Below are 114,606 nucleotides of genomic sequence, written 5' to 3'. Positions count from 1 at the left end.
CGCGCGCGCGGCGCCCACCCGCCGCAGCCGGCAGGCCGGCGGGCGGCACGTCTGCGAGAGCCCCGCCCGCCGGTGACACGCCGTCCGCCGGACTCACCGGTGCCGGAACCTCGCCCGCCGGTGACACGCCGTCCGCCGGACTCACCGGTGCCGGAGCCCCGCCCGCCGGTGACACGCCGTCCGCCGGACTCACCGGTGCCGGAACCTCGCCCGCCGGTGGCACGCCGTCCGCCGGACTCACCGGTGCCGGAGCCTCGCCCGCCGGTGGCACGCCGTCCGCCGGACTCACCGGTGCCGGAGCCTCGTTCGGCGGTGTCACGCGCGGGCGGCCGGTGGCGGTCCGTGCCACGTACGGGCGTACCCGGCCCGTCCCCCGCGGCACGCGCGCGCGTGCCGCGCCCGTCGGTGCCGTACGCGCGCGCGTGCCGGTGTCCGCGGCGGAGGGCGCTCGTGTGACCGCTGCCGCCGGCCGCGCGGTCATGCCGTCCCGCCCGTCGGCCGGGGCAGCGCCAGCAGGTCGCTGTGGTGGACGACGACCCGCAGTTCGCCGGCCGCGCAGGCGGCGAGCCGTGCGCTCAGGTACCGCTCGGCGGGCTCGCGCAGATCCGGCCGCTGCTCCACGGCCGCGCCGACCCAGCCGCGCAGCCACTGCTCGGTCAGCGCGGCCTCCTCGGGCCCGAGCCGCCACGGGCTCGGGTGGATGCGGACCGTCGCGCCGCGCTCGGTGAACGCCTCGCAGGCCACGCCGACCGCGTCCGGGCCGAGCAGTCCGGTACGCCGCTGATGGGCGTTGAACGCCTCGGTGAGCTCGGCGTCCAGCGGGTCGGCCGGGGTGAACTCGACGCGCCCCACCACGGAGAGGGTGAACAGCGCGGGGCAGCCGGCGCCCGTGCAGGCGTCCGCCAGTGTCTCGATCTCCTCCTGGGTGAGGACGTCGAGCAGCGCGGACGCGGTCACCAGTGAGGCCCCGGCCAGCGCCTCCGTGGTGAGCCGGGCGACGTCACCGCGCCGGGTCTCGACCGTGACGCGGCTGCCGTCGGCCGCCGCGCGCGGGGCGGCCACGGCGGCGAAGTGCAGCAGATAGGGGTCGCGGTCGTGCAGGATCCAGTGCTGGGCACCGTCCAGGCGGGGCGCGAGCCAGCGGCCCATCGAGCCCGTGCCGCAGCCCAGGTCGTGCACGACCAGCCCGCCGGGCAGGCCGGCCGACCGGACGCGCAGCGGATCGAGGAGTTCCCGGGCGCGGGCCGCCGCGTCGGGGCCCTCCCGCAGCCGGAGCCACTCGGGCGCGTACCGCGGCTCCTCCTCCGGGGCGCCGTCGCGCAGCCGTACGGTGGCCCGCTCACCGGGCCGGGCGACTGGCCCGGCACCGGCGATGACCGGGACACCGGCACCGGCACCGGCACCGGCACCAGCACCAGCACCAGCACCAGCACCGGGACCGTCGTCCGCAGCACCCCCAGAGGCAACACCACCAGCCGCAGCACCCCCAGCCACAGCGCCGTCAGCCGCAGCGCCGTCAGCGGCGGCACCGGCGGCATCCCCGGCCGCAGCACCCTCGGCCGCAGCACCCCCGGCGGCGTCGGCCGGTGAGCCGTCGCACCGGCCGGCAGGGCTTCCGGCGGCGGACCCGCCGCCCGGGTGCTCCCTCTCCACGCCCGTGTCCACGACGTCCACGGCCGTCACCTCCTCGCTCCGCGTGCTCCGCACCCCCGCCACCGACTCCCCCGCACCGGGGCCCGGCTGAGCCGGGATCAGGCCGTCCGGCCGGACCGGGGCCGCCGGCGTCCCCCGGCTTCCTTCGCTCCCCGTGCCGCTCACGCCACCCTCCTCGGTGGTTCCGGGAGGCGCCCGAGGACACTCGCGAGGCTGCGCGCGGTGGCGGCCCAGCCGTCCAGCGCGGCGCGCCGGCCCCGGGCCGCGGCCTTCAGGCGGCGGCGTACGTCGGGTTCGCCGAACCAGCCGCGCAGTTCGGCGGCGAGCGCGGCGGGGTCCTCCGGCGGGACGAGGATGCCGGGCACCCCGGCGTCCGGCGCGCGGCCGACGGCCTCGGGCAGGCCGCCGACGTCGGTGGCGAGGACCGGGATACCGCGGGCGAGGGCCTCGGTCACCGCCATGCCGTAGGTCTCCGCGTAGGAGGTGAGGACCATCAGGTCGGCGGCGGCGTAGGAGGCGTCGAGGCCGGCGCCGGCTCGCGGGCCGGCCAGGCGCAGGCGGTCGGCGAGGCCGTGGCGGGCGATCAGCTGCCGCAGGTGGGCCACGTACCCGGGGTCGTGGCCGAGGCCGCCGACGCACTCGCAGGTCCAGGGCAGGTCACGGACCGCCGCGAGCGCCTCCACCAGCCGGTGCTGGCCCTTGCGCGGGGTCACGGCGGCCACGCACAGCAGGTGGGAGACGCCGTCGGTACCCGGGGCCAGGGGCGCGATGTCGGCGCCGGGCGCGGCCACGTGGACGCGGTCGGGCGCCAGGCCGTGGTGGGACACGAGCCGGCGGACCGCCCAGTCGCTGGTGGCGACGACCGCGCCCGCCGCCCGCAGCACCGCCCGCTCGCGGCCGTCGAGGTCCATGGCGACGGCCGGGTCCAGGCCGGTCTCGTCGCCGAGGGGCAGGTGGACGAGGACGGCCAGGCGCAGGCGGGCGGCCTCGGGCACGACGACCTCCGGGACGCCGCAGGCGACCAGGCCGTCGAGGAGGACCACCGTGTCGTCGGGCAGCTCGCGCAGGGTGCGGGCGAACCGGTCGCGGGCGGTGCCGTCCGGGCGCGGCCAGCCGCCGGGGACGGCGTGCCGGACGACCTGCCAGCCGAAGCCGGGCAGGTCGAGGCAGACACGGCGGTCGTAGGCGTTGCCGCCGCTGGGTGCGGCCGGGTCGTCCACGCCGCCCGGCATCACGAAGTGGACGGTACGCAGGGACATGGGCGTGATCCCGGGGTTCTCGGCGGGGGCCGGCTGCGCGGGCAGGTACGCGAGGCGGGCGCGCTCCACGGTCAGGTCGGTCACAGACCACGCTCGTAACTCGCCCAGGCGATGTGCGACTCGTGCAGGGTGACCGTGAGCCCCGCCAGGCCCTTGGCGCCCTCGCCCAGCGCGCCCTTGTGGACGCGCTCGGCGAGCCGGTCGGCGATGACCTTGGCGAGGAACTCGGTGGAGGTGTTGACCCCGGCGAACGCGGGGTCGTCGTCGAGGTTGCGGTAGTTCAGCTCGGCGGTGACGGCGCCCAGTTCCCGCGTGGCCAGGCCGATGTCGACCACGATGTTGTCCTCGTCCAGCTGCTCGCGGCGGAACGTCGCGTCCACGAGGAACGTGGCGCCGTGCAGTCGCTGCGCGGGCCCGAACACCTCGCCGCGGAAGCTGTGGGCGATCATGATGTGATCGCGGACGGTGATGCTGAACAACGGACGACCCTCCAGGTGCGGCGCGTCTGGTCCCCCCGCGCGTGACCGCCGGGGGTTGCCGTGTAGTACGGCTCCTCGCTTCCCCGTGTTCAGCCGTCTCTCACTCTTTTCTCAGGTCAGGCCGGTCTCCGCGTACCCGACCCGGTGGCACAGGGCGGGGATCTCACCGGACGCCAGCTTCGGCATCACCGAGGGGAGTTCGCTGAAGGCGCTCTCCGAGGTGATGAGCGCGTCCAGCGCCGGGTCGGCGAGCAGCTCCAGGGCGAGCGCCATCCGGTCGGCGTAGGTGCGGCCGGCCCGGGCGGCCGGGGAGACGGTGCCGACCTGGCTGCTGCGCACGGTGAGCCGGCGGGAGTGGAACGCCTCGCCGAGCGGGAGGGCCACGGTCCGGTCGCCGTACCAGCTCAGTTCCAGGACCGTCCCCTCCGGGGCGAGGAGCGTGAGGGCCCGCGTGAGGCCGGCCTCGGTGGCGCTGGCGTGCACGACGAGGTCGCAGTCGCCGAGGGCGTCGGCGGGCGTGGCGAAGTCCGCGCCGAGCGCCTCGGCCGTCCTGGCGCGCCGCGGGTCGGCGTCGACCAGCTGGAGCCGGACGCCCGGGAACCGGGCGAGCAGCGCGGCGACCGCGCAGCCGATCATGCCGCCGCCGACCACCGCGATCCGGTCGCCGATCAGCGGCCTGGCGTCCCACAGGGCGTTCACGGCGGTCTCCACGGTCCCGGCGAGCACGGCCCGTTCGGCGGGCACCCGCTCGGGGACCACGGTGACGGCGCTCACCGGAACGACGTAACGGCTCTGGTGCGGGTACAGGCAGAAGACCGTACGGCCGAGCAGCGCGGCCGGTCCCTCCTCGACGACGCCGACGCTCAGGTAGCCGTACTTCACCGGCCCGGGGAAGTCGCCCTCCTGGAACGGCGCCCGCATCGCGGCGTGTTGGCTCTCCGGCACCCCGCCGCGGAAGACGAGCGTCTCCGTGCCGCGGCTGACCCCGGAGTACAGGGCGCGCACCAGGACCTCGTCCTCGGCGGGCTCCGGGAGGGTGACCTCGCGCAGCTCGCCGTGGCCGGGCGAGCGGAGCCAGAACGCGCGGGCCGACCGGTTCATCGGCATCCTCCTGAACGATCGGGAAGTTGTTCACGTACCGAGTTGTGCACAGGCCGCGCACAGTACGCGGCGTTGATCGACTCTGTCACTCGGCCGGAGGATGTGCGGTGGCCCTGAACAACACGTATGACGCGAGGCTCCAGCAGGAGACGGCCGTGGGAGCGGGCGTGCAGATCCTGCTGCTGGCCCTGCTCGGCTCGGCGATCGGCATGGGGCCGGCCGGCTGGCTGACGGGGCTCGCCTTCGCGTTCGCCACCTGGGCCGTCCTCTCCCGCGCGGTGCACCGCTCCCGGCTCAGCTCCTTCGGCCCCGCCAACCGGGTCACGCTCGGCCGGGCCACCCTGGTCGGGGGGGTGACCGCGCTGGTCGCGGACTCCTTCGCGAGCACGCCGCCGGTGACGCTGCTGGTCGCCCTGACCGCGGTGGCGCTGCTGCTGGACGGCGTGGACGGCAAGGTGGCCCGGCGCACCGGCACCTCCTCGGCGCTGGGGGCGCGCTTCGACATGGAGGTGGACGCGTTCCTGATCCTGGTGCTCAGCGTGTACGTGTCGACGCGGCTGGGGCCGTGGGTGCTGCTGATCGGCGTGATGCGGTACGCGTTCGTGGCGGCGGCCCGGGTCGCGCCCTGGCTGACCGCGCCGCTGCCGCCGTCCTTCGCCCGCAAGACGGTCGCCGCGATCCAGGGCATCTGCCTGCTCGTCGCGGGCGCGGAGCTGCTGCCCCGCCCGGTGAACCTGGCGGTCACGGCGCTGGCGCTGGCCTCGCTGACGTGGTCCTTCGGCCGGGACGTGCGGTGGCTGTGGCGGACTGCGCGGGTGCCGGCGGCGGTGCCGGCCGAGCAGCCTCGGCTGCTGGAGCTGGCGGCGCGCTGAGCGGGGCACGCTTCACGAGCAGGGCCCGGGCCGGCCTCCGGTCCGGGCCCTGCTCGTGCGGGCGGGGCTCGACCAGCGACCGGTCCGGGCCCTCTCGTGCGGGCGGCGCCGGGCCGTCACGGCCGTGCGGCCCGCTTCACGGACCGAGGGGGCCGCGATCGTCGGGCGGCCGTCCGGAGGCGGCGGTCCGGCCCTGCTCCCGGGCGGCGCGGCCGCAGCGCGCCGGCGGACGTCACCGCCAGCGCGCCGAGGACGGCGAGCACGCCGGCGGGCGCGAGGACGGCCCAGGGCGCGCGCTCGGCGTAGGGCTGGTTCTCGGCGAGGAGCCGGCCCCATTCGGGGGACGGCGGCTGGGCGCCGAGGCCGAGGAATCCGAGGGAGGCGAGGGCCAGCGCGGTGCCGGGCAGCCGCAGCAGGGCGTGCCGGGTGACGGACGGGACGACGGCGGGCAGGAGTTCGCGGCGCAGCAGGTACCAGCGGCCGGCGCCGAGGGCGCGGGTGGCGGCGATGTGCGGGGCGGCGCGTTCCTGCCGCAGCAGGGCGGAGGTGTGCGCGGCGAGGGGCGCCCAGGCGACGGCGGCGACGGCGAGCGCGGGGGTGGCCGGTCCGCCGCCGGCGACGGCGGCGACCAGCAGCGCGGCGAGCACGGGCGGTACGGCGTTGACGGTGTCGACGAGCGGTCCGGACAGCCGGGGCAGCAGGCCGAGGAGCAGCCCGGCCAGGAGCGTGCCGGCGCTGATCGCGAGGGCGAGCAGCAGGGTCTGGAGGGCACCGTGGGCGACCCGCGCGAGCAGGTCGCGGCCGAGCGCGTCGGTGCCGAACGGGTGGCCGGCACAGGGGGGCCGCAGGCGTGCGGTGGTGTCCAGGGCGAGTGGGTCGCGGGGCAGGCCGGCGACGAGGACGGCGAGCAGCGACCCGCCGAGCAGGAGGGGCGTGGTCCGCCGTACGGCCGGCGCCGCCCGGTGGGCGGCGGGCAGGGCGCCGTCGCGCAGGGCCGGTCCGACGAGCAGGCGGACGGCGAGCCGGGCGGCGCCGGCGGCGGACGCGGCGAGGAGCAGCAGGGCGAGGGTGCCGGCCTGGAGGACGGGCAGGTCCTGGGCGAGGGCGGCCTGGAGGGTGGTGCGGCCGAGGCCGGGGATGTCGTAGGTCTGTTCCACGGCGACGGCGCCGCCGGTCATGCCGACGACGAACAGCGCGGTGTTGGGCAGCAGTCCGGGCAGGCAGCGCCGTACCGCCTGCCGGGCGACGCGGGCCCGGGGCAGCCCGCGTGCGGCGGCGGACCGCGCCCAGGGTTCGGTGAAGGCACCCGTCAGCTGGTCGTCGAGGAGCCGGCCGAGGACGGCGCCGGCGGGCAGTCCGAGGGCGAGGGCCGGCAGCACGGTGTACCGGGGCCCGTACCAGCCGAGGGCGGGCAGCCAGCCGAGCTGCACCCCGGCCACGGTGGCGAGGACGGAGGCGGTGAGGAACTCCGGCAGCGCGGCGAGCATCGCCGGACCGGTGCCGCCGGCCCGGGTCCGGCCGCCCCGGTACAGGGTGCGGGCGCACACGGCGGCGGCGGTGCCGGCGGCGACGAGGAGCGCGGCCGCCATGAGCAGCAGGGAGACGCCGAGCGCCTGGAGCACGGCCGGCCCCGCTTCGGCGCCGGAGATCCAGGACCGGCCGGCGTCGCCGCGCGGCAGCCCGCCGAGCCACCGCCCGAGCAGCGTCAACGGGCCGTCGTCCAGGCCGAGTCGGTCGCGGATGGCGGCGAGCGCCGCGGGGTCCGGGTCGCGGTCCTGGGCCCGCGCCCTGAGCACGGTGAGCGCGGGGTCGGTGTGGCTGAGCCAGGGCAGCAGGCCGATTCCGCACACCAGGGCGCCGGCGAGCGAGGCCCGCCACAGCATGGTCCGCACGGGTCAGCGCCGGGTGCCGGTGCCGATGAGGGTGCGCTCGTAGGGGTCGAGCAGTACGCCCCGGACCGTGCGGCCGACGCCGGTGACGACGCGCTGGTGGACCAGCGGTACGACGGAGTCGGTGCCGAGGATCTCGGCCTCGGCGCGCAGTGCCGCTTCCCGCCGCTCGGCGGTGCCAACGGCGCGTTCGGCCGCGGCCACGGCCCGGTCGACGCGTGGGGCGCACAACCGGGCCAGGTTGTAGCCACCGGCGCAGGTGTGGTCGCCGGCGAGGACGGCGACGGGGTCGCCGGTGTCGACGAGGCTGTTGCGGGCGAGGACGAACGCGTCGAAGCGGCCCGCGAGGGCGTCCGCCTCCAGCCGCGAGTACTCGCGCACGACGAGCTCGACGCGGAAGCCCGCCCGTTCCAGCTGCTGTTTCAGCACCTGGGCCACTTCGGGGAGTTCGGGCCGGTTGTCGTAGGTGGCGAGGGTGACGCGGGCCCCGTCGGGCCGCTTCGCGGGGGCCCGCCCCGCCGGCTCGCGGTGCCGGCCCTCGGCCCAGGTGACGGCGGGGCCGTAGATGCCCTTCCCGGGGTCGGCGTGCCCCTCGTACACGCCCTCGGCGAGCGCCGTGGTGTCGACGGCGGCGCGGGCGGCGGAGCGCAGGCCGGCGTCCCGGAAGGGGCCGGAGCGGAAGTTGAGCAGCAGGCTGGTGGTCCGGGTGGTGGCGGTCTCCCGCCGCGTGCCCCGCGGGAGCGTGGCGGCCTGCGCGACGGGAACGGCCTCGGCGATGTCGGCGGCGCCGCTGCGCAGGGCGTTGGTGCGGGCGGTGCCGTCGGGGACGAAGCGGACGTCGATGCCGGCGGCCTGGGCCCGGCCGCCCCAGTAGCCGTCGTACCGGTCGAGCGTCGCGGACGAGGTGCCGGTGACGTCCTTCAGTACGAAGGGGCCGGTGCCGGTGCCGGCCGGGTCGACGCGGTCCTCGTCCCGGTACGCCTCGGCGGACAGCACAGCCAGGCTCGGGCTGGACAGTCTCAGCGGCAGGATCGGGTCGGGCCGGCCGGTGGTGACGCGTACGCGGTGGCGGTCCACGGCCTCGGCGGTGAGCGTCACGCCGGACAGGGCGGCCGGGGCCGGCCTGGCCCGGGCGGCCCGGGTGAGGGAGGCGGCGACGGCTCGGGCGGTGACCTCGGAGCCGTCGTGGAAGGTGGCCTCGCGCAGGGTGAACTGCCAGCCGCGCGCGCCCTGCCGGGACCAGGAGGAGGCGAGGGCCGGGGCGGCGGCACCGTTGCCGTCGAGCGCGGTCAGGCCCTCGACGACACCGAGCCGGCTGAGGATGGTGGCGTCGGCGCCGTACGGGGAGAGCCGTTCGGCGGGCGGGAAGGCGAGCGCGACCCGCAGGCGCGCGCCGTCGGCCGGGCCGCCGGCCGCCTCACCGGAGGGGGACGAGAAGCATCCGGCGAGCAGGGGTGTCAGGAGAAGGGCGGCCAGGAGTCGGGAGGGGCGCGGGGCGGGCATGTTCCTCGGTTCGGCGTGCGGAGGGGCGGGTGGGAGGACGAGAGGACAGATGACTCGGAGGGCTCAGAGACTCAGAGACTCAGAGACTCAGAGACTCAGAGACTCAGAAGACTACATGACAATCATTTCCATTAGACCCCGGCGCCCGCCCACCGCGCACCGGCCCGCCGCAGGGGCAGCTCGAAATGGACGATGCCCTGGCCGCCGCCGGCGTCCGCGCGCTCGTCGTGCACGACCTCGCCGAGCGACCGCCAGAAGGGCTCGGCGCCGGGCACGGCGGGGTCGGTGTGCAGGTACAGGGAGCGGTAGCCGCCCTCCTCGGCCGCGAACTCCGCGAGCCGCGCCACCAGTTCGCGGGCGATCCCGCGCCGCCGGTGCTCGGGGCGCACGTACACCCGGCGCAACTGGGCGGTCTCCCCGGACGGGTAGCGCTCGGCCAGCCACCGCGGGTTGGGCGGGCACTGCGGGCCCCGCGCGTCGACGGCCCCGGTGCCGACGATCCGCCCGGCCGCGTCGGCCGCGACCAGCAGCGTGTGCCGGGCGGGCACGAGGTAGGCGCCGGCCGGGTCGACGATGTCGGCGTGCCACCGGGGCACGTAGCCGGTTCCGAAGTCGCGGTAGACGGTGTCGAGCATGACGGAGCGGGCGTCGTCGAGGTCTTGACGGGTGGCCGTCCTGATGCTGTACATATGCACTTGCACATCATATGCAATAAGCCGGACGGCCGGTCACCCGCCGTCGGCTCTGGGACGATGTGCCGCGGCGGGGCGAGACGGCGGAGGAGCGGCAGTGGCGCACCGGTTCACCGACGGCGCGTCCCGCCCCGGGCGCACCGGGCGCAACGTCCGCGGCGGCACCGCGGACGGGGGCCGGGAGGCCGGCAACCCGCCGCCGGCGGTCCCCGCACCCGCCGCCGGCACCCGCGCGCCGGACGCACTGCGCCGGGGTGTACGGGAGGCGGTCACGGTGCTGGGCACGGGCTTCCTGCGGCACCCGGAGAACGGCTCGCTGCGCGAGCGGGTACGCCCCCGGGACCTGCGGACGGCGCTGCTGCGCCTGGTCTGCCGGCTGCTGTTCGTCTTCGTCGCCGAGGACCGGGACGCGCTGCTCGCGCCCGACGCGGACCCGTCCGCCCGCGAGCGGTACGAGCGGTACTTCTCCTCGGCCCGGCTGCGCGCCCACGCCCGCGGCCGGCGCGGCACGGCCCACGGCCGGCGCTACGCGGCGCTGCGCCTCGTCCTGACGGCGCTCGGCCGCGAGCGGGGCCGCCCCGAGCTGGGACTGCCGGGCCTGGGCGGCCTGTTCACCGAGACCGCCGCCGACGCCCCGCTGCGCGGCCTGCAGCTGTCCGACGAGGCCCTGCTCACCGCCGTGCGCCGGCTGTGCCAGGTCCGCGACGGCGGCTCCGGGCCGACCCGGACCGTCGAGCACCGGCGGCTGAGCGGCGGGGAACTGGGCTCGGTCTACGCGTCACTGCTGGAGCTGGAGCCCCGGTACAGCGAGCGGCGGCTGCGCTTCGAGCTGGTCGAGTCGGCGGGCAACCTCCGCAAGACCAGCGGGAGTTACTACACACCGCCCGCGCTGGTCGACAGCCTGCTGGAGTCCGCCCTCGACCCGGTGATCAGGGACGCGGTGCGGCGCGGCGAGGAGGCGGCGGCCCGGGCCGGCGAGAGCGACCCGGTGCGGGCGGTCGAGCGTGAGCTGCTGTCCCTGAAGGTGTGCGATCCGGCCTGCGGCTCCGGCCACTTCCTGGTGGCGGCGGCCCGCCGGATCGCCGAGCGGCTGGCGGCCGTCCGGGAGCGGACCGCGGAGCCGGCGCCCGCCGGGGTGCGGCGCGCCCTGCACGAGGTGGCCGCCCGGTGCGTCTACGGCGTGGACCTCGATCCGACGGCCGTGGAACTGGCGAAGGTCTCGCTGTGGCTGGAGGCGCCGGCGCCGGGCAGGCCCCTGGGGTTCCTCGACGCCCGTCTCAAGCACGGCAACGGGCTGTTCGGCGCGACCCCGGGGCTCCTCGCCGCCGGTGTCCCGACCGACGCCTTCAAGCCGGTCGAGGGCGACGACCGGAAGACCGCCGCCGAGCTCCGCAAGCGCAACCGGGCCCAGCGCGGCGACCGTGCCGAGCCGTCGCGCGACACCGCCCCGGCCGCCGGCGCGCCGGCCGGTGCCCGCCACCGGGAGGGCCATACCACCGGCACCGGGCACCGCCGGGAGGCACACGTCACCGACGCCGGGCACCGCCGGGAGGCACACGTCACCGACGCCGGGCACCGCCGGGAGGCACACGTCACCGACGCCGGGCACCGCCGGGAGGTGCACGCCGCCGACGCCTGGTGTGCCGCCTTCGTCTGGCCCAAGCGGCCGGGCGCGCCCGAGGCCCCCACGGACCGGGTGTTCCGGGCGCTGCGCGGGCGCGGGCCGGACGCCGTGCCGGACGCCACGCACGCCGAGATACGGCGGCTGCGCGAGGAGTACGCCTTCTTCCACTGGCACCTGGAGTTCCCCGAGGTCTTCGCGGTGCCCGGATCCGGCCCGGGTGCCCGGCCGGACACGGGCCGGGCGGGCGGCTTCGACGCGGTGCTGGGCAACCCGCCGTGGGAGCGGGTCAAACTGCAGGAGCAGGAGTTCTTCGCCGAGCGCGGCCCCGCGATCGCCCGGGCGCGCAACGCGGCGGCCCGCAAACGGGCCATCGCCGAGCTGCGCCGGGATGCGCAGGCGCGGCCGTTGTGGGAGGAGTTCACGGCCGCCAAGCGCCGTTCCGAGGGCGAGAGCCACTTCCTGCGCGCCGGCGGCCGCTACCCGCTGACCGGCCGGGGCGACATCAACACGTACGCCGTCTTCGCGGAGGCCGGCCACGCGCTGACGGGTCCGGGCGGGCGCACCGGGCTCATCGTGCCGACCGGCATAGCGACCGACGCCACCACCCGGTTCTTCTTCGAGGACCTGGTCACCACCGGCCGGCTGGCCGCCCTGTACGACTTCGAGAACGAGGAACGGATCTTTCCCGGCGTCCACAACCAGCTGCGGTTCTGCCTGCTCACCCTGCGCGGCACCGGGGACCCGGCCGAGCCGGCGCAGCTGGTGTTCAAGGTGCGCCGGGCCGCGCAGATAGCCGGGCGGCGCTACCGGCTGACGGCGGACGACATCCTGCGGATGAACCCGAACACCGGCACCTGCCCGGTGTTCGGCACCCGCCGGGACGCCGAGATCACGCTCGGCATCCACCGCCGGGTGCCGGTCCTCGTGCACGAAGGACGGGCGGACGGAAACCCCTGGGGTGTGTCGTTCCTGCGCATGTTCGACATGGCGAACGACTCCGCCGTGTTCCGCCCCGACGCGCAGCGCGGCGAGACCTTCGACGACCTCCTCGACGAGGGCTGGAACCTGAAGGGCAACATCCTGGTCCGCGGCGACGAGCGGCTGCTGCCGCTGTACGAGGCGAAGATGCTGCACCACTACGACCACCGCTTCTCCACGTACGAGGGCGCCACCGGCAACCAGCTCAACAAGGGCACGCTGCCCCGGCTGACGGCCGCGCGGCACCAGGACGCGGCGGCCTGTCCGCTGCCCCGCTACTGGGTGCCCGAGGAGGACGTGCCGACGGGTGGGAGGGACCGGCGGGGCCGGGAGGTGCGCGCGGCGGGCGTCCGCTCGCGGCTGGCCGCCCGGGGCTGGCGGCGGGACTGGGTACTCGGCTGGCGGGACACCACCAACAAGAACAACGAGCGGACCATGATCTGCTCGGTGGCGCCCGCGCACGGCTTCGGCCACAAGTTCATGCTGGCGCTCGCGGACGGGGCCGCGCTGCTGGCCGGCGTGTGGTCCTCCTTCGTCCTCGACTACGCGGCCCGCCAGTCCCTCGGCGGAACCTCGCTGAGCTACTTCGTCGTCCGTCAGCTCCCCGTCCCCGCACCCCGGACGCTGGCCCGGCACGCCGGCTTCATCGTGCCGCGGCTGACCGAACTGACCTACACCTCCTCCGACCTGAGCGGCTTCGCCCGTGAACTCGGCGACACCGGCGGCCCCTTCCACTGGGACCCGGAGCGCCGGGCGGTGCTCCGGGCGGAGCTGGACGCCTTCTTCTTCCACCTGTACGGCGTCTCGCGCGACGACACGGCGTACGTGCTGGACACCTTCAACGTCACCCGTGCCAACGACGTGAAGGAGCACGGCCGTTACCGCACCAAGGAACTCGTCCTCGCCGAGTACGACCGCATGACCGCCGCCGGCCTCACCACCGGCACACCGCTCGTGGACGGACACACCTACACGTCCACCCTCACCCCGCCGCCGGGCCGGGGCCCCCGCCACCCGGCCCCTTGAGTTCCCTGGGCCGCTCACCAGCCGGGGTAGCGGTCCCACCAGTTCGGGTCCCAGCCCTTGATGTACTCGCTGCCGCTGGGCGAGTCGTCGATCTGCGCGGTCAGGTCGCGGGCCAGGGTGTCCAGCGCCCAGGCCAGTTCGTGCCGGCTCACCAGGCCGGCCGGCAGGGCCTCGGCGCCGTGGACCGCGCCGAGCAGCGCCCCGGTCACACAGGCCACGGAGTCTGCGTGGCAGCCCCGGCTCGGTGTGGCGATCAGGCTGTGCGGGTCCTCGATCCGGGACAGGGCCGCCACCGTCGCCGGAGCGCTGCCGCGCCGCTCGGCCAGCGCGGGCACGCCCGCGAGCCAGCCGTCCGGCCACACCCGGCCGGCCGGCGAGGAGACCCAGCGGCGCCGCATCCGCTCCGCTTCGATGCCCTGGAGGGCCGCCCACCGGCACGGGTGGCGGCCGGTCGGCGGGTCAGCTCTTCTGCTCGACCCGGACCCAGTCGATCTCGGCCTGCACTCCCCCGGCGGCGATCCTGTCGACGCTGGACTGCGGCAGGCCCCAGTAGGGCGCGGTGACCTTGTTCCAGCCGGCCGGGTAGGCGCCGCCGAGGGCGAGATTGAGGATCACGTACTGGTTGTGGCCGAAGACCCACTGGCCCCGGGTGGACTCCAGCTTGTTGCGGGTCGTCTCCTGGACCAGGCGGTCGTCCACGTAGAACCGCAGCGCCGCCGGGGTCCATTCGACGGCGTAGGTGTGCCACTGGTCGGCGGTGCCGCCGTTCGGGTACGTCTGGCGGGCCCCGATGTTGCCGTCGGCCGAGTATCCGGGACCGTGCAGGGCCGAGCTGGTCCAGTCCGGGTAGCCGATGTTCTCCATGATGTCCGTCTCGCCGGAGGCCGGCCAGGAGACGGAAGGGTCGTCGACGTTGCTGCCGAGCAGCCAGAAGGCGGGCCAGAAGCCGTCCCCGACCGGCAGCTTCATGCGGGCGCTGACCTTGCCGTAGGTGAAGTCGAGGTGCGTGTGCGTGTCGACGCGGCCCGACGTGAAGTCGTAGGTGCCGCCGCCCGCCTGGGTGCAGCCCTTGCAGTACTTCGCCCGCAGGACCAGACTGCCGTTCTGTGTGCGGACGTTCTCCGACGAGTCGACGTACGCCTGCGACTCGCCGTTGACCGGGCCCATCTCGGTCCCCGTGCGGACGACCCGCCACTTGGAGCGGTCGAGGCCCGTGCCGGTGAAGTCGTCGAAGAACGTGGTGCGGTACGTGCCCGGCTGGTCGGCCGGCAGCGCCGGGTAGGCGGCGGAGGCGCTGCCGCCGGTGCCCCACACCTGGAACTCGTACAGGGAGTACCCGAACTGGGCCGTGGCGGGCGCCGGGTTGTAGAAGGACCGGCGTTCCTTGCCGAGCATGCGGACGTAGCGGCCGGTGACCGGAGCCGGCAGCCTGACCGTGTCGTGGAGGCCCACCGCTTCGGAGGGCGACTTCACGTTCGCCCGGCGGCCGGCGACATCCGCCGCCGACGGCTCGTAGACCGTGCGCCAGGTGCGGTTGTCGTCGGAGACCTGGAGGAGGTAGTCGACGGCGTACGCCGACTCCCAGTACAGGTCCACCGTGTCGATGGACGACTGCGCGCCGAGGTCCACGGACACCCACCGGTCCGCGTTCCAGTCGCTGGACCAGCGGGTCGCGTCCCCCCTGAGGTCGGCCGGCCAGCCGCCGTCCGTGACGAACGCCGGTGAGTTCCCCGCGTGCTGGTAGTAGTTGGAGTACGCCGGGTGGTGCAGGGCCAGGTTGGTCCGGGTCGTGGACGCCGGGGCGGGTTCGCCGCCGTAGACCCTGAAGTTCCACAGCGAGTAGCCGTAGGGCGTGCCGCGTTCCAGGCCGCGCAGCCGGACGTAGCGGCCGGTGACCTCCTGGGGATGGGTGTGCGCGGTGACGGAGCCTCCCGTTCCGGCGGTCTCCGTGTAGAAGGGGGTCCAGTCCGTGCCGTTGCGGGAGATCTCCAGGACGTACCGCTTGCCGTAGGCAGCCTCCCAGTCGAGGACGACGCGGTCGACGCGGAGGACGGAGCCGAGGTCGACGCGGATCCAGGCGTCGTCGGCGAAGTCGCTGGACCAGCGGGTGGCGCCGTTGCCGTCGAAGGCGAGGCCGGGGGCGGTGCCGGCGTTCTCGCTGCCGGAGGCGGTGACGGCGGCGGGGTTCACGGCGTAGGCGGCGGCCGCGCGGTCGGTGTCCCAGCCGACGGCGGCGGGGGCCGCGGCCGCGGGGGCGGCCAGCAGCGGGCCGGAGCCCAGCAGGGCGGTGGCGGTCAGGGCGGCGAGCAGGGCGCGGGGGATGCCGGGGATGCGGGGGATGCGGGATGACATGCGGCTCTCCTGGTGGGGTGGAGGTGCACATGGATTTATGACGGGTGCATGACACACAGGGTGCTCCGGCCGGTGGACGCGCGCTCCCCACACGCGTCCACCGGCCGTCCGGACCGGACTCGGTCGGCCCGGCGACTCGGTCGGCCCGGCGACTCGGTCGGCCCGGCGACGCCGGCCGGACTCAGGCGGCCCGGCGGTTCAGGCCGCGGTGGACGCGGACGATGTCCGCGTACCGGTGACCGCTGCCCTTGATCGTGCGGACCTGGGTGCGGTAGTCGACGTGGACCAGGCCGAAACGCTTGTCGTAGCCGTACGCCCACTCGAAGTTGTCCAGCAGGGACCAGGCGAAGTACCCGGCCAGCGGGGCGCCCTTGCGGGCCGCGGAAGCGCAGGCGGCCAGGTGGCGCTCCAGGTACTCCCGGCGCTCGGGGTCGTCGACGGTGCCGTCGGGACGCACGACGTCCGGGAAGGCGGAGCCGTTCTCGGTGACGTGGATCGTGCGGGCGCCGTACTCCTCGGTGAGCCGCAGCAGCAGCGTCTCGATGCCGCTCGCGTCGATCTCCCAGTCCATGCCGGTGCGCGCGACCCCCTCGCGGCGGACGGAACGGGCGTACGGCGCCGGCCCGTCGGGATCGTCGGCGACGTACGCCGGGAAGTAGTAGTTCAGGCCCAGCCAGTCGAGCGGGGTGGCGATGGCCGCCAGGTCCGCGTCATCAACGGGGAGTTCGACGCCGTAGGTCTCGACCATGTCGGCGGGGAAGCCGCGGCCGTGCACCGGGTCGAGCCACCAGCGGTTGACGTGGCCGTCGTGCCGGCGGGCCGCGGCCAGGTCCTCCGGGCGGTCGGTGGCCGGGTGCACGGTGGAGAGGTTGTTGACGATGCCGATCCGCGCGCCGGGGGCGGCGGCGCGTACCGCCTGGGCGGCGAGCCCGTGGCCGAGGAGCAGGTGGCAGGAGGCGCGGACGGCGGCGGTCAGGTCGGTCCAGCCGGGGGCCATCGTGCCCTCCAGATGGCCGATCCAGGCCGAGCAGGAGGGCTCGTTGAGGGTGGCCCAGAGCCGGACGCGGTCGCCGAGGCGCCCGGCGACGACGGAGGCGTACTCGGCGAACGCCAGGGCGGTGTCCCGCTCCGGCCAGCCGCCCCGGTCCTGGAGCGCCTGCGGCAGGTCCCAGTGGTAGAGCGTGACGGACGGGGTGATGCCCGCCTCCAGCAGGGCGTCCACCAGCTCGTCGTAGAAGGCGAGCCCCTTCGGGTTCACCGGGCCGGTCCCGCCGGGGATCACCCGCGGCCAGGCCACCGACATCCGGTAGGCGTTGACGCCGAGCTGGCGCATGAGGCCGATGTCCTCGCGCCAGCGGTGGTAGTGGTCGCAGGCGACGTCGCCGTGGTCGCCGTTCGCGATCTTCCCCGGGGTGTGCGAGAAGGTGTCCCAGATCGAGGGGGCACGGCCGTCCTCGGCGACGGCTCCCTCGATCTGGTACGCCGCTGTGGCCGTGCCCCACAGGAAGTCGTGCGGTAGAGCGGCGAGGTCGATGGGTTCGGACACGGAAGTCCCTTCGGGATCAGGGGTGTGGGTCACTTGACGGCGCCCGCCGTCAGACCTGCGACGAGATACCGCTGCATCAGCAGGAAGCCGGCCACCACGGGCACGCTGACGACCAGCGAGGCGGCCATGATCTGGTTCCAGTAGACGTCGTACAGGGTGGAGTAGCCCTGGAGGCCGACGGCGAGGGTGCGGGTGGTGTCGTTGGTCATGACCGACGCGAAGAGCACCTCGCCCCAGGCGGTCATGAAGGCGTAGACGGCGACCGCGACGATGCCGGGGACCGCGGCCGGCACGACGATCCGGAACAGCGCGCCGAGCGGGCCGCACCCGTCCACCAGCGCCGCCTCGTCCAGGTCGCGCGGCACCGAGTCGAAGTACCCGATCAGCATCCAGATGGAGAACGGCAGCGAGAAGGTGAGGTATGTCAGGATCAGCCCGCCGCGGGAGCCGAACAGGGCGATCCCGGTGACGTTGCCGATGTTGACGTAGATCAGGAAGAGCGGGAGCAGGAAGAGGATGCCCGGCAGCATCTGGGTCGACAGGACGGTGACCGTGAAGACGCGCTTGCCGCGGAAGTCGTAGCGGCTGACGGCGTAGGCGGCGAACACCGCGATGACCACCGAGCAGACCGTCGCCGCACCGGCCACGATGAGCGAGTTGACGAAGTACTTCGCGAGCGGCACGGTCGACCAGATGTCGATGTACGGGCGGATGGTCAGCTCGCTCGGCAGCCAGCGGAACTCGCCGGTGACGTCGGCGAGCGGCTTCAGCGAGCTGGAGACCATCACGTACACCGGGGTCAGCACGAAGCCGGCGAGCAGGGTGAGGAAGATCCGCCGCGACCACAGGAACGAGCGCGGCGGCGCCATGGACGAGTCACGCATCGACAGCCCTCCGTCCGCGCGAGGTCAGCAGCAGGTATCCGCCCGTCACGACCAGCAGGAAGAGCAGCAGCAGCACGGACATGGCCGAGCCGGTGCCGAAGTTCCAGGTGACGAACGAGGACTGGTAGATGTGCACCGAGATGAGGTCGGCGGCCTCGGGAGCGGACTTGCCGAACAGCACGTACGGCGTGTTGAAGTCGTTGAAGGTCCACAGGAACAGCACCAGGACCAGGACCTGGTTGACCGGGCGCAGCGACGGCAGGGTGATCCGGCGGATCTGCTGCCACACCCCGGCGCCGTCCAGCGCGGCGGCCTCGTACAGCTCCCGCGGGATGTTCTGCAGCCCGGCCGTCACGATGAGGAAGGCGAACGGCCAGCCCTTCCACACGGACACGGTCAGCAGGGCGTAGAAGCTGTTGCCGCCGATGAGCCAGAAGGAGGGCTTGTCGGTGAGGTGCAGCTGGTCGTGGAGCACGTGGTTCACCAGGCCGTTGTCGTGCTGGAACATGAACACCCAGGTGATGACGGCCGCGTAGACGGGCAGCGCGTACGGCACCAGGAACAGCGCGCGCAGCAGGCCGCGCCCGCGGAAGGTGTCCTGCATGAAGACCGCGGCGGCGGTGCCGATCAGCCAGCACAGGCCGACCGACAGCAGGGTGAAGCCGACGGTGACGCCGAACGACTGCAGCAGCGCCCTGCCGACGGGGGCGTCGAAGTCCACCGACACCCTGAAGTTGTCGAGTCCGCTCCAGGGGGCGGTCCCCCAGTCGCGGATGTAGAACTGGGTGAGCTCCTTGAAGCTCATCACGATGCCGATCGCCATCGGCACCAGGTGGACGAGGAGTTCGAGCAGCAGGGCGGGCAGGAGCAGCAGGTACGGCAGTGTGACGCGGCTGATCCGCCCGGTGCGGCGGCGGGGTTCGCGCGCCGCACCGGGGGACGTCTCGCGCACCGGTTCCTTCAGTGCGGTGGTCGTCATCGTGCTCACGCCGCCGGCATCTGCTGCTGGGCCTTCTCCAGCTTGGCCTTGACCGAGTCGGTGGTGACGGCACGTCCGGCGGCGGCGTCGGCGAAGAGCTCCTTCACGGCCGTACCGACCGTCGTCTCGAACTGCGACTCGGACGGCACCTGGGGCAGCGCGGCCGCGCTCGTGGCGAGGGTGTCCTTCAGCACCGCGGTGGCCGGGGTGCCGAACGCAGGGTCCTCCTGGGCGGCCGTGACCGGCGGGATGGAGCTGTACGCCGTGTTGAGGATCTTCTGTTCGGCGTCGGAGGTCATGAACTTCACGAACTTCCTGGCTCCGTCGAGGTTGTCCGTGTTCTTGAAGACGGCGATGTTGATGCCCATGACGGCCGAGTTGACCTGCGTGCCGGTGCCGGGCTTGCCGGAGACAACGGGCACCGGCGCAATGCCGAAGTCGTCCTCGCTCATGCCCTGGGACTTGAGGTTGGCGGCGGCCGACTGCCACAGCAGCATGGCCTGCTTGCCCTTGGCGAAGTCGCTGACGGACTGGTTCTGCGCGTACTCGGCGTCGCCGGGCGGGATGACCTTGTCCTTGGCCATCAGGTCGACGTACCTCTTGACCGCCTCGACCACCTTGGGGTTGGTGAAGTCGGGCTTGCCGTCGGCGGTGAAGAAGTCGGCGCCGTGCTGCTTGGCGAAGACGAAGACGTGGTGGATGTTCTCCGACAGGTTCGCGCCCTCGGCGCCCAGCACCGACTTGCCCTCGGCCCTGATCTTCTTGCCGTCGGCGACCAACTCGTCCCAGGTGGCCGGGGGCTTGGCGATGCCGGCGTCGGCGAAGATCTTCTTGTTGTAGTAGAGCGCGTACGCCATCGAGTACAGGGGGACCGCGGCCGGGTCCTTGCCCTGGGCGCCGGTCGAGCCGAGCGCGGTGCCGGCGAACCGGTCCCGGCCGCCGATCTCGGCGAAGTTCTTCTCGTCCCACGGCAGCAGCGCGCCGGTCGCCTGCAGCGAGGCGCTCCAGGTGTTGCCGATGTTCAGCACGTCCGGGCCCTGGCCGGAGGTGGTCGCGGTCAGGATCCGGTTGAGCAGATCCGACCAGGGCACGACCTCCAGCTTCACCTTGATGCCGGTCTGCTTCTCGAACTTGTCGAGCTCCGGCTGGAGCACCTGCTTGTCCACGGCGACGCTGGCGCCCTGGTTGGAGGCCCAGTACGTCAGCGTCTTGGGCGAGTCGTTCGACCCGCCGCCGGCGGACGATCCGCCTCCGCAGGCCGTGGCCGCGAGGGCGAGAGACAAGGTGACGGCGCCTACGGCCGCGGCTCGGATCCTGCGCATGGCTCCCGGTGTCCCTTCAGGGAGTGCGTTGCACTCATGACTTAATTTAGGACGTGAGTTAAACCTCAAGACAATCGCTCGTCAAGGGATCCGGCATACAAACCGCCCCGGACGAGCCGGAAATCCACGGCACACTGGGAGGCCAGGTGGCAGGGCTGGGCGGCCGGACGGTGCGTGACCTGCGGCGGGAGAGCCGGAGCGCCGTTCTGCAACGGTTGTGTGTCGACGGGCCGATGAGCCGCCAGGCGCTCGGCCCGGCGACCGGGCTGAGTTCCGGTTCCGTCAGCACCGTGGTGGCCGGCCTGCTGGCCGACGGCCTGGTGGAGGAGGCCGGGACCGTCGGCGCGTACGCGGGCAGACCGAGCAGGCTGGTGCGGATACGGCCGGGCGGCGGACACCTGATCGGCGTCGACGTGGGCGAGACCCTGGTCCGGGTGGAACTGTTCGACCTCGCGCTCACCCGACTGGCGGGCGCACGGCGCCCCTTGGGACGGCGCGGGTACGACGTCGACGCCGTCGTCGGCCACATCGTGGGCGGCATCGGCACGGTGCTGCGGACGGCGGGTCTCTCCCCAGGAGAACTGCTCGGCATCGGCATCGGCGTCCCCGGCATCGTCGAGGACGGCGGGCCGGGCCACGGCCGGACGACCGCCTCGGAGGGCGGGCCGGAGGATGTGGTTGTGCGCGAGCGGCCGATCACCTCGGACGGCGAGCCGCAGGGTGTGGTCGTACGCGGACGGCCGATCACCTCGGACGGCGAGCCGCAGGGTGTGGTCGTACGCGGACGGCCGATCACCTCGGACGGCGAGCCGGACGATATGGCCGTACGTGGGCGGCCGATGGGCAGGGACGCGTACGACGGACCCGAGGGCGCGATCGTGCACGGGCAGACCATCGGCTGGGACGCCGTGCCGTTGGAGCGGTTGCTGCGGCTCACCGGTCGGCTTCCGCCGCACGTGCCGTGCTTCGTCGACAACGGCGCCAAGGCGCTGGGCCAGGCCGAGATGTGGTTCGGCGGGGGCCGCGGCGCGCGCAACGCGGTGGTGGCGCTGCTCGGTTCGGGGGTCGGCGCCTGCGTGGTCACCGAGGAGGCGGCGCAGGGACGGTCGGTGGAGTGGGGGCACCTGACGGTACGGGTCGCCGGGCGCCGGTGCCGGTGCGGCGCGCGCGGCTGCCTGGAGGCGTACGCGGGCGCGCAGGCGTTGGTGGCGCGCTGGCGGGAGGCGGGCGGACGGCCGTCGCGGGGGGCCGGTGAGGAGCGGGCGCTGACCGAGCTGCTCGCAGCGGCCCGCCCCGGTGACGGCCGGGCACCGGACCCGGTGGCCGCAGCCGTGCTCGCCGAGACCGCCGCGTACCTCGGTGCGGGCCTGTCCGACCTGATCAACCTCTTCCAGCCGGAACGGGTCCTGATCAGCGGCTGGGCGGGCCTCCGGCTGGGCGCCGGCTTCCTGGACCAGGTACGCGACCACGCCCTCGCCCGGGCCCTGCGCCATCCCGGCGGCCGGGTCCGCGTCGAACTCGGCCGGCTCGGCCCGGAGGCGGTGACCGTGGGCGCGGCGGTCCTCCCCCTGGCCGCCTTCCTCACCTCCGGCGGCCACCGCCCCCAACCCGCACCCCCTCCACCACCGCCTCCCGCGTGGCGGGCGGCGCTGGAGGGACGGCTGGCGTGATTCCCGGACGCGACGGGGGACGGGTGCCGCAGAGGGGCGGGCGCCGCAGAGGGGCGGGCGCCGCAGAGGGGGCGGGTCGGCGAGCCGGGCGCGACGGGGCACGGACACCTCAAGGGCCGGTCCAGCGAGCCGGACACGACAGGGCGCGGACACCCCAACGGCCGGTCCAGCGAGCCGGTTGCAGCGGACGGTCGGTGTGAGCCCGGCGGGACGAGACGCGGCCGAGCACGCCCCAGCCCCGCCCCCGCCCGTGGCCTCTGCCTCCTCCCCGGCCTCTGCCACCACCCTGACCGCTGCCTCCTCCCTGACCACTGCCTCCGTCCTGACCACTGCCTCCGCACTGGCCTCTGCCACCACCCTGACCGCTGCCTCCTCCCTGACCGCTGCCTCCTCCCTGACCACTGCCTCCGCCCTGACCGCTCTCTTCCCGGCCCGGCCCCCGGCTCGGCCCGGCCCGGCTCGGCCCAACCCGGCTGCCGGCCCTTGCCGCCCGTCCGCCGCCGCCCGTGGGAGGGCCGCAACCGGACCGGTGCCGGGCGGGCCACCGGTGCCGGGCGGGCCACCGGTGCCAAGCGAGCCGCCTATGCCGGGCGGGCCGCCGGTGCCGGTGCCGGTGCGTAGCCGGCGGGCCGGGTGGTGAAGGTGCCGCGGCCCTGGGTGCGGCTGCGCAACCGGGTGGCGTAGCCGAACAGTTCGGCCAGCGGCACGGTCGCGGTCAGTACGGCCGCGCCGCCGCGGGCCTCGGAGCCGCCGACCCGGCCGCGCCGGGCGGCCAGGTCACCGAGGACCCCGCCGACCGCCTCCTCCGGCACGGTCACCGTGACCTCGGCGACCGGTTCGAGCAGCTCCGTCCCGCAGGCCCGCAGGGCCTCGCGGAGACCGAGCCGGCCGGCGGTGCGGAAGGCCGTGTCGGAGGAGTCCTTCACGTGCGTGGAGCCGTCGGTGAGCGTGACCCGCAGCCCGGTCACCGGGTGTCCGCCGAGCGGTCCCTCCGCGAGGGCGTCCCGGCAGCCGGCCTCCACCGCCCGCACGTACTCCTGCGGCACCCGCCCGCCGACCACGGCGGACCGGAACTCGAAACCGGTGACACCGGTTCCGGGGCCGAGCGGCTCCACGTCGAGGACGACATGGGCGAACTGCCCGGCGCCGCCGTCCTGTTTGACGTGCCGGAACACGAACCCGCGCACGGCGCCGACGACGGTCTCCCGGTAGGCGACCCGGGGCCGGCCCACGGTGACCTCCGGTCCCCCGTCGCGGCGGATCTTCTCCACCGCGACCTCGAGATGGAGCTCCCCCATCCCGGACAGCACGGTCTGCCCGGTCTCGGCGTCGGTGCGCAGCACCAGCGAGGGGTCCTCCTCGGCCAGCCGGGCGAGCGCCGCCGCGAGCCGCCCGGTGTCCGTGCTCCGCCGCGCCTCGACCGCCACGGACACCACGGGCTCGGCGGCCACGGGCGGCTCCAGCTGGAGCGGGGCGCCCGGGTCGCACAGCGTGGCGCCGGTCCGGGCCGCCTTCACACCCGCGACGGCGACGATGTCACCGGCCACCGCCCGGTCGAGCTGGACATGCCGGTCCGCCATGACCCGCAGGATGCGGGCCACCCGCTCGGTACGTCCGGTGCCCGGGTCCCACACGGTGTCTCCTTTCTCGACCGTGCCCGAGTACACGCGCACGTAGGCCAGGCGTCCGGTGGCGCTCGCGTTCACCTTGAACACGAGCCCCGCGAACGGCGCCGCGGAATCGGCGGGCCGCCGCTGCTCGGCGCCGTCGTGGACACCGCGTACGGCGGGTACGTCCAGCGGTGAGGGCAGGTAGGCCACCACCGCGTCGAGCAGCGGCTCGATGCCGCGGTTGCGGTAGGCGGAGCCGCACAGCACGACCACGCCCTCGCCGCTGTGGGTGAGGTCGCGCAGGGCTGCGGTGAGCGTGGCGGGGCAGAGCGTCCCGCGGTCGCAGAACTCCTCCAGGGCCGCCGGATGCCGTTCGGCCACCGCCTCCTCCAGCGCGCGGCGCCGCCGTACCGCCTCCTCCCGCAGCTCCTCGGGCACCGCCCCCGCCGCAGCCGTGCTCTCCCCGTCGCCCCAGACCAGGGACCGCATCCGCACCAGGTCGACCACGCCGGTGAAGCCGTGCTCGGCACCGATCGGCAGTTGCACGACCAGGGGTACGGGGTGCAGCCGGTCCCGGATGGATTCGACGGCCCGGTCCAGGTCGGCGCCGGCGCGGTCGAGTTTGTTCACGAACGCGATGCGCGGTACGCCGTGCCGGTCGGCCTGCCGCCACACCGACTCGCTCTGCGGTTCGACTCCGGCGACGGCGTCGAACACCGCGACCGCCCCGTCGAGGACGCGCAGCGAGCGCTCGACCTCGTCGGCGAAGTCGACGTGGCCGGGGGTGTCGATGAGGTTGACGCGGTGGCCGTCCCAGGCGCAGCTCACCGCGGCGGCGAAGATCGTGATGCCGCGGTCGCGCTCCTGCGGGTCGAAGTCGGTGACGGTGGTGCCGTCGTGCACCTCGCCCCGTTTGTGGGTGGTGCCCGTCGCGTACAGGATCCGCTCGGTGACGGTGGTCTTGCCGGCGTCGACGTGGGCGAGGATGCCGAGGTTGCGGACGGCGGCGAGGGTGTCGTTGCTGATGCGCACGGCCCGGTGCCTTTCGGGAAGTCTGTGCTGGAGATGGGCAGCGCGATTCCCCGTGTGCCCGGGGTGAGCGGACGGTACGGCGCCGGCCGGGCGTGGTGCCGGGCGGGGCGCGGAGGTGTCAGCGGGGCGTCACGGGCCTCCGGTGCCGGCCGCGCAGCGGGCACCGGACGGACGAGGACACCAGAATCACCTCGGTCCGCGCAGGGGGAACGACGACGGCGGTACGGTCACGCACGGCCGGGCTCCCCTCGATACTCACGGATCACGAAGCGCGCCGCCGTGGTGTGTCGGTGCGGCGCGCGGTACGAGGCGAGTCTAGAAAAACGATCACGCGCCGAGTACCGATTTTCTTCGAGCACCGCCCTTCCCGCGCCGGGTGGCTATGACGCCGGGCTCCTCCACGCCAACAGCAGGCTGTCCCCGACGTAGCCGTCCGCATCCGCAGGGAGTTCACGCCGATCCTCGACACCCCTGCCGGCCGCATCGGAGAACTCGCGGCCCTGGCCGAGATGCTGCAAGCCGTAGCCCCGTGGCTGGTACCCCGACCTTGGGTCCCAGCTGGTCGCCGAGCGGAGGCGCTCACGGTGTGCGCCCGCCCGTTCCGGTCCGCTCCGAGGTGAGCACCTGACCTCGCCCCTGTGCGCCCGTCTCGGCGTCCTCAACGATGTGCCGGCCAAGGCGGCCAGGGAGACCCGGGGGCTCGGGGATGGCGGCGACGCTCCCTCCCCCGGCGCTGCCGGCCGTCTCGGCCCGTCCGTCGGAGAAACAGAAAAACCCCAGGTGAACTGGGGTCTCTGCTGGTGTCCGAGGGGGGACTTGAACCCCCACGCCCGATAAAGGGCACTAGCACCTCAAGCTAGCGCGTCTGCCATTCCGCCACCCGGACTAGGTGTCTGCCGCCTTGCGCGGTGCGTTCCCCGCGGCGACATGGACAACAATACCAAGGTTTCGGAGTGCGTTTCACCTGCGTATCCGTCGGCCGGGCGGCGGTCCGGGGCACCGGGAGCCATGTATGGCCGGCGGTATACGGTGCGCGAGATTCCGCCTACGGTGGGTGGAGGATCACGGGCTCGGTGAACCAGGCGGTGACACGACGGCGCCCAGCCGAGCCACACGCCCCCGCCCCACCAACCGCCCGCCGTCCGCCAGTCGTCAGGCGTCAGCCCCCCGTCAGGCGTCAGCCGTCCATCCGTCGTCAGGCGTCAGCCGTCCATCCGTCGTCAGGCGTCAGCCCCCCCCCCGTCAGCCGTCCGTCGCCCGTCGCCCGTCGCCCGTCGTCCGCCGTCCGTCGCCCGTCAGCCGGCCATCCCCCCGGCACCGGTCGCCCAGCCCCCGCACCCGCGTCAACTCGCCCCCACCCGTGCCACGTTCTGCCTCTACGATCGGCTCACCGATCTTGGAGGGGGAACACCGCATGGACATGGACATGGACACCACGCCCGCGGGGATACCGGCCGAAGGGCCGGGGCGTCGGGTCACCACCCTGGAACTCTTCTTCGACCTGGTCTTCGTCTTCACCCTGACCCAGCTCACCGTGCTGCTGGCGCACGGCCTGTCGTTCGCCACGGCCGGCCGGGTGGCGCTGATCCTCGTGGTGCTGTTCTGGATGTACGGCGCCTACGCCTACCTGACCAACCAGGTGCCGCCCGACCGTCCCTCGCGGCGGCTGCTGCTGATGCTCGGCATGACCGCGTTCCTGGTGTGCGCACTGGCAATCCCCCGCGTGTTCGAGGACACCGGCGTGGTCTTCGGACTGGGTTTCCTGCTCGTGGTGGTCGTGCACACGGCGCTGTACACGCGCAGCCACGGCTGGGACTCGGTCTGGTACGGGGTGCCGAACGCGCTGGCCGCCCTGTCCGTGACGGCCGCGGGCGCCACCGGCGGCCTCGCGGCCGACGGGCTCTGGCTCCTCGCGGTCGCCCTCCAGTTCGCGACCCCGTTCGTCGCCGAGCACGGCCCGGGCCGCAAGGACGGGCGCGACGCGGCGACGCTCCGGGTGCAGCTGGGCTCCCTCGACCCGGCGCACTTCGTGGAGCGGCACGGGCTCCTGCTGATCATCGCGTTCGGCGAGTCGGTGATCTCCATCGGCGTCGGCATCGGCGATGTGCCGCTCACCCCGGGCCCGGTGGCGGGCGCGTTCCTGGCCCTGGCGCTCGCCGTCGCACTGTGGTGGACGTACTTCGTGCGGGACGAGGAGGCCGCGGAGGCCGTCTTCCGCGGCACGCCGGCCCCGCGGCGGTGGCGGCTGGCGATGAACGCCTACTACTACGCCTTCCTGCCGATGCTGCTGGGCATCGTCTTCCTGGCCGCCGGTGTGAAGAAGACCGTCGGTCACCTCGGCGACCACCCGCACTGGGGCCCGGCGCTGGCGCTGGCGGGCGGGGTGGCCCTGTTCCTGGCCGGGGACACCGCCTTCCGGACGGCCCTCGGGCTGCGCCCGGTCCGCTACCGCGCCGTCGCCTGCGCGCTCGCCCTGCTGACGGCGGTGCCGGGCACCCGGCTCCCGGCGTACGCCCTGCTCCTCCTGCTGGTGGCCGTGCTGACCGGCATGCTGGCGGCGGAGGCACGGTGGTGCACGACGGCACCCGCCGGACGGCGGCCGGCGGGCGTCTAGCGGGATGGGGGTCGGGCGGTGTTCCGGTCGTGGTACGACCGCCGGGTGTGCTCGGTGTGTTCGCGCGCCGGACGCGGTGGCGCGCTGTTCGTCCCGGGCGGCGATCGCGTCGGTCGGCGCGCGGTGCTCGATTCAGGACTGCCGGCCGGGCGGGGATGTCACGGGCAGCGTACGACCTGTCCGGCGTACGACAGGTTGCCGCCGAAACCGAAGAGCAGTACCGGGTCGCCGGTGCGCAGGGTCCCCCGTTCGAGCAGCTTCGAGAAGGCGAGCGGGATGCTGGCGGCGGAGGTGTTGCCGGATTCGGTCACGTCGCGGGCGATCACCGCGTTCACGGCGCCGATCTTCCCGGCCAGCGGCTCGATGATGCGCAGGTTGGCCTGGTGGAGCACGACCCCGGCGAGCTCCTCGGGCGCCACCCCGGCCTTCTCGCAGGTCCGGCGGGCGATGGCCGGCAGCTGGGTGGTGGCCCAGCGGTAGACGCTCTGCCCCTCCTGCGCGAACCGCGGCGGCGTGCCCTCGATCCGTACGGCGTGCTTCATCTCCGGTACCGAACCCCACAGCACCGGGCCGATGCCGGCCTCCTCGCCGGGCGGGCACGCCGTCACGACGGCGGCTCCGGCTCCGTCGCCGACGAGGACGCAGGTGGTGCGGTCGGTCCAGTCGGTGACCTCGGACATCTTGTCGGCGCCGACGACCAGGGCGCGGGTCGCCGCACCGGCGCGGACGGCGTGGTCGGCGGTGGCCAGGGCGTGGGTGAAGCCCGCGCACACCACGTTGACGTCCATGGCGGCGGGCTGCGGGATGCCGAGCCGGGCCGCGACCCGGGCGGCGGTGTTCGGGGAGCGGTCGATCGCGGTGGAGGTCGCGACGAGGACCAGGTCGATGTCGGCGGGGGTCAGGCCGGCCGCGGCGAGGGCCTTGGCCCCGGCGTGCGCGGCGAGCTCGTCGACGGGCTCGTCGGGGCCCGCGATGTGCCGGGTCCGGATGCCGACGCGGCTGCGGATCCACTCGTCACTGGTGTCGACCATGCGCGCCAGGTCGTCGTTGGTGAGCACCCTGGCGGGCTGGTAGTGACCGATGGCGGCGATGCGCGAGCCGTTCATGCGGGGGATCCCCTCGTTGCCGTATAGCGGGATGCACCAGTCTGGCCAGTGACCGGCGGGTACGACTGCAGGTGAAGCCACAGGAAAGGGGCGCCGCGATTGTCGGCTCCCGTCAGACGGTCGGACGTCCGGGTATCGCTGCCGCGGGGATCGGGCCCGGGCGCCGACGGACCGGGCCGGACGGTGGGGGCCGGACGGTGGGGGCGGCATGGTCACCCTCCACGTGCAGGACAATGAGACGGTGAGGTCACCTCGCCGCACGGCCGTCCGGCGACCCGGGGCAACCTCCGCACCCAGGGCCGTTTCGGCTACGTACGTACAGAACCGGGGCTGATCAGGACATGGGACGAGTCACGGAACGACGCAAGGTCCTCCGGATCCGGGACGGCGCCGTCTCCAGCCGGCCCGACACGCTCGTCGCCGAGGAGCCCCTGGAGATCCGGCTGAACGGCAAGCCGCTCGCGATCACCATGCGCACGCCGGGCGACGACTTCGCGCTGGCCGCCGGCTTCCTGGTGAGCGAGGGGGTGCTGGCCTCGGCGTCCGACCTGAGGAACATCGTCTACTGCGCGGGGGCCGCGGCGGACGGTTCCAACACCTACAACGTGGTCGACGTGAAGACGGTGCCGGGCACCGCCCTGCCCGACTTCTCCCTGGAGCGCAACGTCTACACGTCCTCCTCGTGCGGGCTGTGCGGCAAGGCCAGTCTGGACGCCGTACGGACGACCGCGCGCTGGCCGATCGCCGACACGCCCCCGCTCGGCGTCACCCCCGAGCTGCTCTCCAGCCTGCCCGACCGGCTGCGCGCCGCCCAGCGGGTCTTCGACCGCACCGGCGGTCTGCACGCGGCGGCCCTGTTCGACGAGGACGGGAACCTCCTGGACACCCGCGAGGACGTGGGCCGGCACAACGCGGTCGACAAGCTGGTCGGACGGGCGCTGCGGAGCGACGCGCTGCCGCTGTCCCGGACCATCCTCATGGTCTCCGGCCGGGCCTCCTTCGAACTCGCGCAGAAGGCCGTCATGGCGGGCATCCCCGTACTCGCGGCGGTGTCGGCGCCGTCGTCCCTGGCGGTGGACCTGGCCGCCGAGACCGGTCTGACCCTGGTGGGCTTCCTGCGCGGCAGCTCGATGAACGTGTACGCGGGCGAGCACCGGATCGTCCTGCGCGAGGCGGCCCCCCGGAGCTGACCGGTCCCCCCGCCTGCGGACCGGTCAGCCGAAGGCCAGCTCCGTCGAGCGCGTCACCGTGCCCAGCCTCGGGAAGTCGAGCCGTACGGACGCCTCGTGCTCGGCGGTGGTGAAGGCGGCCATGGTGTCCTCGGCGAAGACGAGGTCGTAGCCGAGGTCGGCGGCGGCGCGGGCGGTGGACTCGACGCCGAGGTTGGTGGCGACGCCGCCGAGGACCAGCGTGGTGATGCCGCGTTCGCGCAGCCGCTCGTCCAGCCCGGTGCCCTGGAAGGCGCCCAGCGTCCGCTTGACCACCTCCAGGTCGCCGTCCTGGAGCAGACCGGTCACCAGGGCGCTGCCGGGCGGCTGTTCGGCCACGGCGGGCCGCTCCACCCGCACGAGCACGACGAGGGCACCGGCGCGGCGGAAGAGCCGCGCCGACTCCTCGGCGGCGGCGAGGACTTCGGAGCCTTTGCGGGGTTCCAGGGGCAGCGCGACGACACGGTCCATCAGGTCGACGAGGATCAGCGCGGTGCGCCGGGGATCGAGGACGGGAGCTGCGGTCATGACGGAACGTTAACCGTCGTCAGCCGTCCGTGCCGGAAATCCGTGTCAACAGGCCCGTGAACTGATCCCGTTCGGCCGCCGACAGCGGTGCGAGCAGCCGGTCGTTGGCCTCGCGGGCGGCCTTCTCGCAGCGCACGAGGAGCCGGGCGCCGTCGCCGGTGAGGGAGACGGCGTTCTTGCGCCGGTCGCGGGGATCGGGGGCGCGGTCGACCAGACCGGCGGCCTGGAGGTCGTTCAGGACGCCGACCAGGTCCTTCGGGTCGAGGCTCACACTGCGGCCCAGGTCGGCCTGGGCGACCGGGGCGAGGTCGCGGACGGCGGAGAGGACGACGTGGTGCCACATCTTCATGCCCTCGGCCGCGAGGGCGTCGGCGACCAGGGCGCGGCCCCGTGCCGCGGCCCGCCCGAGCAGCCAGCTGGGCAGGGAACGGATCGCGGGCAGGGGTGCTTCGGCCATGCCGGCAGCCTAGCCGAAGAATCGTTGGACACCCCAATGAAGCACCCGCTACCGTTGGGCCTCCCAACGAATTCATTGGGGCCCCCAACAATCGGTTGGGGTGTCCCGGCGATCGAGCGCGGAGGTTGCGATGCGTCGTGTCCGGTACGAGTCCACCGGCGGCCCGCTGTACGTGGAGGAGGCGCCCGTCCCCGAGCCCGGCCCCGGGGAGCTGCTGGTGCGCTGCGCGGCCGTCGGCGTGACCCTGCCGGTGGTCCGGAAGGTCACCGAGGCCGCGGAACCGGTGCCGCTCGGCGGGGAGATCGCGGGCGAGGTGGTCGCGACCGGTGCGGGCGTGACCCGCTTCCGGGCCGGCGACCGGGTGACCGGACTGTGCTTCGGGCACGGCTACGCCGACTTCGCCCTGCTGCGCGAGGCCATGGCCTCCCCGGTGCCGGACGACGCGGACGCGGTGACCGCGGTCGCGCTGGTGCGCAGCGGCCTGGTGGCGCTCGGGGCGCTGGAGGCGGCACGGCTCGCGCCGGGCGAGTCGGTCCTCGTCACGGCCGCGGCGAGCGGCGTCGGGCACCTCGCGGTCCAGCTGGCGCGGGCGCGCGGTGCGGGGCGGGTGGTCGGGGCGGTGTCCGGGCCGCGGAAGGCGGAGTTCGTCCGGTCGCTGGGCGCGGACGACTGCGTACGCTACGACGACGAGGGCTGGGGCGATCCGGTCGACTGCGTCCTGGACGCCGTCGGCGGCGACCTGCTCGCCCCCGCCGTCGCCGCGCTCGCGCCGCACGGCCGGCTGGTCGCCTACAGCTCGGGCGGCGGCACGGTCCGGGCCTACGACCTGCTGGTGGGGGCCAAGTCGGTGATCGGCTTCCAGATGGCTCTGATCGCCCGCGGCCGTCCGGAGCTGTACGAGCGGTGGCGGCAGGAGCTGTGGCGGCTGTTCGCCGAAGGGGCGGTGAAGCCCGTCGTGCACGGGGAGTTCGCGCTGACGGACGCGGCGGCGGCGCACGAGGCGGTCGCCACCCGGGCGAACCTCGGCAAGGTGGTCCTGCGCCCGTAAGTGCCCGCACGGTTCTTGTGACGGGCGCACCCCGCAACTACCTTCGTCGATACGCACGTTGGACGTGGGATGTCCGGATGTCCAGGCGTCCGGCCGACGAAGGGCAGGTCGCACCGTGCCGTCATCTCTGCGCGCCCCTGTGAGATCCGCACTGGTCACCGCCGCCCTCACCACGGCCGGCCTGCTCCTGTCCTCGCTCCCCGCCCATCCGGCCACCGCCGGACCGGTCTCCGCCCAATCGGCCACCACCCGTTCGGCCGCCGTCCGACCGGTCTCCGTCCAGGCGGCGGACCCCGCACCCGAGTTCGAGCAGCAGGTGCTGTTCAAGGCCGCCCAGGACCCTGGCTACGCCTGTTTCCGCATCCCGGCGATCGTCCGGACGACCGAGGGCACGCTGCTGGCGTTCGCCGAGGGCCGGGTCCTCAACTGCGGGGACGCGGCCGACATCGACATCGTGCTCAAGCGCTCCACCGACGGCGGGCGCACCTGGGGGCCGTTACAGGTGGTCAACGAGGGCGCCGGCGACACCCACGGCAACCCGGCACCGGTCGTGGACCACACCACCGGCCGGATCTGGCTCGCGGAGACGTACAACACGGGCCGTACCGACAGCGCCGGCTGCTCGGTCCCCTGCGACCGCACCCCGCACCTCCAGTACAGCGACGACGACGGGCGCGGCTGGTCGCCACCGCGCGACCTGAGCCCCGAGATCCTGCCCGCCGACTGGAACTCCTGGTACGCGACCGGACCCGTGCACGGCATCCAGCTCACCCGCGGCCGGCACGCGGGACGCCTGGTCTTCGGGGTCAACACCGAGACCTGGGACGGCAGCCGGGTCACCGCCAACCACGCGGCGCTGATCGTCAGCGACGACCACGGCGGTCACTGGCGGATCGGCGCCACGGACAGCTGGCCCATCGCCGCCGACCGCACCTTCCGGCAGAAGCCCTCCGAACTGACCCTCGCCGAGCGCGGCGACGGTTCCATCCTGGTCAGCGGCCGGGAGCAGGACGGCACCGACCTCGGCCACCGCACCCAGGCCACCAGCCGCGACGGCGGCACCGGCTTCACCGGGCCCTTCCGCGCCCTGCCGGACCTGTACACCCCGCAGGTACAGGGCTCGATGCTGCGCCTGGGCGACCGCCTCCTGCTCGCCTGCCCCGGCGACCCCGACCGGCGCCGCACCATGATGATCCGCTCCTCCTACGACGGCGGCCGCACCTGGGACGGCGTGGACCGCGGCACGGTCGTCACCACGGACTGGTCGGGCTACTCCGACCTGGTGCGCATCGGCTCCGCCGCGGTCGGCCTGCTGTACGAGGGCGGCGCGGTGGACGCCCGCGACGAGATCCGCTTCGCCCGCTTCACCGAGGACTGGCTCGCGCCGCGCCGCGGCCCCGACCCGGTCACCCCGGACCACGCCCCGCACGCCCGCCCGGCGGCGGTGCTCGGCGACCCGGCGGAGACGGAGGGCGTGTCCGGGGACGCCCTGGAGTTCGACGGCACCGACGACGCCGTGCGCCTGCCGTACCGCAGCGGTCTGCCGCTGGGCGGCAAGGACTTCACGGTGTCGCTGTGGTTCCGGTACACCGCGACGGCCGGGGAGCAGCCGCTGCTGTGGATGGGCGGGATCGGCACCGGCCAGCCGCAGGTGTGGCTGCGCGGGGAGCCGGCGAACAACCGCGTGCAGGGGCTGATCACCGTGCGGGAGGGAGCCGGGGCGCCACGGACGGCCTACGTCCGCACGGCCACCGCGTACAACGACGGCGAGTGGCACCACGCCGTCCTGCGCAGGGGCGCCGGCCGGCTGTCGCTGTCCGTCGACGGCGGCGAGTCCTCCGTCGCCGACCCGCCGGGCTCGGTCAGCCGGAACTCGCCGTTCGGGGTCCATCTCGGTCAGCGCATGGACAGCCGCGCCTTCCTCACCGGCGCGCTGGACGAGGTGCGCGTGTGGGACCGGGCGCTCGACGACGAGGAACTGGCGGACCCGGACGTGCTGCGGTCACCGCGGGACACGGTGGTGTGGCTGCCCCTGGACCGGGTGCGCGGCTGACTCGCCGGGGGTGTCCGCGGTCACCGCAGGACGCGGTTGTCCGGCTACCCCTGGACCGGGTGCGCGGCTGACTCGCCGGGGGTGTCCGCGGTCACCGCAGGACGCGGTTGTCCGGCCGCCCCTGGACCGGGTGCGGGGCCGGCTCGTCGGGGGCGTCCGCGGTCGCCTCGGGGTCGCGGGCCCGCCGCTTGGCGATGACCGCGCACACCATCAGCTGCATCTGGTGGAAGAGCATCAGCGGCAGCACGGCCAGGGAGGCGTGACTGCCGAAGAGGACGCTCGCCATGGGCAGTCCGGAGGCCAGGGACTTCTTCGACCCGGCGAACTGGATGGCGATCCGGTCCGGCCGGCCGAAGCCGAGCGCCCTGGCGCCGTACCAGGTCAGGGCCAGCATCACGGCCAGCAGGACGGCCTCGACACCGAGCAGCCCGGCCAGTCTGAGCGGGCTGACCTGGTGCCAGATGCCCTGGTTCACGCCCTCGCTGAACGCGGTGTAGACGACCAGCAGGATGGAACCGCGGTCGACCAGCCCGAGGACCTTCTTGTGCCGGGTGATGAACTCCCCGATCCAGCGCCGGGCCACCTGCCCGGCGAGGAACGGCACCAGCAGCTGGAGCACGATCTTCAGCAGCGAGTCGGTGGAGAACCCGATCGTGTCACCGCCGATCAGCCCCGCCGCGAGCAGCGGGGTGAGGACGATGCCGGCGAGGGAGGAGAAGGAACCGGCGCAGATCGCGGCGGGCACGTTGCCGCGGGCGATGGAGGTGAAGGCGATGGACGACTGGATCGTGGACGGCACCAGTGTCAGGAACAGCAGGCCCTGGTAGAGGGGCTGGGTCAGCAGGGACGGCACCAGAGCGCGCGCGGCGATCCCGAACACCGGGAAGATGACGAACGTGCACACCAGCACGGTGACGTGGAGCCGCCAGTGCCGCAGCCCGTCCAGCGCCTCGCGGGTGGAGAGCCGGGCGCCGTACAGGAAGAACAGGAAGGCGATCGCGGCCGTGGCGGCGCCCGAGACCACGTCCGCGGCGGTGTCCCGGGCGGGGAGCAGCGCGGCGAGTCCCACCGTGCCGAGCAGCAGCACGATGTACGGGTCGATCGGCATCCGGCTCGGCCGGCGAAGGCGTTTCACAGTGCTCCGTGCTCCGTTGTCTGGCGGTGTCGTGCGGTCCTCGTGGTGTCCGAGTGCGGTCACGGTGCGCGAGGGCCCCTCCATCGTCCTCCTCCGCACGCTGATCGGGAAACCCGCACACCACTCTGACTGTCATCACGATCCGCGATGGCCGCCGCTAGGATCGTCCCGTGTACGAGCCGACGCACCTGCGCACCTTCCTCGCCGTGGCCCAGACGCTGAGCTTCACCCAGGCCGCCCAGCGGCTGGGGCTGCGGCAGTCCACGGTCAGCCAGCACGTGCGCCGGCTGGAGGACGCGGCGGGCCGGCAGCTGTTCACCCGGGACACCCATTCGGTGGAGCTGACGGAGGAGGGCGAGGCGATGCTGGGGTTCGCCCGCCGGATCCTGGAGGTGCACGAGCAGGCGACGGCGTTCTTCACCGGCACGCGCGTGCGTGGCCGGCTGCGGTTCGGCGCCTCGGAGGACTTCGTGCTGACCCGGCTGCCGGAGATCCTGGAGCGTTTCCGCCACGACCATCCCGAGGTCGACCTGGAGCTCACGGTGGAGCTGTCCGGCATCCTGCACGAGCGGCTGGCCGCCGGAAAGCTCGATCTGGTGCTGGCCAAGCGCCGACCGGAGGATCCGCGCGGTGAGCTGGTGTGGCGGGACGACCTGGTGTGGATCGGCGCCGAGCGGCTGCGGCTGGACCCCGACCGGCCCGTGCCGCTGATCGTGTACCCGCCGCCGGGCATCACGCGGGCCCGCGCGCTGGAGGCCCTGGAGGGGCAGGGCCGGGAGTGGCGGATCGCGTGCACGAGCGGCAGCCTCAACGGGCTGGTCGCGGCGGCCCGCGCCGGTCTCGGGGTGATGGCCCACTCCCGGCGGCTGATCCCGCCGGGCCTGTACCCGCTGCCCGACCGCGCGGGCCTGCCGGACCTGGGGAAGGTCGACTTCGTCCTCGTCCACGGCCGCCGCCCCGGCTCGGCCGGGGGCGCCGCCGACGCCCTGGCGGCGGCCATCCTCGGCGGCGGCGAGCGGCTGCGGCGCAGCGACGGCTGACCCGGGGCCGGCGCGGGGCACCATGCGCAGGGCTCCGCAGGCAAGGCTCCGTGAGCAGGGCACCGCAGGCAAGGCGCCGTGAGCAGGGCTCCGTGAGGCAGGGCTCCGCATGCCGGGCGCCGTCATCGGTGTCCCGCGCCCGTCTCCCGCGGTCGCGCACCGTAAGCGGTGCGTACAGATTCGGTGGAGATTACGGTACCGAAACTTACTGACCCGTCAGTATTGTGTCCGGCCCCAACCCTTGTGCGGGCATTTCGGGGTCGCGACCCGGGGAGAACGTGAGGTTTGCTCGGGTTCCGCCCCCCTCCCGCCGGCCGACCGGGTGGGGTAGCTTTCACCGCGCCGCGCGGTCGTGGACCAACGACACTGGGGCGCGAGAGACGGGGAGCGAGGTTGCGCGAGTTCACCAACCCTCCGCTGGGGTCGCCGCCGACGGTGGGCGGTCTGGCAGACGTCGTCTTCGACCATGCCCTGACCGACCCCCTGCACATCGCGCTCGGCCGCAAGGACGCCTCCGGGCAGTGGCGCGACGTCACCGCCGCCGAGTTCCGCGACGAGGTCCTCGCCCTCGCCAAGGGCCTGCTCGCCCAGGGCATCCGGTTCGGCGACCGGGTCGCGATCATGTCCCGCACCCGCTACGAGTGGACCCTGTTCGACTTCGCCCTGTGGACCATCGGCGCGCAGGTGGTGCCCGTCTACCCCACCTCCTCGGCCGAGCAGTGCTTCTGGATGCTCTACGACGCCGAGGTGTCCGCGGCGATCGTCGAGCACGAGGACCACGCGATGACCATCGCCACCGTCATCGACCGGCTGCCGCGACTGCGCCGGCTGTGGCAGCTGGACGCCGGCTGCGTGCAGGAGCTGTACGACGCGGGGGCGCACCTGGACGACGAGACGGTGGACCGGCACCGGCAGGCGGTCACCCCGGACTCGGTCGCCACGATCATCTACACCTCCGGCACCACGGGCCGCCCCAAGGGCTGCGTGATCTCGCACGGCAACTTCATGTGCCAGGCGGACACCGTGATCCAGCGCTGGGAGCCGGTGTTCCACTCCAAGAAGGGCGACGAGGCGTCCACGCTCCTCTTCCTGCCGCTGGCGCACGTCTTCGGGCGCATGGTGGAGGTGGCCGCGATCCGCGGGCGGGTCCGCTTCGGTCACCAGCCGCAGCTGCAAGCCGCCGCCCTGCTGCCCGATCTGGCCGCCTTCCGGCCGACGTTCATCCTGGCGGTGCCCTACATCTTCGAGAAGGTGTTCAACGCGGCCCGCCGCAAGGCCGAGCGGGAGGGCAGGTCCGGGCCGTTCGAGAAGGCCGTCGACATCGCCGTGAAGTACGCGGAGGCGGTGGAGGCGAAGGCCTGGGGCACCGGGCCGGGCCCCTCGGCGGGACTGCGCATGCAGCACCAGTTCTTCGACAAGGTCGTGTACACCAAGATCCGTGCCGCGATGGGCGGCCGCATCCGCAACGCGATGTCCGGCGGATCGGCGATGGACCGCCGGCTGGGGCTGTTCTTCGCGGGCGCGGGCGTGCAGATCTTCGAGGGCTACGGCCTGACCGAGTCGACGGCGGCGGCGACCGCCAACCCGCCCGAGCGCACCCGCTACGGCACCGTGGGCCAGGCCATCCCGGGCGTGACCGTGCACATCGCGGACGACGGCGAGATCTGGCTGAACGGCGCCACCGTCTTCCAGGGCTACCTCAACAACCCGAAGGCCACCGACGAGACGCTGCACGACGGCTGGCTGGCCACCGGCGACCTCGGCACCCTGGACGAGGACGGCTACCTGACCATCACCGGCCGCAAGAAGGAGATCCTGGTGACCTCCGGCGGCAAGAGCGTGTCCCCGGGCGTGCTGGAGGAGCGGGTCCGGGAGCACCCGCTGGTCAACCAGTGCATCGTGGTCGGCAACGACCGCCCCTACATCGCCGCCCTGGTCACGCTCGACCAGGAGGCGGTCGACCACTGGCTCCAGATGCGCGCGAAGCCGAGGATGGCCCCGGCCGAGCTGGTCCGCGACCCCGACCTGGAGACGGAGGTGCGGCGGGCGGTGGTCGCCGCGAACACCCTGGTCTCCCAGGCCGAGTCGATCCGCACCTTCCGCATCCTGGCCCAGCCGTTCACCGAGGAACACGGCCTGCTGACACCGTCGCTGAAGCTGAAGCGGAAGGCGATCGAGAAGGCGTACGCGAACGAGGTCGAGGCGCTTTACCGCACCTGATGCCTCGTCACCCCCGGCCGCTCGGGCTGACCACGTCGAGAAGGGGCATCCCCGGTGCCGGTTTCCCCGCCGCGTCCGGTGGCGTGCCGGAGCCGCCGCACGGCGGGCACCGATACCCGGCCGCGACGGGTAACGCAGGAGCTGTTTTCGGCCATTCTCGATTCCGGAGGCTGACCTGCCGGTCAGTTGCCGGGGATTCGCGCGTCTGGAATGCGCGACGGCCTGTGATCGTTGACGATGGAAGAACCACCTGTCGACAACAGAAGGATCAAGAGGCTCGTGAGCAGCAAGGTCCCCCCGATCATCCTCAACAACGGCGTCGAGATGCCCCAGCTGGGCTTCGGCGTCTGGCAGGTGCCGGACGACGAGGCCGAGCGGGCCGTCGCCACGGCGCTGGAGGCCGGGTACCGCAGCATCGACACCGCTGCGATCTACGGCAACGAAGAGGGCACCGGCAAGGCCATCGCCGCGTCCGGCCTGCCCCGCGAGGACGTCTTCGTCACCACCAAGCTCTGGAACAGCGACCAGGGCTACGACTCCACGCTGCGGGCCTTCGACGCGTCGCTGGAGAAGCTGGGGCTCGACTACGTCGACCTGTACCTGATCCACTGGCCCCTGCCGTCCCGGGGCAAGTACACCGACACCTACAAGGCGTTCGAGAAGCTGCTCGGCGACGGCCGCGCCCGCGCCATCGGCGTGTCCAACTTCCTCCCCGAGCACCTGGAGCGGCTGATCTCGGAGACCTCCGTCGTCCCGGCGGTCAACCAGATCGAGCTGCACCCGCACCTCCAGCAGCACGCCGCCCGCGACGCCCACGCGAAGCACGGCATCGCCACGGAGGCATGGTCGCCGCTCGGCCAGGGCAAGGGACTGCTGGAGGTCCCGGCGATCGTCGCGATCGCGCAGAAGCACAACCGCACCCCGGCCCAGGTCGTGCTGCGCTGGCACCTCCAGCTCGGCAACATCGTGATCCCGAAGTCCGTCACGCCGGCCCGGATCAAGGAGAACATCGAGGTGTTCGACTTCAGCCTGGACGACGAGGACCGCGCGGCGATCAGCGCGCTCAACGAGGACCGGCGCCTGGGTCCCGACCCGGCCACCTTCGACATGGGCTGACCCGGTCCGGTGGCGCCGGGGCGAGCGCCGCGCGCCCCGGCACCGTGGCCGGTGTGAGCCGCCGGCCGGCGCTCGGCCGGCGGCTCACACCCGCACCGGACGCGGCCGCCGCGTGACCGCGGGGGCACCACCGGGCCCGGCCCGTGCGTCCCGCGTGACCGCGGGGGCACCATCGGGCCCGCCCCGTGCGTCCCGCGTGAGCGCGGGGGGCGCGGCCGTACGCCGTTCGGTGCCGCGGACGAGGCGAAGGACGGGGGCGGCTAGTCGAAGCGCACGTCCGCGTAGACCACTTCGAACTCCTCCAGACCGACCACGTCCACGTGCGCCTTCGCCGACACATCGTGGCGCACCGCCGCCATGGCCGCGCGCGAGGCGGTCAGCGAGGCGCCGTCGACGAACATGACGCCGGCCATGGCCCGGCCGCGGTCCCGGTCGATCAGCAGGGAGGCCCTGGCGAGCCCCGGAAGCGACTCCAGCCGCGGCACCGCCGTCGCCCGGAAGGTGTCGACGACCAGATCCGCGTCCCGGGGATCGAACTCCAGCCTGGTCACGCGCAGTCCGCCGCCCTGCTGCGGGTGCCTGACCTGATGGAACACGGCCGCCTCGAAGTTGGCGACCGACACCGTGCTCGCGAACGGCTCCAGGAGCACCCCCCGCCGCTCGCGCATCACCTCGTCGCTGTTGCGCCGCCCCTCCTCGGTCTCCCACCAGCTCACCGCGAGGATCTTGCCGAGCTGCCGGTCCGCGAACACACCCGCGCCGCGATACCCCGGACGCTCCTCCAGCAGGTCCCGCCCCTCGCTGTTCAGCGACCGCAGGGCCGTGTCGAGCAGCGCCGGATCGCCGGTCGCGTACACCGTGCGTACGAACATGAGCCTCGCCTCCCGGGTGACAGGAACCGCCACGCATGGCGGACAAAAGCGACATGCCTCGCTCCCTCAGTCTCACCGGCGACGGAACTCACCGCAATACGCACAGATTTCGGCCGTTCGCAACCGGAATCTTGACGAGGACACGACGACAACGCCACGGTGTACGACACTCGGTAAGGAAACTTTCCTAACAGAAGGGCTCCCCCCGTGCGTCTTCGAACCCTCACCCTCGCCGCGGCCTCCGGCGCCGCCCTGCTCGCCGCCGGACTCGTCCCCGCGCACGCCTCCGCCGCCGCCTCGCCCCGGTCCGTCCAGGAGGGCACGGTCGGCGCCGCCGACCTGCTCGCCAAGGTGAAGACCTGTACGCAGATCTCCAACGGCACGTACCGGACCGACGAGGAGACGGCGGCCACGGTCCCAGTGTGCGGGAAGAACGGCGCGGTGTTCTGGAAGGCCGACATGGACATCGACTGCGACGGCCAGCGCACCACCAACTGCAACGAGGACCGCGACCCGTGGTTCCAGGACGACACCGCCTTCCACCAGTCCGACGGCAAGCCGCTGAAGGCGGAGACGCTGCCCTACGTCGTCGTACCGAGCTCCAGCACCATCTGGAACCACTCCGGCGCCGGCATCCAGGGCGGCGGCGTGGTCGCGGTCGTCTACGACGGTCAGGTCGAGTACGCCGTCGTCGGCGACACGGGCCCCTCGAAGATCATCGGCGAGGCGTCGTACGCCACCGCCAAGGCGCTCGGCATCGACCCCGACCCGGAGACCGGCGGCACGGACTCGGGCGTGACCTACATCCTGTTCACGAACTCCAAGGTCTCCCCCATCGAGAGCCACAGTGCCGCGGTCTCCCTCGGGGACCGGCTGGCCAGGCAGTTCATCGCCGCGAACTGAGCCCGGCCGGGCTACGCGGGACGGACGGCCGTGTAGACGGTGTAGGCCCCCAGCACGAACAGATCCGGCCGTACCCGCACGCTCGCCGGGTCGGCCGGGTCGAGCAGGCGGTCGAGGGTGGCGCGGTCGTCGGCGTCCAGCGCCTCCCCGATCCCCTCGCGCAGGCGGGACAGGTGCGCGGTGACGTAGGCGCGGGCCCGGTCCGGGACCGGGGCGGGCAGGTCGAGCAGGAAGGTACGGGTACGGCTGTGCTTCAGGCCGGCGGCGGTCAGCAGGGCGGGCCAGTCCTCGGCCTCGGCGACGGAGCCCGGCAGGTCGGCCCGCATCCCGGCGAACCACTCCTCCTCCAGCGCGTCCATCCGCGCCTGAAGGCCGGGGCGGCCGATGCCGATGTCCCGGGGCAGGAAGCGGGAGGGCAGACCGCCCTCGAGGAGGGCCAGCGTCCCGCCCGGCGCGAGCCGTTCGGCGAACGCGGCGAGCGCGGCCCGCTGGTCGCCGAGGTGGTGCAGGCTCCGGCTGGCCCACAGCAGGTCGGCCGGGTAGTCCAACTCGTCCAGCGCCTCGGGCAGTTCACCGGTGACGGTGCCGAAGCGGTCGGCGACGCCCTGGCGGGCGGCCCGCGCGCGGGCGCGCTCCAGCAGCGGCGCGGTGCCGTCGACGGCGACGACCCGGGCCCCGGGGAACGCCTCGGCAAAGAGACAGGAGACGACTCCGGGACCGCTGCCCGCGTCCACGATCAGCCCGGGGTCCGTCACCTCCTGCGCGAGCCACGCCATGGCCCGCTCGTAGACGGGGCCGAACAGCTCCGCCTGCGACTCCAGCAGGGGACCCAGCTCGTTCCAGTCGATGTCGGTGCCGTGCAGGTGGCCGTGTCCGTGGCCGTGGCCGTGCCGGTGTTCGTGGTGGTCGTGCGCCATGGTGGTCAGCCTCTCTTCCGGATGCGGCCAGGGTGCGACGGCACGCCGGTCGGAGGCCAGCGGTGTTGCCGATACGGCAAAATGAGGACCGAAGCGGGCACGTTCCGGCAAGATCCGCCCGCGTCGGCGCAGCGCGCGGTCCGCCGGGGCCGGGGTGGTCGGGCCCCGGCCCCGGCGGACGCTCAGCCGGCTACGGCAGCGCCGGGTACGCGTTCTGCATCAGCTGCTGGAACTGGGCGGAGAACCAGTGCCCGGCCAGCGGTGAGTTCGCCATCGCGCCCGTGGGGTTGTTGCCGTTGCGGGCGTTGCCGCCGTACGTCGGGTCGCACATCCGGTCGAAGCCCTTGCCCTCGTCGTTGTCGATGGCGGAGCTGGCTCCGTCCGACTCCCCCGGGGGCTTGACCCACACATAGGCGTCGATACCGGCCGCCGGGGCCGCGGTCGGCCGTTCGCCGAGGCCGGCGCCGCTCTGGTTGCACCAGTTGCCGGCGTGGATGCGCCGGTCGATGCGGCTGCCGTTGACGTAGTCGTCGACGGAGGTCAGCGGGCCGGACTTGGTGGGCCGGGCCGAGCCGCCCCAGCCGTTGCGGGAGGTGTCGACCAGCATGCCGAGGTTGCTGTTGAAGCCGGCCGCGACGAGCTTGTCCCGCAGCGCCTGGGCGAAGGACTGCTCGTCCACGTACTGGTTCCAGTCGACCCACTTCGACTGGCGCACGGTCTGCCCGTTGACGGTGTCGGTGATCTTGAAGTACGGCTCCTTGGTGGCGCCGTAGTTGGCGGTGTTGACGATGAAGCCGGTCACGTCGTTCACGCTGGCGCCGTTGGTGGTGGCGACCTTGTAGAACTCCTGGACCGTGGGCCCGAGGTTGGAGTCCCAGCCGAGCCAGGCGTGGTGGCCGGCGTCGATGTAGTTGTAGACGTTCGGGATGGCGCCCAGCTTGTCGAGGGCGTAGCTGACGCCCTTCTCGTAGTTGCCGTTAGCCTTCATGGTCGCGCAGGCGTCGGTGCTGCCGGCGGTGCCGCCCGCGTTGGTGACCAGGTTGGGCAGCGAGTCCGGCTCGATGACGGTGGCGATCCGCAGGCCCGCGTACTTGGAGTCGGACAGGATCGACGCGATCGGGTCGATGTACTGCGTCTTGTACTTGTCGATGTCGTTGGGTCCGAGTTCGCCGTTGGAGGCGAGGGCGGCGCAGTCGCGGCCGGGCAGGTCGTAGATGACCAGCTGGATGACCAGCTCGCCGGAGCCCTTCTGCTTCACCGCCTCGTCCAGGTGGGCGCGCAGGCCCATGCCGCCGTTGACGCCGTTGATGGCGGCGATCCGGTCGAGCCAGACCGCCGTGGACTGGTTGGCGACGCGGCTGCCGCCCGGTTCGGCGGCGGCCTTGGCCGACCACTCCGGGTTGACGTAGCCCTTGGCTCCGCTGTAGGGGTTGTCGGCGCGGCTGCCGGTGTCCCCGCCGCCCCCGCCGGTGCTGCCACCGGTGCTGCCTCCCGTGGTGCCCCCGGTGTCTCCGCCCGTGCTGCCCCCGGTGGTCCCGCCCGTGCTGCCTCCGGTGCTGCCGCCGGTGCTGCCGCCGGTGCTGCCGTCGACGTTGCAGGTGACGCCGTCGAGCGTGAAGGTGGCGGGAACGGAGTTGGTGCCGCTGTACGTGCCGTTGAAGCCGAAGCTGACGGTGCCGCCGGTCGCGAGCGCGCCGTTGTAGCTCTCGTTGGCCGCGGTGACCGCGGTGCCGCTCTGGCTGATCTTCGCGTTCCAGCCGCTGGTCACCTTCTGGGTGCCGCCGTAGGTCCACTTCAGCGACCAGCTCGACTTGGCGGCGGCGTTGTTGGTGATGGTCACGGCGGCGGTGAAGCCGGTGTCCCACTGGCTCTGGATCTTGTAGTCGACGGCGCAGGGGGCCGCGGCGACGGTGGCTGCGGAGCCGGACGGCAGGGCGGCGAACGCCGTCCCGGAGGCTCCGGCCAGCAGCCCCAGGGCCACCAGCAGGGTTGTCTGGGTGGTACGACTCATGAGTGCGGGTTCCTTAGCTGTTCCGTGGGATCTACGGGTTGAGGGCGCGCAGGTGGTCACGCAGCCCGATGCCGTACGCGGTGGGCGTGCCGTCGTAGGCGGAGATGAGGGACGGCCCGGAGGAGCAGTCCCAGGTGTTCCAGGTCCACCCCAGGTAGGAGAGGTTCCGGTCGTCGAACCACTTCACGACCTGGTCGGTGAACCCGTGCGAGCAGGTGTTCTCGCCGATCTCCCCGGCGACCAGCGGTACCTGGGCGGCAACCGGGGCGAGGGTGGAGTTCCAGCAGCTCTCGCTGGAACAGGTGTTGAAGTTGTAGACGTGGTACGCGGCGGCGAGATTGCCGGCCGGGTCGGTGGGCTTGTACGTGAGCCACTGGCTCAGGTCGTTGGAGTACGCCAGCCCGCCGGCCATGATGACGTTCTCGGCGCCGGTGCCGCGGATGGCGTCGACGAGGTCCTGCATGCCGGCGACCTCGTAGGGGATCCCGGGGCAGGTGCCCCCGTCCCGCCAGCACTTCCAGGCGTCCGCGGCGCTGGAGGCCGCCCGGTCCGGGTACGGCTCGTTGAAGAGGTCGAACACGGTGGCCTGGTCGTCCTTGAACGTACTGGCCACCGACGCCCAGAAGGAGGGCGCGTACTGCATGTCGGGCATCGGCTTCTGGCAGGTGGCGTGCACGTCGGAGCAGCCGGCCGAGTTCCCGGTGTACTGGCCGTAGGACCAGTGCAGTTCCAGGATCGGGGTCATGCCGTGCGCCTCGACGCGGGCCACCAGTTCCTTGACGGCGGAGATGTAGTTCGCGCCGCCGTACTCGGGTTTGATGTGGGGAAGACCCAGCCAGCACTCCTCGTTGAGCGGGATACGGACCGCGTTCGCCTTCCAGCCGGCGATCGCCTTGATCGCCGCGTCGTCCACCGGGCCGTCCCAGATGCCGTAGCCCTGCACGCACATGAACTCGCCGCCGGAGCGGTTGACGCCGAGCAGGCGGCGGGTGCCGCCGCCCGCGTCCACGAACCGGTTGCCCAGGACGCGCAGGTCGGGTGCCTTGCCGTCGGACGGGGGCGGTGTCGTCGGCGGCGGGGTCGTCGGGCCGGAGTCCGCGTTGCAGGTCGTGCCGTTCAGCTTGAACACGGACGGCGCGGTGTTGCTCCCCGACCAGGAGGCGAGGAACCCGGCGCTGACGCTCGCACCACTGCCGAGCGCGCCGTTCCAGCCCTCGTTGGCCGCGGTCACGGTGGTGCCGGACTGGGACCACTTGGCGTTCCAGCCCTGGGTGACCTGCTGGCCGCCGGCGAAGTCGAAGGTGACCTTCCAGCTGCTGAGCGCGGCCTGGTGGTTGGTGATCCGCACCGAACCCTGGAAGCCCCCGTCCCACTGGCCGGTGACGGCGTACTCCACCGTGCAGGCGGGGGTGGCTCCCTGGGCCGACACCACCGGGACGAGCACGCCCGACACGAGCGCGACCGCACCGGCGGCGGCTAAAAGTACTGAACGCGGGGGGTGTCGCATGAGCGACTCCTAGCAGTTTGGCGCGCCGTGACGGACGCGTCGACTGAACGGAATCGCTCCCACTGGTGCGAGTGAAGGTAGCGCCAAGTGGCCGGAATGGACAGGGGAGTTGCTCGACTTTTCTGTCAGCGGGTCTGTCGAATCTTTTCGACTCTTCAAGCACCTTGACCGCCCCTGAGCCCGTACCCACTATGGGAGCGCTCCCACTGGTTCAAGCCTTGACTTCTCCCGAGCCGCAAGCCCGCAAGGAGGAACCAGCACCATGGATCCCGGACGCAGAGGCAGAGCCGTGCGGCGGCTGTGGACCGCGGCGGCCGCCGTGTTCGCCCTGCCGCTCTCGATGCTCGCCACCGGCACCCCCGCCGCGCACGCGGCCGCCGTGCAGTGCAGCGTCGACTACAAGACCAACGACTGGGGTTCCGGCTTCACCGCCGACCTCACGATCACCAACCGTGGCACGGACACCATCAACGGCTGGACGCTGACGTACGCCTACTCGGGCAACCAGAAGCTGTCCAACGGCTGGAACGGCACCTGGTCCCAGTCCGGCCAGACGGTCACCGTCAAGAACGCCTCGTACAACGGCACCATCGCCACGGGCGCCGCCGTCTCCACCGGCGCCCAGTTCACCTACAGCGGCACCAACACGGCGCCCACCTCCTTCGCGGTCAACGGCACGTCCTGCACCGGTGCCCACCAGCCGCCGGTGACCGTGCTGACCAGCCCCAGCGCGGGCGCGGTCTACACGCAGGGGGCCGCGGTGCCCCTCGCGGCGACCGCGGCGGCGGCCGACAACGCGACCATCAGCAAGGTGGAGTTCTACGACGACACCACGCTGCTGGGCACGGACACCAGCGCGCCGTACTCGCTCTCGGTCTCCGACCTGACGGCGGGCAGCCACTCGCTGGTGGCGAAGGCGTACGACAGTCTGGGCGCGTCCGCCGCGTCCACGCCGGTCGGCATCACCGTCGCCTCCGGCCCGGCCGTGGTGGCCTCGCCGACGCAGCTGGGCGTCCAGCAGGGCAAGACGGGCACGTTCTCGGTGAAGCTGTCGACCCAGCCGAGCGCGAACGTGACGGTGAGCACCACCCGTACGGACGGCAACACCGGCCTGTCCGTGACGGGCGGCTCCGCGCTGACCTTCACCCCGTCGAACTGGAACACCGCGCAGAACGTGACCATCACGGCGGACTCCGCCGGCACCGGCAGCGCCACCTTCACGGCGTCGGCCACCGGCCACACCAAGGCGACGGTCACGGTCACGGAGCTGCCCGCCTCCAAGGCGTACGACGCCCGGTTCCTGGACCTGTACGGGAAGATCACCAACCCGGCGAACGGCTACTTCTCCCCCGAGGGCATCCCGTACCACTCGGTGGAGACGCTGATCGTCGAGGCACCGGACCACGGCCACGAGACCACGTCCGAGGCGTACAGCTACCTGCTCTGGCTCCAGGCGATGTACGGCAAGGTCACCGGCGACTGGTCGAAGTTCAACGGCGCCTGGGAGATCATGGAGAAGTACATGATCCCCACCCACGCCGACCAGCCGACGAACTCCTTCTACAACGCCTCCAAGCCGGCGACGTACGCGCCCGAGCACGACACCCCGAACGAGTACCCGGCGAAGCTGGACACGGGCGTGTCGGTGGGCCCGGACCCGATCGCCGGTGAGCTGAAGAGCGCGTATGGCACGGACGACGTCTACGGCATGCACTGGATCCAGGACGTCGACAACGTCTACGGCTACGGCAACGAGCCCGGCAAGTGCGAGGCCGGCCCGACCGCCACCGGACCGTCCTACATCAACACCTTCCAGCGCGGCCCGCAGGAGTCCGTCTGGGAGACGGTCCCGCAGCCGACCTGCGACGCCTTCAAGTACGGCGGCAGGAACGGCTACCTGGACCTGTTCACCGGCGACTCCTCCTACGCCAAGCAGTGGAAGTTCACCAACGCCCCGGACGCGGACTCGCGCGCGGTGCAGGCCGCGTACTGGGCCGACGTGTGGGCCAAGCAGCAGGGCAAGGGCGCGGACGTGTCCGGGACGGTCGCCAAGGCGGCCAAGATGGGCGACTACCTGCGCTACGCGATGTACGACAAGTACTTCAAGAAGATCGGCAACTGCACGAGCCCGTCCTGCCCGGCCGGCACCGGCAAGGACGCCTCGCACTACCTGCTCTCCTGGTACTACGCCTGGGGCGGTGCCACCGACACCAGCGCCGGCTGGGCCTGGCGGATCGGCTCCAGCCACGTGCACGGGGGCTACCAGAACCCGCTGGCCGCGTACGCGCTCAGCTCCTACTCCGCCCTGAAGCCCAAGTCGGCCACGGGCGCGTCGGACTGGTCCACGTCGCTCAAGCGCCAGCTGGAGTTCTACCAGTGGCTCCAGTCCTCCGAGGGGGCCATCGCGGGCGGCGCGACCAACAGCTGGCAGGGCAGGTACGCCACCCCGCCGGCCGGCACCTCCACCTTCTACGGCATGGCCTACGACTGGCAGCCCGTCTACCACGACCCGCCCTCCAACCAGTGGTTCGGGTTCCAGGCGTGGTCGATGGAGCGGGTCGCCGAGTACTACCAGCAGACCGGGAACGCCACGGCCAAGGCGATCCTCGACAAGTGGGTGAAGTGGGCGCTGTCCAAGACCACGGTCAACCCGGACGGCACCTACCGGATCCCCTCGACCCTCCAGTGGTCGGGCCAGCCCGACACCTGGAACCCCTCCAGCCCCGGTTCCAACAGCGGACTGCACGTCACGGTCGCCGACTACACCGACGACGTCGGCGTGGCCGCCGCGTACGCCAAGACCCTGACGTACTACGCCGCCAAGTCCGGTGACACGGCCGCCAAGTCCACGGCGAAGGCGCTGCTGGACGGCATGTGGGCGCACTACCAGGACAGCCTCGGCATCGCCGTTCCCGAGACCCGCACCGACTACAGCCGGTTCAACGACGGCGTGTACGTGCCGAGCGGCTGGACCGGCACCATGCCGAACGGCGACACGATCAACTCCTCGTCCACCTTCTCCTCGCTCCGGTCCTTCTACAAGAGCGACCCGAACTGGTCGAAGGTCGAGGCGTACCTGAAGGGCGGCGCCGCGCCGGTCTTCACGTACCACCGCTTCTGGGCCCAGGCCGACATCGCGATGGCCATGGGCTCGTACGCGGAGCTCCTGGAATAGGCCGGCACCTCTTCACGGGCGGCCCCACCCGGACGGGAGGGGCCGCCCCCTGCCATGAAAGGACTCCCCCATGCCGAGAACCCGCATCCTCACCGCCGTGCTGGCCCTCGCCGCCGGCCTGCTGTCCGGCACCCCGCCCGCCCTGGCCGCGTCCGCCCCGCGGGTGACCGTCGCGGCGGACACCTACACCTGGCACAACGCCCGGATCGACGGCGGCGGCTTCGTCCCCGGGATCGTGTTCAACCGCTCGGAGAAGGACCTGGTCTACGCCCGGACCGACATCGGCGGCGCCTACCGCTGGGTCGAGTCCTCCCAGACCTGGACACCGCTGCTGGACTCGGTCGGCTGGGACGACTGGGGGCACACCGGCGTCGTCAGCCTGGCCTCCGACCCGGTGGAGACGGACAAGGTGTACGCGGCCGTCGGGACGTACACCAACAGCTGGGACCCGGGCAACGGCGCGGTCCTGCGCTCCGCGGACCGGGGGGCGAGCTGGCGGAAGGCGGACCTGCCCTTCAAGCTGGGCGGCAACATGCCGGGCCGGGGCATGGGCGAGCGGCTGGCGATCGACCCGAACAAGAACAGCGTGCTGTACCTGGGCGCGCCCAGCGGCAAGGGCCTGTGGCGGTCGACGGACTCCGGGGCGACCTGGTCACAGGTGACGAACTTCCCGAACGTGGGCGACTACCGGGCGGACCCCAGCGACACGTCCGGCTACGGCTCCGACAACCAGGGCATCGTCTGGGTCACCTTCGACGAGTCCACCGGCACCTCCGGCAGCGCCACGAAGACCGTCTACGTGGGGGTGGCCGACAAGGACGACGCCGTGTACCGCTCGACGGACGCGGGCGCGACCTGGCAGCGGCTGCCCGGCCAGCCCACGGGCCGGCTGGCCCACAAGGGGGTGCTGGACGCGGCGAACGGCTACCTGTACCTCGCCTACAGCGATACCGGTGGCCCGTACGACGGCGGCAAGGGCCAGTTGTGGCGGTACGCGACCGCGACGGGCACCTGGACGAACATCAGCCCGGCCGCCGAGGCCGACACCTACTACGGGTTCAGCGGGCTGACCGTCGACCGGCAGAAGCCCGGCACGGTGATGGCGACGGCGTACAGCTCCTGGTGGCCGGACACGCAGATCTTCCGGTCGACGGACAGCGGCGGCACCTGGACGAAGGCGTGGGACTACACGTCGTACCCCGACCGCTCGAACCGGTACACGATGGACGTCTCGTCCTCGCCGTGGCTGACCTGGGGCGCCAACCCGTCACCACCCGAGCAGACACCCAAGCTCGGCTGGATGACGGAGTCGCTGGAGATCGACCCGTTCGACTCCGACCGCATGATGTACGGCACCGGCGCGACGGTCTACGGCACCGAGGACCTGACGAACTGGGACCGCGGCACCCGGTTCACCGTCAGGCCCATGGTGCGGGGGCTGGAGGAGACGGCCGTCAACGACCTCGTCTCTCCCCCGTCGGGCGCCCCGCTGCTCAGCGCGCTCGGTGACGTGGGCGGTTTCCGGCACACGGACCTGACGAAGGTGCCGGCGCTGATGTACACCTCGCCGAACTTCACCTCCACCACCAGCCTGGACTTCGCCGAGACCAAGCCCGACACGGTGGTGCGGGCCGGCAACCTGGACTCGGGTCCGCACATCGCGTTCTCCACCGACAACGGCGCCAACTGGTTCGCGGGCAGCGACCCCTCGGGCGTCAGCGGCGGCGGCACGGTCGCCGCGGCGGCCGACGGCAGCCGCTTCGTGTGGAGCCCGCAGGGCGCGGGCGTGCACTACACGACGGGTACCGGCACCTCCTGGTCGGCGTCGGCCGGCATCCCGGCGGGTGCGATCGTCGAGTCGGACCGGGTCGACCCGAAGGTGTTCTACGGTTACAAGTCCGGCACCTTCTACGTCAGTTCGGACGGAGGGGCGACCTTCACCGCCTCCGCCGCGAGCGGCCTGCCCGGCGGTGACAGCGTCCGCTTCAAGGCGTTGCCCGGCACCAAGGGCGACGTGTGGCTGGCGGGCGGGGCGAACGACGGGGCGTACGGCCTGTGGCACTCGACGAACGGCGGGGCGAGCTTCACCAAGCTGGCGAACGTGGAGCAGGCCGACACCATCGGCTTCGGCAAGGCGGCGACGGGAGCCTCGTACCAGACGCTCTACACCAGTGCGAAGATCGGCGGCGTGCGCGGCATCTTCCGCTCCACCGACAAGGGCGCGACCTGGACCCGGATCAACGACGACGCCCACCGGTGGGGCTGGACGGGTGCCACGATCACCGGCGACCCGCGCGTCTACGGCCGGGTGTACATCGGGACCAACGGCCGGGGGATCGTCTACGGCGACACCTCCGACACCGGCGGCGACGGGGGCGGCGGGGGCACGGACCCCGGGCCGCAGCCGGCCGGCGCCTGCGCGGTGGCGTACACGGTCACCAACCAGTGGTCGGGCGGTTTCCAGGCCGAGGTGCGGCTGTCCAACACGGGCACCAGCGCCTGGAACGGCTGGGCGCTGAGCTGGACCTTCCCCGACGGGCAGACGGTGTCCCAGATGTGGAACGCCGAGCACTCCACCTCGGGCGGGACGGTGACGGCGAAGAACGTGGGCTGGAACGGGACCGTGGCGACGGGCTCCTCGGTGAGCTTCGGCTTCACGGGCAACTGGACCGGCACGAACGGGAAACCGACCGCGTTCAGGCTGGGTGACCGGTCCTGCGCGGTGAGCTAGCCGCGGGCGCGCCGGGCGGCCGGGCGGAGCAGTTCACGCCTCCGGCTTCCGGAACGCCCGCAGGCTGAACTCCGGGTCCGGGCGGGGCCGGTCCTGGTCGGGGAGGGCTGCGAGGCGGGCCGCGTACTCCTCGCTGCGGGGCTCCCCCGGCGGCAGTGTCACGAACCAGCCGCGCCGCAGGTCGGCGATGGTGCGGCGGGGGCTGCGCCCCTGCCCGCGGCCCGGGAAGCGGGCCCGGCCGGCGGGAGTCAGCCCGTGCGCGGCGGCGACGGCACGGACGGTGCCGTCGGCGTCGCGGGCGGGGCTGGGCGGGCGGGAGGCGAGCACCGCGTCGATGTCGCTGCCCACGTTGTGCGCGGCGGCCTTGTCGACGGTGGTGACGTAGACGCCGCCGGGCCGCAGCACCCGGGCGCACTCGGCGATGACGGCGCGCACGTCGGTGTCCTGCAGCAGGTGCAGCAGCCAGACGGTGGTGACCGCGTCGAACGTGGCGTCGCGGAAGGGCAGTCGGCGGCTGTCGGCCCGGACGATCGCGCCGGACAGCCGGACCGAGGCCATGCGGACCATGGCCGGCGTGAGGTCCGCACCGGTCACCCGCAGTCCTGGCCGGGCCGCGGCCAGCTGCCGGGTGACGATGCCGGTGCCGCAGCCGACGTCCAGCAGCCGGCCCGGCCCCGGCGGCGTCAGGCCGAGGACGGCCCGCGCGGCCGCTTCGGCGCGGGCCTCGCCGCCGCGCGAGATGTCGTAATCCTGGGCTTCCTTCTCGTAGTCGAGCACAGTGCTCAGTGTGCCCCGTGACCTGGCGCGATGTCCTCCACCCTGCGGGCGAGGGAGAAGTCCTTCCCGGTGACGGCACCGCCCGCGCTGTGGGTGTGCACGCTGAGGGAGACCGTGTGGTGGCCGAGGGTGAGATCGGAGTGGTGGTCCAGCTCCTCCTGGATGCCGGCGATGTGCACGACCAGCGCCGCCGCCGCGAAGTGCGAGCCGAGCCGGTAGGAGCGGGTGAGGCGGTCGCCCTCCAGGGACCAGCCGGGCAGCTCGGCCAGCCGGTCCTCGATCTCCTTCTGCGACAACGGTTCGACGGCCATGGCCGGACTCCCTTCGTGACGGAACGGTGCGTCCCCCGGAACGGTGCGTGCCCCCCGGGGGTTGTACCCACTCGGGGGTCACCCTGCCACGCCGCCGGGGGCGGAGGGGGCGGCCTGCCCGGTGCCCGAGCGGCCGTCAGGCGGCGAAGGCGTTGATCGGATTCCCGGGTTCCGTTGCCTCGGGCACGTGTGCGAGACGGCAACACGTGACAGACTGCTGCCCGCGTACGTCGGCGCACAGGGGAGGGCGTGGCGTGAGTGAGCGGCGGGCTGCGCCCACCGTCGGCCAGGTGGTGCTCGGCAAGCGGTTGCAGGAGCTGCGGGAGGCGTCCGGGCTGAGCCGCGACGAGGCCGCCCGGGTGCTGCGCGTGGCCTCGGCGACCGTGCGGCGGATGGAGATGGCCGAGGTCTCGCTGAAAATCCCCTACGTGCAGGTGCTGCTGACCACCTACGGGGTGGCCGAGGAGGAGGCCGCCGCGTTCGTCCGGCTGGCCGAGGAGGCCAACCAGCCCGGCTGGTGGCAGCGCTTCCACGACGTGCTGCCGGACTGGTTCAGCCTGTACGTCAGCCTGGAGGGCGCCGCCCGCATCATCCGCTCCTACGAACCGCACTTCATACCCGGCCTGCTCCAGACCGAGGACTACGCACGGGCGGTGATGGAGGCCGGGACGATCGGGCAGACCTCGCCGGAGACGATCGAGCGGCACGTGTCGCTGCGCATGGAACGGCAGCGGCTGCTGGAGCGGGAGGACCCGCCCCACCTGTGGGTCATCATGGACGAGACGGTGCTCAGGCGCCCGGTGAGCATGCGGCCCCAGGTGCTGCGGCAGCAGTTGGACCGGCTGCTGGAGTACACCGAACGGGACCGGGTCACCCTCCAGGTCGCCGAGTTCGCCGCGGGCCCGCACCCGGGGACGTACGCGCCGTTCACGCTGTTCCGGTTCGCCGAGCCGGAGCTGCCCGACATGGTGTTCACCGAGTACCTGACCGGTGCCCTCTACCTGGACTCGCGCCGCGAGGTGGCCGCGCACCTGGAGGTCCTGGACCACATGACGGCACGGGCCGCCTCCGCCCGGCGCACGCGCGAACTGCTGCGGGAGCACCGCGGGGCGCTCTGAGCCCCGCGTGACCCGTACGGGTCTGCGAACAGGTGGGTTCCCGGGGCCGCCCCTAGGTTCTGAGTACGGGGTGAACCCAGGGAGCGCACGTGAGCGACACGCGGATACCGCCCGGGGAGCCCGGCGCGGCACGCGGACGACGCGGGGCCCGCCGGTGAGTGGCCGCGCCCGCGTCCGGGCACGGACGGCGCGCCGGCCCCGGCGAGGGGCCGTGTGCTCCGACGACGCGAAGGAGGCCCGATGCCCTCGGACGCGGTGCTCTACCAGGCGGCGGCCCTCTGCCTGACCTACCCGGACGAGGACGTCATCGCCCGGCTGCCGCTGCTGCGCGAGGCCGCCCCGCAGCTGCGGGCGTTCACCGACCACGCGGCCCTCACCCCGCCGCGCGTCCTGGCCGCCCACTACCTGCGGGTCTTCGACTCCACGCACCGGCACGGCCTCTACCTGAGCCGGTGGCGCGAGGGCGACGCCCATCGGCGCGGGACGTCCCTGGTCCGCTTCCAGGACCTCTACCGCCGGCACGGGCTGAGCTGCAGCGGCGAGGAGCTGCCGGACTTCCTGCCGGCGGTGCTGGAGTTCACGGCGCGGACCGGTGACACCGTTCTCCTCACCGAGTACCGCGACGGGCTGGAGCGGCTGCGGGCGCGGCTGACCGGCTGCGGCACGCCGTACGCCAGTGTCCTGGACGCGGTGTGCGCCACCCTGCCCACCGTCCGCACCGGGCACCTTTGACCGCACCGCCGCGGGGCGCCCCGCTCTCGGGCCGCCCCGCGCCCTGCCGTCGGCCGCGCCCCGGGAAGGGGCGCGGCGTCGGGGTCGTCCGGCGTCAGGCCAGTTCGGCCGTCAGGGTGATCGTCGTACCGGTCAGGGCCTGGCTGACCGGGCAGTTCTTCTTGGCGTCCTCGGCGGCCGCGGCGAAGCCCTGCTCGTCCAGGCCGGGCACCTCGCCGCGCACGGTGATGTGGATGCCGGTGATGCCCTCGCCCGGCTGGAAGGTGACGTCGGCCTTGGTCTCCAGCCGGGTGGGCGGGTTGCCGGCGCCGGTCAGGCCGTGCGAGAGGGCCATGGAGAAGCAGCTGGAGTGGGCCGCGGCGATCAGCTCCTCGGGGCTGGTCCTGCCGTTCGCCTGCTCGGCGCGCGAGGGCCACGACACCGGCTGGCTGCCGATGCCGGAGGAGTCGAAGGTGACGGTGCCGCTGCCGGTGAGCAGCTCGCCCTCCCAGACGGTGTGCGCGGTGCGCGTGGTTGCCACGATGCTTCCTTTCGCGAGTGTCGCGGTTCCGGGGTACCCGGGTCTCCTATCCGATCACATCCGGGCTCATCGCACTCTGAAGACCGGCCCACGCGGTGTGAACGGCAGGAGACGACCCTGCGGGATCAGGTAGGCGTGTTCCCGGCGCACCCGCAGCGCGTCGCACCAGCCGTCGGTGATGATCAGCACCGGCGCGGCGGGCGGGAAGTCCTCGGCCCGGTGCAGCAGGTCGATGCCGGGCTGGAGGACCGTACCGCCGCGCCCGTGCACCCGCACCCGGCCGGCGATCTCGGTGACCGGCAGATAACCGGCGTCGTGCGGGGCCGCGTCGCAGAACACCACCCGCGCGGCCGGCACGTCGCGGGCCTCGGCGTAGGAGGCGATCGCGCCGAGCGCCTTGCCGAGCAGGGTGCGGCTCATCGAGCCGGAGGTGTCGAGGACGACACCGAAGGTGCAGCGGGCGATCTCCTCGGGCGGGAAGTACCGGCCCGCGCGCGGGATGTCCGGGGTGGCGGCCTGGCGGCGGGCGGGGCGGGCGTAGGACCGCACGGGCTCCGGGCGCGGCACGAACTCGTCGAACCAGCGCGCCAGTCGGGCGTCCCAGGGCAGCGGCGGATGGCTGAGGGCACGGATCTCCTCGACGAGGCCGCCGGGCAGGTACCCGCGGTCCTGCGCCTGGTGCAGGTCGAGGCCCCGGGCCAGGCCGCGGCGGTAGAACGCGTCCAGGTCGACGTAGTCGCCGGCCGGGCGGAGTGGACCGCCGAGGACGTCGCCGGCGCCCTTGCCGCGCAGGGTGGCCAGGCGGCGCATCCGGCGCAGGTCGACGGCGATGCGGTCGTAGACCTCCTCGGCGGACAGACCGGCCAGCCCCGGGTCGTGCAGCAGCCCCTCGGGCATGGCTCCCACCTGCATCTCGACCAGCCAGCCGTTGATGACGTAGTCGCAGGCGACGTTGAACAGGTAGGGGTCGCGGGTGCCGCAGCGGTCGCCGTGGCGCAGGGCGGCGTGCAGCATCTCGTGGGCGAGGATGAACCGCCACTCCTCGTCCTCGAAGGTGCGCAGCGGGTTGACGTAGATTTCGCCGGCCTCGGGGTCGACGGCGGCGATTTGGATGCCGTGGGCGCGGGCCAGTTCGGCGTCGGCGACCAGGGTGATGCCGGCCGCGATGCCGCCCAGCAGCGGGTAGGAGGAGACGAACCAGCTCAGGGCCCTCTCCCAGGGCCGCCGTGGGACGCGCTCACCGTCGAGGCTGTCCAGGCGTCCGCCGGCCATGTCCATCGCGGCGGACACGGTCCGGGTCAGCGCGGTGGCGAAGGCGAGTTGGCGGTCCGGCGGGGGCCCGCACCACGTGGGCCACTCGGTCAGCACCTGGTCGGCGGCGGGCCCGGCGGTGCCGCAGCGCTCGTAGGCGGGGGGCAGCCCGTGGGCGCGCCAGCGGGCTGCGAGCTGCTCCTCGTCGCCGTCGGGGTAGCTCTGCGGCAGCTCCTCGGGGGCGGTGCCGACGGGGAAGCCGAGCAGGAAGCGGTTGACGACGACGCAGCGTGCAGCGAGGTCGTACCGGTCGGGCTGCTCGCGCGGGCCCTTGGCGGCCGGCAGGTGCCCGAAGCCGAGGTGCAGGGCGGCGTGCGCGAGCGCCCACGCCCAGGCGCCCGGCTCGGCGAGCCGGTGGGGGTGGGCGTGCACGGTGCCGTCGGAGTCGACGGCGAGCAGGCCCTCGCGGGGCGCGAAGGAGCAGCTCTCGCTGCGGCAGGTGTCGAAGTGCACCGCGGCGAGCGCCGGGTTGGCGCGCAGCAGCCGCAGGCCCTCGGCGAACGCCTCGCCGGCCCGGTCCCGCTTCTGCTTCGGCCGGGTGCGGCTCACCGCCGCGCCTCCACCAGCCGGGGCATGTCACGGGCGGCCTCGACCAGGAACCACGAGGGCAGGACCGGGTTGCCGTCGGCGTCGGAGGCGATGACGGTCTGGGCGACCTCGACGGAGATCTCGGCGAGCTGGACCAGCAGGGCCTTGGCGCGGTGGGCGACCTGCCGGCCGTGCGCCGACATGTGCTCCTTGCCGGCGGGCAGTTCCTTCACCAGCCGGCCGCGGAAGGAGTCGGCCAGGTAGTACAGCAGGTCGCGGTCCTCCAGGCGGTGCGGCCAGCCGGCGTCGCCCTTGAGGATGGCCTCGATCCCGAACCGGCTGCGCACGACCTTGACGTAGCCGCAGAACGCGGTGGCGTGCGCCGGGGTGAGCGTGCCGTGCGCGAGGACGTGCAGCGTCGGCTCGTCCAGGCCGGGGCCGAAGGAGTGCAGGGCGTCGGAGAGCATGTGCCAGGAGCGGGGCGTGGAGAACGGCTCCTCGGTCTTCGGCGGCTTGGACCACAGGTGGTCCGGCCGGTCGGTGAGGTGGTCCGTGATCCACGGGTGGATGCCGTTGCCGGCGGCCCAGGCCAGCCAGTCCGTCGCGGAGACCTCCAGATGGACGTGGGCGAGCCGGTTCACCAGGGCGGAGGCGAGCGGCCGGGCCAGGGCGTTGTCGGTGGCGCGGTTCCCGGCGCCGATGACGATGGAGCCCGCGGGAAGTTCGTAGGAGCCGATGCGGCGGTCCAGGATCAGGGAGTAGAACGCCTTCTGCACGTCCGGCGTGGCCGCGTTGAGCTCGTCCAGGAACAGGCAGTACGGCTCGTCCCGGGCGATCGCCTCCGGCGGGCAGAACACCGAGCGTCCGTCGCGGATCTGCGGTACGCCGATCAGGTCCTCGGGTGCCAGCTGGGTGCCGAGCAGGCTCACGCACTCCAGGCCGAGGGAGGCGGCGAACTCCCGCACCAGCGAGGACTTCCCGATGCCCGGGGCGCCCCAGAGGAAGACGGGCCGGACGGTGGCGAGTCCGAGCAGGAGTTCGGGGACGCGGGCGGGGGTGACGCTGACGGCAGCCTGCAAGGCGGGGTTCCTCGGTGGTGTTCGACAGGGACGTACGACTCGAACAGTGTGGGAGGTGTGCCGTGCGGCCGCAGCCGATTTTTCAGGCCGCCCGCTCCTCCTCCGCCGCGGCCACGGACAGCCGCGGGCCGTTCAGTTCGCGCAGCCAGCGGCGCAGTACGTGGTGGATCCGCTCGGCACCGACGGGTTCCGCCCCGTCCGCGGCCGGCTCGGACAGCTCCCGCGGCCAGAGCAGGAACGGGCGGGACTGGGCGCCGCCGAGCCCGCCGTGGGAGCCGATCTGCTCCTCGAAGGCGAGGACCTCGCCGTCGTCCGGGTCGAGGGCGGAGTTCACCATGATGTCGGCGGTGTGCGGGAAGGAGTGGGTGCGGCGCACGGCGTCGGCGGCGCCGGGGCCGAAGCCGGCCAGCGGACCGCGTTCGTCGTCGAGTTCGGCCAGCGGGATCTCCGCGCCGTGGGCGCCCAGTACCACGCCGTCGTGTTCCGCGCTGCGCACCAGCAGGAAGCCGATGCCGGGGTGATTGGCGAGGGTGGCGAGCAGGGCGGGGTGGCGGGCGTCGATCTCCTCCTTGGTCATGCGGTGCGGGACGTCGGGGAAGGAGACCAGGCCCAGGTTGCCGGAGGCCAGCACGATCGGTTCCCGGCCGCGGGCGGGGCCCGGGCGTTCGCCGGTCTCCTCCACCGGCCGGCGCAGGGCGGCGCGGACGGCGGCCCGGGCTTCCGCGCCGCTGCGGGTACGGCCGGCCCGGCGGGGGACGGGCAGTCCGCAGCCGGCCCGGACGAGGTCGGCGAGGGTGAGGCCGTAGCGGGCGCGGAAGGTCTCGCCGGGGCTCTGGCCGTGGTCGGAGAGGACGACGATCCGGTAGGGGCGCGGGGCGTGTTCGGCCACCCGTTCGAGGAGGGCGAGGGACCGGTCGAGGCGCTGGAGGACCTTCTCGGCGTCGCGGCTGCGCGGGCCGGAGTGGTGGGCGACCTCGTCGTAGGCGACGAGGTCGGCGTAGACGACGCTGCGGCCGGCGAGCATGTCGCCCATGACCGCGGCGACGACGACGTCCCGCTCCACGACCGTGGCGAAGGCCCGGACGAAGGGGTAGAGGCCGCCCCGGCCGACGCGCGGACGCTGCCCGCGGAGGCGGGCGCGGGTGGACTGGCCGATCTCGCGGGCCACCTCGGCGACGAAGGACAGGGCGGTGCGGACGGCGCCCGCGGGGTCGGAGAAGTAGGCGAAGTAGCCGGCGCGGGACCGGTTGGCGCGGTCCCGGCGGCGGGTGGCGATCGACAGCACGAGGGCCTGTTCCCCTGCGCCGCCGCTGAAGAGGTTGCCGCGGCTGGCGCCGTCGACGGCGAGGAGTCCGCCGTCGCCGGTGCGCAGGGCGGCCCGGCGCTGCAGCTCGGCGGCGCTCGTCGGCCGGTTGCACACCATCACTTCGCCGCGGTCCTTCTCGTACCAGCGGAAGGCCGGGACGTCGAAGTTGCTGCCGTGCAGGATGCCGAGCTGACTGGCGCCGGTCTGGCTGGACCAGTCGGTGCGCCAGGGGGTGAGCCGGTGCGTGGGCCGGTGCGTGGGCCGGTGGGCGGGCCGGACGCGGTCGCCCGCCGCGTCCCCGCCCCGGTCCGCCGGCCCCGGCCCGTCGTCCGCCGGCCGTGCGGCGTCACCGGCCGGGCGTGCGGCGTCACCGGCCAGGCGTGCGGCGTCACCGGCCGGCCGGGTGCCGTCGCCGGCGGACAGCCAGCGGGCGACCGTCGGCATCAGGCCCTTGTCGACCGCGTCCGTGAGGACGTCGTGGCCGACGCCGTCGAGCTGGACGCAGACCAGACCGGGGGTCGTGGGGCACGGTGGCCGGGCGCGGCGGCCGCGGGTGGCGAGGCGGTGCAGGCGGCGCCGGTAGGTCTCGTCGTCGCGGACGGCGAGGGCCGCGCCGGTGGCCGAGGCGACGGCGGACATCACGGCGGCCACGATGACCGCGGTCTCCGGGGCCGCCTCGCCGCGGCCGGAGGGGTTGACGCGCAGGGCGAGCAGCAGCAGGGAGCCGTTGAGGAAGAAGACCAGCAGGCCGAGGACGAAGGCGGGGACGAGCAGCAGCAGGCGGACCAGGAGCGGCCAGACGACGGCCGAGAGGATGCCGAAGGCGCCGGCCCCCGAGGCGGCGGTGACGGCGATGCGGGTGGCGCTGTCGCCGTCGGCGGACTGGAGCTGGAAGTCGGGCAGCGCCCCCGCGAGGGCCAGCATGGTGAGTGTGGAGACCGCCCATACGGCGATGCTCCGACCGATCTGACTGGCGATCCGCCGCCACCGTACGTCCCGCACGCCCCGCACACCTCACGTTCCGGCTCTCTCCCGCCGTCCCGGCTCTCTCCCGGCGCGCCGGCGGACACACGCCCGTGCCGCTCCGCCCGGCCGGGCCGGGTCCACCCTGTCACACCGGAACGGGCCCCCTCGGGCGGGCCGGTGGCGTCAGCGGCCGTCGTACCCCGCCGTCGGCATCGACAGCCTCCGGTGCACCCGCGCCTTCATCTGCGCGTCGTACGACGGCTCGGCCCGCCCCACGGTCTCGACCCGCACGCCCCGGCGGGCGCACTCGGCGGTGAACTCCTCCACCGACGACAGGGCCCGGCGCAGCACCCGGAGGCTGGGCGCGACGAACACGTCCACGCCGGGCCGGATCCCGTCCCACAGGGCGCAATGGTCGAAACGCAGTCCGCCGACGAGGAGTTCCCGCACGATGACGTAGCCGCGCTCGGCGGCCCAGCGGGCGCACATGGCGTGCTGGCTGCGCGAGTCCACGAGGAAGGGATCGGCCTCCAGCTCCTCCAGGGGTGTCAGGCTGGCGATCGCGGTGACCCGCACCGTCGTGAGCGCACCTACGGCACCCCGCAGCTGTCCCATGGCGTCCCCCTCACCTCCGGGTTTCGCCGCCGACCCTACTCCTGCCCGTAGGCTTCGGGGAGTCGCGTGAAGGAGGCGAAGAAGGTGCCGGTGGAGATCACCTGGTGGGGTCACGCCACCTGCACGGTGGAGGATGCGAACATCCGGGTGCTCACCGATCCCCTGTTCGCACGCCGGCTGGCGCACCTGCGGCGCCGGCGGGGTGCCGTGCCGCCCGCCGAGGCCCGTCGTGCCGACGTGGCGCTCGTCTCCCACCTGCACGCCGACCATCTGCACCTGCCCTCGCTGGCCTGTCTCGACCCGGGCACGCGCCTGCTCGTGCCCCGGGGCGCACCACGCGCGGTGCCCGGCTTGCGCCGGCTTCGGCAGCTGTGCGTCACGGAGGTGGCGCCCGGGGACGAGGTGCGGATCGGTGACGTACGGGTCCGGGTGGTGCCGGCGGCGCACGACGGGCGGCGGCTGCCGGTGGGTCCGCAGCGCTCCCCCGCTCTGGGGTACGTCGTGGAGGGCGGGGCGCGGACCTACTTCGCCGGGGACACCGGGCTGTTCGACGCGATGGCCGAGCGGGTCGGGCCGGTGGACGTGGCCCTGCTGCCGGTGGGCGGCTGGGGTCCGTATCTCGGGGAGGGGCACCTGGACGCGGGGCGGGCGGCGCGGGCGCTGGCCCGGCTGGCGCCGCGGGCCGCGGTGCCGGTGCACTACGGGACGTACTGGCCGATCGGTATGGACGCGGTGCGCCCGCACGAGTTCCACGCGCCGGGCGACGAGTTCGTGCGGCTGGCGGCGGTGGCCGCGCCCGGGGTGGCGGTGCACAAGCTGGGGCACGGGGAGAGTGTGCGGCTGGAGGTCGCGCGGTGACGTGGCTCGCCGGGGCGTCGGGACCGGTGACGCCCGAGTCCGCGCACCAGGTGGTGGGTTATCCGTCGCTGTTCCTGCTGGTGCTGATCGGGGCGCTGGTGCCGGTGGTGCCGACCGGGGCGCTGGTGAGTTCGGCGGCGGTGGTGGCGTTCCATCAGACGGCGCCGTTCGCGCTGGGACTGGTGTTCGTGGCGGCCTCCCTGGCGGCGTTCCTCGGGGACGTCGCCCTGTACTGGCTGGGGCGGCGCGGCATGCGGTCGGCGAACGGGTCGCGGTGGCTGGAGGCGATCCGCTCCCGGGCGCCGGAGGAACGGCTCGCGCAGGCGCGGGGGAAGCTGGCCGAGCACGGGGTGGCGGTGCTGGTGCTGTCCCGGTTGGTGCCGGCCGGCCGGATACCGGTGATGCTGGCCTGTCTGATGGCGGAGTGGCCGCTGCGGCGGTTCGCGCGGGGCAACGCGCCCGCGTGCCTCGCCTGGGCGGCCACGTACCAGGTGATCGGGATCCTGGGGGGATCGCTGTTCGCGGAGCCGTGGGAGGGGGTCGTGGTGGCGGTCGCGCTGACCGTCGTCGTCAGCGCGGCACCCGGGGTGTGGCGGCGGGTGCGGGCCACCGGGTGAGGTTCACTCCAGCACTCTCGACCCGCCCACCGGCAGGTCCCACAGGTCCTCCCGCTCCAGGCCGGCCTTCTCCCAGGCCGCCCGCACGCGCGTGAGCGGTTCCAGGACCGGCTCCGCCGACAGGACGAACGTGCCCCAGTGCATGGGCGCCATGCGGCGGGCGCCGAGGTCCAGGGTGGCCCGGACGGCCTCTTCGGGGTCGCAGTGGACGTCGCTGAGCCACCAGCGGGGGTCGTAGGCGCCGATGGGCATCAGGGCGAGGTCGATGCCCGGGTACCGGTGGCCGATGCGGGAGAACCAGTGGCCGTAGCCGGTGTCGCCGGCGAAGTAGACGCGCCGGCCGTCGGGCGCGGTGAGGACCCAGCCGCCCCAGAGGCTGTGGCAGGTGTCGGTCAGGGTGCGCTTGGACCAGTGGTGGGCGGGGACGAAGTCGAAGCGGACGCCGGAGAGTTCGGCCCCCTCCCACCAGTCCAGTTCGGTGACGCAGCCGAACCGGCGGCGGCGGAACCAGCGGCCGAGACCGGCGGGGACGAACACCGGGGTGTCGCGCGGGAGCCGGCGCAGTGTGGGGGCGTCCAGGTGGTCGTAGTGGTTGTGGCTGATGACGACGGCGTCGACGCGGGGCAGGTCCTCCCAGGGCACGCCCACCGGGGTGATGCGGGCCGGGGTGCCGAGGATGCGCTGGGACCAGACGGGGTCGGTGAGGACGGTGAGCCCGCCGACGCGGAGGATCCAGCTGGCGTGTCCGGCCCAGGAGACGGCGACGGTGCGGGTGCCGACGCCGGGCAGCGGGGCCGGTGCGTACGGCAGGCGGGGGATGTCGGCGAGGCCGTCGGGTCCGGGCCGCACGGCGCCCTCGCGGGCGAAGCGGGCGAGGCCCTTCAGTCCGGGCAGCGGCGCGGTGAGCCGGTCGTGGAAGGTCCGCGGCCACACCCGGTGTTCGCCCAAGGGGCGGGGGGCGGCCGGGGGCGGGGGGAAAGGGGGCGCGAGGGGGGCCGGCGTGCCGGGTTCCCCGGCTTCCGTGGCCGTCGTGGCCGGGGCGGGCTCATGCGTCTGCTGCGTCATCGAGGCTCCCATCGCTGAGCGTCGTCGCGTAGATCGTCGAAGGCCGACCTCAAGGAGATCAACGCGCGTTGCACGTGCGGCAGTTCCAACGGCGCGGGCGACATGAGGCATTCCGCGCGTTCCTCGTCCGTGCCGCCCAGCAGCGGCCCGGTGGCGAGCCGCACGCGCAGCGCCCCGAGGTCGTCGCCGAAGCGGTGGCCGCCGGGCGCGGGCATGCCGAGCCGGGCGGTGAGGAGGTCCTCCAGTTCCTGCGCGTCGCCGACGCCCTGGGCGGCGAGCGGTTCGCGCAGCGGCCCGAGGTCGGCGTACAGGTGGCGGCCGGCCTGCGGCGGCCGGGCGAACGCGCCGGCGGCGACGACCGCGGCGTGCGCGGCGGCGGCCACGCGCGCGTGCAGCCGTACCGTGGCCTCGCGGCGCTCGGTGACGGGCGGGGGTTCGTCGAGGGCGTAGCCCGCGGCCGCGGCGACCGGTGCGGCGATGCGGGCGCCGAGGGCGGTGAGGATGTCGAGCACGCGCGCGTGCAGGCCCCGTCCGGGGCCGGTGGCCGGGAAGCGGGCGACGGCGGCGGGCCAGCCGACGGGCAGCAGGGCGCCGGCCAGGTCGGTGACGACGGTGACCTGGTCGGGCCACATCTCGGCGGGGCTGAGCAGGACGGTCTCGCGCGGGGCGTGCACGGTGTCGCGCCAGGTCTCGTCGCTGACCAGGTGCAGGCCCTCGGCGGCGGCGGCCTCGACGGTCTCGTGCAGCAGTTCCGGCGGGGCGACGGTGGCGGTGGGGTCGTCGGCGACGGACAGCACCAGCAGCCGTGGGTCACCGCCCTCGGCGCGGACCCGGCGCACGGTTTCCAGCAGGGCGTACGGATCGGGCACGCCGCCGCTCTCGGCGGGGGTCGGCACGTGGAAGGCGGGCCGGCCGAGGATCCGGGCGTAGGGCGCCCACCAGGCGGCGCAGGGGCGGGGCACGAGGACGTCGGCGCCGTCGCCGGCGAGCGCGGCGGTCAGGGCGAGCAGCAGGGCGGGGGCGCCGGGTCCGGCGGCCACCCGGTCCGGGGCGCAGGGCAGTCCACGCCGGGTCCAGTAGCCGCAGGCGGCCTCCAGCAGGGCGGGGGGCCCGCCGACGGGCGGGGCGTCGGCGCGGCCCGCGGCGGCGGCGAGGACGGCGGAGAGTTCGGGGAGCACGGGCAGGCCGTCGCCGGGCAGGGGTGGGCCGTAGCGGACCGGGCCGTGGCCCTCGCCGGGGTCCGTCCGCCGCATCTCCGCCTCCGCGCAGTCCGTGGTGCCGTGGTGCTGGTAGTGCCGTGGTTTCCGTGGTGGTGCCGTGGTTTCCGTGGGGGCGCCGTGGTTTCCGTGGTGGCGCCGTGTGCGGAACGTCCCGTCCGCGTGGGCCGCCGTGTCGTCCTCGTGGCCGCTTCGCTGGCCCTGGTGGTTCGCTGTGCGCCGGACTCGGTCCGGTTCGGTGTGGTCTGTGCGGTTCGGTGTCTCGTGCCGGGTGCGCGGCTTCCGGCGCCGGTGGGGTGTCCTGCCTGGCCCTACGGGAGGGTGTGTACCCGCTGGACGGCCCTCCATGGGCGCTGTCCGAAGTTGCCCGGATCACATGCGCGCGGCCCGTCTGCGGCCGTACACCCGGTAGCCGGCGCCCGCGCAGGCGGCGGCGATGAGGGCGGCGCCGGCCGCCAGTGCCGGGACCGAGTCGTTGAAGGTGCCGCCCTGACCGGCGTCGACGCCCCGCTGGACGGTGGCCGCGGCACAGTCGCGGCCGTCGTGCGGCTCGCGGCAGCCGTGCCCGTCCGGGCAGGACGTGCCGCCGGACTCCCCGCACCCGTGGTCTTCGCCGGTGCAGGATCCGGACCCCCCGGTGCACGCGCGCCCGTCGCCGTCCTGCCGGGCCTCGCCCCGCCCGCCGCCGTCCTGCCCACCGCCCTCCTGCCGGGCGCCGTCCTGCCCACCGCCCTCCTGCCGGGCGCCGTCCTGCCCGCCTCCGTCATGCCCGCCTCCGACCTGGCCGGACGTGTCGCGGGCGCCCTCCTCCGAGCGGGCCGGGTCCGGGCCGCCCCCCTCCTGCCGGGCGCCGTCCAGGACGCCACCGCCGTCCAGGCCGCCACCGTCCCGGCCGCCGCTCGTCCGGCCGTCGCCCGTCCCGCCGCCGCCGTCCTGGCCGGTGTCCCGGCACGGTTCCGCCGTCGGGCACAGGGTGCGGTCCGGGCACAGCCGGTCCGTGCCGCAGGACGGCGCGTCCGCCGCGCAGGACTTGCCGTCCGCACCGCCGCCGGTGACCGGGCCCGGTGAGGGGACGCCGTCCGCGAGGGCCGGTGCGGCGGGGTCGGCGGCGCCGGGGACGTCCGGCACCGGGACGTCCGGCACCAGGACGGTCGGCGGGTCGCAGGACGCGGGTATGGAGGCGGTACCGGAGCCGTCCTCGGCGGCCGGGACGGCGGGCTGCGCCGAGGCGGCCGGACCGGTGGGGGCGGCCGGGGCGGCGGGGCCGGCGGGTTGGTCCGAGGCGACCGGGCCGGCCGGGGCGGCGGGGCCGGCGGGACGGGCCGCGACGTCCGCGGCGGCGGGGACGGCTCGGGCGGCCGGGGCAGCGGGGCCGGTGAGGGCGAGCGCGGCACCGGCGGCGAAGGCGACGGACAGGGCGCGGGCGGTGCGGCGCATGGGAGGGACTCCTCGGCGGACGGCGGCGGCGGACGGCGTACGCCGGCGCACCGGTACGACGGCGACGCCGTACGGCGCCCGGGTGACGGGGGCGCGGGTCGTGCCCCCGCTGTCATGACAGCCCGCGCGGCGCCGCACCGCGCGCGGCCGGACCCCATTCGCGGGACACACGCGGCCGGACGGGTGACGGCGGGGGCGGGACGCGGCACACACGGGTGGCGGCGGGCGCGGGGCACGGCCGGACGGGTGACGGCGGGGGCGGGACACGGCCGTCCGGGTGCTCCGGACCCGTCCCGGAGGTTTTCCGTCCACCCGTCAGGTGACTCGGTATCCGCTGACCGGATCGTCCGCTTCGTACCACCGGGGAGGTCTCTTCATGGGCACCAAGGTCTCGGACCACATCCTCGAGCGCCTGCGCGCTTGGGGCGTGGACCAGGTTTTCGGCTATCCGGGCGACGGCATCAACGGATTGCTCGCCGCCTGGGGCCGCGCCGAGGACCAGCCACGCTTCATCCAGTCGCGGCACGAGGAGATGTCCGCCTTCGAGGCGGTCGGCTACGCCAAGTTCAGCGGCCGAATCGGCGTGTGCGCGGCGACGTCGGGACCCGGGGCGATCCACCTCCTGAACGGCCTGTACGACGCCAAACTCGACCACGTCCCGGTGCTGGCGATCGTCGGTCAGACCGACCGGACCGCGATGGGCGGCTCCTACCAGCAGGAAGTCGACCTGCACACGCTGTACAAGGACGTCGCCTCGGAGTTCGTGGAGACGGTGACGGTCCCCGAGCAGCTGCCGAACGTACTGGACCGGGCGATCCGCACCGCCTACGCCCGGCGCTGCCCGACCGCGCTGATCATCCCCGGCGACGTGCAGGAGCTGGACTACGCCCCGCCGACCCACGAGTTCAAGATGGTGCCCTCCAGCCTGGGCATGAGCGACTACACCGCGACCCCGACGGACGAGGCGCTGCGCCGCGCGGCGGACGTGCTGAACGCGGGCGACAAGGTCGCCGTCCTGGTCGGGCAGGGTGCCGCGGGCGCCGTGGCCGAGGTGCAGGAGGTCGCCGAGCTGCTCGGCGCGGGCGTGGCGAAGGCACTGCTCGGCAAGGACGTGCTGAGCGACGAGCTGCCGTACGTGACCGGGCCGATCGGACTGCTGGGCAGCCGGCCGTCGTACGAGCTGATGCGGGACTGCGACACCCTGCTGACCATCGGTTCCTCCTTCCCGTACACCCAGTTCATGCCGGAGTTCGGCAAGGCCCGCGGGGTGCAGATCGACATCGACCCGCACATGATCGGCATGCGCTACCCGTACGAGGTGAACCTGGTCGGCGACGCGAGGGCGACGCTCCAGCGGCTGATTCCGCTGCTGAAGGCGGAGGGACGCGGACGCGAGTGGTACGACACGGTGTGCGCGAACGTGAAGCGCTGGCACGAGACGATGGAGCGGCGGGCCGGGCTGTCGGCCGACCCGATCAACCCCGAGTACGTCGCCCGGGCGCTGGATCCGCTGCTGCCCGACGACGCCATCATCACCGCGGACTCCGGTTCGGTCGCCAACTGGTACGCGCGGCACATCACCATGCGGCCCGGCATGCGCGGTTCGCTGTCCGGCACGCTGGCGACGATGGGCCCGGGGGTGCCGTACGCGATCGGGGCGAAGTTCGCCCACCCGGACCGGCCGGTGGTCGCGCTGGTCGGTGACGGGGCGATGCAGATGAACGGTCTGACGGAGATGATCACGGCCGCCAAGTACCGGGACCGCTGGTCGGATCCGCGGCTGGTGGTCGCCGTCTGGAACAACCAGGACCTGAACCAGGTCACGTGGGAGATGCGGGCGATGGAGGGCGCCCCGTCGTTCCTGCCCTCGCAGGAGCTCCCGGACGTGCAGTACGCGGCGTTCGCCCGCTCGCTCGGGCTGACCGGGATCCGGGTGGAGAAGCCGGAGGACGTGGAGGCGGGCTGGCGGGCCGCGCTGGCCGCGGACGGGCCGGTGGTGATCGAGTTCCTGACCGACCCGGCCGTACCGCCGATCCCGCCGCACGCCACCTGGGAGCAGATGCAGGCGACGGCCGCGTCGGTCCTCAAGGGCGACGCCGACCGGGGTTCGGTGCTCAAGCAGGGGCTGAAGGCCAAGGTGCAGGAGTTCCTGCCCGGCCGGCAGAAGCAGTAGCCGTGCGGCACGGCCCCCTGCCGGACGTACGGCACGGACCCCGTGTCGGACGTGCGGCACCGGGTACGCGGTGCGGACCTTCGACCCTCTGGAGGGAGAAACATGCAGCGAGGCAGTGACCGGCTGAGCGTGCACCGGGACGACGAGATGAAGCACGAGCTGAAGGGGATGCTGCGGTCCGGCCACCCCACGCGCGTCGAGGAGTGGCACGACCCGGAGCCGGCCGCGGACGACGACCCCGAGGTCTGGAGCGGACCGGTGGGCGGTCTGGGCTCCCCGGCGTCGCTGGAGCGGACCCGGACGGAGCTGGCCCGGCACCTGAGCCGGCACGCCTTCCCCGCGAAGCCGGGCGAGGTGGCACGGGCGCTGCGCCGCAGCCATGCTCCGGGCTCGCTGGTCGACGCGGTGGCCCGGCTGCCGCACGACGACCGCTACGAGAACGTGCAGCAGCTGGCCGTGGCGCTGGTGGGCGGCGCGTGAGCCGGGACCAGGCGGCGGAGATCGCGAACGGCTCCACGGTCGACGTGAGTGAGGCCACGACGCGGTTCCTGCTCTACGGGCTGCTGCCCGGCTGGTTCGTGCCGGGACTCGCCGACTGGCTGATGCACCGGCGCACCCGGATCGAGGACACGACGGGGACGAAGGAGTCCCTGATCCACTCCCTGATGATGGCGGAGGTGGGCGCGCCCATCGCGCTCACCCTGCGCTACGAGATCAACCCCCTGCTGCTGACCGTCCAGCTGGGCGCGGCGGCGGTGCACGAGGCGACCGCCCTGTGGGACGTACGGACGGCCGAGAACAGCGACCGCGAGCTCAAGCCGGTCGAGCAGCACATCCACAGCTTCCTGGAGTCGCTGCCGTTCGGCGCGCTGGCCTCGCTGATGTGTCTGCACGCCGATCAGGTGAGGTCGCTGCTGCGGGGCGGGCGCGGCGATCCGGACGCGTGGCGTCTGGTGCCGCGCCGGCGCCCGCTGTCGCCCGGCTACCTGGCGGCCATCGGTGTCGCGATCGGCGCGTGCGTCCTGCTGCCGTACGGCGAGGAGCTGCTGCGCTGCCGGCGGGCGGCCCGGGCCAGGAAGCGGCGAGCCCGCGCCCACCGGGCGGTCCTGCGGAAAGTGAAAGGAAACTGAGAGACCATGCGTATCGCGTTTCTGGTGGCACCCGAGGGCGTCGAGCAGGTCGAGCTGACCGAACCGTGGAAGGCGGCTTCCGACGCCGGGCACGAACCGGTGCTGGTGTCGACCGAGTCCGGGAAGATCCAGGCGTTCAACCACCTGGACAAGGCGGACACCTTCCCCGTGGACGAGGTGGTGGGTGAGACGTCGGCCGGGTCCTTCGGCGGTCTCGTGCTGCCGGGCGGGGTCGCCAACCCGGACTTCCTTCGGATGGACGAGAAGGCCGTCGCTTTCGTGAAGGACTTCTTCGAGCAGGGCCGGCCGGTCGCCGCGATCTGCCACGCCCCGTGGACGCTCGTGGAGGCCGACGTCGTACGCGGCCGGGTGCTCACCTCCTGGCCGAGCCTGCGGACGGACATCCGCAACGCCGGCGGCACCTGGGTGGACGAGCGGGTCAAGATCTGCGACCACGGCTCCAACCAGCTGGTGACCAGCCGCAAGCCGGACGACCTGAAGGCGTTCTGCGACGCGTTCCTGCACGTGTTCGCCGGCGAGCCCGGCTGACCGGCCGGAACGACCGGAACGGAGTATGGGCCGGCCCGCGGCGCGGGCCGGCCCTCGCGTGTCCGACTCGGGCCCTCGCGGGTGCGTCTCGTGCGGGGGCCGGTCAGGTGGCGGACGTGCCCGGCGCCGCCGCCTCGCCGGAGGTGCGCTCGCGGGCGCCCTCACGGGTGCGGCCGGCGCTCACCAGGCGGCGCGGATTCCGGCGCAGGTACTCGCCCTCCAGCTGCGCCATGCGCTCGTTGTGGGCCCGCAGAGCATCGTTGGAGCCGTACAGGAGCGTGTCGTGGCGCGTGCGGTGGATCGTCTCCAGCTCTTTCATGAGCTGCTGGTCGTCCAGCCGGCTGGGGTCGACTCCGGTCATCGTGGTGCCCCGCTCGTCTTGTTCGTTCATGGCCTACGGGTACCCGCCCGGCGCGCACTGCCCCCGAGTGATTTCCGGGAGGAATCCATGGAGCTCGCTTCCTGCATCCACTGTACGAACATCCCAGGGTCCCGGGCCTCCGCACACACCAAGCGGCGCGGGCGCGCTGCCGCGCTGGAAGCAGCCGCCGCCGGGCCGGGGGGAGGCGGGTCAGCGGGCCCGCTCGACCCTGCGCTCGTCCCAGACCGGCTCCGGGGTCTCCCGGACCCGGCCGTCGCTGCCGAAGACCAGGAAGCGGTCGAAGGAGCGGGCGAACCAGCGGTCGTGGGTGACCGCGAGGACCGTGCCCTCGAAGGCCTCCAGGCCCTCCTGGAGGGCCTCGGCGGACTCCAGGTCGAGGTTGTCGGTGGGCTCGTCCAGCAGCAGCGCGGTCGCCCCCCGCAGTTCCAGCAGCAGGATCTGGAAGCGGGCCTGCTGGCCGCCGGAGAGCCGGTCGAAGCTCTGCTCGGCCTGCTGGGTCAGCTCGTAGCGGCGCAGCCGGGACATGGCCGCGCCCCGGTCCTGGGCGTGCTCCTGCCACAGGATGTCGAGCAGGGTGCGGCCCTGGAGCTCCGGGTGGGAGTGGGTCTGCGCGAAGTGGCCGGGCACGACGCGCGCGCCCAGCTTCCACGCCCCCGTGTGCCGCACGTCCTCACCGGCCAGCAGCCGCAGGAAGTGGGACTTGCCGGAGCCGTTGGAGCCGAGGACGGCGACCCGTTCGCCGTAGAAGACCTCCAGGTCGAACGGCTGCATCAGACCGGTCAGTTCCAGCCCTTCGCAGGTGACGGCCCGTACGCCGGTGCGGCCGCCCTTCAGGCGCATGGTGATGTCCTGCTCGCGGGGCGGCTCCGGCGGCGGGCCCGCCTCCTCGAACTTGCGCAGCCTGGTCTGCGCGGCCTGGTAGCGCGAGGCCATCTCGTGGCTGACGGCGGCGGCCTGCCGGAGGTTGAGCACGAGCTTCTTCAGCTGGGCGTGCTTCTCGTCCCAGCGGCGGCGCAACTCCTCGAACCGGGCGAAGCGTTCACGGCGGGCCTCGTGGTAGGTGGCGAAGCCACCGCCGTGCACCCAGGCGTCGGCACCGGCCGGACCGGGTTCGACGGAGACGGTCCTCTCGGCGGCGCGCGCGAGGAGTTCGCGGTCGTGGGAGACGAACAGGACGGTCTTGCGGGTCTCCTTGAGCTGCTGCTCCAGCCACCGTTTGCCGGGTACGTCGAGGTAGTTGTCCGGCTCGTCCAGCAGCAGCACCTCGTCGGTGCCGCGCAGCAGCGCCTCCAGCACCAGCCGCTTCTGCTCGCCGCCGGACAGGGTGCGCACCTGGCGCCACTGGGCGCGCTCGTAGGGGACGCCGAGCGCGGCGGTGGTGCACATGTCCCAGAGCGTCTCGGCCTCGTAGCCGCGCACCTCGGCCCAGTCGGCGAGGGCCTGGGCGTACGCGAGCTGGGCGGCCTCGTCGTCGACGGTCATGAGGGCGTGCTCGGCCTCGTCCACGGCCCGGGCGGCCGCGCGGATGCGGGGCGGGGCGACGGAGACGAGCAGGTCCCGTACGGTCGTCTCGTCGCGTACGGAGCCGACAAACTGGCGCATCACGCCGAGGCCGCCGCTGACGGTGACGGTCCCGCCGTGTGGCTTCAGCTCGCCGGAGATCAGCCGCAGCAGGGTGGTCTTGCCGGCGCCGTTCGGACCGACCAGGGCGACGACGGCCCCCTCACCGACCCGGAAGGACACGTCGCCGAGCAGCGTCCTGCCGTCGGGGAGGTGGTACTCGAGGTGCGCGGCTTCCAGATGTCCCATGGTCGGGCATTCTCCGGGTCGGCCGGGACCGGGGGCAAACGCATATCGGCCGGCACCGGGCGGGCCTCGCGCATACGGGGTTCCCCTGGGCGGCGGGCTCGCGCCGGCGGGGCTCGCGGGTGCGGGGCTCTCGCGGGCGGGGCTCGCGGGTGCGGGGCTCTCGCGGGCGGGGCTCGCGGGTGCGGGGCTCTCGCGGGCGGCGGGCTCGCGCCGGCGGGGCTCGCGGGTGCGGGCGCCCGGCCGGGGTGCGGGGGCACAAGAAACGGATGCTTCCGGGTAAGCGCACCCCATGAGCCCAGACCTGGACCTGACTGCCCCCGGGGCCGCCCGCAGCCGCCTGCGCGCGGTCCTCGAACTCGACGGCCGGCTGTTCGAGGCCGCCGCCGGCCGGCACTGGCCGGGCGCCGAGCGCGTGCTGCCACGGCTGAGCCGCAGCGCGAACCACGGGGTGCTGTGGTTCGCCACGGCCGCCGCGATGGCCGCGAGCCGGACACCGCGGGCGCGCCGGGCGGCGGCCCGGGGGCTGGCCTCCCTCGGCCTGGCCTCACTGACGATCAACACGCTCGGCAAGCGCTCGGTACGGCGGGCCCGCCCGGTGCTGGACCCGGTGCCGCTGGTGCGGCAGCTGAAGCGGCAGCCGATCACCACCTCCTTCCCGTCCGGGCACTCGGCCTCCGCGGCCGCCTTCGCCACGGGGGTCGCGCTGGAGTCCCCGGCCTGGGGTGCGGCGGTGGCCCCGGTGGCGTTCTCGGTGGCGGTGTCCCGCGTGTACACGGGGGTCCACTTCCCGACCGACGTCCTGGCCGGGGCGGCGCTCGGCGTGGGCGCCGCCTTCCTGGTCCGGCGCCTGGTGCCGACCCGCGCCCAGGTCAGGGGGCCGGCCCGGCCGCGGGCCGAGGCTCCGGCACTGCCCGAGGGCGAGGGTCTGGTGGTGGTCGCCAACCGGGCCTCGGGGACCGCGGAGCGGGTGCGCGCGCTGCACGACGCGCTGCCGAAGGCGGAGATCGTGGAGTGCGCGCCGGAGGACGTCGCCGACGAGCTGGCGAAGGCGGCGGCGCGGGCGCGGGTGCTCGGGGTGTGCGGCGGCGACGGCACGGTGAACGCGGCGGCGGTGTGCGCCTGGCGGCACGGTCTGCCGCTCGCGGTGCTGCCGGGCGGCACCCTCAACCACTTCGCCTACGACCTGGGCGTGGAGGACGAACGCCACCTGGCGCGCGCGGTCCAGCACGGCGAGGCGGTCCGGGTGGACGCGGGCCGGTTCGCCACCGGGGACACGGAGGGCCTGTTCCTCAACACGCTGAGCCTGGGCGTGTACCCGGAACTGGTGCGGGCCCGGGACCGGTGGTCGCACCGGATCGGCGGCTGGCCGGCCGGGGTGCTCGGCGCGCTGCGCGTGCTGCGCGCCGACCGGCACCCCCTGGAGGTGGAGCTGGGCGGGGAGCGGCGCCCGCTGTGGCTGCTGTTCGTGGGCAACGGCGTCTACCACCGGATGGGTCTCGCGCCGGGCCGGCGTACCGATCTCGCGGACGGCCTGCTGGACGTGCGGGTGGTGCACGGCAGCCGCCGGCCCGCGCTGCGGCTGCTCGCGGCGGCCGTCGCGGGCCCGCTGACCCGCTCGCCGGCCCATGCGGCGGTGCAGGTGAACCGGCTGCGGCTGACCGGCCTCGCCCCCGGCACCCCGCTCGCCTACGACGGCGAGGTCACGGCGGTCTCGGACGAGGTGGTACTGGAGAAGCTGCCGGAGGCCCTGACGGTCTACCGCCCGCTGGACGCGTCCGCCTGACACCTCGCCGGCCTCCCGGACCCGACGCGCTGACACTCCGTCAGTCCATTTTCTGAAACGCGTATCTCACATTGCGGCCGCCGGGCGTACGGTGAGGCGTACCGGCGGGCGGGTCCGGCCGGTACGCCGACGAGGGACGAAGGGGTACGGCCATGGAGAAGGCACACGAGACCGCCGTCTACACGCACGGGCACCACGAGTCGGTGCTGCGCTCGCACACCTGGCGGACCGCCGCCAACTCCGCGGCCTACCTGCTCGGCTCGCTGGAGCCGCACATGAGGATCCTGGACATCGGCTGCGGCCCCGGCACCATCACCGCCGACCTGGCGGCCCTGGTTCCGGACGGCCATGTCACCGGCGTCGACCAGGCACCCGGCGTCCTGGAGCAGGCGCGGGCCACCGCCGCCGCCCGCGGCCTGGCCAACGTGGACTTCGCGGTGGCCGACGTGCACGCCCTGGACTACCCGGACGACACCTTCTGCGTGGTCCACGCCCACCAGGTGCTCCAGCACGTGGGCGACCCGGTGGGGGCGCTGCGCGAGATGCGCCGGGTGACGCGGCCGGGCGGCCTCATCGCCGTACGGGACGCCGACTACGCGGCGATGACCTGGTATCCCGCGCTGCCCGGCCTGGACGACTGGCTGGACCTGTACGAGCGGGTGGCCCGCGCCAACGGCGGGGAACCCGACGCCGGGCGCCGGCTGGCGTCGTGGGCCCGGGCCGCCGGCCTGCACGACGTCACGGCCACCTCCAGCACCTGGACCTTCCACACGCCCGAGGAGCGCGCCTGGTGGAGCGGCCTGTGGGCGGACCGCACCCTGGACTCCGCCTACGCCGGCCGTGCCACGCAAGGCGGGCACGCGACCGAGGAGCGGCTGCGGGCGGTGTCGGAGGCCTGGCGGGAATGGGGCCGGTGCGAGGACGGCTGGTTCGCGGTCCTGCACGGGGAGATCCTGTGCCGGACGGAAGCCTGACCCGCACCGCGACCACCGGCGGCGGCAGGGGCCGGTGGTATGGCCGGTGAGGTGAACTGGGGGGTGTCTCGTCGATCAGGCCGGATCACCGGGAGCCCGGGATGATCGGTGAGACACCCCCTAGTCGCGGGGAAGCAGCGGTCCGAGCGGGCCGAGGTCCAGGTTGAGGTCCTCGGGCCGCAGGCCGTAGCGGTCCCGGAGCTCGGCCATCCGCTCCTCCAGCAGCATCAGGGTGAGCCCGATCCGCTCCTCCTGCTCCTCGGTCAGCTCGCCCGTGTCGAAGCGCCGCACGGCCTGCCGTTCCATCAGCTGGCGCAGCAGCTCCACTACGGTGAGCACGAGTTTCACGAGGTCGCGCTCCACCGTGTCGGGTTCCAGGTCGAGCCGGTTGCGCTGGGTCACACGCCCTCCTCGAAGGGCTCGACGGGCTCGATGGTCCCGATGGGCTCGATGGGCTCGATGGGCTCGAAGGGTGAGGGGACCGACTCGTTGACCGAACTGATCAGCGCGTTGAGGTCGATGCGGACCAGGTCCACGTCCGCGATGCGCAGCGTGATGTCGCCGGTGATGACGACACCGCCGGCCAGCAGCCGGTCGAGCAGGTCGACGAGCGCGATCTCACGCCGTTCGACGACGGTCACTGCGCCTCCCCCGTGAACGAATAGGCGGCCCAGGGTCCGGTGAGTTCCACCCGCATCCCGGGTTCCTCGTCCTTCGTCCGGTCGACCAGCTCCACGAACTCCTCGGAGTGGGCGCGCGGCACCAGATAGGCCGCGTTGAGCACGTTCCGGCCGGGCACCGTGGTGAGCGCGGCGTTCTGCGGGGCGTGCAGCCGGAACTCCTCGGCGTGCCGGGCGAGACGCTCGTGCAGCGACCGGGAGAACGCCTCGGCGCGCTGCCACCGCTCCTCCTGGGCGTGGGTGCTCTCCCGGCGCCGGCGCAGGTAGTCCCGGCCGCTCGCGGGCCGGTCCGCGACGGCGGGCGCGGGCTCGGCGGCCTCGGTTTCCAGGTAGACCTTGACCCCCCACTCCACCCGGCCGTGCAACCGGTCGAGCAGCCGCAGGAAGTGCTCCTCCCGGGTCTCGATCATCGTCCGTACGGCGCTGTCGTCCCGGAAGACGGTCGCGAGCCGCAGCGGCAGCGGGGTGGTGACCGTGGTGAGCGCGTCGATCACGCCCTCGTGGGCGCGGGCGGTCGCGGCCAGCCAGTCGAGGTCCTCCAGGTGGGCCTTGAGCGCGTCCTCGCAGAAGTCGGCCTCCGGGACCGTGCTGACGACCGCGACCAGCCCGTGGTGGTGCAGCAGCGCGGGCGGGGCGCCCCCGATGCCCGTGAGCTCCGCCTGGAGGGGCGTCGTGAAGGGACGGCAGACGGCGTAGACGTACCGCAGTCCGGTCATGGTGCCTCCCTTGGGGCGCGGCCCGGCTCGAGTTCCTCCAGCCGGGCGAGCCGTTCTCTCAGCTCCGCGTTCTCCCTGGCCAGCTCGGAGCGGCGGGCCCGGGAGGAGAGCGCCGGATCGCTCTCCCACCAGTCGATGCCCATCTCCTTGGCCTTGTCGACCGAGGCGACGATGAGCCGGAGTTTGACGGTGAGCAGTTCAATGTCGAGCAGGTTGATCCTGATGTCACCCGCGATCACGACACCCTTGTCGAGCACGCGCTCCAGGATGTCGGCGAGGTTCGCTCCGGATCCCTGGCCGTAGGGCTCGGGGAAACGGCCGGGTGTCGTCATCGACGGCTCCCGCGCTCGGCGTACTCGGGCTCCTCTTCCTCGTACTCCTCCTCGCCCTCGTCCTCGTCCTCGTACGCGTTCTCCGCGGGCTCCTCGTCCTCGTCCGCCTCGTCCTCGTACGGGCCCTCTTCCTCGTCCTCGTAGTCCTCGTCCTCGTAGGCGCCCTCCTCGTCCTCGTAGGGCTCCTCTTCCGCTCCTTCGTCCGCCGCCTCGGTCTCCTCCGGCTCCTCGGACTCCCGGGATGCCTCGCGGTCCTCGGTGTCCTCGGCTTCCCCGGTGTCCTCATCGGGTGCCCGCGCCTCGGACTCGCGCTCCTCGCCTTCCTCGCGCTCCTCCTCGGCGACGGCGTCCTCGTGGCTGCGGACCACCTCGCCGTCGCGGATCTCGCCGCGCCAGCCGTCCTCCGCCTCGCCCTTCATCGTGATGAAGCGGGCGTAGTTCTTGAGGTCCAGCCTGGCCCGGCGGCCCTGCGCCCGCCAGATGTTGCCGGTCTTCTCGAACAGTCCGCTCGGGTAGTACTCCATGACCAGCAGCACCCGGGTGAGGTTCTCCTCCAGCCGGTGGAAGGAGACCACGCCCTTCGTGGTGCCCTTGGCGCCCTCCGACGTCCACTGGATGCGGTAGTCGGGTATCTGCTCGGTCGTGTGGGCCTTCCAGCTGCGGCTGGACCAGAAGACCTTCGCCTGCCAGTCGCTGTGGGTGTCGTCGGCGCGGCTCGCGCTCTTGACGCCCTTGGCGAAGGTGGAGAACTCCTGGTACTGGGTCCACTGGTCGTAGGCCGCGCGCAGCGGCACTCCGACGTCGACGGACTCCATGATGACGGTGGGCTTGGCGCCCGCCCGGCCCTTCTTCTTGCCCTTGCCGCCCCCCAGGTTTCTGACCGCGTCCATCACGTTCTCCTTGGCGCGGGAGGCGCCGAGCTCCAGTGCGGTGCGCAGCGGGCCCTTGCCCTCGGCGATCTTGCGGCCGCCTTCGAGGGCCAGCTTGGCGAAGCCGGGGCTGTTGCCCTCGGCGATGTCGTTCAGCTTGACGGTGGTCTGGCCGAGCTTGCGGCCGACACCGGTCAGCAGCCGGGTGGCCTGAGCGGCCAGGTACTCCTGTGCCTCCGCCTTCAGCCGGTCGGCGGCCTCACTGTGGGCGAGATCGGTCAGCGGGCCGCCCTTGGCCGCGCCCGTTGCCTTGCCCGCCGCCGAGGTGGCGGATCCGAGGGTGTCGCTCATCGGTCATCGCCGTCCTTCGACCGTCCGCCGGTGGCCCGCCGGGCCACGCCGCCGGCCGCGGCCGTCTTCTTCGCGGCGGTCCTGCCGGCCGCGGTCGTCCTGCCGGCCGCCGCCTTCTTGGCGGGAGCCGTCTTCTTGCCCGAGGCCTTCTTGGCGGGGGACTTCTGCCCCGACGCCTTCCCGGCCGTCTCCTCGCCGCGCGACTCGTCCCGCCGGGCCTCGCGGTCGCCGCCGCGGTCGCCGCCGCGGTCCTCGTCCTCGCGTCCGGCGGACCCCTCGCGGGTGTCCTCCTCGTCCTGCTCCTCGTCCTGCTCCTCGCCGGAACCGGTCGGCAGTGCCCCGGACAGCTGGTCGCGCACCTGTGCGGTCCGGCCGTGCAGCCGGTCGGCGAGCGTGTTCATCTGCCGCTCGACCATCGCGCCGGAGGCGGCCTTGCCCACGCCGCGCAGGTCCTGGCGCAGCTGGTCCCCGATCTCCTTGAACTGGGGGTTGTTCTGGAGCTGCTGGTTCACCACGTCCGCGAGCATCTTCGGACTCAGGTTGAGCTTCTTGCCGGCCACCATGGAGCCGACCGCGAGCGCCATCTTCAGCTTCTTCGTACGTCCCAGCAGGTATCCGGCCCCTACGGCGAGGCCCAGTGCCGTTCGGTTCATCTCACGTCCCGTTGCCTGTGGTGTCGCCGGAGCGCAGTGCGGTCTCCAGCCGGTCGAGCAGCTCGTCCTCGCGCCGGTCGAACTCCTCCTCGGTGATCTCGCCCGCCTCCAGCTGTTCTTCGAGGCGGGCGAGTTCGGCCCGTACGGTGGCGGGGTCGTAGTAGATCCGTTCCGCCTCGCGGAGCACCTGCCTGATCGCCCACGCGCTGCCGCGCACGGGCGCGAACGGCAGCATCAGCACTTCGCCGATCAGTCCCACGGTGGTCTCCTTCCGTTCGGGCCGGAAGCGCTACTGCGCGCCGGCGTCCGCGCCGGCCGTGTGGCCCGCGGTCGGGGCCGGGCCGGGCTCGACGAAGCTGTACGGCGGCAGCGGGCCGTTGACCCGCAGGTCGAGGTGGGGCCTGTCCTTGCGGACCTGCTCCACGGTGGCCAGGAAGTCCTCGGCCGAGTCCCTCGGGACCAGGTACGACACGTTCAGCAGCCAGCCGGTGGACTCGGGGCCCACGCTGACCGCGGCGGCGCCCGGCGCCAGCAGGCCCTGCACCTCGCCGGCGTCCTCGGCCTCCTTGGCCTTCACGGCGGCGGCGACCATCTCGCCGAGACGGATCTTGTCGTCGTAGCCGCCTCCGCCGGAGCGGCGGTTGGCCTCGGCGAGGGTCCGCACCTCGGCGTTCTCCGCCATCACCAGGTGCAGGACGGCCTCTTCCACGTGCGTGGCCTTGACGTTGTACTCGACCTTGCCGTCCAGCTCGCGCAGCCGTTCCGCGTAGTGTCCGGCGCGCTCGGTCAGCACCTGGGTGACGGCGTCGTCGTCGGGGGCGACGCTGCCGAAGCGCATGGGCAGGACACAGCCGGCGGCGCCGGCCTCGGCGAGCACGTTCTGGTGCGCCAGCAGGTCCCTGCGCTTGGGGCGCAGGTCCTCCGGGGCGTCGCTGACCACGGCGGCGAGCTCACCGGCCGTGAGCACGCGCACCGGCCGGGCCGGCTCGCCCACGCCCGTCATGCCCTCGGGGAGAGCGGGGTGCGAACGGGCGGTGATCCCGTAGACGTAGGTGCTCACTCCTGCTCCTCCTTACGGCGCGCCGGAGCCTTGCGGGCGCGCGGCCGGGACTCGGGCTCCCCTTCCTGCCGGGCCTGGTTGAAGGCGTCGGATATCGTCTGCGCGGCACCGGACAGTGCCCCCTTGGACTTGCCGCGGGCACCGGACTCGGTGACCTCGCCGACGATCTCGGGCAGGCCGGGGCTCTTGTGCGGGCCGGACTCCAGGTCGAGGCGGTTGCACGCCTCGGCGAAGCGCAGGTAGGTGTCGACGCTGGCGACCACCACGCGGACGTCGATCTTCAGGATCTCGATGCCGACCAGGGAGACGCGGACGAAGGCGTCGATCACGAGTCCGCGGTCGAGAACCAGCTCGAGTACGTCGTAGAGGCCACTGCTGCCGCCTCCGCCTCCGGTCTGCTGTGCCGGGACAACAGTCATGCCGGCGATTCCTCCTCATACGTTGTCGGTGTGCGGTCTGCGGGCCTGCGGCGGCTCAGCGGCCACCGCGCGCGTCGGCCCTGCCGCGTTCGTAGCGGCGGACACGGCGGTATCCGGTCAGCTGGCCCTGCTGGTCCAGCTCGACCTGGTAGCTCGCCATGAGGCTCATGGTGTCGGGCACCCGCGCCAGTTCGAGGACCTCCACGTCCAGCGCCCACCCGTCCTCGGTCTGCTCGAAGGAGGACACCGATTCCGGTGCGAGGCCGGTGAGTTCCGCGAGCTGGGCGCGCGCCTGGCGGAGCACCTCCATGGGGGTCGGACGGTCACCGTCCGCCGCGTGCCTGTCGTTGGGGGTCTGTGTCTCTTGTGGCTCCCGGGAATCTTGTGCTTCCCGTGAACCCTGTGACTGCGATGTGTTTTTTTCGTTCGACATGGCCACCTCTCCCCTGCGTGTGGCCGCCACATCCTTGGCCAAACCTCAGGAGCGGACCGCGTATGGCGGGAACGCCGTCGCACGTGGTCGCAGGGGGTACGTGGGTCAGCCACGCAGTGCCGCGAGGCGGTTCCTCGGCCTCGTCAGGGAGCGGCCGCGGCGCGGCACGCCGGCCCAGGGATCGGTGCGCGCCTGGTCCACGGCGTCGGCCAGGGACCAGCGGCGGGCATCGACGCCCGGATCGTCCACCTGCTCCCAGGTTAGAGGTACGGCCACCGGCGCGCCCGGACGGGCACGCACCGTGTACGGGGCGACAGCGGTCTGTGCGTAGGCGTTGCGCTGCACGTCGAGGTAGAGACGGCCGCCGCGGTCCTGTTTGCGGGCGGCGGTGGTGAGCCGGTCCGGGTGCCGTGCCGCGGCGAGCTCCGCCACGTCGTGGGCGAACGCGCGCACCTCCGTGAAGTCGTGGCGGCCGTCGAGCGGGACGACCAGGTGCAGTCCACGCGAGCCCGTGGTCATCGGGGCGGCGGGCAGACCGAGTTCGTCGAGCAGCTCGCGCAGCCAGGCGGCGGCCTCCCGGACGGCGGCGAAGTCGTCGCCGGGCGGGTCGAGGTCGAAGACCAGCCGGTCGGGGTGGTGCAGGCCGTGGGCCCGGTCGGTGCGCGAGAGCCAGCGGTGCAGGGTGAGGCACGCCTGGTCGGCGAGGTGGAGCAGGGTGGCGGTGTCGTCGCAGACGACGTGCGTGACCGTGCCGCCCTCCTTGGCGACCTCGGCGCGGGTGATCCACTCCGGGTAGTGCTCCGGGGTGTTCTTCTGCATGAACCGCTGGCCGTCCAGGCCGTCCGGATACCGCTCCAGCATCAGCGGCCGGCCCCGCAGGTGCGGCAGGAGGTACGGCGCGACGGACCGGTAGTAGTCGGCGAGGTCGGCCTTGGTGTACTCCTTCGCGCCCCCGCGGCCGGGGAAGAGCACCTTCCCCGGCCGCTGGATCCGCACCGTGCGGCGGCCCGCCCGTACGGCGCGCGCGCCGGCGTCGCTCATCGCACGACCGCCTCCTCGACCAGCAGCCTGGCCGCCGCCGTGATGGCCACGGTGTCGATGCCGGCCGCGTGCAGCTGCTCGTCGGGCGCGGCCGAGCCCGGCATGGTGCGCACCGCGAGGCGGACCAGGCGGGGCACCGGCCGGCCGTCGCCGAACACCTCCGCGACGGCGTCCCCGAGGCCGCCCTCGGGGTGGTGGTCCTCGACCGTGAGCAGGCAGCCGGTCTCCTCGGCGGCCCGCTGCAGGGTCTCGGCGTCGACGGGCTTGACCGAGTACAGGTCGATCACCCGCACCTGGATGCCGTCCTCGGCGAGCCGGTCGGCGGCGGCGAGCGCCTCGGGCACGGTCGCCCCCGCCGCGACGACGGTCAGCCGGTCCCCCTCGCTCGACCGCAGCGTCTTGCTGCCGCCCACCTCGAACTCCTCCTCGGGGCCGTAGATCACCGGCGTCTTGCCGCGGGAGGTGCGCAGGTAGCGGATGCCGTCGAGACCGGCCATGGCCGCGACCAGCCGGGCGGTCTGGTTGGCGTCGCACGGGTACAGCACCGTGGAGCCGTACACGGACCGGAACATCGCCAGGTCCTCCAGGCCCATCTGCGAGGGCCCGTCCTGCCCGATCGCGACACCGGCGTGCGAGCCGACCAGGTTGATCCCGGAGCCGCTGATGGACGCCATGCGCACGAAGTCGTGGGCGCGGGTGAGGAACGCGGCGAACGTGCAGGCGTACGGCACCCACCCGCGCGCGGCCATGCCGACGGCCGAGGCGACCAGCTGCTGCTCGGCGATGTAGCACTCGAAGAACCGGTCGGGGTGCGCCTTGGCGAACTCCTCGGTACGGGTGGAGTCCCCGACCTCGCCGTCCAGGGCGACCACGTCGCCGCGGGCGCCGCCGAGCGCGGCGAGGGCCGCGCCGAAGGCGTCCCGGGTGGCCACCTCGTCGCCCGGGTCGTAGCGCGGGAGCTGGAGGGCCTCGGTGGTGAGCGAGCGCAGGACCGCGGCGGCCGGCGGCTCGCTCACCCGCACGGACAGCTCGCGCGGCCCGCCCAGCTCGGCGATGGCCTCCTCGGCCTCCGGCAGCGGCTTGCCGTGCAGGCCCTCGCGGTCCTCGACGGCGGCCACGCCCTTGCCCTTGAGGGTGCGGGCGAGGATCACGGTGGGCTGGCCGGTGGTGGACAGCGCCTCCCCGTAGGCCCGGTCGATCGCGTCGACGTCATGGCCGTCGATCTCGATGGTGTGCCAGTCGAAGGCCTGGAAGCGGCGGGCGTAGGCGTCCAGGTCGTGGCCGTGCCGGGTGGGGCCGCGCTGGCCGAGCCGGTTGACGTCCACGATGGCGATCAGGTTGTCCAGGTTCTCGTGGCCGGCGTGTTCGGCGGCCTCCCACACCGAGCCCTCGGCCAGCTCGCTGTCGCCGCACAGCACCCACACCCGGTAGCCGGTGCGGTCCAGCCGCTTGCCGGCCAGGGCGATACCGACGCCTACCGGCAGGCCCTGCCCCAGGGAGCCGGTGGCCGTCTCCACCCACGGCAGCCGGCGGGGCGTCGGGTGCCCCTCCAGACGGCTGCCGAGCTTGCGGAAGGTGACCAGTTCGCCGTCCTCGATCGCACCGGCCGCCTTGTACCCGGCGTACAGCAGCGGCGAGGCGTGTCCCTTGGACAGCACGAAGCGGTCGTTCGCGGGGTGTTCGGGGCGCTCGAAGTCGTACCGCAGATGGTGCGCGAGCAGGACGGCCAGCAGGTCGGCGGCGGACATCGAGGACGTGGGGTGCCCGGATCCCGCGGCGGCGGACGCCCGCACGCTGTCCACGCGCAACTGCTGTCCCAGTTCGGCCAGTTGGTCGGTGTTCATGAATCTCCTCGGTCTCCTTGCGCTCGGTCGTGCTCGGTCGGTGCGGTCGGTCGGGTGCGCTCGGTGGTGCTCGGTCGGTGCGGCCGGTGGGGTCGGTCGGGTGCGCTCGGCCGGCCGGCGGGATCGCCGGCCTCGGCGGGGTCGGTGCGGTGGGCGGGGCCGGCGGGAGGGGCAGGGCCGGCGGGAGTCGCGGGGGCGCTCGGGCCGGGGTGCCGCTCGGGGCCGCCCGGTACCCGCGCCAGTTCCGGGGTGGCCGTGTCCAGCGGGACGGACCAGGACCGTACGAGGCCCAGCTGGACGCCCTGGCGCGGCAGGACGGCGTCCAGCAGCCAGTCGGCGGCGACCCGGATGCGGTTGCCGGGCAGCGCGGCCAGGTGGTAGCCGCGGGTCACCACTCCCGCCGCCGGCCCGGACAGCGGGATCCCGAACGGATCGGCGGCGGCCCGGGCCCCGCCCAGGTCGACGGCGAAGCCCAGGTCCCGGTGCCGGTACGGGCGCCGGCGCCGGCCGAGGCCGAGCGAGGCGGCCACGTTCTCCCCGGCCACCCGGCCCTGCCGCCAGGCGTGCTGGGCCGTCATCGGCGTGAGCTCGCCCGGCTGGTCGAGGTCGGGCACGGCGGCGGCGTCCCCGCAGGCGAACACGTCCGGCCGGCCCGGCAACCGCAGGTACGGGTCGACGATCAGCCGCCCGCGTTCCAGCGGCTGCCCGACGGCCTCCACCAGCGGATCGGGCCGTACGCCCACGCACCACACCAGGGTCCGGGACGCGACGAACTCCCCGTCGGTGAGCAGGACCCCGTCCCGGGTGGCCTCCCGCACCGACGTGCCCGTCCGCACCTCGACGCCCCGGGCGCGCAGCACCCGGTCCGCCGTGCGCGAGAGCCGTTCGCGCATCTCCGGCAGCACACGGGGTGCCAGGTCCAGCAGGAGCCAGCGCGGGCGCAGCCCCGCGGGCAGCGGGTGGCGGCGGGCCAGCCGGGCGGTGAGCATCTGGAGCTGGGCGGCCACCTCGGTGCCGGTGTAGCCGGCGCCGACCACGACGAAGGTGCACCGGGCGGCGCAGGTCTTCGGGTCGTCGTCGGCGGCGAGCTCCACCTGCCGGGTCACGTGGTCGCGCAGGTACAGCGCCTCGGGCAGCCCGCGGAAGCCGTGCGCGTGCTCGGCGACGCCGGGTACGGGCAGCAGCTTGTCGGCGCTGCCGACGGCCAGCACCAGCCGTTCGTAGCCGAGGCTGCCGGTGCCGCCCTCCGGGTCGGTGTAGTGGACGGTGCACGCGTCGAGGTCGACGTGGTCCGCCTCGCCGAGCACCAGCCGCACCCCGCGCAGTGTGCCGGGCAGCGACACGGTGACCCGGCGGGCCTCCAGGACGCCGGCGGCGACCTGCGGCAGCAGCGGCAGGTAGAGGAAGTAGTCGGTCGGGTTGAGCAGGATGACGTCGGCCCGGCCGCGGGTCAGCCGGACCAGTGTGCGGGCGGCCCGGTACCCGGCGAATCCGGCGCCGACGATCACGACGCGAGGTCGGCTCACGGTGCGCCTCCGGCGGTGTGGCTCGTCCGAGGTTTTCCGCGTAACCGGGGCCGGGGCACCCAAACGCCGGACGCGTCACCCGTACGCCGGTCGCGGCCCGACGGACCCCGCCGCCGGCACTCGGCCGGGGCCGGGTTTCGCCCCGGCCGGGCCCGGTTACCCGGGCCGGGCCCGCGTCACACCACGACCGGGATCACATCACGACCGGGATCCCACCACGACCGTAGTCACACCAGGACCGGGCTCGCACCAGCGCCCGCCCGGCCCGCGCGGAGGTTCTCCATGCCCGAGTACGGCTACTTCCTGGCCAGTGAGGAACACGGCCCCGCGGCCCTCGTCGAACAGGCCCGGATGGCCGAGCAGGCCGGCTTCCAGACCCTGTGGATCTCCGACCACTACCACCCGTGGAACGACGCGCAGGGACAGAGCGCGTTCGTGTGGTCGGTGATCGGCGCACTGTCGCAGGCCGTCTCCCTGCCCATCGAGACGGCGGTGACCTGCCCGACCGTGCGGATGCACCCGGCGGTCGTGGCGCAGGCCGCGGCGACCGCCGCGGTGATGACGCAGGGCCGCTTCCGGCTCGGCGTCGGCACCGGCGAGGCACTCAACGAGCACATCCTCGGCGACCGCTGGCCCCCGGCGGAGGTGCGTCTGGAGATGCTGGAGGAGTCGATCGAGGTGATGCGCCGGCTGTTCACCGGCGAGGAGGTCGACCACCACGGCACCCACTACACCGTGGAGAACGCCCGGCTCTACACCGTCCCCGACGAACCCGTCCCCATCGACATCTCCGGCTTCGGCCCGAAGGCGACCGCGCTGGCCGCCCGGGTGGGCGACGGCTACATCACGATGGCGCCGGAGGAGGAGATGGTCACCCGGTTCCGCGCGGACGGCGGCGGGGACAAGCCGGTCAGCGGCGGCACGAAGGTGTGCTACGGCACCGACCGCGACGCCTGCGTCCGTACCGTGCACCGGCTCTGGTACAACGAGCTGCTGCCCGGCGAGATGGGCCAGGTGCTGCCCTCGCCCCGGCACTTCGAGCAGCTGCACACGCTGGTCGGCGAGGACATGGTGCGGGAGAACATGGTGTGCGGCGACGACGCCGACCAGCACGTCGGGGCCCTGCGGGCGTTCGCCGACGCCGGGTTCGACCGGGTCTACGTGAACCAGATCGGGCCGGACCAGCGGGGCTTCTTCGATTTCTACCGCACGAAGGTGCTGCCGCGGCTCGCCGGATGACGAGGTGCGGCAGCATCACCTTCGAGGTCAGGCCCGGTGGTGCGGGGAACCGGGGTCGGCCGGGGGGTTGGGCGGCATCGGCGGGTACGGCATGCCGAGGCCGCTGGGCGGCGCGCCGGGGGCGGTGCCGCCGACCACGCGGTGCGGGGCGTGCGGCCCGTGCCCGGAGTGGGCGGCGCCGCGCAGCAGGTACGCCACCACGCCCAGCAGGGCGGCGGTGATCAGTGCGGCGGCCCAGCCGGGCAGGCCGATCGCCAGGGCGAGGCCCACGGCGAGGGCCACCGCGCCGCCCGCGTACAGCGCGGCCGCGCCCGACGCGGCGTAGAGCATGGCGGTGCGGCGTCGCTTGCGGGACTGCTCGCGCAGTTCGTCGCGTACCGTCTCGCGTGCCACCTGAGCCAGCTCTTCGACGAGGTGCTTGTCCAGATGTTCCAGGTGATCCAAACGGTCCATGCCCTGCGGGTACCCGCCGGACACAGCGGGTAACGCCCGGGGGGCCGGCGGGGGGCGCTGCGCGTACCCGGCGGCCCCAACTACGCTCGTCCGCATGGAGATTCTGGGCGCCTCGCTGCGCATCTGCGTCGACGACCTCGAAGCCGCCGTCCCCTTCTACGAGCGCCTGGCGGGCGGCCGGGCGCTGCGGTTCGACCGCGGCGGCGTCGAGGTCGCCGCGGTCGGTTCGTTCCTGCTGATGAGCGGCCCGGAGCCGGAGCTGGAGATCCTGCGCAAGGTCGCGGCGACGATCGCCGTGCGGGACCTGGACGAGGCGCACCGGCTGCTGACCGAGCTCGGCGCCCGGATCGTGGCGGGGCCGGTGCCGACGCCGGCGGGGCGCAACCTGCTCGCCGTGCATCCGGACGGGTCGGTCTTCGAGTACGTGGACCAGCGCGGCTGAGCGCTCACGCGCGGGCGGCCGACGGGCGCGGCCTCAGCCGGCGGCGCGCATCTCCGTGGTGAGCGCCCAGCGTTCGTGGTCGCGCCAGGCCCCGTCGATGTAGATCATGTCCGCGGAGAAGCCCTCCAGGCGGAAGCCCGCGCCCCGGGCCAGGGCGATGGACGCGGTGTTCCCCGGCTGCACGTTGATCTCCAGCCGGTGCAGGCCCAGCGGCCCGAACGCGTACCCGATCACGAGGTCCAGCCCCTCGCGCATGAGACCCCGCCCGGCGGCGTGCGCGAAGGCGCCGTAGCCGAGGGCCCCGCACTGGAAGCCGCCCCGCACGATGTTGTTGATGTTGATGAAGCCGGCGATGGCCCCGCCGTCCTTCTCGCACACCAGGAAACCGGCCCGGGCCGGGTCCTCGATCAGCCGGCCGGCGTACTCGGCGTAACCCTGCTCGCTGTCGGGCGGGAACAGCCAGGGCCGGTGCAGATCCTTGCTCTCCCGGGCCCGCGCGGTGAACTCGGGTCCGTCCGCGAGGGTGAAGGGACGGATGCCGACGCGGGGTCCTTCGGCGAGGTGACGGGGGTCGCGGTGGGGCATCCGGCCAGCCTACGACGTCACCGGCGGCCGCGCCGCGCGGGGGAACCGGCTCCGCCGCCCGCGGTGTGCCCGCCGGCCGGCGGTCAGCGCAGCGCCGGCTCGTCCAGCGTCAACGTCCCCGACGCCGCGTCGAGTTCCGCGGCGACCCCGAACGGAACGGTCAGCGCTCCTTCGCAGTGGCCGAACCCGACGTTCTCCGCCACCGGGACGCCGAGCGCGCCGAGCCGGTCGGCCAGCAGGGGCCGCAGCTCGGCGTAGTCCGAACAGCCCTCCCAGGAGCCGAGCAGCACTCCCCGCACCCCCGCCAGCCGGCCGGAGCGCAGCAGCTGGGTGAGGTACCGGTCGAGCCGGTACGTCTCCTCGCCCACGTCCTCCAGGCAGAGCAGCCCGCCGCGCGCCGAGGACCGGGCGTCCGGTGTGCCGCACTCCGCGGCGAGCAGGCACAGACAGCCGCCGAACGTGACACCCCGGGCGCGGCCGGGCACGAGCGCGGTGCCGCCGGAGGCGATGGTGCGGACGGTCTCGGGTGCGAAGAGCGTGGCCCGCAGGTGCTCCTGGGCGCGTGCGTTCTTCACGAAGTCGATGCCGGCCGCCATCGGTCCGTACAGCGTGGCCAGGCCCAGGCGGCCGGCGATGGCCTCGTGCAGGACGGTGAGGTCGCTGAAGCCGACGAAGACCTTCGGCCCCGCCGCCCGCAGCGCCTCCCAGTCGAGCAGGTCGATCATCCGTTGCACGCCGTATCCGCCCCGCGCGCACAGCACCGCGTCCACCGAGGGGTCGCACCAGGCGTTCTGGAAGTCGGCGGCCCGGTCGGCGTCCGTGCCGGCGAGGTAGCCGAACCGGGGGTGCCGGTCCAGGACGTGGGGTCCGGCCACCGGGTCGAGGTCCCAGCCGCGCAGCACGTCGAGGCCCGCCTGGAGCCGCTCCTCGGGCACCGGCCCGCTGGGGGCGACGACGGCCACGCGCGCGCCCGGGGCCAGCCGGTGCGGGCGGACGAGTTCCTTCACGGTCTCAGCTCCACATGGGGTATCTCCGGTGCCGGGTGCAGCCCGAACACCTGGGCGTACAGGGACAGCTCGGCCTCCAGGGCGCGCACCATGGTCTCGGCCCGCCGGAACCCGTGTCCCTCCCCCTCGAAGGTGAGGTAGGCGTGCGGCACGCCCCGGCCCGCGATCCGGGCGAGGAAGCGTTCGCACTGGGCGGGCGGGCAGATGACGTCGTCCAGGCCCTGGAGCAGCAGGAAGGGGGCGGTGAGCCGGTCGGCGTGGCTGGTCGGGGAGCGTTCGGCGTACCGGGCCGGCACCTCGGCGAGCGGGCCGATCAGCGACTCCAGGTAGCGGGACTCGAAGTCGTGGGTCTCCCCCGGGCCCCAGGTGGCGAGGTCGAGCACCGGGTAGATGATGGTGCCGCAGGCGTAGACGTCGGTGGTGGTGAGGGAGGCGGCGGTGGTCCAGCCGCCCGCGCTGCCGCCCCGGATGGCGAGCCGGGCGGGGTCGGCGGTGCCCTCGTCGGCGAGGGCGCGGGCGACGGCCGCGCAGTCCTCCACGTCGACCACGCCCCACTGCTCGCGCAGCCGCTCGCGGTAGGCCCGGCCGTATCCGGTGGAGCCGCCGTAGTTCACCTCGGCGACCCCGATGCCCCGCGAGGTGAAGTAGGCGATCGCCAGGTCCAGCACGAGCGGCACCCGGCTGGTGGGGCCGCCGTGCGCCCAGACGACGTACGGCGGCAGCTCGCCGTCGGGCGCGGCGCGGCCGGGGTGGTGCGGCGGGTAGACGTGGGCGTGCACCTCGCGGCCGTCCGGGCCGGGGAAGGTGCGGATCTGCGGCTCGGGGTAGTAGACGGGGTCGACGGGGTCGCGGTGCCGGGCGCCGACGGCGCGGGCGCGGCCGGTGGCGGTGTCCAGTTCGACCACCTCGTAGGCGGTGCGCGGGCTGCCGCCCACGCCGACGACCCGCCCGCCGTGCACCGCGAGCATGCCGGTGAACTCGGTCCACGGTCCGGCCACGTCGACGATCTCACCGGACTCCGGGTCGAGTATCCCGAGCACGGTCGGACCTCTGCCGTGGACGACGGCGATCAGACCGTTGTCCAGCGGCGCGAACCACCGGAAGCCGAGCAGCCACAGGGGCCCGGCGAACTCCTCCTCGCGCGGGGCGAGCGGAACGGGACCCGCATCCCGCCGCGCGGAGGGCGGCGCGGGGCTGCCGTCGCGGTAGAGGTTCCACCACCCGCTGCGGTCGCTCGTGTACAGGAGCGCGCCGTCCGCCGCCCACTCGGCCTGCGCGACGGCCTCGTCCAAACCGCCGGCGACGGCCCGTGGGCCGGTCAGCCGGCCGTCGTCCGTCACGTCGGCGACCAGCAGCTCCGTGCCGTCCCACGGCATCCGGGGGTGGTCCCAGGCCAGCCAGGCCGCGCACCGGCCGTCGGGCGACAGCCGGGCCCCGGTGACGAACCGGTGCCGGCCGTCGGTGAGTTCCCGGACGGCGCCGCGGTCCTCGGCGGCCGAGCCGTCCAGCGGTACGGCGGCGAGGACGCGCCGCACGTCACCGGCGCCGTCCCCGGTGAACTCCTCCAGCACGCACCACACCTCGCCGCGGGCGAGGTCGATCCGGGGCTCGGCCCAGCGCAGGCCGCCGCCCAGCGGGGACACCGGGGTGAGCGGACGGGGCTCGCCGCCGGTCTCGTACCGGTACAGCCGCTGGTCGGCGAAGTGCACGAAGACGATGAGCGGGCGGCCCTCGTGGACCGTCCCGGCCCAGGGCCGGCCACCGTACTCGATGACCCGGCTGCGCACGTTCCACGGCGCCGGGAGCACCGGCTCCTCGGTCCCGTCGGCCCGCCGCCGGACCAGGGCCCGGCGGCCGCCCTCGGCCGGCCGGGGTTCGGTCCACCAGATCTCGTCCCCGACGAAGTCCACCCATTCGGGCCGGCCGTCGTGCGCGGCGGCGAGCGCCGCGTCGATGGGCGACGGCCACGAACCGTACGGTGCTCTCAGCATCTCGTCCTCCACCAGCTGGGGGGTGCCTGACCGATCATCCCGGGCTCCCGGCCTGATCGACGGGACATCCCCTAGGCCGTCCGCAGGAAGCGGTCCAGGACGCGCACCCCGAAGTGCAGCGCCTCCACGGGCACGCGCTCGTCCACCCCGTGGAAGAGCGCCTGGTAGTCGAGGTCCGGGGGCAGCTTCAGCGGTGCGAAGCCGTAGCCGGTGATGCCGAGCCGGGAGAACTGCTTGGCGTCCGTGCCGCCCGACATGCAGTACGGCACCACGTGTCCGCCCGGCGCGAACTCCTCGACGGCGGCCCGCATCCGGGCGTACACCGGCGCGTCCACCGGTGCCTGGAGGGCCACTTCGCGGTGCGCGAACTCCCACTGGACGTCCGGGCCGGTCAGCTCGTCCAGGGTGGCGAGGAACTCGTCCTCGTAGCCCGCCAGGTAGCGTCCGTCCACGTACCCGACCGCCTCACCGGGGATGACGTTGAGCTTGTAACCGGCGTCCAGCATGGTCGGGTTGGCGCTGTTGCGGACGGTCGCCTCGACCAGCCCGGCGGCCGGGCCGATCTTGTCCAGCAGCCGGTCCACGTCGCTGAAGTCGGCTTCGAAGCCGTACAGCGCGGCGAGTTCGGCGAGGGCGGCCCGCACGGTCGGGGTGAGTCTGAGCGGCCACTCGTGCTCGCCGATGCGGGCGACGGCGGCGGCGAGCCGGGTCACCGCGTTCTCCTTGTTGACCTTGGAGCCGTGCCCGGCGCGGCCCCGCGCGGTCAGCTTCAGCCAGCCGGTGCCCCGCTCCCCCGCGGCGATCGGGTAGATCTCCCGGCCGGCGCCGTCGTGGAAGGTGAAGGCACCGGACTCGCCGACGCCCTCCGTGCAGCCCTCGAACAGCTCGGGGTGCCGGTCGGCGAGGAAACCGGAGCCGTCCTCGGCGCTGGCCTCCTCGTCGGCGGTGAAGGCGATGACGAGGTCCCGGCGGGGGCGTACGCCCTGCCGGGCCCAGGACCGGACCACCGCGAGGATCATCGCGTCCATGTTCTTCATGTCGACGGCACCCCGGCCCCACACCACCCCGTCCCGGACCTCGCCGGAGAACGGGGGGACCCGCCAGTCGGCGGCCTCGGCGGGCACCACGTCGAGGTGGCCGTGGACCAGCAGCGCGTCGGCGGACGGGTCGGTGCCCGCGATCCGGGCCACCACGTTGGTGCGGCCCGGGGTGCGCTCCAGCAGCAGGGGGTCCAGGCCCGCCCCGGCCAGCCGCTCGGCCGCGTACTCGGCGGCGGGCCGCTCCCGGCAGTCCCCGCCGCCCCGGTTGGTGGTGTCGATGCGGATCAGACCGGAGGTGAACTCCACCACCTCGTCCAGGGCCTGCTGGTCAGCCATACTGCTCCTCCACGGCGGCGGAGACGATCGTGGTGACCGCCTTGAACGTTCTGATCCCCTCGTACATGGTGGCGCTGGTGTACGCCACCTTCCGCTCCCCGATCCGCGCCACGCCGGGCACGACGGTGGCGGCCTGCGCCAGGTGCTCGGCGTCGAACTCGACGGCGACCGTGACCGGACCGGCCTGGACCGGCTGGTGACGGACCGCCAGCCGCGCGGCCTCCTTGGCCGCCGCCCGGATGTCGGCCGCGGTCCGGGCCGGGGTCCGGCACACCGCCGCGTACCGCGACACGTGGTCCTTGACGGCGACCTTCGGCGCCTCGGGCGCGTACCCGAGGGCGTCCTCGCAGGCGACGTCGTCGCCGGTGACGAGGACGACGGGGACGCCGTACTCGGCGACGACGTGCGCGTTGAGCAGACCCTCGCTGGCCCGGACGTCGTTCAGCCACACCCCGGTGATCTGGTTGGCGAGGTAGGTGTGGGCGAGGACGCCCTCCATGCCGGCGCCCGCGTGGTAGCCGACGAACGCGATGCCGTCGACGTCACCGTGCTGGACGCCCTCCACCATGGACAGCGCCTTGTGCCGGCCGGTGAGCATCTCCACCCGCTCGTCGAGCCGCTCCAGGAGGAGGTTGCGCATGGTCCAGTGGGCCTCGTTGACGAGCACCTGGTCGGCACCGCCGTCGAAGAAGCCCTCCACGGCGGCGTTCACGTCCGAGGTGAACATCGACCGGCACCGCTCCCACTGGGGGGTCCCCGGCAGCACGTCGGCGGGCCAGGTGACGCCCGTGGCACCCTCCATGTCGGCACTGATGAGGATCTTCATGCCGTGTCACGTTACGCGCCGGGCGGCGGTGAGGCTACGACCCCGCCGGGGCGAGCACGAACCAGCGTGCCGGCAGGTCGATGCGGGTGCCGTCGGCGAGGTACTCGGTCTGCGGCAGGGTCGTCTCGCCCTCGGCCAGGATCGTGAGCCCTGCCTCGCCCAGCAGCCGCGGGACCTCGTCGTCGTCCGCGGCGGCCGGCTTGAGCCCGTGGTGGAAGACGCGCCGCAGCTTGGGCGGCGGGCCGGCCGGCCCGGCGGCCGCGCGGGCGAGGACGTCCCGGGAGCCGGAGGTGAGCTCGACCACGAAGGCGCGCCCGGCGCTGCCGAGGAGTTCGGCGACGGCCGCGGCCACGGCGGGCCGGGCGGCCGGTTCGCTCTGGTGGATGACGGCCCGCATGTAGACGTTGCTGTCGCCGAGCCGCTGGTGCAGGGCGCGGACGGCGTCGGTGTCGGTCAGGTCGAGCTGCCGGAACTCGACGGTGTCGCCGTCCGCGGCGCGACGGGCGTGCTCGACCGCCGCGTGCGACAGGTCGACGCCGACGGCGCGGGCGAAGCAGGTGGCCAGGTAGCGGGTCTGGGTGCCGTTGCCGCAGCCGAGGTCGACGATCGGGCGCTTGGCGTCGGCGTACGGCAGGAGCAGTTCGCTGTGCGGTGCGGCGGTCAGGGAGGGGTCGGCGTCCCATATCGCCTCGCCTCTGGCGTCGGACGTTTCGCGCCAGTAATTCTCCCACGCGGTACGGTAATTGTCCGAGACGTTCATACGATCTCCCCACGGGTCGGTTCCGTGCTCGGGATATCGCGGTGACGTGGGGCGGGGCAAGGGGCGGGCGGGCACCTTTACGAGATGTACCGGCTCCGGACACCCGCCGGCACCCGCGGCGGATCGCGCACTCGGGACACGGCCGGACTCGGTCCGGCCCGCTTCGGAGGACCCGCCCCGGCCGAATCCGTTCGGGTCGGCCCGTTCGTGCGGCCCGCCCCGGTCCGGCCCGCGCCGGTCCGTTCGGTGCGGCCCGCCCCGGTTCAGTGCCCCTCGGTCAGGGCCTGTTCGAACCAGACGGTCTTGCGGTGGCCGGTGGCGCTGGCGCCCCATTCCCGGGCCAGCCGGCTGACCACGCGCAGCCCGCGGCCCGCCTCGTCGTGCGGGCCGGTGGTGAGCAGGGCGGGCAGGGTGGGTTCGTCGTCGGTGACCTCGAACAGCAGCGCGTCCGTGCGGACCACGCGCAGCCCGACACCGTCGGTCTCGGCGTGCCGGACGGCGTTGGTGACGACCTCGCTGACCAGCAGCTCGGCGGTCTCCACCGCCTGCGGCAGGCCCCACTCCAGCAGCCGTTCCCGGACCAGCCTGCGGGCCCGGGCCACCTCGCGCGGGTCGGCGTCGAGCCGCCAGGCGGCCACGTGGTCGTCCGGGATGCCGTTGAGGCGGGCCATGAGCAGGGCGACGTCGTCCTTGCGGCCGCCGCGGGTGTTCAGGGCACGGATGATGGTGTCGCAGGCGTCGTCCATCGAGGCCGCGGGGTGGGCGGCGGACTCGCAGAGCGCGGCCAGGCCCTCGCCGATGTCGGAGCCGCGCACCTCGACCAGGCCGTCGGTGCACAGCACCAGCCGGTCGCCGGGCGCGACCTTGACACGGGCGGCTTCGAAGGGGACGCCTCCGACGCCGATCGGGGCGCCGGTGGGCAGGTCGATGAGTTCGCTGCGGCCGTCCTCGGCGCGGACCAGCACGGGCGGGATGTGGCCGGCGTTGGCGAGGGTCAGCTCGCCGCGGATCGGGTCGTAGACGGCGTACAGGCAGGTGGCGAGGTAGCTGTCGCCCAGCCTGCGGGCCAGGTCGTCCAGGTTGCGCAGCAGCTGGACCGGCGGTGTCTCCATGGTGGCCATGGTCTGCACGGCGGTGCGCAGCTGGCCCATCATCGCGGCCGAGTTCAGGCCGTGGCCCATGACGTCGCCGACCACGAGCGCGGTGCGGGAACCGGGCAGTTTGACGGTGTCGAACCAGTCGCCGCCGATCCGGCCGAGCCGGGTGCCGGGCAGGTAGCGGGTGGCGATGTCGCAGCCGGCCATCCGCGGGGCCACCCGCGGCAGCATGCTGTCCTGGAGGGTGTCGGCGACGTTCTCCTGGTAGGTGTACATCCGCGCGTTGTCGAGCACCAGGCCGGCGCGGGCCGCGAGTTCGGCGCCGGTGGTGCGGTCCATGTCGTCGAACTGCGGACGGTCGGGGCGGCGCATCAGCACGGTGAAGCCGAGGACGACGTTGCGCGCCTTGAGCGGGACGATGAGCAGCGACCGGCCGGTGATCAGCGGCCGCAGGTCGCGTTTCTCGAACTCACCGGCGATCCGGTGCGACAGCTCCTCGGTGACCCGCGGGATGAGCACCGGTTCGCCGGTGACCATGCACTGGTAGAACGGGGTGTGTTCGGGGAAGGCGAACGCCTCGCCGACCGGCACGGTGTCGTCCCAGCGGCCCGGTTCGTCGTTGTGCTCCACCCAGACGCGGAACATCACGGTGGTGGCGTCCGGCGGGCCGTCCGGGAAGTCCTCGCCGGCCAGCACCGCGGCGCGCAGGTGGGTGCCGGCGAAATCCGCGAACCGGGGCACGGCGGCGCTGGTGACCTCGCGGATGGTCGCGTCGAGGTCCAGCGAGGAGCCGATGCGGGAGCTGACCTCGTTGAGGAACTCCAGCCGCTCGCGGACGGCGGCGTACTCCAGGTCGCGCTCGGCGCCGGCCGGGACCACGGCCGCGGCGGCCCGCTCCCGGGACACGGCGGTTCCGGCGCGCGTGCGGCCGCGGCGCCGCGGCACACCCCAGTACGGGGTCACGGGCACCCGGGCGGACTGGCTGAACTCCAGCACCGGATAGCCGAGTTCGAGGACCTGGGAGACGATGCGGGCACTGAGTCCGGGGCCCATGTTGGGCAGTATCTCGGGCAGTCGCCGTTCGAGTTCCTCGAAGGCCGGCAGTTCGGTGTGGCGGGCGAAGCCGGGCGCGATGCGTTCGGCGGCCCCGCCGTCGCCGCGGTCACCGCGTTCCTCGCCCAGCCGGGTGGCGTCGGCGGCGAGCACCAGCAGCCGGGCGGGGTCCGGGCCGACCAGCGGGTAGGCCCACCACAGCACGTCGATCCGCTCGCCGTCCGGGGTCTGCCGGGGCGGGCAGAGGCGGGCGCGGCCGGCCGTGGCGTACCCGGTGTGCCGGCCGAGCGAGACGTCCAGGTCGGGGCCGGGGCCGGCGTACGAGGTGTAGGCGTCCGGCACCGGCTCGGCCACCGTCTCGTGCGGATCGTCGGGCAGGGCGCCGGAGACCGGCAGCAGGTCCGCCGCGGGGTGACCGACGGCGTCCTCCCTGCGCACGCCGAACAGGCGCCGTGCGCCGCTGCTCCAGTGGGACACCAGGCCGGCGCGGTCGACGACGACCACGGCCAGCGGAATCCGGCCCGCCGTGGTGTCGCCGGCGCCGCGCTCGGGAGTCGCGTCCCGTCCGCTGCCACGGTTCATGGCCCAGGCCCTTTCTCCCCACGGCTGTCCGCAAACGATCTGTGCCGCCCGCCACTACGGTACGGCGACCGCCGATCGCGATGTGTGGCAATCCTGGAATTGCTCTCACCGGTTGACACCGGCGCACGACCCGGCGCGACCGGTCAGTCCTCGTGGCCCAGCTGGAGATCGCGCTCGGTGCGGCCACCGCCCGCGACCTGCAGCACCGTGGCGACCGGCGGGTAACCTGCGGCGATGACGGTGTACTCGCCGGAGGAGAGGTCCACGAACCGGAAGCTGCCGTCCGCTCCGGTGGTGAGGGTGTCGACGACGTTGCCGGCGGCGTCGAGGAGCGTCACGCGCGCGTCCTCCACGGCCCGGCCGCCGCTCGCCCGGACGGTGCCCCTGAGCACGGCGCCGCCCGCGAGTTCGATGTCCTGCCGGGTCTCCCGGGACGCCTGCACGGTGACCGGGAGCGCGGCGGGCCGGAAGGCGGGGGCGCTGGCGGCGAGGGTGTACTCGCCGGCGACCAGCTCGGTGATGACGTAACCGCCCTCGCGCCCGCTGCGGGTGGCGGCGACGACCTCGCCGTGCACGTTGGTCAGGGTGACGGTGGCGTCCCGGACGGCGCTGCCGTCGGCGGTGCGCACGCTGCCGGCGAGCCGGCCGGCGCCGCCGAGGACGACGTCGAGTTCGACGGGGCGTTCGCCGACGGTGACCGAGACGGCCTGCGGCTGGTGTCCGCCGGCGGCGGCGATCAGCACGTACGCCCCGGAGCCGGGCGTGCTGAGCGCGTACCGCCCGTCCTCTCCGCTGGCGCCCCGCCCGATCTGCTGTCCGGTGACGTCGATGAGGGTGAGCGCCGCGCGGGGCACCACGGTGCCGTCCGGGTGCTGCACCGTGCCGCAGACGGGGATCCCGGCGGCGTACGAGACCCGGGCGTGCGGGATCGGAGCGGTCACGGCCTGCGGCTCCGTTTCGGCGGTGTTGTGGGACACCAGTGGTTTCTCCTTGAGGAAGAAGGCGATGAGCAGGCCGACGAGGAGCACCGGGACGAGGTAGAGGAAGATCCGGGGCATCGCGTCGGCGTAGGCGCGGATGTAGGCGTCGCGCAGTGCCGGCGGCAGCGCGTGGACGAGCTGCGGGGTGAGCGAGTCGGCGTCGGGCAGTCCGGTGCCCGCGCGCGGGGGCAGTTCCCGGCGCAGCGCGTCGGTGAGCCGGTCGGCGAAGAGCGTGCCGAAGACGGCGGCGCCGACGCTGCCGCCGATCTGCCGGAAGTAGTTGTTGGCGCTGGTGGCGGTGCCGAGGTCGGCCGGGCGCACGGAGTTCTGCACGGCGAGGACGAGCACGGGCATCACCAGGCCGATGCCGGCCCCGAGCACGGCCATCCAGATGCTGTAGTGCAGCCGTGGGGTGTCGGTCTCCAGCCGGGACAGCAGCCACATGCCGGCGGCGGAGACGGCGCAGCCGAGCACGGGGAAGATCTTGTAGCGGCCGGTCTGGCTGATGAGCTGGCCGCCGATGATCGAGGTGCCGACCACCCCGGCCATCATGGGCAGCATCAGCAGCCCGGACTCGGTGGCGCTGGCCCCGTCGACCATCTGCAGGAAGGTCGGCAGATAGCTGGCGGCGCCGAACAGGGCGACGCCGATCACCAGGCCGACCAGTCCGCTGATGGTGAAGACGGAGTCGCGGAACAGCCGCAGCGGGATGACGGGTTCGGCGGCGAAGCGTTCGGCGACGAGGAAGAGCACACCGGCGGCGAGGGCACCGGCGGCGAGGCCGAGGATCTGCCGGGAGCCCCAGGCGTACTCGGTGCCGCCCCAGCTGGTGAGCAGCACCAGGCAGGTGGAGGCGGCGGCGAGCAGCAGCGCGCCCGGGACGTCGAGGCGGGCGCGCACGCGCGGCCGGGGGATCTTCAGCACGACGGTGACGACGGCGAGGGTCACCAGGCCGAAGGGGATGTTGATGTAGAAGCACCAGCGCCAGGAGAGGTGGTCGGTGAAGTAGCCGCCGAGCAGCGGCCCGGCGACGGAGGCGAGGCCGAAGGCGGCGCCGATCAGGCCCATGTACCGGCCGCGTTCCCGGGGCGGCACGATGTCGGCGATGATCGCCTGGACACCGATCATGAGCCCGCCCGCGCCGACGCCCTGGAGGGCGCGGAAGGCGATCAGCTGGTCCATGCTGCCGGCCCGGCCGGCGAGGGCGGAGCCGAGGACGAAGACGGCGATGGCGAACTGGAAGACGGCTTTGCGGCCGACCAGGTCGCCGAGCTTGCCGTACAGGGGCAGGCCGATGGTGGAGGTGAGCAGATAGGCGGTGATCGCCCAGGACATGCGGTCCAGGCCGTGCAGTTCACCGACGACCTTGGGCAGCGCGGTGGCGACGATCATCTGGTCCAGGGCGGCCAGCAGCAGCGCCAGCATCAGCCCGAAGAACACGAGCCGGACCCGGCGCGGGGTGAGTGCGCCGTCCGGCGCCGGGGGCGGCGGCGCGGCGGCGGCCTGCTCCTCCGCGGCCGGCGCCACGACCGGCTCGTGCTTCACCAGTGTCGTCCCGCCCACGGACCGCTCCCCTCGTCGCATCTGTCACATTTCCCGCGTAAGGCGACAACTGCGAACAACTGCGGCGAGTTACGGCACCACCCGCTACGGGGCGGGGATCCACTCGAACCGGTGAAGGGGTCAACCGGGGGTTCAACGCCCCTTCACCGGAGGGCCCTTCGGGCTACTTCTCGACCTCGGCGGCGAGGTTGGCGAGCAGCGCGTCGTAGATCCGGCCGAGGCCCTTGGGGGCGAACGTCCGCTCGAAGAAGCCGCCGATGCCGCCGGCGCCCTGCCAGGTGGTGGTGACGACGACCCGCGACCTGCCCTCGCCGGCGGGGGTGACGCGCCAGGTGGTCGCCATGGAGGAGTTGCGGTCCTTCTCGACCAGCTCGCCGTCGGTGGGCTCGTCGACGTCCAGCAGGCAGTCGCGCACCCGCTTGCTGGTGGCCTGGAGCTTCCAGTGGACGAGGGTGCCCTCTCCGTCGCCGCCCTCGCGCACCTCGTACTCGCTGAAGTGCTCGGGCAGCAGCCTCTGCCGCGTGCCGCGGTAGTCGGCGAGGGCGTCGAACACCTTCTCCGCGTCCGCCGCGACGACCCGCTCCGTAGTGGCCTCGACCTGCGCCATTGCGTTCCTCCAGGACCTGGTTGCTCGGGGTTGGGGCAAGCCAACCACCCCGGCGCCCGGCCGCCCAAATCGGGGCTCGCACGATCATGGGAACAGATGTTCTAATCTGTGGCCGGGCGAGAACGAGGAGGCGTCATGCGCTGGGAGAACCTCACGGAGGACGGTGAGAACGGACGGGCGGGCGACGCCGCGCTGTTCGGCGCGGACGCCGTCACCACGCGTACGTTCGACACGCCCGAGTTCCGCGGCATGACCTTCCACGAGGTCCGGGCCCGCTCGGTCCTCAACCGCGTGCCGGGGGCCTCGCGCATGCCGTTCGAGTGGACGGTCAACCCCTACCGCGGGTGCACGCACGCGTGCGTCTACTGCTTCGCCCGCAAGACGCACGGTTACCTGGACCTGGACACGGGCATCGGCTTCGACACCCAGATCGTGGTGAAGGTGAACGCCCCCGAGGTGCTCCGCCGCCAGCTGGGCTCCCGGCGGTGGCAGGGCGACCACGTGGCGATGGGCACGAACGTCGACTGCTACCAGCGCGCCGAGGGCCGCTACCGGCTGATGCCGGGCATCATCTCCGCGCTCACCGACCACGCCAACCCGTTCTCCGTCCTCACCAAGGGCACCCTCATCCTGCGCGACCTGGACCTGCTGGTGCGGGCGGCCGAGGTGACGGAGGTGGGCATCTCGGTCTCCGTCGGCTTCCTGGACGGCGAGCTGTGGCGCACGGTGGAGCCGGGCACACCCGCACCGGAGCGCCGGCTGGACGTCGTCCGCGCCCTCGGGGAGCACGGGATCGGCTGCGGGGTGCTGATGGCGCCGGTGATCCCCTTCCTCAGCGACCACCCGGCCCAGCTGCGGGCGACGGTGCGGGCGATCGCGGCGGCCGGGGCCACCTCCGTCACCCCCCTGGTGCTGCATCTGCGGCCGGGCGCCCGGGAGTGGTTCACGGCCTGGCTCGGACGGCATCACCCGCACCTGGTGCGGCGCTACGAGCGGCTGTACGCGGAGGGCGCCTACGCACCGAAGTGGTACCAGCGCCGGATCACCCGTCAGGTGCACGAGCTGGCGCAGGAGTACGGCATCGGGCCCACGCACGCGGGCCCGGCCCGCCGGATCCGCCCGGCCGCGCCCGCCACGCCCCCGGCCGACCGCGAACCGACCCAGCTCAGCCTCATGTGATCGGGTCCGCGGCGCCGGGCACCCCCTAGAGGGCATCCCACGGCTCAATCGGGTCAAGTATCGGAGGAACACGTTCTTCAGGGCCTCCACACCGGGACGATCCGGCGAGGACCGCGAGCCTCGCGGTTCTCCGACACCTCCGTCCCGGGAGGACCCCGTATGAGAAAACGCGCAGCCGTGCTGTGCGCGGCCGCCGCCGTGATGGCGGGCTCGCTCACCACCCGTCCCGCGCAGGCGTCCGGCACCGCTCCCGTGCCGAAGCCCGCCTGGAAGAAGTGCGGCACCACCGACTATCCCCGACTCCAGTGCGCGTCCCTGAAGGTGCCGCTGGACCACGCGCACCCCGCGGGGCGGCAGATCACGCTCGCCCTGTCCCGGGTACCGCACACCGCGCGGCGCTTCGAGGGCCCGCTGCTGGTCAACCCCGGCGGCCCCGGCGGCAGCGGGCTGACGCTCGCCGGGTTCGTCGCCTCGGCGCTGCCGAAGAGCGTGGCGGCCCGCTACGACGTCATCGGCTTCGACCCGCGCGGGGTGGGGCGCAGCACCCCCGCCCTGAACTGCGCGCCCGGCCACTTCAAGCCGCGGCGCCCGGACCCCGTGCCGGCCACCCCCGCGCTGGAGCGGGCCAGCCTCGACCGCGCGAGGTCCTTCGCCGCCGCCTGCGGCCGCAAGTACGCCGACGTCCTGCCGCACATGGACACCGTCAGCGCGGCCCGCGACATCGACGCCGTCCGCCGGGCCCTCGGCGCGCCGCGGATCAGCTACTTCGGCTACTCCTACGGCACCTACCTGGGCGCGGTCTACGCGAAGCTGTACCCCCGGCGCGTCCACCGCCTGGTGCTGGACTCGATCGTCGATCCGACCGGCGTCTGGTACGAGGACAACCTCGGCCAGGACCACGCCTTCAACGACCGCCACCGCGCGCTGATGGCCTGGATCGCGAAGTACGACGCGCGGTACCGGCTCGGCAGGGACCCCGAGAGGGTCGAGACCCGGTGGTACGAGATGCGGGCGGCCCTGGCGAGGAAGCCGGCCGGCGGCCGGGTCGGCGCCGCCGAGCTGGAGGACACCTTCATGCCGGGCGGCTACTTCAACGGCTACTGGCCGCACCTCGCCGAGGCGTTCGCGGCCTACGCGCACCGCAAGGACACCCGGCCGCTGGTGGAGGTGTACGAGAACCTCGCCGCCGTGGACGCCTCGGGCGACAACGGCTACAGCGTGTACACGGCCGTCCAGTGCCGTGACGCCCCCTGGCCGCGCAGCTGGAACCGGTGGCGCGCGGACACCTGGGAGGCCTACGCCAAGGCGCCCTTCATGACCTGGGGCAACACCTGGTACAACGCGCCCTGCGCGTTCTGGCCGACGGCCTCGCGGCGGCCGGTGGACGTCGCCAACGGCGAGCTGCCGCCGGCGCTGCTCTTCCAGGCCACCGACGACGCGGCCACCCCGTACGCCGGGGGCACCACGGTCCACCGGCTGCTGGCCCGCTCCAGCCTGGTGGTCGAGGCGGGCGGCGGCAACCACGGCATCACGCTGAGCGGCAACACGTGCCTGGACAAGCACCTGGCCGCGTATCTGAGCAGCGGCACGGTACCCCGGGGCGCCGGGGCGGCCGACGCGGTCTGCGCCAAGTCGCCGGATCCCAAGCCGCTGAAGGGGAAGTCGGGCTCGACGGCGTCCCGCGGCTCGACCCTGCACGGCCTGCTGGGCTTCCGCCGGTAGGCAACGCGCCCGGCCCGCAGGGGCGTTGGCGGTGGGAGGGGTCACCAGGAAGCCGTGAGCGAACAGACCCGGCCCCCCGGTGGCCCGACCCGCATCCCCGCCCCCGCCATCGTGTGGACACCGTTGGCCGATCCCGGCCTGCCGACTTCCCTGGGTGTGAGTTCGCCATGGCTCCCCAGCCACCTCGCGGACCCAGGCGTCGGCTCGGGGCGGGGGAACTGGGGAATCACACGGCGTGGAAGACCCAACGCGCCACCCGGAGGCCTGCTACGGCCGGACGTATGGGCGGGTCATGATCTCCATGTTGTGGCCGTCCGGGTCGTCGAAGTACGCACCGCGACCGCCGAAGAGGCGGTTGATCCGGCCGGGCTCGGTGTGGCCGGGGTCGGCGTAGTAGGTGACCCCGGCCGTTTCCAGGCGGGCGATCATGGTGTCGAACTGATCGTCGGGCACGAGGAACGCGTAGTGCTGCGGCTGGATCGGCTCGTCGCGCTTCTCGTAATAGTCGAGTGTCACGCCGTTGCCCAGATCGACGGGCAGGAACGGCCCGAAGGGGGCGCCGGCCTTCAGCCCCAGGATCGCCGCGATGAACTCGGCCGACAGCTGCCGGTCCGTGGCGTAGACGGCGGTGTGGTTCAGCTGGACGGTGGCCGACGATTCGGGTTCATGCTGGCGGTGCTCATCACGTGACATGAGTGGATGTGTCTCCGAGTCTTGGATCCGCTGTGGAGCGTCGCGCACGGGCGCAGGGAGGAAGACGCGGAGAAAGGGCGGGGCTCTTGCCCGCCTCGTGCTCACGCCGAGGCCGGGTGCCTCACTCGTGTATGGCCCATGGCCGACCCGGCAGTCACCTGAGCGACCCTAGTACCTGACTGTGCGTCACGGCAACGCCGGATACCGTTGTCGGACAGTCCGATTTCCACCCGGCCGGCCGGAGGGCTGCCAGATGAGATGTGCGAGTGCGGGCTCGTGGGGTGTCGGTCCACCAGGCGCTGGGCGGTGGAAGTTCATCGCGGTGGCGGTGACCCGGGGCCGTAGCCGGGCCTTGGCCGAGCCGTGCTACCGGCATCGTCGCGGGCCGAAAACCCGGACGCCCTGCGAGATGGTGCCGTCGACACCGGCCCGGTGTGTGTACCGCTCCTTCCACTCCTCGGTATTTCCCCGGGCTCGTGCCTGCTGGATCACCTCCTGCTCCGCCCGGGGACGGAGGATCCAGTGTCCGGTGTGTCCCGGAGCCGCCCCGGCGGCGCCGTCATCTCTCCCGGAGGTCGAGGCCCTCGCGGTGGTGTCCTCGTGACCCCCCTGACGATCAGGGAGATGCGGCTCGCCGACTGCGAGCGCGTCTCGGAGATCCGGATCCGCGGCTGGCGGCACGCCTACCGGGGGCTCGTGCCCCAGCCCTACCTCGACGGGCTGAGCGTCACCGCGGACGCCGACCGGCGGCGGACACGGTTCGCCGAGGGCGACGGCTCGGTGGTGAACCTCGTCGCCGAGCGGGGCGGCACGGTGGTCGGGTGGGCGGCGCACGGCCCGTACCGGGACGGCGGCACCCGCACCGCGGACGCCGAGCTGTACGCGCTCTACGTCGACCCGGCCGGCATCGGCGGCGGGATCGGGCGCGCGTTGCTCGCCGCGTCGGTCGAGCGGTGCTCCGCCTGTCCGCGCGTGCTGCTGTGGGTCCTGCGGGACAACGCCCCCGCCCGCCGGTTCTACGAGCGCGCCGGGTTCCGGCCCGACGGCGCCGAGGAGTTCTTCGAGGCGGACGGCGTGCCCGTGCCCGAGGTGCGGTACGCGCGGGCGGCGGCCGGCTGCTGACCGGGCCTCACCCGGGCTGCTGCTGCGGGAGCCGGGCCAGTGCGTGTACGGCCGCCTCGGCGAGTACCGGGTGGGCCAGGGCCTCGTTCAGGACCCGTCGGGCGCGGGCGTCGCCGAGCGTGCCCAGGCCCTCGACACAGGCGAGGGCGACCCGGCGGTAGGGGTCGTGCGGGCGCAGCCGCCGTTCCAGGGTGGTGATCAGCGCGGGCACGGACTCGGGGGCGCGCAGGGCGACCAGGAGCCGTACCGGGTGCAGGGCGTAGGCGACGCGGAGTTCGTTGGTGGCGAGGGCGGCGGCGGCGCGGGCCGTGCGCGGGTCGCCGAGGCGGGCCAGGGCGTGCGCGGCGGAGGCGCAGCGGGGCGGGTCACGGTGGTTGAGGAGCAGCACCAGGGACTCGAAGGCGCGCCGGTCGCCCGCGCGGCCGAGGCGGAACGCGGCCAGTTCCCTGGCCCAGAGCGGCTGTCCCGGTGCGGTGAGGAGCTCTGCCAGGGCGTCGTGGTCCTCGGTCGCCAGCAGGCGGTCGAAGGCCGCCGAGCCGCCCGACTCCTGCCGTAAGCGCTCCGTGAGCGATCGCAACTCCACGTCCACGGGGCCAGCGTAGGCGGGTTGCGGCGGCGGAGGGAGACACATCACAAAGTCGGCTCGCCACGGGGGCTGGCGCGCTCGTTACCCGCCGGTTAAGCTCAGACGAGCGAGTAACCCTCGCTCCTCCGCTGGCGACGGTCTGGTGACGCGGCCGCCGCCGGGGAGACACCTCCCCCGCCTCCGCGGCGGCGGGAGAGCAGTCGGTTCGGTACGTCGTGTACCGCGGTACGACCTGGCTTCGGGACAGAGCCGGTCGGGAACCCCGCCGTTGCCGGGCGTGTGCACGCCCGTGGCACCGGCAGCACCGGGCGTGTGCGCTCGCAGCCCGGCAACACCCGCACTCGTTTCCCCGCACCGTGGTGCGCCCTCGGGCGCACCCGGCGCGCTCCTCGTCGTCACCCTCATTCCTGGAGTCCCGCGATGGCCACTCCCCTGTCCGACACCCCTCTGTCCCCGCTGTCACCGCTCAAGACGATCGCCGTCGTCGGCCTCGGCACCATGGGCACCGGCATCACCGAGGTCCTCGCGAAGGCCGGCCGCGAGGTGATCGGCATCGACATCAGCGAGGCGCAGACCGTCAGGGCGGTCGCCGCCCTGGAGGCCGCCACCGCCCGCGCCGTGGCCCGCGGCCGGCTCACCGAGGAGGAGCGTGCCGGGACGCTGGCCCGCGTCCGCACCGCCACCGACCTGGCCGCGGCGGCCGAGGCCGACCTCGTCATCGAGGTGGCTCCGGAGTCGTACGAGATCAAGCAGCAGATCTTCCGCGCGCTGGACGGCATCGTCCGCCCGGAGACGATCCTCGCCACCGGCACCAACGCGCTGTCCGTGACCCGGCTGGCCGCCGACTCGGCACGCCCCGAGCGCGTGCTCGGCCTGCACTTCTTCAACCCGGCGCCGGCGATGCGGCTGGTGGAGGTCGTCTCCTCGGTGCTGACCTCCCCGGACGCCGTCGCCGCCGTCACCGATCTCGCGATCGAGCTGGGCAAGGAGCCGGTCGCGGTCGGTGACCGCCCGGGCTTCGTCGCGGACGGGCTGCTCTTCGGCTACCTGAACCAGGCCGCGGCGATGTACGAGGCGAAGTACGCCTCCCGCGAGGACATCGACGCCGCCATGCGGCTCGGCTGCGGCCTTCCGATGGGCCCGCTGGCACTGCTGGACCTGATCGGCATCGACACCGCGCGTACGGTCCTGGAGGCCATGTACGCCGAGTCCCGGGACCGGCTGCACGCGCCCGCCCCGATCCTGAAGCAGCTCAGCGAGGCGGGCCTGACCGGCCGCAAGTCCGGGCGCGGCTTCTACACCTACGAGGCGCCGGGCAGCGCCACGGTCGTGCCGGACGCGCTGACCCCGGCGGCCGGCGGTGCGCTCTCCGCCGGCCGGGAGGTCCGCTCGGTCGGTGTCGCGGGCTCGGGCACCATGGCCTCCGGCATCGCCGAGGTGTTCGCCAAGGCCGGTTACGAGGTGGTCCTGGCCGCCCGCAGCGAGGAGAAGGCCCAGGCGGCCAAGGCCCGGATCGGCAAGTCGCTGGCCCGCTCCGTCGACAAGGGCCGGCTGACCGCCGAGGCCGCCGCCCGGACCCTGGAGCTGATCACCCCGGCCGGCTCCTACGACGCGTTCGCGGACGTCGACCTGGCCGTCGAGGCGGTCGCGGAGGACCTGGAGGTCAAGCGGCAGCTGTTCGCCGCCCTGGACAAGGTCTGCAAGCCGGGCGCGGTGCTGGCCACCACGACCTCCTCGCTGCCCGTCGTCGCCTGCGCCCGCGCCACCTCGCGCCCGCAGGACGTGATCGGCATGCACTTCTTCAACCCCGCGCCGGCCATGAAGCTGGTCGAGGTGGTCCGCACGGTGCTGACCGCCGACGACGTGCACGCGACCGTCCGCGACGTCTGCGGAAGGATCCGCAAGCACGCCGTGGACTGCGGCGACCGGGCCGGGTTCATCGTCAACGCGCTGCTGTTCCCGTACCTCAACAACGCCGTCAAGATGGTGCAGGAGCACTACGCCTCGCTCGACGACATCGACGCGGCGATGAAGCTCGGCGGCGGCTACCCGATGGGCCCGTTCGAACTGCTGGACGTGGTCGGCCTGGACGTCTCGCTGGCCATCGAGAAGGTGCTGCACCGCGAGTTCCGCGACCCCGGGCTCGCCCCCGCGCCGCTGCTGGAGCACCTGGTGGCCGCGGGCTGCCTCGGCCGCAAGACGGGCCGCGGCTTCCGCGAGTATGCCCGCCGCTGACGGCGTCGGCGACTGGTTCCGGACGGAGACGGACTGGGGCGGCCTGCTCGACCCGGGGAACCCTCCCCCGCCCGCCCGGCCCGGCTGTCCCCCGCCCCCCACGGGCGGGGGACGGCCCGGACCTGCGCACCAGGCTGGGCGGATGCAGTACGTTCGGGTCATGTCCCAGCCCGCCAAGTCCTCACGTACACCAGCTACGCCCGACGCGCCGGAAAGTGCCGCAGGCAGCCGCGCCGCCGCCCAGCGGCTCAAAATGCGCCGGGAACTGGCGGCGGCAGCCATGGAGCTGTTCGCGACCAAGGGGTACGAGGCCACCACCGTCGACGAGATCGCGGCGGCCGCCGGCGTCGCGCGCCGCACGTTCTTCCGCCACTTCCGCTCCAAGGAAGAGGCGATCTTCCCGGACCACGACGACACGCTGATCCGCGCGGAGGCGGTCCTCAACGCCGCCCCCGCGCACGAGCACCCGCTCGACACCGTGTGCCGGGGCATCAAGGAAGTCATGAAGATGTACGCGGCCCGGCCGGAGATCTCCGTGGCCCGCTACAAGCTCACGCGCGAGGTGCCCACCCTGCGCGAGGCCGAGATCGCCTCCGTGGCCCGCTACGAGCGGCTGTTCACCCGTTACCTGCTCGGCCACTTCGACGAGCACGCGCACGCCGACGACGCCAACGACGACCCGCTGCTGGCCGAGGTCGCCGCCTCGGCCGTGGTCACCGCCCACAATCACGTCCTCAGGCGCTGGCTGCGGGCGGGCGGCCAGGGGGACGTGGAGGCGCAGCTGGACCACGCCTTCGCGATCGTGCGTAAGACCTTCGGCACCGGCATCGGGGCCGGCCGGGGCCCCGCCGGGCGGCCGGCCGCCGCGCCCCCCGCGGCGACGGCGTCCGCGCACGGCGAGGTGCTGGTGACCGTCGCCCGGACCGACGCGCCGCTGGACGAGGTCATGCGGACGATCGAGGAGGCGCTGAAGGAGCGCTGACGCTCCGCCGGACCTGTGATGACGGCCACCCTTCGGGGTGGCCGTTTTGCCATGTCAGGGGCCCTTTTCTTGGTGATTCGACGCCGCGTTCGATCGATCATCGCTCATTTGTCAAGTAAAGATTTCATCTGAGAGCAAGTTCTGGCACTCAGTGCCTTGTCACCTGACACGCGGTGTCATACGTTGAAGGGGTCCGGGCGGCCGGCGAGCAGAGACCGTTCGCTCGCCGGCTGTCCCCGCAAGCCCACGGCCTGCGCGCCCGGACGCCTGCGTCACAGGCAACCTCCCGCGCCACAAAGCGCTGCCGAAGTACCCCGAGCCGAACCGACGGCACACCCTCGAAAACCCTCAGCAGCACTCATCGCAGCACCGACGATCCCTCAGGCGCCCCTCCCTCAGGGCGCTCACCGCCGGAGGCAATACCGTGACCGTGAAGGACATCCTGGCCGCGATCCAGTCGAAGGACGCCACGTCCGCCGATTTCGCCGCCCTGCCGCTCCCCGAGTCGTACCGCGCGATCACCGTGCACAAGGACGAGACGGAGATGTTCGCGGGCCTGGAAACCCGCGACAAGGACCCGCGCAAGTCGATCCACCTGGACGAGGTGCCGGTGCCCGAACTGGGCCCGGGTGAGGCCCTGGTGGCCGTCATGGCCTCCTCGGTCAACTACAACTCGGTGTGGACCTCGATCTTCGAGCCGCTGTCCACCTTCGGGTTCCTGGAGCGCTACGGCCGCACCAACGAACTGGCCAAGCGCCACGACCTGCCGTACCACATCATCGGCTCCGACCTCGCGGGCGTGGTCCTGCGCACCGGCCCGGGCGTGAACGCCTGGAAGCCCGGTGACGAGGTCGTCGCGCACTGCCTCTCGGTCGAGCTGGAGTCCTCCGACGGCCACGGCGACACCATGCTCGACCCCGAGCAGCGCATCTGGGGCTTCGAGACCAACTTCGGCGGCCTCGCCGAGATCGCGCTGGTCAAGTCCAACCAGCTGATGCCGAAGCCGGACCACCTCAGCTGGGAGGAGGCCGCGGCGCCGGGCCTGGTGAACTCCACCGCCTACCGCCAGCTGGTCTCCCGCAACGGCGCCGGTATGAAGCAGGGCGACAACGTGCTCATCTGGGGCGCGAGCGGCGGCCTGGGCTCGTACGCGACCCAGTTCGCGCTCGCCGGCGGCGCCAACCCCATCTGCGTGGTCTCCTCGCCCCAGAAGGCGGAGATCTGCCGCTCCATGGGCGCCGAGGCGATCATCGACCGCACCGCCGAGGGCTACAAGTTCTGGAAGGACGAGAACACCCAGGACCCGAAGGAGTGGAAGCGCTTCGGCAAGCGCATCCGCGAGCTCACCGGCGGCGAGGACATCGACATCGTCTTCGAGCACCCCGGCCGCGAGACCTTCGGCGCCTCGGTGTACGTCACCCGCAAGGGCGGCACCATCACCACCTGCGCCTCCACCTCCGGCTACATGCACCAGTACGACAACCGCTACCTGTGGATGTCGCTGAAGCGGATCATCGGCTCGCACTTCGCCAACTACCGCGAGGCGTGGGAGGCCAACCGCCTGATCGCCAAGGGCAAGATCCACCCGACCCTGTCGAAGGTGTACTCGCTGGAGGACACCGGCCAGGCCGCCTACGACGTCCACCGCAACCTGCACCAGGGCAAGGTCGGCGTCCTCTGCCTGGCTCCGGAGGAGGGCCTGGGCGTGCGCGACGAGGAGATGCGCGCGAAGCACATCGACGCCATCAACCGCTTCCGGAACATCTGAGGGCCATAGATGACAGAGCGTCAGAAGGACCGTCCGTGGCTCATGCGGACGTATGCCGGCCACTCCACGGCCGAGGCGTCCAACGAGCTGTACCGGCGCAACCTCGCCAAGGGCCAGACGGGTCTGTCGGTGGCGTTCGACCTGCCGACGCAGACCGGCTACGACCCCGACCACATCCTCGCCCGCGGCGAGGTCGGCCGGGTCGGTGTGCCCGTCGCGCACCTCGGTGACATGCGCCGGCTGTTCCAGGACATCCCCCTGGAGCAGATGAACACCTCGATGACGATCAACGCCACCGCCATGTGGCTGCTGGCGCTCTACCAGGTCGTCGCCGAGGAGCAGGGCGCGGACATCACCAAGCTCCAGGGCACGACCCAGAACGACATCGTCAAGGAGTACCTGTCCCGCGGGACGCACGTCTTCCCGCCGGGGCCCTCGCTCCGCCTGACGACGGACATGATCGCGTACACGGTCTCCCACCTCCCGAAGTGGAACCCGATCAACATCTGCAGCTACCACCTGCAGGAGGCCGGGGCCACGCCGGTGCAGGAGATCGCGTACGCGATGTCCACCGCGATCGCCGTGCTGGACGCCGTGCGCGACTCCGGCCAGGTGCCGCAGGAGCGCATGGGCGACGTGGTTGCCCGGATCTCCTTCTTCGTGAACGCGGGCGTCCGCTTCATCGAGGAGATGTGCAAGATGCGGGCGTTCGGCCGCATCTGGGACAAGATCACGCGTGAGCGGTACGGCATCGAGAACCCCAAGCAGCGCCGTTTCCGCTACGGCGTCCAGGTCAACTCGCTCGGCCTGACCGAGGCGCAGCCGGAGAACAACGTCCAGCGGATCGTCCTGGAGATGCTGGCCGTGACCCTCTCCAAGGACGCACGCGCGCGTGCCGTGCAGCTGCCCGCGTGGAACGAGGCCCTCGGTCTGCCCCGCCCGTGGGACCAGCAGTGGAGCCTGCGCATCCAGCAGGTGCTCGCCTACGAGAGCGACCTGCTGGAGTACGAGGACATCTTCGAGGGCTCGAAGGTGATCGAGGCGAAGGTGGACCGGCTGGTCGAGGAGGTCCTCGCCGAGATCGACCGCATCCAGGAGATGGGCGGCGCGATGGCCGCCGTGGAGTCCGGCTACCTGAAGTCGCAGCTGGTCGCCTCGCACGCCGAGCGCCGGGCCCGGATCGAGTCCGGCCAGGAGAAGATCGTCGGCGTCAACATCTTCGAGGGCACCGAGCCGAACCCGCTCACCGCCGACCTGGACACCGCGATCCAGACGGTGGACCCGGCGGTCGAGGCCCGGGTGGTGGCGGCCCTCCAGGGCTGGCGGGACACCCGCTACCAGCCGCCCTTCAACCACCCGCGCCCGTGCAAGGCGCTGGAGCGGCTGAAGGAGGCCGCGAAGGGCACCGGCAACCTGATGGAGGCCACGCTGGAGTGCGCCCGGGCCGGGGTCACGACCGGCGAGTGGGCGGGCGCGCTGCGCGAGGTGTTCGGCGAGTACCGGGCGCCCACCGGGGTCTCCTCCGCGCCGGTGGCCGTCGCCGCCGAGGCCGGCTCCGCCCTCGCGGGGGTCCGCGCCAAGGTGGACGCCACCGCCCGCGACCTGGGCGTGGGCCGCCTGCGCTTCCTGGTCGGCAAGCCGGGCCTGGACGGTCACTCCAACGGCGCCGAGCAGATCGCCGTGCGCGCCCGTGACGCCGGCTTCGAGGTGGTCTACCAGGGCATCCGGCTGACCCCCGAGCAGATCGTGGAGGCGGCCCTGGCCGAGGACGTGCACGCCGTGGGCCTGTCCATCCTCTCCGGCTCGCACGCCCAGCTGGTCCCGGACGTCCTCGAGCGGCTGCGTGTGGCCGGTGCCACAGATATACCCGTGATCGCAGGTGGCATCATCCCGAACGGTGACGCCGAGCAGCTCAGGGCCGCCGGAGTGGCCGCGGTGTTCACCCCGAAGGACTTCGACATCACCGGGATCATCGGCCGCATCGTGGACGAGATCCGCAAAGCGAACAAGCTCGACCCCCTGGAGGTCCCCGCATGACCACGGTCAACCGCCTTCGCCCCCGGCGTTCCTGCCTGGCGGTACCGGGCTCGAACCCGCGCTTCCTGGAGAAGGCCCAGGGCCTCCCCGCGGACCAGGTCTTCCTGGACCTGGAGGACGCGTGCGCGCCGCTCGCCAAGCCCGAGGCGCGGCACACCATCGTGAAGTTCCTCAACGAGGGCGACTGGACGGGCAAGACGCGCGTGGTCCGGGTCAACGACTGGACGACCGAGTGGACGTACCGGGACGTCGTCACGGTCGTGGAGGGCGCCGGCCAGAACCTCGACTGCATCATGCTGCCGAAGGTGCAGAGCGCCGAGCAGATCGTGGCGCTCGACCTGCTGCTGACCCAGATCGAGAAGACGATGGGCTTCGAGGTCGGCAAGATCGGCATCGAGGCGCAGATCGAGAACGCGCAGGGCCTGAACAACGTCAACGCGATCGCGCAGGCCTCGCAGCGCGTGGAGACGATCATCTTCGGCCCGGCCGACTTCATGGCGTCGATCAACATGAAGTCGCTCGTCGTGGGCGAGCAGCCGCCCGGCTACCCGGCGGACGCCTACCACTACATCCTGATGAAGATCCTGATGGCCGCCCGCGCCAACAACCTCCAGGCGATCGACGGCCCCTACCTCCAGATCCGCAACGTCGAGGGCTACCGCGAGGTCGCGCAGCGCGCCGCCGCGCTCGGCTTCGACGGCAAGTGGGTGCTGCACCCGGGCCAGGTCGAGGCGTCGAACGAGATCTTCTCGCCGTCGCAGGAGGACTTCGACCACGCCGAGCTGATCCTGGACGCGTACGACTACTACACGTCCGAGGCGGGCGGCAAGAAGGGCTCCGCGATGCTCGGCGACGAGATGATCGACGAGGCCAGCCGCAAGATGGCCCTGGTCATCTCCGGCAAGGGACGCGCCGCCGGCATGCAGCGCACCAGCAAGTTCGAGATCCCGGAGGCGTAGGGCCATGCAGTTCGGACGCACCTACGAGGAGTTCGAGGTCGGGGCGACGTACAAGCACTGGCCGGGCAAGACGGTCACGGAGTACGACGACCACCTGTTCTGTCTCCTCACCATGAACCACCACCCCCTCCACATGGACACGAACTATGCGGAGAAGACGACGGACTTCGGCAAGAACGTCGTGGTGGGCAACTACATCTACTCCCTGCTGCTCGGCATGTCCGTGCCGGACATCTCCGGCAAGGCGATCGCCAACCTGGAGATCGAGTCGCTCAAGCACGTCGCGCCGACCTTCCACGGCGACACGATCTACGGCGAGACGACCGTGCTCGACAAGTGGCCGTCGAAGTCGAAGAACGACCGCGGGATCGTCTACGTCGAGACCAAGGGCTACAAGCAGGACGGCACCCTGGTGTGCGTCTTCCGCCGCAAGGTGATGGTGCCCACCGAGACGTACATCAAGGAGCGCGGCGGCGAGCAGCCGGGCCGCCCCGAACCGAAGCAGCAGGAGAAGTAGAGATGGCCCGTCTCGCCCAGACCGCCGGTCTGACCGACGTCCAGCAGGAGATCCTCTCCACCGTCCGGGACTTCGTCGACAAGGAGATCATCCCTGTCGCCACGGAGCTGGAGCACCGCGACGAGTACCCGCAAGCGATCGTGGACGGCCTGAAGGAACTCGGGCTGTTCGGTCTGATGATCCCCGAGGAGTACGGGGGCCTGGGCGAGTCCCTCCTCACCTACGCGCTGTGCGTGGAGGAGATCGCCCGCGGCTGGATGTCGGTGTCCGGCATCATCAACACCCACTTCATCGTGGCGTACATGCTCAAGCAGCACGGCACGCAGGAGCAGAAGGACCACTTCCTGCCCAGGATGGCGGCCGGCGACATCCGGGGCGCCTTCTCGATGTCGGAGCCGGCCCTGGGCTCCGATGTGTCGGCCATCACGTCGAAGGCGGTGAAGGACGGCGACGAGTACGTCCTGAACGGCCAGAAGATGTGGCTGACCAACGGCGGCACGTCCTCGCTCGTGGCCGTTCTGGTCCGGAGTGACGAAGGACACCCCGAGGGCACGGCCCCGCACAAGTCGATGACCACCTTCCTGGTCGAGAAGGAGCCGGGCTTCGGCGAGGTCCGCCCCGGCCTCACCATTCCCGGCAAGATCGACAAAATGGGCTACAAGGGTGTCGACACCACCGAGTTGATCATGGACGGCCTGCGCGTCCCGGCCGATCGGGTGCTCGGCGGGGTCACCGGCCGAGGTTTTTACCAAATGATGGACGGCGTCGAGGTGGGCCGGGTGAATGTGGCGGCGCGTGGCTGCGGTGTCGCCCAGCGCGCCTTCGAACTGGGTGTCCGGTACGCCCAGCAGCGGCACACCTTCGGCAAGCCGATCGCCCAGCACCAGGCCATCCAGTTCAAGCTGGCCGAGATGGCTACCAAGGTGGAGGCCGCGCATGCCATGATGGTCAACGCGGCACGCAAAAAGGACTCCGGTGAACGAAACGACCTTGAAGCAGGGATGGCGAAGTACCTCGCCTCCGAATACTGCAAGGAGGTCGTGGAGGATGCCTTCCGGATCCACGGCGGCTACGGCTTCTCCAAGGAGTACGAGATCGAGCGCCTCTACCGTGAGGCCCCGATGCTGCTCATCGGTGAAGGTACCGCCGAGATCCAGAAAATGATCATCGGGCGCAGGCTGCTCGAAGAGTATCGGTTCCAGGGCTGATTGTCCGGGTACGGGGTGTTTTCTTCGAGAAGAAGATCACACCCCGTAGGCGGTCTTCAGCCGCCGACTCGACTGACTGGCTTGCCCAGTTGTAGCCCGCGACCGGTACGATCCCCGGAAAGCCGCCGTCCCCCGTCAGAGCGCGGCATCATCCGCTACGAAGGTCATCCATGCCCCACAGCCAAACCTCTGCACACCGCGACAGCCTGGTAGGCGCACGCCTCGCGCGCGGAGCATCGCCGTGGCTTCTCCCGACCGTCGCCACCGCAGCCCTCAGCCTGGCCCGCGCCCGCCGCTCCGGTGCGGCGAAGGCCGTCGCCGTACCCGCCACCGCGCTGGCGGCGGGCATGCTGTGGTTCTTCCGCGACCCCGAGCGCGAGATCGCCCAGGGCCGGGTCATCTCGCCCGCCGACGGCGTGGTGCAGAGCATCATGCCGTGGAAGGACGGACGAACCCGCGTCGCGATCTTCATGAGCCCGCTCAACGTCCACGTCAACCGCGCGCCCCTCGCGGGCACGGTGACCTCGGTCGAGCACATCCCCGGCGGCTTCGTTCCGGCTTTCAACAAGGAGAGCGAGAACAACGAGCGCGTAGTCTGGCATTTCGACACCGAACTCGGCGACATCGAGATGATCCAGATCGCCGGCGCGGTGGCCCGCCGCATCGTGCCCTACATCCCGGAGGGCACGAAGGTCGAGCAGGGCGACCGAATCGGTCTGATCCGCTTCGGCTCGCGTGTCGACC

At 73.3% G+C, this 114,606-nt stretch carries 93 protein-coding genes, 1 tRNA gene and 3 pseudogenes (1 of these 97 running past the window's edge); 37 read left to right on the top strand and 60 right to left on the bottom strand.

Annotated elements, in window-relative coordinates:
• Positions 1 to 477 precede the first annotated feature (477 nt).
• From ABZ576_RS23925 to ABZ576_RS23910, 4 genes and pseudogenes are all read right to left on the bottom strand, one after another.
• Positions 478 to 1,377: pseudogene (locus ABZ576_RS23925) on the bottom strand (methyltransferase domain-containing protein); the annotation flags it as partial.
• A gap of 437 nt (positions 1,378 to 1,814) precedes the next feature.
• Positions 1,815 to 2,996 (bottom strand): glycosyltransferase family 4 protein, encoded by a 1,182-nt coding sequence (locus ABZ576_RS23920; protein WP_360744294.1) that lies wholly within the window; start codon positions 2,994 to 2,996, stop codon positions 1,815 to 1,817.
• Positions 2,993 to 3,391, bottom strand: coding sequence for a 6-carboxytetrahydropterin synthase (locus ABZ576_RS23915; protein ID WP_360744292.1), 399 nt, complete (start codon positions 3,389 to 3,391; stop codon positions 2,993 to 2,995). Before ABZ576_RS23915 ends, ABZ576_RS23920 begins: the two co-directional genes overlap by 4 nt.
• Before the next feature lie 111 nt (positions 3,392 to 3,502).
• Positions 3,503 to 4,492: a dehydrogenase gene (locus ABZ576_RS23910; protein ID WP_360744289.1), complete on the bottom strand. Its 990-nt coding sequence runs from the start codon at positions 4,490 to 4,492 to the stop codon at positions 3,503 to 3,505.
• A 107-nt stretch (positions 4,493 to 4,599) separates the two neighbouring features.
• Here ABZ576_RS23910 and ABZ576_RS23905 point away from each other — a divergent pair, with 107 nt between their 5' ends.
• Positions 4,600 to 5,364: a CDP-alcohol phosphatidyltransferase family protein gene (locus tag ABZ576_RS23905; protein ID WP_360744286.1), complete on the top strand. Its 765-nt coding sequence runs from the start codon at positions 4,600 to 4,602 to the stop codon at positions 5,362 to 5,364.
• A gap of 116 nt (positions 5,365 to 5,480) precedes the next feature.
• On the opposite strand, the gene ABZ576_RS23900 is transcribed toward ABZ576_RS23905, so the two are convergent.
• The 3 genes from ABZ576_RS23900 to ABZ576_RS23890 all read right to left on the bottom strand — a co-directional run bounded on the left by ABZ576_RS23900 (position 5,481) and on the right by ABZ576_RS23890 (position 9,445).
• Positions 5,481 to 7,247: an ABC transporter permease subunit gene (locus tag ABZ576_RS23900; protein ID WP_360744357.1), complete on the bottom strand. Its 1,767-nt coding sequence runs from the start codon at positions 7,245 to 7,247 to the stop codon at positions 5,481 to 5,483.
• A 12-nt stretch (positions 7,248 to 7,259) separates the two neighbouring features.
• The gene (locus ABZ576_RS23895; protein WP_360744283.1) at positions 7,260 to 8,756 is read right to left on the bottom strand and encodes an ABC transporter substrate-binding protein; all 1,497 of its coding nucleotides are present in this window, start codon (positions 8,754 to 8,756) and stop codon (positions 7,260 to 7,262) included.
• A 131-nt stretch (positions 8,757 to 8,887) separates the two neighbouring features.
• On the bottom strand, positions 8,888 to 9,445 hold the full coding sequence (locus ABZ576_RS23890) for a GNAT family N-acetyltransferase (RefSeq protein ID WP_360744354.1): 558 nt from the start codon (positions 9,443 to 9,445) through the stop codon (positions 8,888 to 8,890).
• 100 nt (positions 9,446 to 9,545) lie between these two features.
• Between ABZ576_RS23890 and ABZ576_RS23885 the strand changes: the two genes are divergently transcribed.
• Positions 9,546 to 13,076 (top strand): DNA methyltransferase, encoded by a 3,531-nt coding sequence (locus ABZ576_RS23885; protein WP_360744280.1) that lies wholly within the window; start codon positions 9,546 to 9,548, stop codon positions 13,074 to 13,076.
• A 14-nt stretch (positions 13,077 to 13,090) separates the two neighbouring features.
• On the opposite strand, the gene ABZ576_RS23880 is transcribed toward ABZ576_RS23885, so the two are convergent.
• From ABZ576_RS23880 to ABZ576_RS23855, 6 genes are all read right to left on the bottom strand, one after another.
• Entirely contained in the window at positions 13,091 to 13,474 is a 384-nt protein-coding gene (locus ABZ576_RS23880) for a hypothetical protein (protein WP_360744277.1), read from the bottom strand.
• Between the two features lie 61 nt (positions 13,475 to 13,535).
• Complete coding sequence (locus ABZ576_RS23875) at positions 13,536 to 15,428, bottom strand: discoidin domain-containing protein (RefSeq protein ID WP_360744274.1); 1,893 nt, start codon at positions 15,426 to 15,428, stop codon at positions 13,536 to 13,538.
• 181 nt (positions 15,429 to 15,609) lie between these two features.
• Positions 15,610 to 16,974: a GH1 family beta-glucosidase gene (locus ABZ576_RS23870; protein WP_360744271.1), complete on the bottom strand. Its 1,365-nt coding sequence runs from the start codon at positions 16,972 to 16,974 to the stop codon at positions 15,610 to 15,612.
• A gap of 29 nt (positions 16,975 to 17,003) precedes the next feature.
• On the bottom strand, positions 17,004 to 17,843 hold the full coding sequence (locus ABZ576_RS23865) for a carbohydrate ABC transporter permease (protein WP_360744351.1): 840 nt from the start codon (positions 17,841 to 17,843) through the stop codon (positions 17,004 to 17,006).
• Positions 17,844 to 17,850: 7 nt separating this feature from the next.
• On the bottom strand, positions 17,851 to 18,837 hold the full coding sequence (locus ABZ576_RS23860) for a sugar ABC transporter permease (protein ID WP_360744348.1): 987 nt from the start codon (positions 18,835 to 18,837) through the stop codon (positions 17,851 to 17,853).
• Between the two features lie 5 nt (positions 18,838 to 18,842).
• On the bottom strand, positions 18,843 to 20,159 hold the full coding sequence (locus tag ABZ576_RS23855) for a sugar ABC transporter substrate-binding protein (RefSeq protein WP_360744268.1): 1,317 nt from the start codon (positions 20,157 to 20,159) through the stop codon (positions 18,843 to 18,845).
• Positions 20,160 to 20,305: 146 nt separating this feature from the next.
• Here ABZ576_RS23855 and ABZ576_RS23850 point away from each other — a divergent pair, with 146 nt between their 5' ends.
• A complete protein-coding gene (locus ABZ576_RS23850) occupies positions 20,306 to 21,829 on the top strand; it encodes an ROK family protein (protein WP_360744265.1) in 1,524 nt (507 codons plus the stop codon).
• 581 nt (positions 21,830 to 22,410) lie between these two features.
• Here the strand turns inward: ABZ576_RS23850 and fusA are convergent.
• A complete protein-coding gene (fusA, locus tag ABZ576_RS23845; RefSeq protein WP_360744262.1) occupies positions 22,411 to 24,471 on the bottom strand; it encodes an elongation factor G in 2,061 nt (686 codons plus the stop codon).
• A gap of 378 nt (positions 24,472 to 24,849) precedes the next feature.
• Between fusA and ABZ576_RS23840 the strand changes: the two are divergent.
• A pseudogene (locus ABZ576_RS23840) lies at positions 24,850 to 25,099 on the top strand (hypothetical protein); the annotation flags it as partial.
• A 170-nt stretch (positions 25,100 to 25,269) separates the two neighbouring features.
• On the opposite strand, the gene ABZ576_RS23835 reads toward ABZ576_RS23840, so the two are convergent.
• Positions 25,270 to 25,357: transfer RNA gene (locus ABZ576_RS23835), tRNA-Leu, on the bottom strand.
• Between the two features lie 528 nt (positions 25,358 to 25,885).
• On the opposite strand from ABZ576_RS23835, the gene ABZ576_RS23830 reads away from it, so the two are divergent.
• Positions 25,886 to 27,085, top strand: a complete 1,200-nt coding sequence (locus ABZ576_RS23830) for a low temperature requirement protein A (RefSeq protein ID WP_360744259.1) — start codon at positions 25,886 to 25,888, stop codon at positions 27,083 to 27,085.
• A gap of 158 nt (positions 27,086 to 27,243) precedes the next feature.
• Here the strand turns inward: ABZ576_RS23830 and ABZ576_RS23825 are convergent, their stop codons facing one another.
• Positions 27,244 to 28,191, bottom strand: coding sequence for a beta-ketoacyl-ACP synthase III (locus tag ABZ576_RS23825; protein ID WP_360744256.1), 948 nt, complete (start codon positions 28,189 to 28,191; stop codon positions 27,244 to 27,246).
• Between the two features lie 341 nt (positions 28,192 to 28,532).
• On the opposite strand from ABZ576_RS23825, the gene fdhD reads away from it, so the two are divergent.
• A complete protein-coding gene (fdhD, locus tag ABZ576_RS23820; RefSeq protein ID WP_360744254.1) occupies positions 28,533 to 29,381 on the top strand; it encodes a formate dehydrogenase accessory sulfurtransferase FdhD in 849 nt (282 codons plus the stop codon).
• Between the two features lie 24 nt (positions 29,382 to 29,405).
• Here the strand turns inward: fdhD and ABZ576_RS23815 are convergent, their stop codons facing one another.
• Positions 29,406 to 29,927, bottom strand: a complete 522-nt coding sequence (locus ABZ576_RS23815; RefSeq protein WP_360744251.1) for an isochorismatase family protein — start codon at positions 29,925 to 29,927, stop codon at positions 29,406 to 29,408.
• Between the two features lie 19 nt (positions 29,928 to 29,946).
• On the bottom strand, positions 29,947 to 30,384 hold the full coding sequence (locus ABZ576_RS23810; protein ID WP_360744248.1) for a MarR family transcriptional regulator: 438 nt from the start codon (positions 30,382 to 30,384) through the stop codon (positions 29,947 to 29,949).
• 130 nt (positions 30,385 to 30,514) lie between these two features.
• Here ABZ576_RS23810 and ABZ576_RS23805 point away from each other — a divergent pair, with 130 nt between their 5' ends.
• Positions 30,515 to 31,432: a zinc-binding dehydrogenase gene (locus tag ABZ576_RS23805; protein WP_360744245.1), complete on the top strand. Its 918-nt coding sequence runs from the start codon at positions 30,515 to 30,517 to the stop codon at positions 31,430 to 31,432.
• 115 nt (positions 31,433 to 31,547) lie between these two features.
• Entirely contained in the window at positions 31,548 to 33,485 is a 1,938-nt protein-coding gene (locus ABZ576_RS23800) for a sialidase family protein (RefSeq protein WP_360744242.1), read from the top strand.
• A 91-nt stretch (positions 33,486 to 33,576) separates the two neighbouring features.
• On the opposite strand, the gene ABZ576_RS23795 is transcribed toward ABZ576_RS23800, so the two are convergent.
• On the bottom strand, positions 33,577 to 34,620 hold the full coding sequence (locus ABZ576_RS23795) for a bile acid:sodium symporter family protein (RefSeq protein ID WP_360744238.1): 1,044 nt from the start codon (positions 34,618 to 34,620) through the stop codon (positions 33,577 to 33,579).
• Positions 34,621 to 34,790: 170 nt separating this feature from the next.
• Between ABZ576_RS23795 and ABZ576_RS23790 the strand changes: the two genes are divergently transcribed.
• From ABZ576_RS23790 to ABZ576_RS23780, 3 genes are all read left to right on the top strand, one after another.
• Positions 34,791 to 35,660: a LysR substrate-binding domain-containing protein gene (locus tag ABZ576_RS23790; RefSeq protein ID WP_360744235.1), complete on the top strand. Its 870-nt coding sequence runs from the start codon at positions 34,791 to 34,793 to the stop codon at positions 35,658 to 35,660.
• 393 nt (positions 35,661 to 36,053) lie between these two features.
• The gene (locus ABZ576_RS23785) at positions 36,054 to 37,880 is read left to right on the top strand and encodes an AMP-dependent synthetase/ligase (RefSeq protein ID WP_360744232.1); all 1,827 of its coding nucleotides are present in this window, start codon (positions 36,054 to 36,056) and stop codon (positions 37,878 to 37,880) included.
• Between the two features lie 279 nt (positions 37,881 to 38,159).
• Complete coding sequence (locus tag ABZ576_RS23780) at positions 38,160 to 38,996, top strand: aldo/keto reductase (protein WP_360744229.1); 837 nt, start codon at positions 38,160 to 38,162, stop codon at positions 38,994 to 38,996.
• Between the two features lie 260 nt (positions 38,997 to 39,256).
• On the opposite strand, the gene ABZ576_RS23775 is transcribed toward ABZ576_RS23780, so the two are convergent.
• Positions 39,257 to 39,868 carry a hypothetical protein gene (locus ABZ576_RS23775; protein WP_360744226.1) on the bottom strand — a complete coding sequence of 204 codons (612 nt, stop codon included), beginning with the start codon at positions 39,866 to 39,868 and terminating at the stop codon, positions 39,257 to 39,259.
• A 207-nt stretch (positions 39,869 to 40,075) separates the two neighbouring features.
• On the opposite strand from ABZ576_RS23775, the gene ABZ576_RS23770 reads away from it, so the two are divergent.
• A complete protein-coding gene (locus ABZ576_RS23770) occupies positions 40,076 to 40,771 on the top strand; it encodes a glycoside hydrolase family 75 protein (RefSeq protein ID WP_360744223.1) in 696 nt (231 codons plus the stop codon).
• An 11-nt stretch (positions 40,772 to 40,782) separates the two neighbouring features.
• On the opposite strand, the gene ABZ576_RS23765 is transcribed toward ABZ576_RS23770, so the two are convergent.
• The 3 genes from ABZ576_RS23765 to ABZ576_RS23755 form a co-directional block, all read right to left on the bottom strand.
• The gene (locus tag ABZ576_RS23765) at positions 40,783 to 41,688 is read right to left on the bottom strand and encodes a class I SAM-dependent methyltransferase (protein ID WP_360744220.1); all 906 of its coding nucleotides are present in this window, start codon (positions 41,686 to 41,688) and stop codon (positions 40,783 to 40,785) included.
• Positions 41,689 to 41,878: 190 nt separating this feature from the next.
• Complete coding sequence (locus tag ABZ576_RS23760) at positions 41,879 to 43,699, bottom strand: glycoside hydrolase family 6 protein (protein ID WP_360744217.1); 1,821 nt, start codon at positions 43,697 to 43,699, stop codon at positions 41,879 to 41,881.
• A 31-nt stretch (positions 43,700 to 43,730) separates the two neighbouring features.
• Positions 43,731 to 45,206 (bottom strand): cellulase family glycosylhydrolase, encoded by a 1,476-nt coding sequence (locus ABZ576_RS23755; protein WP_360744214.1) that lies wholly within the window; start codon positions 45,204 to 45,206, stop codon positions 43,731 to 43,733.
• Positions 45,207 to 45,468: 262 nt separating this feature from the next.
• Here ABZ576_RS23755 and ABZ576_RS23750 point away from each other — a divergent pair, with 262 nt between their 5' ends.
• Positions 45,469 to 48,381 (top strand): glycoside hydrolase family 48 protein, encoded by a 2,913-nt coding sequence (locus tag ABZ576_RS23750; RefSeq protein WP_360744211.1) that lies wholly within the window; start codon positions 45,469 to 45,471, stop codon positions 48,379 to 48,381.
• 70 nt (positions 48,382 to 48,451) lie between these two features.
• Entirely contained in the window at positions 48,452 to 51,112 is a 2,661-nt protein-coding gene (locus tag ABZ576_RS23745) for a cellulose binding domain-containing protein (RefSeq protein WP_360744208.1), read from the top strand.
• A gap of 33 nt (positions 51,113 to 51,145) precedes the next feature.
• On the opposite strand, the gene ABZ576_RS23740 is transcribed toward ABZ576_RS23745, so the two are convergent.
• Complete coding sequence (locus ABZ576_RS23740) at positions 51,146 to 51,889, bottom strand: class I SAM-dependent methyltransferase (protein WP_360744205.1); 744 nt, start codon at positions 51,887 to 51,889, stop codon at positions 51,146 to 51,148.
• A 5-nt stretch (positions 51,890 to 51,894) separates the two neighbouring features.
• Positions 51,895 to 52,200, bottom strand: coding sequence for a 4a-hydroxytetrahydrobiopterin dehydratase (locus tag ABZ576_RS23735; RefSeq protein WP_360744202.1), 306 nt, complete (start codon positions 52,198 to 52,200; stop codon positions 51,895 to 51,897).
• 254 nt (positions 52,201 to 52,454) lie between these two features.
• Between ABZ576_RS23735 and ABZ576_RS23730 the strand changes: the two genes are divergently transcribed.
• Complete coding sequence (locus tag ABZ576_RS23730) at positions 52,455 to 53,318, top strand: helix-turn-helix transcriptional regulator (RefSeq protein ID WP_360744199.1); 864 nt, start codon at positions 52,455 to 52,457, stop codon at positions 53,316 to 53,318.
• A 240-nt stretch (positions 53,319 to 53,558) separates the two neighbouring features.
• Positions 53,559 to 54,050, top strand: coding sequence for a nitrate reductase molybdenum cofactor assembly chaperone (gene narJ, locus ABZ576_RS23725; RefSeq protein ID WP_360744196.1), 492 nt, complete (start codon positions 53,559 to 53,561; stop codon positions 54,048 to 54,050).
• A gap of 94 nt (positions 54,051 to 54,144) precedes the next feature.
• Here narJ and ABZ576_RS23720 read toward each other — a convergent pair whose 3' ends face one another.
• The 5 genes from ABZ576_RS23720 to ABZ576_RS23700 all read right to left on the bottom strand — a co-directional run bounded on the left by ABZ576_RS23720 (position 54,145) and on the right by ABZ576_RS23700 (position 60,375).
• Positions 54,145 to 54,570 (bottom strand): OsmC family protein, encoded by a 426-nt coding sequence (locus ABZ576_RS23720; protein WP_360744193.1) that lies wholly within the window; start codon positions 54,568 to 54,570, stop codon positions 54,145 to 54,147.
• 66 nt (positions 54,571 to 54,636) lie between these two features.
• Positions 54,637 to 56,430, bottom strand: a complete 1,794-nt coding sequence (locus ABZ576_RS23715) for a hypothetical protein (RefSeq protein WP_360744190.1) — start codon at positions 56,428 to 56,430, stop codon at positions 54,637 to 54,639.
• The gene (locus tag ABZ576_RS23710; protein WP_360744187.1) at positions 56,427 to 57,488 is read right to left on the bottom strand and encodes a MoxR family ATPase; all 1,062 of its coding nucleotides are present in this window, start codon (positions 57,486 to 57,488) and stop codon (positions 56,427 to 56,429) included. Before ABZ576_RS23710 ends, ABZ576_RS23715 begins: the two co-directional genes overlap by 4 nt.
• An 82-nt stretch (positions 57,489 to 57,570) precedes the next feature.
• A complete protein-coding gene (locus tag ABZ576_RS23705) occupies positions 57,571 to 59,796 on the bottom strand; it encodes a phage holin family protein (RefSeq protein ID WP_360744184.1) in 2,226 nt (741 codons plus the stop codon).
• Between the two features lie 147 nt (positions 59,797 to 59,943).
• Positions 59,944 to 60,375 carry a hypothetical protein gene (locus ABZ576_RS23700; protein WP_360744181.1) on the bottom strand — a complete coding sequence of 144 codons (432 nt, stop codon included), beginning with the start codon at positions 60,373 to 60,375 and terminating at the stop codon, positions 59,944 to 59,946.
• Between the two features lie 84 nt (positions 60,376 to 60,459).
• On the opposite strand from ABZ576_RS23700, the gene ABZ576_RS23695 reads away from it, so the two are divergent.
• Complete coding sequence (locus tag ABZ576_RS23695; RefSeq protein ID WP_360744345.1) at positions 60,460 to 61,233, top strand: MBL fold metallo-hydrolase; 774 nt, start codon at positions 60,460 to 60,462, stop codon at positions 61,231 to 61,233.
• Positions 61,230 to 61,850, top strand: coding sequence for a VTT domain-containing protein (locus tag ABZ576_RS23690; protein WP_360744178.1), 621 nt, complete (start codon positions 61,230 to 61,232; stop codon positions 61,848 to 61,850). Before ABZ576_RS23695 ends, ABZ576_RS23690 begins: the two co-directional genes overlap by 4 nt.
• A gap of 3 nt (positions 61,851 to 61,853) precedes the next feature.
• Here the strand turns inward: ABZ576_RS23690 and ABZ576_RS23685 are convergent, their stop codons facing one another.
• The 3 genes from ABZ576_RS23685 to ABZ576_RS23675 all read right to left on the bottom strand — a co-directional run bounded on the left by ABZ576_RS23685 (position 61,854) and on the right by ABZ576_RS23675 (position 65,569).
• A complete protein-coding gene (locus tag ABZ576_RS23685; RefSeq protein WP_360744175.1) occupies positions 61,854 to 62,915 on the bottom strand; it encodes an MBL fold metallo-hydrolase in 1,062 nt (353 codons plus the stop codon).
• Positions 62,912 to 64,168 carry an aminotransferase class I/II-fold pyridoxal phosphate-dependent enzyme gene (locus ABZ576_RS23680; protein ID WP_360744172.1) on the bottom strand — a complete coding sequence of 419 codons (1,257 nt, stop codon included), beginning with the start codon at positions 64,166 to 64,168 and terminating at the stop codon, positions 62,912 to 62,914. Before ABZ576_RS23680 ends, ABZ576_RS23685 begins: the two co-directional genes overlap by 4 nt.
• A gap of 336 nt (positions 64,169 to 64,504) precedes the next feature.
• On the bottom strand, positions 64,505 to 65,569 hold the full coding sequence (locus ABZ576_RS23675) for a hypothetical protein (RefSeq protein WP_360744169.1): 1,065 nt from the start codon (positions 65,567 to 65,569) through the stop codon (positions 64,505 to 64,507).
• A gap of 376 nt (positions 65,570 to 65,945) precedes the next feature.
• On the opposite strand from ABZ576_RS23675, the gene ABZ576_RS23670 reads away from it, so the two are divergent.
• From ABZ576_RS23670 to ABZ576_RS23655, 4 genes are all read left to right on the top strand, one after another.
• Positions 65,946 to 67,742, top strand: a complete 1,797-nt coding sequence (locus ABZ576_RS23670; protein ID WP_360744166.1) for a thiamine pyrophosphate-requiring protein — start codon at positions 65,946 to 65,948, stop codon at positions 67,740 to 67,742.
• A gap of 102 nt (positions 67,743 to 67,844) precedes the next feature.
• Positions 67,845 to 68,222 carry a DUF2795 domain-containing protein gene (locus ABZ576_RS23665; protein ID WP_360744163.1) on the top strand — a complete coding sequence of 126 codons (378 nt, stop codon included), beginning with the start codon at positions 67,845 to 67,847 and terminating at the stop codon, positions 68,220 to 68,222.
• Positions 68,219 to 68,872, top strand: coding sequence for a diguanylate cyclase (locus tag ABZ576_RS23660; RefSeq protein WP_360744160.1), 654 nt, complete (start codon positions 68,219 to 68,221; stop codon positions 68,870 to 68,872). The genes ABZ576_RS23665 and ABZ576_RS23660 overlap by 4 nt, the downstream gene beginning before the upstream one ends.
• A 6-nt stretch (positions 68,873 to 68,878) precedes the next feature.
• Positions 68,879 to 69,421, top strand: coding sequence for a type 1 glutamine amidotransferase domain-containing protein (locus ABZ576_RS23655; RefSeq protein ID WP_360744157.1), 543 nt, complete (start codon positions 68,879 to 68,881; stop codon positions 69,419 to 69,421).
• 103 nt (positions 69,422 to 69,524) lie between these two features.
• Here the strand turns inward: ABZ576_RS23655 and ABZ576_RS23650 are convergent, their stop codons facing one another.
• Positions 69,525 to 69,812 (bottom strand): DUF6158 family protein, encoded by a 288-nt coding sequence (locus tag ABZ576_RS23650; protein ID WP_360744154.1) that lies wholly within the window; start codon positions 69,810 to 69,812, stop codon positions 69,525 to 69,527.
• Between the two features lie 180 nt (positions 69,813 to 69,992).
• On the bottom strand, positions 69,993 to 71,612 hold the full coding sequence (locus ABZ576_RS23645; protein ID WP_360744151.1) for an ATP-binding cassette domain-containing protein: 1,620 nt from the start codon (positions 71,610 to 71,612) through the stop codon (positions 69,993 to 69,995).
• Positions 71,613 to 71,901: 289 nt separating this feature from the next.
• On the opposite strand from ABZ576_RS23645, the gene ABZ576_RS23640 reads away from it, so the two are divergent.
• Positions 71,902 to 73,395, top strand: coding sequence for a phosphatase PAP2 family protein (locus ABZ576_RS23640; protein WP_360744148.1), 1,494 nt, complete (start codon positions 71,902 to 71,904; stop codon positions 73,393 to 73,395).
• 152 nt (positions 73,396 to 73,547) lie between these two features.
• Entirely contained in the window at positions 73,548 to 74,369 is an 822-nt protein-coding gene (locus tag ABZ576_RS23635) for a class I SAM-dependent methyltransferase (RefSeq protein ID WP_360744145.1), read from the top strand.
• Positions 74,370 to 74,489: 120 nt separating this feature from the next.
• Here the strand turns inward: ABZ576_RS23635 and ABZ576_RS23630 are convergent, their stop codons facing one another.
• The 13 genes and pseudogenes from ABZ576_RS23630 to ABZ576_RS23570 form a co-directional block, all read right to left on the bottom strand.
• A complete protein-coding gene (locus ABZ576_RS23630) occupies positions 74,490 to 74,771 on the bottom strand; it encodes a gas vesicle protein K (protein WP_360744142.1) in 282 nt (93 codons plus the stop codon).
• A gap of 62 nt (positions 74,772 to 74,833) precedes the next feature.
• Positions 74,834 to 75,010, bottom strand: a pseudogene (locus tag ABZ576_RS23625) (gas vesicle protein); the annotation flags it as partial.
• On the bottom strand, positions 75,007 to 75,765 hold the full coding sequence (locus tag ABZ576_RS23620) for a GvpL/GvpF family gas vesicle protein (protein WP_360744139.1): 759 nt from the start codon (positions 75,763 to 75,765) through the stop codon (positions 75,007 to 75,009). The gene ABZ576_RS23620 and the pseudogene ABZ576_RS23625, both read right to left, overlap by 4 nt.
• Positions 75,762 to 76,097, bottom strand: coding sequence for a gas vesicle protein (locus ABZ576_RS23615; RefSeq protein WP_360744136.1), 336 nt, complete (start codon positions 76,095 to 76,097; stop codon positions 75,762 to 75,764). Before ABZ576_RS23615 ends, ABZ576_RS23620 begins: the two co-directional genes overlap by 4 nt.
• Positions 76,094 to 77,317: an SRPBCC family protein gene (locus ABZ576_RS23610; protein WP_360744133.1), complete on the bottom strand. Its 1,224-nt coding sequence runs from the start codon at positions 77,315 to 77,317 to the stop codon at positions 76,094 to 76,096. The genes ABZ576_RS23615 and ABZ576_RS23610 overlap by 4 nt, the downstream gene beginning before the upstream one ends.
• Positions 77,314 to 77,970 carry a DNA primase gene (locus ABZ576_RS23605; protein WP_360744130.1) on the bottom strand — a complete coding sequence of 219 codons (657 nt, stop codon included), beginning with the start codon at positions 77,968 to 77,970 and terminating at the stop codon, positions 77,314 to 77,316. Before ABZ576_RS23605 ends, ABZ576_RS23610 begins: the two co-directional genes overlap by 4 nt.
• A gap of 1 nt (position 77,971) precedes the next feature.
• Positions 77,972 to 78,229, bottom strand: a complete 258-nt coding sequence (locus ABZ576_RS23600; protein ID WP_360744127.1) for a gas vesicle protein GvpG — start codon at positions 78,227 to 78,229, stop codon at positions 77,972 to 77,974.
• Between the two features lie 30 nt (positions 78,230 to 78,259).
• The gene (locus ABZ576_RS23595; protein WP_360744124.1) at positions 78,260 to 79,030 is read right to left on the bottom strand and encodes a GvpL/GvpF family gas vesicle protein; all 771 of its coding nucleotides are present in this window, start codon (positions 79,028 to 79,030) and stop codon (positions 78,260 to 78,262) included.
• The gene (locus tag ABZ576_RS23590) at positions 79,027 to 79,449 is read right to left on the bottom strand and encodes a gas vesicle structural protein GvpA (protein ID WP_360744120.1); all 423 of its coding nucleotides are present in this window, start codon (positions 79,447 to 79,449) and stop codon (positions 79,027 to 79,029) included. The genes ABZ576_RS23595 and ABZ576_RS23590 overlap by 4 nt, the downstream gene beginning before the upstream one ends.
• Positions 79,450 to 79,504: 55 nt before the next feature.
• Positions 79,505 to 79,882 (bottom strand): gas vesicle protein, encoded by a 378-nt coding sequence (locus ABZ576_RS23585; RefSeq protein ID WP_360744117.1) that lies wholly within the window; start codon positions 79,880 to 79,882, stop codon positions 79,505 to 79,507.
• A 105-nt stretch (positions 79,883 to 79,987) separates the two neighbouring features.
• A complete protein-coding gene (gene ligD / locus ABZ576_RS23580) occupies positions 79,988 to 80,923 on the bottom strand; it encodes a non-homologous end-joining DNA ligase (protein ID WP_360744115.1) in 936 nt (311 codons plus the stop codon).
• Positions 80,920 to 82,767 (bottom strand): transketolase, encoded by a 1,848-nt coding sequence (locus ABZ576_RS23575; protein WP_360744112.1) that lies wholly within the window; start codon positions 82,765 to 82,767, stop codon positions 80,920 to 80,922. The genes ligD and ABZ576_RS23575 overlap by 4 nt, the downstream gene beginning before the upstream one ends.
• A complete protein-coding gene (locus ABZ576_RS23570; protein ID WP_360744109.1) occupies positions 82,764 to 84,293 on the bottom strand; it encodes an NAD(P)/FAD-dependent oxidoreductase in 1,530 nt (509 codons plus the stop codon). The genes ABZ576_RS23575 and ABZ576_RS23570 overlap by 4 nt, the downstream gene beginning before the upstream one ends.
• Positions 84,294 to 84,575: 282 nt before the next feature.
• On the opposite strand from ABZ576_RS23570, the gene ABZ576_RS23565 reads away from it, so the two are divergent.
• Positions 84,576 to 85,532, top strand: coding sequence for a TIGR03557 family F420-dependent LLM class oxidoreductase (locus ABZ576_RS23565; protein ID WP_360744106.1), 957 nt, complete (start codon positions 84,576 to 84,578; stop codon positions 85,530 to 85,532).
• A 27-nt stretch (positions 85,533 to 85,559) separates the two neighbouring features.
• On the opposite strand, the gene ABZ576_RS23560 is transcribed toward ABZ576_RS23565, so the two are convergent.
• Positions 85,560 to 85,985: a phage holin family protein gene (locus ABZ576_RS23560; RefSeq protein WP_360744103.1), complete on the bottom strand. Its 426-nt coding sequence runs from the start codon at positions 85,983 to 85,985 to the stop codon at positions 85,560 to 85,562.
• A 94-nt stretch (positions 85,986 to 86,079) separates the two neighbouring features.
• Here ABZ576_RS23560 and ABZ576_RS23555 point away from each other — a divergent pair, with 94 nt between their 5' ends.
• Positions 86,080 to 86,427: a VOC family protein gene (locus ABZ576_RS23555; protein ID WP_360744100.1), complete on the top strand. Its 348-nt coding sequence runs from the start codon at positions 86,080 to 86,082 to the stop codon at positions 86,425 to 86,427.
• A 33-nt stretch (positions 86,428 to 86,460) separates the two neighbouring features.
• On the opposite strand, the gene ABZ576_RS23550 is transcribed toward ABZ576_RS23555, so the two are convergent.
• From ABZ576_RS23550 to ABZ576_RS23510, 9 genes are all read right to left on the bottom strand, one after another.
• Positions 86,461 to 87,012 (bottom strand): GNAT family N-acetyltransferase, encoded by a 552-nt coding sequence (locus ABZ576_RS23550; protein ID WP_360744097.1) that lies wholly within the window; start codon positions 87,010 to 87,012, stop codon positions 86,461 to 86,463.
• An 83-nt stretch (positions 87,013 to 87,095) separates the two neighbouring features.
• Positions 87,096 to 88,019 carry an LD-carboxypeptidase gene (locus ABZ576_RS23545; RefSeq protein ID WP_360744094.1) on the bottom strand — a complete coding sequence of 308 codons (924 nt, stop codon included), beginning with the start codon at positions 88,017 to 88,019 and terminating at the stop codon, positions 87,096 to 87,098.
• Entirely contained in the window at positions 88,016 to 90,010 is a 1,995-nt protein-coding gene (locus ABZ576_RS23540; protein ID WP_360744091.1) for an LpqB family beta-propeller domain-containing protein, read from the bottom strand. Before ABZ576_RS23540 ends, ABZ576_RS23545 begins: the two co-directional genes overlap by 4 nt.
• A 71-nt stretch (positions 90,011 to 90,081) precedes the next feature.
• Positions 90,082 to 91,386 (bottom strand): M20/M25/M40 family metallo-hydrolase, encoded by a 1,305-nt coding sequence (locus ABZ576_RS23535; protein ID WP_360744088.1) that lies wholly within the window; start codon positions 91,384 to 91,386, stop codon positions 90,082 to 90,084.
• Entirely contained in the window at positions 91,379 to 92,212 is an 834-nt protein-coding gene (locus ABZ576_RS23530; RefSeq protein WP_360744085.1) for a M55 family metallopeptidase, read from the bottom strand. Before ABZ576_RS23530 ends, ABZ576_RS23535 begins: the two co-directional genes overlap by 8 nt.
• Positions 92,213 to 92,246: 34 nt before the next feature.
• A complete protein-coding gene (locus ABZ576_RS23525) occupies positions 92,247 to 92,972 on the bottom strand; it encodes a class I SAM-dependent methyltransferase (RefSeq protein ID WP_360744082.1) in 726 nt (241 codons plus the stop codon).
• A gap of 263 nt (positions 92,973 to 93,235) precedes the next feature.
• The gene (locus tag ABZ576_RS23520; protein ID WP_360744079.1) at positions 93,236 to 95,704 is read right to left on the bottom strand and encodes a SpoIIE family protein phosphatase; all 2,469 of its coding nucleotides are present in this window, start codon (positions 95,702 to 95,704) and stop codon (positions 93,236 to 93,238) included.
• 143 nt (positions 95,705 to 95,847) lie between these two features.
• A complete protein-coding gene (locus ABZ576_RS23515) occupies positions 95,848 to 98,247 on the bottom strand; it encodes an MFS transporter (RefSeq protein ID WP_360744076.1) in 2,400 nt (799 codons plus the stop codon).
• Positions 98,248 to 98,410: 163 nt separating this feature from the next.
• The gene (locus ABZ576_RS23510) at positions 98,411 to 98,854 is read right to left on the bottom strand and encodes an SRPBCC family protein (protein ID WP_360744073.1); all 444 of its coding nucleotides are present in this window, start codon (positions 98,852 to 98,854) and stop codon (positions 98,411 to 98,413) included.
• Between the two features lie 135 nt (positions 98,855 to 98,989).
• Between ABZ576_RS23510 and ABZ576_RS23505 the strand changes: the two genes are divergently transcribed.
• Entirely contained in the window at positions 98,990 to 100,033 is a 1,044-nt protein-coding gene (locus ABZ576_RS23505) for an Rv2578c family radical SAM protein (RefSeq protein ID WP_360744070.1), read from the top strand.
• 159 nt (positions 100,034 to 100,192) lie between these two features.
• Positions 100,193 to 101,755, top strand: coding sequence for an alpha/beta hydrolase (locus ABZ576_RS23500; protein ID WP_360744067.1), 1,563 nt, complete (start codon positions 100,193 to 100,195; stop codon positions 101,753 to 101,755).
• Positions 101,756 to 102,022: 267 nt separating this feature from the next.
• Here ABZ576_RS23500 and ABZ576_RS23495 read toward each other — a convergent pair whose 3' ends face one another.
• Entirely contained in the window at positions 102,023 to 102,448 is a 426-nt protein-coding gene (locus tag ABZ576_RS23495) for a VOC family protein (protein WP_360744064.1), read from the bottom strand.
• 600 nt (positions 102,449 to 103,048) lie between these two features.
• Here ABZ576_RS23495 and ABZ576_RS23490 point away from each other — a divergent pair.
• Positions 103,049 to 103,570, top strand: coding sequence for a GNAT family N-acetyltransferase (locus tag ABZ576_RS23490; protein WP_360744061.1), 522 nt, complete (start codon positions 103,049 to 103,051; stop codon positions 103,568 to 103,570).
• Positions 103,571 to 103,577: 7 nt separating this feature from the next.
• Here ABZ576_RS23490 and ABZ576_RS23485 read toward each other — a convergent pair whose 3' ends face one another.
• Positions 103,578 to 104,159 (bottom strand): adenylosuccinate lyase, encoded by a 582-nt coding sequence (locus tag ABZ576_RS23485; protein ID WP_360744058.1) that lies wholly within the window; start codon positions 104,157 to 104,159, stop codon positions 103,578 to 103,580.
• A gap of 417 nt (positions 104,160 to 104,576) precedes the next feature.
• Here ABZ576_RS23485 and ABZ576_RS23480 point away from each other — a divergent pair, with 417 nt between their 5' ends.
• The 8 genes from ABZ576_RS23480 to ABZ576_RS23445 form a co-directional block, all read left to right on the top strand.
• The gene (locus tag ABZ576_RS23480) at positions 104,577 to 106,391 is read left to right on the top strand and encodes a 3-hydroxyacyl-CoA dehydrogenase family protein (RefSeq protein ID WP_360744055.1); all 1,815 of its coding nucleotides are present in this window, start codon (positions 104,577 to 104,579) and stop codon (positions 106,389 to 106,391) included.
• Between the two features lie 160 nt (positions 106,392 to 106,551).
• Positions 106,552 to 107,373 carry a TetR family transcriptional regulator gene (locus ABZ576_RS23475; protein ID WP_360744052.1) on the top strand — a complete coding sequence of 274 codons (822 nt, stop codon included), beginning with the start codon at positions 106,552 to 106,554 and terminating at the stop codon, positions 107,371 to 107,373.
• A 430-nt stretch (positions 107,374 to 107,803) separates the two neighbouring features.
• Entirely contained in the window at positions 107,804 to 109,141 is a 1,338-nt protein-coding gene (gene ccrA, locus ABZ576_RS23470) for a crotonyl-CoA carboxylase/reductase (RefSeq protein ID WP_360744342.1), read from the top strand.
• Positions 109,142 to 109,150: 9 nt separating this feature from the next.
• The gene (locus ABZ576_RS23465) at positions 109,151 to 111,178 is read left to right on the top strand and encodes a protein meaA (protein ID WP_360744049.1); all 2,028 of its coding nucleotides are present in this window, start codon (positions 109,151 to 109,153) and stop codon (positions 111,176 to 111,178) included.
• On the top strand, positions 111,175 to 112,137 hold the full coding sequence (locus tag ABZ576_RS23460; protein WP_360744046.1) for a CoA ester lyase: 963 nt from the start codon (positions 111,175 to 111,177) through the stop codon (positions 112,135 to 112,137). Before ABZ576_RS23465 ends, ABZ576_RS23460 begins: the two co-directional genes overlap by 4 nt.
• 4 nt (positions 112,138 to 112,141) lie before the next feature.
• Positions 112,142 to 112,654 (top strand): MaoC family dehydratase, encoded by a 513-nt coding sequence (locus ABZ576_RS23455; protein ID WP_030346774.1) that lies wholly within the window; start codon positions 112,142 to 112,144, stop codon positions 112,652 to 112,654.
• A gap of 2 nt (positions 112,655 to 112,656) precedes the next feature.
• Positions 112,657 to 113,862: an acyl-CoA dehydrogenase family protein gene (locus ABZ576_RS23450; protein ID WP_360744043.1), complete on the top strand. Its 1,206-nt coding sequence runs from the start codon at positions 112,657 to 112,659 to the stop codon at positions 113,860 to 113,862.
• Between the two features lie 170 nt (positions 113,863 to 114,032).
• Positions 114,033 to 114,606, top strand: partial view of a phosphatidylserine decarboxylase gene (locus ABZ576_RS23445; RefSeq protein ID WP_360744040.1) — the 5' portion only. It continues 83 nt past the right edge of the window; 574 of the gene's 657 nt are visible here — the first part of the coding sequence; the start codon lies at positions 114,033 to 114,035; its stop codon lies beyond the right edge, outside the window.

Source organism: Streptomyces sp. NPDC013455 (assembly GCF_040632975.1).
In the GTDB taxonomy this organism is placed as follows: Bacteria; Actinomycetota; Actinomycetes; order Streptomycetales; family Streptomycetaceae; genus Streptomyces.
This window is presented reverse-complemented; position numbering and strand designations above follow the sequence as displayed.

What these genes read in the sequence shown, in the direction of transcription:
- ABZ576_RS23460 (WP_360744046.1), top strand. Translation starts at nt 111,175, where the DNA reads ATGACCACGGTCAACCGCCTTCGCCCCCGGCGTTCCTGCCTGGCGGTA.
- ABZ576_RS23540 (WP_360744091.1), bottom strand. Translation starts at nt 90,010, where the DNA reads ATGCTGAGAGCACCGTACGGTTCGTGGCCGTCGCCCATCGACGCGGCG.
- ABZ576_RS23700 (WP_360744181.1), bottom strand. Translation starts at nt 60,375, where the DNA reads ATGGGACAGCTGCGGGGTGCCGTAGGTGCGCTCACGACGGTGCGGGTC.
- ABZ576_RS23685 (WP_360744175.1), bottom strand. Translation starts at nt 62,915, where the DNA reads ATGACGCAGCAGACGCATGAGCCCGCCCCGGCCACGACGGCCACGGAA.
- ABZ576_RS23505 (WP_360744070.1), top strand. Translation starts at nt 98,990, where the DNA reads ATGCGCTGGGAGAACCTCACGGAGGACGGTGAGAACGGACGGGCGGGC.
- ABZ576_RS23645 (WP_360744151.1), bottom strand. Translation starts at nt 71,612, where the DNA reads ATGGGACATCTGGAAGCCGCGCACCTCGAGTACCACCTCCCCGACGGC.
- ABZ576_RS23895 (WP_360744283.1), bottom strand. Translation starts at nt 8,756, where the DNA reads ATGCCCGCCCCGCGCCCCTCCCGACTCCTGGCCGCCCTTCTCCTGACA.
- ABZ576_RS23640 (WP_360744148.1), top strand. Translation starts at nt 71,902, where the DNA reads ATGAGCCCAGACCTGGACCTGACTGCCCCCGGGGCCGCCCGCAGCCGC.
- ABZ576_RS23810 (WP_360744248.1), bottom strand. Translation starts at nt 30,384, where the DNA reads ATGGCCGAAGCACCCCTGCCCGCGATCCGTTCCCTGCCCAGCTGGCTG.
- ABZ576_RS23655 (WP_360744157.1), top strand. Translation starts at nt 68,879, where the DNA reads ATGCGTATCGCGTTTCTGGTGGCACCCGAGGGCGTCGAGCAGGTCGAG.
- ABZ576_RS23650 (WP_360744154.1), bottom strand. Translation starts at nt 69,812, where the DNA reads ATGAACGAACAAGACGAGCGGGGCACCACGATGACCGGAGTCGACCCC.
- ABZ576_RS23825 (WP_360744256.1), bottom strand. Translation starts at nt 28,191, where the DNA reads ATGAACGGCTCGCGCATCGCCGCCATCGGTCACTACCAGCCCGCCAGG.
- narJ (WP_360744196.1), top strand. Translation starts at nt 53,559, where the DNA reads ATGCCCTCGGACGCGGTGCTCTACCAGGCGGCGGCCCTCTGCCTGACC.
- ABZ576_RS23620 (WP_360744139.1), bottom strand. Translation starts at nt 75,765, where the DNA reads ATGACCGGACTGCGGTACGTCTACGCCGTCTGCCGTCCCTTCACGACG.
- ABZ576_RS23480 (WP_360744055.1), top strand. Translation starts at nt 104,577, where the DNA reads ATGGCCACTCCCCTGTCCGACACCCCTCTGTCCCCGCTGTCACCGCTC.
- ABZ576_RS23890 (WP_360744354.1), bottom strand. Translation starts at nt 9,445, where the DNA reads ATGTACAGCATCAGGACGGCCACCCGTCAAGACCTCGACGACGCCCGC.
- ABZ576_RS23575 (WP_360744112.1), bottom strand. Translation starts at nt 82,767, where the DNA reads ATGAACACCGACCAACTGGCCGAACTGGGACAGCAGTTGCGCGTGGAC.
- ABZ576_RS23455 (WP_030346774.1), top strand. Translation starts at nt 112,142, where the DNA reads ATGCAGTTCGGACGCACCTACGAGGAGTTCGAGGTCGGGGCGACGTAC.
- ABZ576_RS23525 (WP_360744082.1), bottom strand. Translation starts at nt 92,972, where the DNA reads ATGAACGTCTCGGACAATTACCGTACCGCGTGGGAGAATTACTGGCGC.
- ABZ576_RS23550 (WP_360744097.1), bottom strand. Translation starts at nt 87,012, where the DNA reads ATGCCCCACCGCGACCCCCGTCACCTCGCCGAAGGACCCCGCGTCGGC.
- ligD (WP_360744115.1), bottom strand. Translation starts at nt 80,923, where the DNA reads ATGAGCGACGCCGGCGCGCGCGCCGTACGGGCGGGCCGCCGCACGGTG.
- ABZ576_RS23830 (WP_360744259.1), top strand. Translation starts at nt 25,886, where the DNA reads ATGGACATGGACATGGACACCACGCCCGCGGGGATACCGGCCGAAGGG.
- ABZ576_RS23675 (WP_360744169.1), bottom strand. Translation starts at nt 65,569, where the DNA reads ATGCGCCGCACCGCCCGCGCCCTGTCCGTCGCCTTCGCCGCCGGTGCC.
- ABZ576_RS23535 (WP_360744088.1), bottom strand. Translation starts at nt 91,386, where the DNA reads ATGGCTGACCAGCAGGCCCTGGACGAGGTGGTGGAGTTCACCTCCGGT.
- ABZ576_RS23880 (WP_360744277.1), bottom strand. Translation starts at nt 13,474, where the DNA reads ATGCGGCGCCGCTGGGTCTCCTCGCCGGCCGGCCGGGTGTGGCCGGAC.
- ABZ576_RS23555 (WP_360744100.1), top strand. Translation starts at nt 86,080, where the DNA reads ATGGAGATTCTGGGCGCCTCGCTGCGCATCTGCGTCGACGACCTCGAA.
- fdhD (WP_360744254.1), top strand. Translation starts at nt 28,533, where the DNA reads ATGGGACGAGTCACGGAACGACGCAAGGTCCTCCGGATCCGGGACGGC.
- ABZ576_RS23900 (WP_360744357.1), bottom strand. Translation starts at nt 7,247, where the DNA reads ATGCTGTGGCGGGCCTCGCTCGCCGGCGCCCTGGTGTGCGGAATCGGC.
- ABZ576_RS23815 (WP_360744251.1), bottom strand. Translation starts at nt 29,927, where the DNA reads ATGACCGCAGCTCCCGTCCTCGATCCCCGGCGCACCGCGCTGATCCTC.
- ABZ576_RS23590 (WP_360744120.1), bottom strand. Translation starts at nt 79,449, where the DNA reads ATGACTGTTGTCCCGGCACAGCAGACCGGAGGCGGAGGCGGCAGCAGT.
- ABZ576_RS23450 (WP_360744043.1), top strand. Translation starts at nt 112,657, where the DNA reads ATGGCCCGTCTCGCCCAGACCGCCGGTCTGACCGACGTCCAGCAGGAG.
- ABZ576_RS23510 (WP_360744073.1), bottom strand. Translation starts at nt 98,854, where the DNA reads ATGGCGCAGGTCGAGGCCACTACGGAGCGGGTCGTCGCGGCGGACGCG.
- ABZ576_RS23680 (WP_360744172.1), bottom strand. Translation starts at nt 64,168, where the DNA reads ATGCGGCGGACGGACCCCGGCGAGGGCCACGGCCCGGTCCGCTACGGC.
- ABZ576_RS23910 (WP_360744289.1), bottom strand. Translation starts at nt 4,492, where the DNA reads ATGAACCGGTCGGCCCGCGCGTTCTGGCTCCGCTCGCCCGGCCACGGC.
- ABZ576_RS23475 (WP_360744052.1), top strand. Translation starts at nt 106,552, where the DNA reads ATGTCCCAGCCCGCCAAGTCCTCACGTACACCAGCTACGCCCGACGCG.
- ABZ576_RS23745 (WP_360744208.1), top strand. Translation starts at nt 48,452, where the DNA reads ATGCCGAGAACCCGCATCCTCACCGCCGTGCTGGCCCTCGCCGCCGGC.
- ABZ576_RS23560 (WP_360744103.1), bottom strand. Translation starts at nt 85,985, where the DNA reads ATGGACCGTTTGGATCACCTGGAACATCTGGACAAGCACCTCGTCGAA.
- ABZ576_RS23860 (WP_360744348.1), bottom strand. Translation starts at nt 18,837, where the DNA reads ATGACGACCACCGCACTGAAGGAACCGGTGCGCGAGACGTCCCCCGGT.
- ABZ576_RS23495 (WP_360744064.1), bottom strand. Translation starts at nt 102,448, where the DNA reads ATGTCACGTGATGAGCACCGCCAGCATGAACCCGAATCGTCGGCCACC.
- ABZ576_RS23750 (WP_360744211.1), top strand. Translation starts at nt 45,469, where the DNA reads ATGGATCCCGGACGCAGAGGCAGAGCCGTGCGGCGGCTGTGGACCGCG.
- ABZ576_RS23670 (WP_360744166.1), top strand. Translation starts at nt 65,946, where the DNA reads ATGGGCACCAAGGTCTCGGACCACATCCTCGAGCGCCTGCGCGCTTGG.
- ABZ576_RS23755 (WP_360744214.1), bottom strand. Translation starts at nt 45,206, where the DNA reads ATGCGACACCCCCCGCGTTCAGTACTTTTAGCCGCCGCCGGTGCGGTC.
- ABZ576_RS23760 (WP_360744217.1), bottom strand. Translation starts at nt 43,699, where the DNA reads ATGAGTCGTACCACCCAGACAACCCTGCTGGTGGCCCTGGGGCTGCTG.
- ABZ576_RS23665 (WP_360744163.1), top strand. Translation starts at nt 67,845, where the DNA reads ATGCAGCGAGGCAGTGACCGGCTGAGCGTGCACCGGGACGACGAGATG.
- ABZ576_RS23610 (WP_360744133.1), bottom strand. Translation starts at nt 77,317, where the DNA reads ATGAGCGACACCCTCGGATCCGCCACCTCGGCGGCGGGCAAGGCAACG.
- ABZ576_RS23775 (WP_360744226.1), bottom strand. Translation starts at nt 39,868, where the DNA reads ATGTTCGTACGCACGGTGTACGCGACCGGCGATCCGGCGCTGCTCGAC.
- ABZ576_RS23615 (WP_360744136.1), bottom strand. Translation starts at nt 76,097, where the DNA reads ATGACGACACCCGGCCGTTTCCCCGAGCCCTACGGCCAGGGATCCGGA.
- ABZ576_RS23520 (WP_360744079.1), bottom strand. Translation starts at nt 95,704, where the DNA reads ATGAACCGTGGCAGCGGACGGGACGCGACTCCCGAGCGCGGCGCCGGC.
- ABZ576_RS23865 (WP_360744351.1), bottom strand. Translation starts at nt 17,843, where the DNA reads ATGGCGCCGCCGCGCTCGTTCCTGTGGTCGCGGCGGATCTTCCTCACC.
- ABZ576_RS23465 (WP_360744049.1), top strand. Translation starts at nt 109,151, where the DNA reads ATGACAGAGCGTCAGAAGGACCGTCCGTGGCTCATGCGGACGTATGCC.
- ABZ576_RS23855 (WP_360744268.1), bottom strand. Translation starts at nt 20,159, where the DNA reads ATGCGCAGGATCCGAGCCGCGGCCGTAGGCGCCGTCACCTTGTCTCTC.
- ABZ576_RS23605 (WP_360744130.1), bottom strand. Translation starts at nt 77,970, where the DNA reads ATGAACCGAACGGCACTGGGCCTCGCCGTAGGGGCCGGATACCTGCTG.
- ABZ576_RS23585 (WP_360744117.1), bottom strand. Translation starts at nt 79,882, where the DNA reads ATGTCGAACGAAAAAAACACATCGCAGTCACAGGGTTCACGGGAAGCA.
- ABZ576_RS23500 (WP_360744067.1), top strand. Translation starts at nt 100,193, where the DNA reads ATGAGAAAACGCGCAGCCGTGCTGTGCGCGGCCGCCGCCGTGATGGCG.
- ABZ576_RS23635 (WP_360744145.1), top strand. Translation starts at nt 73,548, where the DNA reads ATGGAGAAGGCACACGAGACCGCCGTCTACACGCACGGGCACCACGAG.
- ABZ576_RS23735 (WP_360744202.1), bottom strand. Translation starts at nt 52,200, where the DNA reads ATGGCCGTCGAACCGTTGTCGCAGAAGGAGATCGAGGACCGGCTGGCC.
- ABZ576_RS23530 (WP_360744085.1), bottom strand. Translation starts at nt 92,212, where the DNA reads ATGAAGATCCTCATCAGTGCCGACATGGAGGGTGCCACGGGCGTCACC.
- ABZ576_RS23805 (WP_360744245.1), top strand. Translation starts at nt 30,515, where the DNA reads ATGCGTCGTGTCCGGTACGAGTCCACCGGCGGCCCGCTGTACGTGGAG.
- ABZ576_RS23565 (WP_360744106.1), top strand. Translation starts at nt 84,576, where the DNA reads ATGCCCGAGTACGGCTACTTCCTGGCCAGTGAGGAACACGGCCCCGCG.
- ABZ576_RS23875 (WP_360744274.1), bottom strand. Translation starts at nt 15,428, where the DNA reads ATGTCATCCCGCATCCCCCGCATCCCCGGCATCCCCCGCGCCCTGCTC.
- ABZ576_RS23765 (WP_360744220.1), bottom strand. Translation starts at nt 41,688, where the DNA reads ATGGCGCACGACCACCACGAACACCGGCACGGCCACGGCCACGGACAC.